The 115,343-nt window shown below is 67.0% G+C and carries 110 protein-coding genes and 1 pseudogene (1 of these 111 running past the window's edge); 43 read left to right on the top strand and 68 right to left on the bottom strand.

Annotation, left to right across the window (positions count from 1 at the left end; genetic code table 11):
• The 4 genes from WD184_05765 to WD184_05750 all read left to right on the top strand — a co-directional run.
• Positions 1-412: the 3' portion of a PQQ-binding-like beta-propeller repeat protein gene (locus WD184_05765; protein ID MEX0826240.1), read on the top strand. It extends 1,208 nt beyond the left edge of the window; 412 of the gene's 1,620 nt are visible here — the last part of the coding sequence; its start codon lies beyond the left edge, outside the window; its stop codon occupies positions 410-412.
• Positions 413-2,044: a PQQ-binding-like beta-propeller repeat protein gene (locus WD184_05760; GenBank protein ID MEX0826239.1), complete on the top strand. Its 1,632-nt coding sequence runs from the start codon at positions 413-415 to the stop codon at positions 2,042-2,044.
• A 173-nt stretch (positions 2,045-2,217) separates the two neighbouring features.
• Positions 2,218-4,143, top strand: coding sequence for a M3 family metallopeptidase (locus tag WD184_05755; protein ID MEX0826238.1), 1,926 nt, complete (start codon positions 2,218-2,220; stop codon positions 4,141-4,143).
• Between the two features lie 58 nt (positions 4,144-4,201).
• Entirely contained in the window at positions 4,202-5,608 is a 1,407-nt protein-coding gene (locus WD184_05750; GenBank protein MEX0826237.1) for a recombinase family protein, read from the top strand.
• Here WD184_05750 and WD184_05745 read toward each other — a convergent pair.
• Entirely contained in the window at positions 5,586-5,756 is a 171-nt protein-coding gene (locus WD184_05745) for a hypothetical protein (protein MEX0826236.1), read from the bottom strand. The genes WD184_05750 and WD184_05745 overlap by 23 nt on opposite strands.
• Positions 5,747-6,463: a hypothetical protein gene (locus WD184_05740; protein MEX0826235.1), complete on the bottom strand. Its 717-nt coding sequence runs from the start codon at positions 6,461-6,463 to the stop codon at positions 5,747-5,749. Before WD184_05740 ends, WD184_05745 begins: the two co-directional genes overlap by 10 nt.
• Positions 6,464-6,727: 264 nt before the next feature.
• Between WD184_05740 and WD184_05735 the strand changes: the two genes are divergently transcribed.
• From WD184_05735 to WD184_05720, 4 genes are all read left to right on the top strand, one after another.
• On the top strand, positions 6,728-7,465 hold the full coding sequence (locus tag WD184_05735; GenBank protein ID MEX0826234.1) for a hypothetical protein: 738 nt from the start codon (positions 6,728-6,730) through the stop codon (positions 7,463-7,465).
• 109 nt (positions 7,466-7,574) lie between these two features.
• Positions 7,575-8,483, top strand: coding sequence for a hypothetical protein (locus WD184_05730; GenBank protein MEX0826233.1), 909 nt, complete (start codon positions 7,575-7,577; stop codon positions 8,481-8,483).
• Positions 8,484-8,827: 344 nt separating this feature from the next.
• Positions 8,828-9,307, top strand: coding sequence for a hypothetical protein (locus WD184_05725; protein ID MEX0826232.1), 480 nt, complete (start codon positions 8,828-8,830; stop codon positions 9,305-9,307).
• Positions 9,308-9,384: 77 nt separating this feature from the next.
• A complete protein-coding gene (locus WD184_05720; GenBank protein ID MEX0826231.1) occupies positions 9,385-9,924 on the top strand; it encodes a HEAT repeat domain-containing protein in 540 nt (179 codons plus the stop codon).
• Between the two features lie 218 nt (positions 9,925-10,142).
• Here the strand turns inward: WD184_05720 and WD184_05715 are convergent, their stop codons facing one another.
• Complete coding sequence (locus tag WD184_05715; protein ID MEX0826230.1) at positions 10,143-10,523, bottom strand: VOC family protein; 381 nt, start codon at positions 10,521-10,523, stop codon at positions 10,143-10,145.
• Positions 10,524-10,588: 65 nt separating this feature from the next.
• Between WD184_05715 and WD184_05710 the strand changes: the two are divergent.
• A pseudogene (locus WD184_05710) lies at positions 10,589-10,768 on the top strand (NAD(+)--rifampin ADP-ribosyltransferase).
• 41 nt (positions 10,769-10,809) lie between these two features.
• Here the strand turns inward: WD184_05710 and WD184_05705 are convergent.
• The 6 genes from WD184_05705 to WD184_05680 form a co-directional block, all read right to left on the bottom strand.
• On the bottom strand, positions 10,810-12,057 hold the full coding sequence (locus WD184_05705; protein MEX0826229.1) for an FAD-dependent oxidoreductase: 1,248 nt from the start codon (positions 12,055-12,057) through the stop codon (positions 10,810-10,812).
• 115 nt (positions 12,058-12,172) lie between these two features.
• Entirely contained in the window at positions 12,173-13,183 is a 1,011-nt protein-coding gene (locus WD184_05700) for an oligopeptide/dipeptide ABC transporter ATP-binding protein (protein MEX0826228.1), read from the bottom strand.
• Positions 13,180-14,181 (bottom strand): ABC transporter ATP-binding protein, encoded by a 1,002-nt coding sequence (locus tag WD184_05695; protein ID MEX0826227.1) that lies wholly within the window; start codon positions 14,179-14,181, stop codon positions 13,180-13,182. The genes WD184_05700 and WD184_05695 overlap by 4 nt, the downstream gene beginning before the upstream one ends.
• Positions 14,178-15,074 (bottom strand): ABC transporter permease, encoded by an 897-nt coding sequence (locus WD184_05690; GenBank protein ID MEX0826226.1) that lies wholly within the window; start codon positions 15,072-15,074, stop codon positions 14,178-14,180. The genes WD184_05695 and WD184_05690 overlap by 4 nt, the downstream gene beginning before the upstream one ends.
• 64 nt (positions 15,075-15,138) lie before the next feature.
• The gene (locus tag WD184_05685; GenBank protein ID MEX0826225.1) at positions 15,139-16,218 is read right to left on the bottom strand and encodes an ABC transporter permease; all 1,080 of its coding nucleotides are present in this window, start codon (positions 16,216-16,218) and stop codon (positions 15,139-15,141) included.
• Between the two features lie 245 nt (positions 16,219-16,463).
• Positions 16,464-18,119 carry an ABC transporter substrate-binding protein gene (locus tag WD184_05680; protein ID MEX0826224.1) on the bottom strand — a complete coding sequence of 552 codons (1,656 nt, stop codon included), beginning with the start codon at positions 18,117-18,119 and terminating at the stop codon, positions 16,464-16,466.
• Positions 18,120-18,288: 169 nt separating this feature from the next.
• On the opposite strand from WD184_05680, the gene WD184_05675 reads away from it, so the two are divergent.
• Positions 18,289-19,668 (top strand): dipeptidase, encoded by a 1,380-nt coding sequence (locus WD184_05675; GenBank protein MEX0826223.1) that lies wholly within the window; start codon positions 18,289-18,291, stop codon positions 19,666-19,668.
• A 21-nt stretch (positions 19,669-19,689) separates the two neighbouring features.
• Complete coding sequence (locus WD184_05670; GenBank protein ID MEX0826222.1) at positions 19,690-20,577, top strand: TIGR03620 family F420-dependent LLM class oxidoreductase; 888 nt, start codon at positions 19,690-19,692, stop codon at positions 20,575-20,577.
• Here the strand turns inward: WD184_05670 and WD184_05665 are convergent.
• Together WD184_05665 and WD184_05660 are read right to left on the bottom strand one after the other, a co-directional pair.
• A complete protein-coding gene (locus WD184_05665; GenBank protein ID MEX0826221.1) occupies positions 20,572-22,143 on the bottom strand; it encodes a peptidoglycan-binding domain-containing protein in 1,572 nt (523 codons plus the stop codon). The two genes, WD184_05670 and WD184_05665, sit on opposite strands and share 6 nt — an antisense overlap.
• A 97-nt stretch (positions 22,144-22,240) precedes the next feature.
• A complete protein-coding gene (locus tag WD184_05660) occupies positions 22,241-22,795 on the bottom strand; it encodes a hypothetical protein (GenBank protein ID MEX0826220.1) in 555 nt (184 codons plus the stop codon).
• A gap of 222 nt (positions 22,796-23,017) precedes the next feature.
• On the opposite strand from WD184_05660, the gene WD184_05655 reads away from it, so the two are divergent.
• Positions 23,018-23,842: a L,D-transpeptidase family protein gene (locus WD184_05655; GenBank protein MEX0826219.1), complete on the top strand. Its 825-nt coding sequence runs from the start codon at positions 23,018-23,020 to the stop codon at positions 23,840-23,842.
• Between the two features lie 162 nt (positions 23,843-24,004).
• Entirely contained in the window at positions 24,005-25,606 is a 1,602-nt protein-coding gene (locus tag WD184_05650; GenBank protein MEX0826218.1) for a hypothetical protein, read from the top strand.
• 103 nt (positions 25,607-25,709) lie between these two features.
• Here the strand turns inward: WD184_05650 and WD184_05645 are convergent, their stop codons facing one another.
• Entirely contained in the window at positions 25,710-26,633 is a 924-nt protein-coding gene (locus WD184_05645) for a DMT family transporter (GenBank protein ID MEX0826217.1), read from the bottom strand.
• A 79-nt stretch (positions 26,634-26,712) separates the two neighbouring features.
• Complete coding sequence (locus WD184_05640) at positions 26,713-27,072, bottom strand: Rieske 2Fe-2S domain-containing protein (protein MEX0826216.1); 360 nt, start codon at positions 27,070-27,072, stop codon at positions 26,713-26,715.
• 107 nt (positions 27,073-27,179) lie between these two features.
• Between WD184_05640 and WD184_05635 the strand changes: the two genes are divergently transcribed.
• From WD184_05635 to WD184_05620, 4 genes are read left to right on the top strand one after another with little or no spacing between them, the layout of a single operon-like run.
• Complete coding sequence (locus WD184_05635; GenBank protein ID MEX0826215.1) at positions 27,180-28,778, top strand: serine hydrolase; 1,599 nt, start codon at positions 27,180-27,182, stop codon at positions 28,776-28,778.
• Positions 28,775-29,626, top strand: coding sequence for a prenyltransferase (locus WD184_05630; GenBank protein ID MEX0826214.1), 852 nt, complete (start codon positions 28,775-28,777; stop codon positions 29,624-29,626). Before WD184_05635 ends, WD184_05630 begins: the two co-directional genes overlap by 4 nt.
• Positions 29,627-29,666: 40 nt before the next feature.
• The gene (locus tag WD184_05625; protein MEX0826213.1) at positions 29,667-30,929 is read left to right on the top strand and encodes an MFS transporter; all 1,263 of its coding nucleotides are present in this window, start codon (positions 29,667-29,669) and stop codon (positions 30,927-30,929) included.
• 19 nt (positions 30,930-30,948) lie between these two features.
• Entirely contained in the window at positions 30,949-32,061 is a 1,113-nt protein-coding gene (locus WD184_05620) for a dipeptidase (GenBank protein MEX0826212.1), read from the top strand.
• Here WD184_05620 and WD184_05615 read toward each other — a convergent pair whose 3' ends face one another.
• Together WD184_05615 and WD184_05610 are read right to left on the bottom strand one after the other, a co-directional pair.
• A complete protein-coding gene (locus WD184_05615) occupies positions 32,062-32,505 on the bottom strand; it encodes a nitroreductase/quinone reductase family protein (protein ID MEX0826211.1) in 444 nt (147 codons plus the stop codon). It lies immediately after the preceding gene.
• Positions 32,506-32,540: 35 nt separating this feature from the next.
• On the bottom strand, positions 32,541-33,521 hold the full coding sequence (locus WD184_05610) for a L,D-transpeptidase family protein (GenBank protein MEX0826210.1): 981 nt from the start codon (positions 33,519-33,521) through the stop codon (positions 32,541-32,543).
• A 208-nt stretch (positions 33,522-33,729) separates the two neighbouring features.
• Between WD184_05610 and WD184_05605 the strand changes: the two genes are divergently transcribed.
• Positions 33,730-34,476 (top strand): hypothetical protein, encoded by a 747-nt coding sequence (locus tag WD184_05605; protein MEX0826209.1) that lies wholly within the window; start codon positions 33,730-33,732, stop codon positions 34,474-34,476.
• Here the strand turns inward: WD184_05605 and WD184_05600 are convergent.
• Together WD184_05600 and WD184_05595 are read right to left on the bottom strand one after the other, a co-directional pair.
• Positions 34,473-35,117, bottom strand: a complete 645-nt coding sequence (locus tag WD184_05600) for a hypothetical protein (protein MEX0826208.1) — start codon at positions 35,115-35,117, stop codon at positions 34,473-34,475. The two genes, WD184_05605 and WD184_05600, sit on opposite strands and share 4 nt — an antisense overlap.
• Before the next feature lie 198 nt (positions 35,118-35,315).
• Positions 35,316-35,636: a GYD domain-containing protein gene (locus WD184_05595; GenBank protein ID MEX0826207.1), complete on the bottom strand. Its 321-nt coding sequence runs from the start codon at positions 35,634-35,636 to the stop codon at positions 35,316-35,318.
• 111 nt (positions 35,637-35,747) lie between these two features.
• Here WD184_05595 and WD184_05590 point away from each other — a divergent pair, with 111 nt between their 5' ends.
• The 6 genes from WD184_05590 (at position 35,748) to WD184_05565 (ending at position 40,212) form a co-directional block, all read left to right on the top strand.
• Positions 35,748-36,965, top strand: coding sequence for an MFS transporter (locus WD184_05590; GenBank protein ID MEX0826206.1), 1,218 nt, complete (start codon positions 35,748-35,750; stop codon positions 36,963-36,965).
• A complete protein-coding gene (locus WD184_05585; GenBank protein MEX0826205.1) occupies positions 36,962-37,393 on the top strand; it encodes a chromate resistance protein ChrB domain-containing protein in 432 nt (143 codons plus the stop codon). Before WD184_05590 ends, WD184_05585 begins: the two co-directional genes overlap by 4 nt.
• A 95-nt stretch (positions 37,394-37,488) precedes the next feature.
• Positions 37,489-37,941, top strand: coding sequence for a DinB family protein (locus WD184_05580; GenBank protein MEX0826204.1), 453 nt, complete (start codon positions 37,489-37,491; stop codon positions 37,939-37,941).
• Positions 37,942-37,999: 58 nt separating this feature from the next.
• The gene (locus tag WD184_05575) at positions 38,000-39,211 is read left to right on the top strand and encodes a hypothetical protein (protein ID MEX0826203.1); all 1,212 of its coding nucleotides are present in this window, start codon (positions 38,000-38,002) and stop codon (positions 39,209-39,211) included.
• Positions 39,208-39,876, top strand: a complete 669-nt coding sequence (locus WD184_05570; GenBank protein ID MEX0826202.1) for a phospholipase A2 — start codon at positions 39,208-39,210, stop codon at positions 39,874-39,876. The genes WD184_05575 and WD184_05570 overlap by 4 nt, the downstream gene beginning before the upstream one ends.
• Positions 39,877-39,936: 60 nt before the next feature.
• A complete protein-coding gene (locus tag WD184_05565) occupies positions 39,937-40,212 on the top strand; it encodes a DUF4342 domain-containing protein (GenBank protein ID MEX0826201.1) in 276 nt (91 codons plus the stop codon).
• 43 nt (positions 40,213-40,255) lie between these two features.
• On the opposite strand, the gene aroF is transcribed toward WD184_05565, so the two are convergent.
• From aroF to WD184_05520, 9 genes are all read right to left on the bottom strand, one after another.
• The gene (gene aroF / locus WD184_05560) at positions 40,256-41,290 is read right to left on the bottom strand and encodes a 3-deoxy-7-phosphoheptulonate synthase (GenBank protein ID MEX0826200.1); all 1,035 of its coding nucleotides are present in this window, start codon (positions 41,288-41,290) and stop codon (positions 40,256-40,258) included.
• Entirely contained in the window at positions 41,287-42,063 is a 777-nt protein-coding gene (gene trpA, locus WD184_05555) for a tryptophan synthase subunit alpha (GenBank protein MEX0826199.1), read from the bottom strand. The genes aroF and trpA overlap by 4 nt, the downstream gene beginning before the upstream one ends.
• Positions 42,056-43,249, bottom strand: coding sequence for a tryptophan synthase subunit beta (gene trpB, locus WD184_05550; GenBank protein MEX0826198.1), 1,194 nt, complete (start codon positions 43,247-43,249; stop codon positions 42,056-42,058). Before trpB ends, trpA begins: the two co-directional genes overlap by 8 nt.
• Before the next feature lie 20 nt (positions 43,250-43,269).
• Positions 43,270-43,884, bottom strand: coding sequence for a phosphoribosylanthranilate isomerase (locus WD184_05545; GenBank protein MEX0826197.1), 615 nt, complete (start codon positions 43,882-43,884; stop codon positions 43,270-43,272).
• Complete coding sequence (locus tag WD184_05540) at positions 43,881-44,705, bottom strand: indole-3-glycerol-phosphate synthase (protein MEX0826196.1); 825 nt, start codon at positions 44,703-44,705, stop codon at positions 43,881-43,883. The genes WD184_05545 and WD184_05540 overlap by 4 nt, the downstream gene beginning before the upstream one ends.
• The gene (gene trpD, locus WD184_05535) at positions 44,698-45,702 is read right to left on the bottom strand and encodes an anthranilate phosphoribosyltransferase (GenBank protein ID MEX0826195.1); all 1,005 of its coding nucleotides are present in this window, start codon (positions 45,700-45,702) and stop codon (positions 44,698-44,700) included. Before trpD ends, WD184_05540 begins: the two co-directional genes overlap by 8 nt.
• On the bottom strand, positions 45,699-46,295 hold the full coding sequence (locus WD184_05530; protein ID MEX0826194.1) for an aminodeoxychorismate/anthranilate synthase component II: 597 nt from the start codon (positions 46,293-46,295) through the stop codon (positions 45,699-45,701). Before WD184_05530 ends, trpD begins: the two co-directional genes overlap by 4 nt.
• Positions 46,296-46,309: 14 nt before the next feature.
• Positions 46,310-47,674, bottom strand: a complete 1,365-nt coding sequence (locus WD184_05525; GenBank protein MEX0826193.1) for an anthranilate synthase component I family protein — start codon at positions 47,672-47,674, stop codon at positions 46,310-46,312.
• Between the two features lie 302 nt (positions 47,675-47,976).
• Complete coding sequence (locus tag WD184_05520) at positions 47,977-48,990, bottom strand: pirin family protein (GenBank protein ID MEX0826192.1); 1,014 nt, start codon at positions 48,988-48,990, stop codon at positions 47,977-47,979.
• Between the two features lie 110 nt (positions 48,991-49,100).
• Between WD184_05520 and WD184_05515 the strand changes: the two genes are divergently transcribed.
• The 6 genes from WD184_05515 (at position 49,101) to WD184_05490 (ending at position 55,057) form a co-directional block, all read left to right on the top strand.
• A complete protein-coding gene (locus WD184_05515; GenBank protein ID MEX0826191.1) occupies positions 49,101-49,547 on the top strand; it encodes a hypothetical protein in 447 nt (148 codons plus the stop codon).
• 130 nt (positions 49,548-49,677) lie between these two features.
• Positions 49,678-49,911 (top strand): Lrp/AsnC ligand binding domain-containing protein, encoded by a 234-nt coding sequence (locus WD184_05510; protein MEX0826190.1) that lies wholly within the window; start codon positions 49,678-49,680, stop codon positions 49,909-49,911.
• Between the two features lie 47 nt (positions 49,912-49,958).
• On the top strand, positions 49,959-50,657 hold the full coding sequence (locus WD184_05505) for a M23 family metallopeptidase (GenBank protein MEX0826189.1): 699 nt from the start codon (positions 49,959-49,961) through the stop codon (positions 50,655-50,657).
• Between the two features lie 41 nt (positions 50,658-50,698).
• Positions 50,699-54,148: an adenylate/guanylate cyclase domain-containing protein gene (locus WD184_05500; GenBank protein ID MEX0826188.1), complete on the top strand. Its 3,450-nt coding sequence runs from the start codon at positions 50,699-50,701 to the stop codon at positions 54,146-54,148.
• Between the two features lie 85 nt (positions 54,149-54,233).
• Positions 54,234-54,575: a metalloregulator ArsR/SmtB family transcription factor gene (locus WD184_05495; protein ID MEX0826187.1), complete on the top strand. Its 342-nt coding sequence runs from the start codon at positions 54,234-54,236 to the stop codon at positions 54,573-54,575.
• A complete protein-coding gene (locus WD184_05490; protein MEX0826186.1) occupies positions 54,572-55,057 on the top strand; it encodes an SRPBCC domain-containing protein in 486 nt (161 codons plus the stop codon). The genes WD184_05495 and WD184_05490 overlap by 4 nt, the downstream gene beginning before the upstream one ends.
• A gap of 2 nt (positions 55,058-55,059) precedes the next feature.
• On the opposite strand, the gene WD184_05485 is transcribed toward WD184_05490, so the two are convergent.
• The gene (locus WD184_05485; protein MEX0826185.1) at positions 55,060-55,455 is read right to left on the bottom strand and encodes a carboxypeptidase-like regulatory domain-containing protein; all 396 of its coding nucleotides are present in this window, start codon (positions 55,453-55,455) and stop codon (positions 55,060-55,062) included.
• A gap of 104 nt (positions 55,456-55,559) precedes the next feature.
• Here WD184_05485 and WD184_05480 point away from each other — a divergent pair, with 104 nt between their 5' ends.
• Positions 55,560-57,497, top strand: a complete 1,938-nt coding sequence (locus WD184_05480) for a hypothetical protein (protein ID MEX0826184.1) — start codon at positions 55,560-55,562, stop codon at positions 57,495-57,497.
• On the opposite strand, the gene WD184_05475 is transcribed toward WD184_05480, so the two are convergent.
• The gene (locus WD184_05475; protein ID MEX0826183.1) at positions 57,422-58,219 is read right to left on the bottom strand and encodes a hypothetical protein; all 798 of its coding nucleotides are present in this window, start codon (positions 58,217-58,219) and stop codon (positions 57,422-57,424) included. The two genes, WD184_05480 and WD184_05475, sit on opposite strands and share 76 nt — an antisense overlap.
• Before the next feature lie 146 nt (positions 58,220-58,365).
• Here WD184_05475 and WD184_05470 point away from each other — a divergent pair, with 146 nt between their 5' ends.
• Positions 58,366-59,427, top strand: coding sequence for a ferritin-like domain-containing protein (locus tag WD184_05470; protein ID MEX0826182.1), 1,062 nt, complete (start codon positions 58,366-58,368; stop codon positions 59,425-59,427).
• Positions 59,428-59,466: 39 nt separating this feature from the next.
• Here the strand turns inward: WD184_05470 and WD184_05465 are convergent, their stop codons facing one another.
• From WD184_05465 to WD184_05450, 4 genes are all read right to left on the bottom strand, one after another.
• Positions 59,467-59,787, bottom strand: coding sequence for a type II toxin-antitoxin system PemK/MazF family toxin (locus WD184_05465; protein ID MEX0826181.1), 321 nt, complete (start codon positions 59,785-59,787; stop codon positions 59,467-59,469).
• Positions 59,774-60,004, bottom strand: coding sequence for an addiction module antitoxin (locus WD184_05460; protein ID MEX0826180.1), 231 nt, complete (start codon positions 60,002-60,004; stop codon positions 59,774-59,776). The genes WD184_05465 and WD184_05460 overlap by 14 nt, the downstream gene beginning before the upstream one ends.
• Before the next feature lie 110 nt (positions 60,005-60,114).
• Positions 60,115-61,053, bottom strand: a complete 939-nt coding sequence (locus WD184_05455) for a DNA-processing protein DprA (protein ID MEX0826179.1) — start codon at positions 61,051-61,053, stop codon at positions 60,115-60,117.
• A complete protein-coding gene (locus WD184_05450) occupies positions 61,050-63,101 on the bottom strand; it encodes a RecQ family ATP-dependent DNA helicase (GenBank protein ID MEX0826178.1) in 2,052 nt (683 codons plus the stop codon). Before WD184_05450 ends, WD184_05455 begins: the two co-directional genes overlap by 4 nt.
• 168 nt (positions 63,102-63,269) lie before the next feature.
• Here WD184_05450 and WD184_05445 point away from each other — a divergent pair, with 168 nt between their 5' ends.
• From WD184_05445 to WD184_05435, 3 genes are all read left to right on the top strand, one after another.
• Complete coding sequence (locus WD184_05445; protein MEX0826177.1) at positions 63,270-64,016, top strand: lipase family protein; 747 nt, start codon at positions 63,270-63,272, stop codon at positions 64,014-64,016.
• A gap of 62 nt (positions 64,017-64,078) precedes the next feature.
• The gene (locus WD184_05440) at positions 64,079-65,302 is read left to right on the top strand and encodes an adenylate/guanylate cyclase domain-containing protein (protein ID MEX0826176.1); all 1,224 of its coding nucleotides are present in this window, start codon (positions 64,079-64,081) and stop codon (positions 65,300-65,302) included.
• A 141-nt stretch (positions 65,303-65,443) separates the two neighbouring features.
• Positions 65,444-65,992 carry a hypothetical protein gene (locus tag WD184_05435; GenBank protein MEX0826175.1) on the top strand — a complete coding sequence of 183 codons (549 nt, stop codon included), beginning with the start codon at positions 65,444-65,446 and terminating at the stop codon, positions 65,990-65,992.
• On the opposite strand, the gene WD184_05430 is transcribed toward WD184_05435, so the two are convergent.
• The 6 genes from WD184_05430 to WD184_05405 form a co-directional block, all read right to left on the bottom strand.
• The gene (locus WD184_05430; GenBank protein MEX0826174.1) at positions 65,981-68,827 is read right to left on the bottom strand and encodes an adenylate/guanylate cyclase domain-containing protein; all 2,847 of its coding nucleotides are present in this window, start codon (positions 68,825-68,827) and stop codon (positions 65,981-65,983) included. The genes WD184_05435 and WD184_05430 overlap by 12 nt on opposite strands.
• 125 nt (positions 68,828-68,952) lie before the next feature.
• On the bottom strand, positions 68,953-70,194 hold the full coding sequence (locus WD184_05425; protein ID MEX0826173.1) for an adenylate/guanylate cyclase domain-containing protein: 1,242 nt from the start codon (positions 70,192-70,194) through the stop codon (positions 68,953-68,955).
• Between the two features lie 170 nt (positions 70,195-70,364).
• A complete protein-coding gene (locus WD184_05420) occupies positions 70,365-70,676 on the bottom strand; it encodes a helix-turn-helix transcriptional regulator (GenBank protein MEX0826172.1) in 312 nt (103 codons plus the stop codon).
• A complete protein-coding gene (locus WD184_05415; protein ID MEX0826171.1) occupies positions 70,673-70,924 on the bottom strand; it encodes a type II toxin-antitoxin system RelE/ParE family toxin in 252 nt (83 codons plus the stop codon). Before WD184_05415 ends, WD184_05420 begins: the two co-directional genes overlap by 4 nt.
• A 9-nt stretch (positions 70,925-70,933) precedes the next feature.
• Entirely contained in the window at positions 70,934-71,317 is a 384-nt protein-coding gene (locus WD184_05410) for a hypothetical protein (GenBank protein MEX0826170.1), read from the bottom strand.
• Between the two features lie 32 nt (positions 71,318-71,349).
• The gene (locus tag WD184_05405) at positions 71,350-72,117 is read right to left on the bottom strand and encodes an alpha/beta hydrolase (protein ID MEX0826169.1); all 768 of its coding nucleotides are present in this window, start codon (positions 72,115-72,117) and stop codon (positions 71,350-71,352) included.
• A gap of 101 nt (positions 72,118-72,218) precedes the next feature.
• Between WD184_05405 and WD184_05400 the strand changes: the two genes are divergently transcribed.
• Positions 72,219-75,134, top strand: a complete 2,916-nt coding sequence (locus WD184_05400) for an adenylate/guanylate cyclase domain-containing protein (protein ID MEX0826168.1) — start codon at positions 72,219-72,221, stop codon at positions 75,132-75,134.
• 273 nt (positions 75,135-75,407) lie between these two features.
• Positions 75,408-77,918, top strand: coding sequence for an SEC-C domain-containing protein (locus WD184_05395; GenBank protein ID MEX0826167.1), 2,511 nt, complete (start codon positions 75,408-75,410; stop codon positions 77,916-77,918).
• A 24-nt stretch (positions 77,919-77,942) separates the two neighbouring features.
• On the opposite strand, the gene WD184_05390 is transcribed toward WD184_05395, so the two are convergent.
• Together WD184_05390 and WD184_05385 are read right to left on the bottom strand one after the other, a co-directional pair.
• Complete coding sequence (locus WD184_05390) at positions 77,943-78,347, bottom strand: hypothetical protein (protein ID MEX0826166.1); 405 nt, start codon at positions 78,345-78,347, stop codon at positions 77,943-77,945.
• A 167-nt stretch (positions 78,348-78,514) separates the two neighbouring features.
• Positions 78,515-78,775 (bottom strand): hypothetical protein, encoded by a 261-nt coding sequence (locus WD184_05385; GenBank protein MEX0826165.1) that lies wholly within the window; start codon positions 78,773-78,775, stop codon positions 78,515-78,517.
• A gap of 80 nt (positions 78,776-78,855) precedes the next feature.
• On the opposite strand from WD184_05385, the gene WD184_05380 reads away from it, so the two are divergent.
• Positions 78,856-79,089: a hypothetical protein gene (locus WD184_05380; protein MEX0826164.1), complete on the top strand. Its 234-nt coding sequence runs from the start codon at positions 78,856-78,858 to the stop codon at positions 79,087-79,089.
• A 93-nt stretch (positions 79,090-79,182) separates the two neighbouring features.
• On the opposite strand, the gene WD184_05375 is transcribed toward WD184_05380, so the two are convergent.
• Genes WD184_05375 through WD184_05365 form a run of 3 tightly spaced genes read right to left on the bottom strand, consistent with a single transcriptional unit; the run spans position 79,183 to position 79,846 of the window.
• Positions 79,183-79,332 carry a hypothetical protein gene (locus WD184_05375; GenBank protein MEX0826163.1) on the bottom strand — a complete coding sequence of 50 codons (150 nt, stop codon included), beginning with the start codon at positions 79,330-79,332 and terminating at the stop codon, positions 79,183-79,185.
• A gap of 18 nt (positions 79,333-79,350) precedes the next feature.
• Positions 79,351-79,494, bottom strand: coding sequence for a hypothetical protein (locus WD184_05370; protein ID MEX0826162.1), 144 nt, complete (start codon positions 79,492-79,494; stop codon positions 79,351-79,353).
• A 16-nt stretch (positions 79,495-79,510) separates the two neighbouring features.
• Positions 79,511-79,846, bottom strand: coding sequence for a hypothetical protein (locus WD184_05365; protein MEX0826161.1), 336 nt, complete (start codon positions 79,844-79,846; stop codon positions 79,511-79,513).
• A gap of 384 nt (positions 79,847-80,230) precedes the next feature.
• On the opposite strand from WD184_05365, the gene WD184_05360 reads away from it, so the two are divergent.
• Positions 80,231-81,184 carry a hypothetical protein gene (locus WD184_05360; GenBank protein MEX0826160.1) on the top strand — a complete coding sequence of 318 codons (954 nt, stop codon included), beginning with the start codon at positions 80,231-80,233 and terminating at the stop codon, positions 81,182-81,184.
• An 85-nt stretch (positions 81,185-81,269) separates the two neighbouring features.
• Here the strand turns inward: WD184_05360 and WD184_05355 are convergent, their stop codons facing one another.
• The 17 genes from WD184_05355 to WD184_05275 form a co-directional block, all read right to left on the bottom strand.
• Positions 81,270-82,208 (bottom strand): DNA-processing protein DprA, encoded by a 939-nt coding sequence (locus tag WD184_05355; GenBank protein MEX0826159.1) that lies wholly within the window; start codon positions 82,206-82,208, stop codon positions 81,270-81,272.
• Positions 82,205-84,253, bottom strand: a complete 2,049-nt coding sequence (locus WD184_05350) for a RecQ family ATP-dependent DNA helicase (protein MEX0826158.1) — start codon at positions 84,251-84,253, stop codon at positions 82,205-82,207. The genes WD184_05355 and WD184_05350 overlap by 4 nt, the downstream gene beginning before the upstream one ends.
• Before the next feature lie 108 nt (positions 84,254-84,361).
• Positions 84,362-85,093 (bottom strand): hypothetical protein, encoded by a 732-nt coding sequence (locus tag WD184_05345; GenBank protein ID MEX0826157.1) that lies wholly within the window; start codon positions 85,091-85,093, stop codon positions 84,362-84,364.
• On the bottom strand, positions 85,090-85,896 hold the full coding sequence (locus WD184_05340; protein ID MEX0826156.1) for a hypothetical protein: 807 nt from the start codon (positions 85,894-85,896) through the stop codon (positions 85,090-85,092). Before WD184_05340 ends, WD184_05345 begins: the two co-directional genes overlap by 4 nt.
• A gap of 102 nt (positions 85,897-85,998) precedes the next feature.
• Complete coding sequence (locus WD184_05335) at positions 85,999-86,376, bottom strand: very short patch repair endonuclease (GenBank protein ID MEX0826155.1); 378 nt, start codon at positions 86,374-86,376, stop codon at positions 85,999-86,001.
• A 52-nt stretch (positions 86,377-86,428) separates the two neighbouring features.
• Positions 86,429-86,746, bottom strand: a complete 318-nt coding sequence (locus tag WD184_05330) for a hypothetical protein (protein MEX0826154.1) — start codon at positions 86,744-86,746, stop codon at positions 86,429-86,431.
• Complete coding sequence (locus WD184_05325) at positions 86,733-88,055, bottom strand: DNA cytosine methyltransferase (GenBank protein MEX0826153.1); 1,323 nt, start codon at positions 88,053-88,055, stop codon at positions 86,733-86,735. Before WD184_05325 ends, WD184_05330 begins: the two co-directional genes overlap by 14 nt.
• Positions 88,052-88,744, bottom strand: coding sequence for a hypothetical protein (locus WD184_05320; protein ID MEX0826152.1), 693 nt, complete (start codon positions 88,742-88,744; stop codon positions 88,052-88,054). Before WD184_05320 ends, WD184_05325 begins: the two co-directional genes overlap by 4 nt.
• The gene (locus tag WD184_05315; protein ID MEX0826151.1) at positions 88,741-89,730 is read right to left on the bottom strand and encodes a hypothetical protein; all 990 of its coding nucleotides are present in this window, start codon (positions 89,728-89,730) and stop codon (positions 88,741-88,743) included. The genes WD184_05320 and WD184_05315 overlap by 4 nt, the downstream gene beginning before the upstream one ends.
• Positions 89,727-91,628: a hypothetical protein gene (locus tag WD184_05310; GenBank protein ID MEX0826150.1), complete on the bottom strand. Its 1,902-nt coding sequence runs from the start codon at positions 91,626-91,628 to the stop codon at positions 89,727-89,729. The genes WD184_05315 and WD184_05310 overlap by 4 nt, the downstream gene beginning before the upstream one ends.
• A gap of 99 nt (positions 91,629-91,727) precedes the next feature.
• Entirely contained in the window at positions 91,728-91,883 is a 156-nt protein-coding gene (locus WD184_05305; protein MEX0826149.1) for a hypothetical protein, read from the bottom strand.
• Between the two features lie 63 nt (positions 91,884-91,946).
• Positions 91,947-92,609 (bottom strand): hypothetical protein, encoded by a 663-nt coding sequence (locus WD184_05300; protein ID MEX0826148.1) that lies wholly within the window; start codon positions 92,607-92,609, stop codon positions 91,947-91,949.
• A gap of 730 nt (positions 92,610-93,339) precedes the next feature.
• Complete coding sequence (locus tag WD184_05295) at positions 93,340-94,536, bottom strand: hypothetical protein (GenBank protein ID MEX0826147.1); 1,197 nt, start codon at positions 94,534-94,536, stop codon at positions 93,340-93,342.
• Positions 94,537-94,676: 140 nt separating this feature from the next.
• On the bottom strand, positions 94,677-95,852 hold the full coding sequence (locus tag WD184_05290) for a hypothetical protein (protein ID MEX0826146.1): 1,176 nt from the start codon (positions 95,850-95,852) through the stop codon (positions 94,677-94,679).
• Positions 95,853-96,528: 676 nt separating this feature from the next.
• Positions 96,529-98,502 (bottom strand): adenylate/guanylate cyclase domain-containing protein, encoded by a 1,974-nt coding sequence (locus tag WD184_05285; protein ID MEX0826145.1) that lies wholly within the window; start codon positions 98,500-98,502, stop codon positions 96,529-96,531.
• 111 nt (positions 98,503-98,613) lie between these two features.
• Positions 98,614-99,081, bottom strand: a complete 468-nt coding sequence (locus tag WD184_05280) for a hypothetical protein (protein MEX0826144.1) — start codon at positions 99,079-99,081, stop codon at positions 98,614-98,616.
• Positions 99,078-100,265 carry a hypothetical protein gene (locus WD184_05275; GenBank protein MEX0826143.1) on the bottom strand — a complete coding sequence of 396 codons (1,188 nt, stop codon included), beginning with the start codon at positions 100,263-100,265 and terminating at the stop codon, positions 99,078-99,080. Before WD184_05275 ends, WD184_05280 begins: the two co-directional genes overlap by 4 nt.
• Before the next feature lie 261 nt (positions 100,266-100,526).
• Here WD184_05275 and WD184_05270 point away from each other — a divergent pair, with 261 nt between their 5' ends.
• Complete coding sequence (locus tag WD184_05270; protein MEX0826142.1) at positions 100,527-102,494, top strand: hypothetical protein; 1,968 nt, start codon at positions 100,527-100,529, stop codon at positions 102,492-102,494.
• Positions 102,495-102,607: 113 nt separating this feature from the next.
• Here the strand turns inward: WD184_05270 and WD184_05265 are convergent, their stop codons facing one another.
• Both WD184_05265 and WD184_05260 read right to left on the bottom strand, forming a co-directional pair.
• Positions 102,608-104,518 (bottom strand): hypothetical protein, encoded by a 1,911-nt coding sequence (locus WD184_05265; GenBank protein ID MEX0826141.1) that lies wholly within the window; start codon positions 104,516-104,518, stop codon positions 102,608-102,610.
• A 119-nt stretch (positions 104,519-104,637) separates the two neighbouring features.
• A complete protein-coding gene (locus WD184_05260; protein ID MEX0826140.1) occupies positions 104,638-106,413 on the bottom strand; it encodes a hypothetical protein in 1,776 nt (591 codons plus the stop codon).
• Positions 106,414-106,563: 150 nt separating this feature from the next.
• Here WD184_05260 and WD184_05255 point away from each other — a divergent pair, with 150 nt between their 5' ends.
• The 3 genes from WD184_05255 to WD184_05245 all read left to right on the top strand — a co-directional run bounded on the left by WD184_05255 (position 106,564) and on the right by WD184_05245 (position 107,681).
• The gene (locus WD184_05255; protein ID MEX0826139.1) at positions 106,564-106,962 is read left to right on the top strand and encodes a hypothetical protein; all 399 of its coding nucleotides are present in this window, start codon (positions 106,564-106,566) and stop codon (positions 106,960-106,962) included.
• A 163-nt stretch (positions 106,963-107,125) separates the two neighbouring features.
• A complete protein-coding gene (locus WD184_05250) occupies positions 107,126-107,419 on the top strand; it encodes a type II toxin-antitoxin system Phd/YefM family antitoxin (protein MEX0826138.1) in 294 nt (97 codons plus the stop codon).
• Positions 107,406-107,681, top strand: coding sequence for a type II toxin-antitoxin system RelE/ParE family toxin (locus WD184_05245; GenBank protein ID MEX0826137.1), 276 nt, complete (start codon positions 107,406-107,408; stop codon positions 107,679-107,681). The genes WD184_05250 and WD184_05245 overlap by 14 nt, the downstream gene beginning before the upstream one ends.
• Before the next feature lie 102 nt (positions 107,682-107,783).
• Here the strand turns inward: WD184_05245 and WD184_05240 are convergent, their stop codons facing one another.
• The 6 genes from WD184_05240 to ftcD all read right to left on the bottom strand — a co-directional run bounded on the left by WD184_05240 (position 107,784) and on the right by ftcD (position 115,005).
• Complete coding sequence (locus WD184_05240) at positions 107,784-108,818, bottom strand: hypothetical protein (GenBank protein MEX0826136.1); 1,035 nt, start codon at positions 108,816-108,818, stop codon at positions 107,784-107,786.
• A 168-nt stretch (positions 108,819-108,986) separates the two neighbouring features.
• Complete coding sequence (locus tag WD184_05235) at positions 108,987-110,510, bottom strand: HAMP domain-containing sensor histidine kinase (GenBank protein ID MEX0826135.1); 1,524 nt, start codon at positions 110,508-110,510, stop codon at positions 108,987-108,989.
• The gene (locus tag WD184_05230) at positions 110,507-111,631 is read right to left on the bottom strand and encodes an FIST N-terminal domain-containing protein (protein MEX0826134.1); all 1,125 of its coding nucleotides are present in this window, start codon (positions 111,629-111,631) and stop codon (positions 110,507-110,509) included. Before WD184_05230 ends, WD184_05235 begins: the two co-directional genes overlap by 4 nt.
• Positions 111,632-111,745: 114 nt before the next feature.
• Positions 111,746-111,979 carry a hypothetical protein gene (locus WD184_05225; GenBank protein ID MEX0826133.1) on the bottom strand — a complete coding sequence of 78 codons (234 nt, stop codon included), beginning with the start codon at positions 111,977-111,979 and terminating at the stop codon, positions 111,746-111,748.
• Positions 111,980-112,060: 81 nt separating this feature from the next.
• Positions 112,061-113,329, bottom strand: a complete 1,269-nt coding sequence (lysA, locus tag WD184_05220; GenBank protein ID MEX0826132.1) for a diaminopimelate decarboxylase — start codon at positions 113,327-113,329, stop codon at positions 112,061-112,063.
• Positions 113,330-113,331: 2 nt separating this feature from the next.
• Positions 113,332-115,005: a glutamate formimidoyltransferase gene (ftcD, locus tag WD184_05215; GenBank protein MEX0826131.1), complete on the bottom strand. Its 1,674-nt coding sequence runs from the start codon at positions 115,003-115,005 to the stop codon at positions 113,332-113,334.
• Between the last annotated feature and the right edge of the window lie 338 nt (positions 115,006-115,343).

Below are 115,343 nucleotides of genomic sequence, written 5' to 3'. Positions count from 1 at the left end.
CGACCCGTACACAGCCGGGGACCCCTGGGTCTGGGGCATGTTCTCGCTCACGACCGCCCCGGCCAAGGGCGGGCTCTGGTCCACACCGGCACTGGGCGACGGTGTCCTCTATGCGGTGACCAACAAGGGCTTCCTGGTGGTCGTCGATCAGGCGACCGGGGAGGAAATCGCCGCGCTTCAGCTGGCTCCCGGTTCCTGGTCCTCGCCGGTGGTGGTCGGAAACGATCTGATAGTTGCCGCCCAGGACGGCCTCCTCCGCAAGTTCAACATCACCGACCCCCGCTCGCCGGTGCTCGACTGGTCCCTCGTGATCGGCAGCCACCTCGAGTCGACCCCGGCGGTGTGGAAAGGGATGATCTACGTCGGCAGCCGCGACGGTTTCATGTACGCCGTCGGAGACAAGAACACCTAGATGCGCCGGTCGACACCTCCAGCGCTGGTCGCGATCGGGCTCGGGGTCCTGCTCGCGTCGGCCAGCGTCACCGCCTTTCTGTGGCTGGCGACCGACCGCACCGAGTCGGCGGTATCGACGGTGCCGGCTGGTACCAGTTCGTCGACCACCACTGGCTCGAGTGGCACCAGCACGACGGTCGGTTCGACCACCACATCGCTGCCCGATACGACCACCACGACCGGGGCCCCACTCCACCCTTGGGTCGATCGACGGACGGTGGGCCAGCCGTGGGGTGACCAGGTGGTCGGCCTGCTGACCCACCGGGGCAACCCCACCCACACCTACCACGGCGAGGGGCCGGTGCCGGCGTCCCCCGCCACCGCATGGCGTTATCCGGCGAGCGGGGGTCTGTGCGGTCAACTGACCGACTTCGGCGTCTCGTCCACCTGGTGCGGCAATGGGTGGACCGGACAACCGGCGATCTGGGAGAGTCCCGACGGGGTGACCGAGTTGATCTCCGGCGCCTACGACGGCCGGCTTCACTTCGTCAACGCGGTCACCGGTGAGCCCACGCGTACGCCGCTGGCCACCGACAGCATCGTAAAGGGCAGCCCCACGCTCGATCCCGACGGGTTCCCACTCGTCTACTTCGGCAGCACCGACGGCAATCTCCGCATTGCCGCATTCGACCGGGGGGATCCCGTCACCCTATGGGCGTTCGCTACCCCGTCGTTCTCGGTCGAGGGACGATGGAACACCCACTGGGACTCGGCACCGCTGATCGTCAACGACATCATGTTCGAAGGCGGCGAGAACTCGATCTACTACATCTGGAAGCTGAATCGCCGGTATGACGCCGAAGGGCTGGTGACGGTCGCCCCCGAACTGCTGTTCAAGATGAAGACCTGGGACGATGCCCTCCTCACCCAGATTCAGGCCGGGTGCAGCGCGGTCAACGCGGCCCGGTGCACATCGACGAGTGTCGAGAGCACCACCGCCATGTTCGAAGGCCGCATCTACTTCGGCACCTCCGCCGGGCGGGTCATCGGCCTCGACATCACCGACGTCGAGAACGGCAACGCCCCGATCGTCTTCGACTACTGGGTCGGCGACGACGTGGACGGGTCGATCGTCATCGACGAGGAAGGCATGCTCTACGTCCCGGTGGAGTGGAAGCGGTTCAACAATCGCGGCCGCGAGGTCGGCCAGTTGGTAAAGCTCGACCCGTACACCGATGGCGACCCGCGGATCTGGGGGATGGAATCGATCACCGATCCCCCGGCATACGGCGGTGTCTGGGGCACCCCGGTGCTCGGCGATGGGGTGGTCTATGTCCTCACCAACAAGGGGAACGTGGTCGCCGTCGACCGGGACACGGGTGCGGAGCTGTGGTTCCATCACATCGGCCCCTCGGCCCGCGTCGGCGTCTCCACCGCACTCTCGTCGCCGATCCTCATCGGCAACAACCTGCTGGTCGCGGGATACGAGGGCCTCCTCTACAACTTCGACGTCACCAACCCCCGCCAGCCCGAGCTCCGCTGGGAGTTCCGGGTCGGCGCCTCCACCCTCGAGGCCACCCCCGTGGTGTGGAAGGGGATGATCTACCTGTTCTCGCGCGACGGTGCCCTGTATGGGATAGAAGACGGCTGAGGCTCCGGCGTCCTCCTCCGCCGTCTTCGGCGGGGGAGGTGGCACCGCCGTCCTCGGCGGTGACGGAGGGGGCAGCGGACCCTGCGAGCACCCCACCCACTTCTTCAAGAACCGGATGACGCACGGCCTTCCTGGCGATCGGTGACTGGCGACTCTGAACTAACCTCGCTCCAATGCTTTATGACTACACCAAGGTCACTGCCGAATCCGTCACCAAGGCCGTCGAGGATGCGATCGCCACGGGCGATGGGCTGATCTCCTCGATCGTCGATCACTCCGGTCCCCGCACCTGGGCCGACGCGATGGCCCCCCTCGACATGCTCGGCGACGCCCTGGTGCGCGCCTACGGCGTCGGCCCCTTCATGGCCCGGGTCCACCCCGACAAGGAAGTCCGCGACGCCGCCCAGGCAGCCGAGGAGAGGCTGTCGAAGTGGCAGTCCGACCTGGCCTTTCGCCGCGACCTGTACGAGGCGGTCGAGGCGTATGCCACCACCGACGAGGCCGTCGCCCTCGAAGGGGAGGACCGCCGGTTGCTCGACTTCACCCAGCGCGACTTCCGTCGCGCCGGTCATGGGCTGAGTGAGGAAGAGCGCGGCGAGGTGCAGAAGATGCGCACCCGGCTGGTGGAGCTGGACGTGGCCTTTACCCGCAACATCGACGAGTTCGAGGACGGGCTCGACCTGACGCGGGAGCAGCTGGCCGGGCTTCCCGACGACTACGTCGGGCGGCTCGCCCCCGGCGCGACCGAGGGTACGTCCCGGGTTTCGCTCGACTACCCCGACTACTACCCGTTCATGGACCAGGCCGAGGACCGCGACCTGCGGCGTCAGATCCAGTTCAAGTTCTACAACAAGGCCGCCGCCGACAACCTCCCGCTCCTCGAGGAAGCGGTCCGCCTCCGCCACCGGATCGCCGAGATCTTCGGGCTGCCGTCGTGGGCCCACTACGGCATGGAAGAGAAGATGGCGAAGGACCCCAAGGTGGTCGAGGAGATGTACGCCGGCATCGTGCCCGCGCTCACCGCCAAGGGACGCAGCGAGATCGACGACCTCGCCACCGCCCAGAACGGCGAACGGCCCGAGGGATGGGATCACCGATACCTGCACACCAAGATTCGCAAGGAGCGGTTCGGGGTGGACCCCAATGAGGTGGCCGCCTATTTTCCTCTGCAACAGGTGCTCGACGGGATGTTTGCGATCACGGGCGAGGTTTTCGGGCTGAAGTACCGCCAGCACCAGTCGATCCACGCGTGGCACAAGGACGTGGTGGCCTACGACATCCTCGACTCGGCCACCGGCGAACTGTTGGCGACCTTCTATATGGACCTGTTCCCGCGGGAAGGCAAGTTCGGGCACGCGGCGGCCTTCGACCTGATCTCGGGTCATGGCGAGCAAACGCCGGTGACCGCGATCGTGGCCAATTTCACCAAGCCGTCAGCCGACGCCCCTTCACTGCTCCGCCATGACGAGGTGGTGACGCTCTTTCACGAATTCGGTCACGTCCTCCACAACAGCCTTGGTCGGGCAAAGCACATTCGGTTCGCCGGTTACAACACCGAGTGGGACTTCGTCGAGGCGCCGTCGCAGATCATGGAACATTGGTGCTGGAACGCCGACGTGCTGCGCAGGTTCGCCCGGCACCACAAGACCGGGGAGCCGATCCCCGACGAACTGGTCGACCAGTTGGTGGAGGCTCGCAACCTCCACATCTCCCTGGCGATGCTTCGCCAGGTGTCGTTCGGGAAGCTCGATCTCGCCTTCCACGGGCCGGGAGCGAAGAAGGACCTCCACACCATCACCAGGGAGACGACCGAGATCGGCTTGTTCCCGTTCCACGAGGGCACCTTCTTCCCCGCCGGGTTCGGGCACCTCTTCGGATACGACGCCGGGTACTACGGATACCTGTGGTCGAAGGTCTTCGGCGACGACATGTTCAGCCGCTTCGAGGCCGAAGGGGTGCTGTCGCCTCAGGTCGGCAAGGACTACCGGGAAAGGGTCATCGGCCCGGGGGGCTCCAAGGACCCAATGGACATGCTGCGCGACTTCCTCGGCCGCGAGCCCAACCAAACCGCGTTTCTGAGGTACCTGGGAATCGAGTAGGTCCCCACCCTCAGATGTGAGCGCTGTCGCCGAGGGGACGGTGCGTTAATGTGCCCTGATGCCTCAGGCTGCTGCGATCTACGCCCGTATCTCTTCTGACCCTGATGGGACTCATCTGGGTGTGGACCGTCAGATCGACGACTGCGAGGGCCTCGCCGCTTCGCTGGGGTGGCCGGTGGGCGATGTCTTTGTGGACAACGATGTGTCGGCTTACTCGGGGAGGCGTCGCCCCGAATACGAACGGCTGTGTGACGACATCAAGGCAGGGACGGTCGACGCCCTGGTGGTGTGGCATCCCGACCGGTTGCATCGCAGTCCGAGGGAGTTGGAGGACTTCATCGACCTGTGCGAGAACGCCGGGCTGTCGGATATTCGGACGGTGCGGGCGGGTGATGTTGATTTGGCGACGCCGCAGGGTCGGATGGTTGCCAGACTGGGCAGCGTGATCGCCCGTTCCGAATCAGATAAGGCTGCCGACCGGCTGCGCCGCAAGCATCTCGAGCTGGCTACGAAAGGGAAGGTGTCGGGTGGCGGTGCCCGCCCCTACGGGTACACCAAGGACCGGCTCCATGTCGTCCCCGAAGAAGCCCCCATCATCAAAGAGGCAGTGAAACGGACGCTGGCTGGGGAGTCGGCCCGGTCAATCTGCTCGGACCTCAACGGGCGAGGGGTGAAGACGAGCAAGGGTGGGGAGTGGACTCCGAACACCTTGAATCGGATGCTGCGCTCGGCCCGCATCTCGGGACGCAGGGAGCATCGGGGTGAGATCACCGCCAAAGCCGAATGGCCCGGGATCATCACCCCGGCCCAGTCGGACCGTCTGCGGGTCCGGTTGAGCCGGGCGGCGGGGTCCGGCCCTACGGGCCGGTCCCCCCGCCGTTACCTGCTCACCGGCCTCCTCAGATGCGGCCTTTGTGGGACGGTGATGTATTCCCGGCCCCGTTCGGGTGGCCAGCGCCGCTATGTCTGTGCTTCGGGTCCTGGCTTTGGTGGCTGCGGCCGGATGGCAGCCGTGTCAGAACCCGTCGAGAGTTTGGTTGCCCAAGCCGTCCTCTACCGTCTCGACACTCCAGAGTTGGCCGCTGCTTTGGCCGCCGTCAGTCGAGCGAGCACCCAACAGGCTGACCTGGTGGATCAGGTCGCCGCCGACGAGGCGATGTTGGACCGGCTCGCCACCGATTACGCCGACAAGGCAATCAGCCACCGAGAATGGCTCGCCGCCCGCCAACCAATCCAGAGCCGGATAGATGCTGCGAGGCGTCGCCTTTCTCGGATCTCACCCACTCACGACATCGCCCAATACGCCGGAAGATCCAGCCTGCTCCAAGAAGCCTGGGCCGATCTGCCGCTCACCAGACAGCACGCCATTGTCCGAACCGTCCTCGATCACCTCGTGGTGAAGCCTGCCCGGCAGGGACGCAACACCTTCGATCCCGATCGGTTCACGCCGGTGTGGCGTCTTTGACCTCGACCGGTTCGCGGCCTTCGCCCAACAGCGCTGACACCGCCTCGACCGCATTTGGGTCTGTCACCTTGGCCGGCACGCCCTGGGCGGCCGTCGAGGAATCCACCCAGCCGGCGACAACCTCGGGCGACAGTGGCTTTATCGCCATTGCAGCCACACCGCCGGGGGACCCTTCCAGCCCTCCTGATTGACCGACCGCCACACATAGGCCGGTTGGCTTCCCATCCGCTCCGACGCCGCCTCAACGACCACCGATTCGGTGCGGCCGGTGATCGGTTCGGCCTTCGGCTGGAACCCCTGGGCACCGTCATACCGGTTGAGGCCACCCGCCCCCGCCATCTCCTTACCGAGATACTTCGACAGATAACGGGCAGCGACCCGAGCCTCCTCCCGCACCCCCGCCCCCGACGGTGTGCCCTGGATCAGCTTGATGAACACGAACCCACGCCCCCACGCCCGCTCGATCAAACCCCGAGGGACATAACGACCAACCGCAAAATGCAGATGGAACCCGTGGCCCGACTTATGTAACTCGGGCACCCACAGATACGGGAACGCCTCACCACCAAGACCCCGACGCAGACCACGGAAGAACCGACCCACATCGGCCCGCACCACCCGAGGGTCATGAACCCCCTCACCCGCGTAGGTGAGAGTCCCGAAGCGGTTCAACCCATTCGCAGCGCAATACCGCCGCACCTTGCTCCGTGCCCGCCGTGCCGCCTCGTCCAACGATCGGGCCGGGTCCACCGCCCACCCCCCACCCGACGAGGAATCAACGCGGCTCAGACCACGGAACGAACCCCCAGCCTCACCGGCCTCGGGATACAGAGATAGGAACCAACCGGCCGCCATGAGCACTCCCACGAGGAGAACAGAGTGGAAACTCCGGCGGTCTCTAACTCAGGCGGTCGTCATACCGCGGACATCACTTGCCGGTCCCCCAAAGCGTAGACGCGAACATCCCTACGAAACAACATCTGTGTAACTCGCAAGGAAGAACCCGGCCACCGCCCGCAGAGCGGGGTGACGAGTTTCGTTGCATACTCAAGTCAAGAGGGAAGCGTGACACACACATCAACTCCGGATAACACACACGCACGCGTCCTTTCCAGCGCATTGACCGCGACGCGCCTTGTGCGTGATCACCCCGCGCTCGTCGGCACCACCGTCGTCTTTGCCGTGGTGGTTCTCAAGGTCTTAGCCGTCGCTGAGTTCCAGCCGGGAGTGGCCTCGGCCATCCTTGGGTACAGCGACACAGTCGTGGTCGTCTTGGGCGTGCTGACGTTCACCGTACCCCTCATGGCTGCGTTCGCTTTCGTCCGCTACATGGCAAGACCTCTACCTAAGGATCAGCCCGCTCGAGCTTGGGAACTAGCGCCCGCGCCGTTCTATGGAGCCGCCTTCTTCTACACGGCCACCGTCCCGATGCTCGTGGGGCTCGTGGTGGGGTGGCTCTCCGGGTTTGCAATCGGTCGGTGGAGGCGGAGTCGGGACCGTGCCGGACGCGGATCGACTGCCTCGATCACTGCGCTCAGCATCATGCTGTTCTTCTTGGCCGTTCTAGTGGTCTTTGGGGACGCCATGTGGCTCTCGGCGGAGCGCATTGATACCGCCGATGGCGAGCACGTCGTCGGCTATGTCCTTGACCAGGGCGAAGGTTGGATCACCATACTGATCGACGAGACGAGACTGATTGTTCAGATTCGTTCCGACGATGTGGAGGCTCGACGACCGTGTGCAGCGGATAGCCAACCCAGATCCCGCACGATTTCCCAGATCATTGGTGGCTCGATGGGTCCACCAGGCTGCGCCGGGTTGCCGCCGCCCTCCGGCAGCCAAGACGAGTCTGGGTAGGAGCGGGCTGCGTTAACTGCTCGGGTGTGCTTTCCGCACTGTGGCCGAGGGTTCTGGTCCACATCCGATACGAAGAAGCGCACCAAGCGATTCGGCCTACCATTTCCCGGTGATTCGGCAGATGCTGGCAGTTGTCGCGCTGGTTCTCGTCGCTGCGGGGTGTTCGGGTGCCGCGAAGCCAACGCCATCCGTCGCTCCCACAACAGCAACGCCTGAGCCGGTCACGACGTCATCTTCACCGACGTCAACGACTTCCACGCCGGTGGCATTCGACCCGCCGCGGATCGGTTCGTCGACGCATGACGCATTGCTCGACGTATCCCCTCTCCCGATCCGAGTCGTCGAGGACGCTGTTCTCCGCGTCGACGGGTCTTGCGTGACCGCCGAAACGGGGGACACGGCGACTCTTCTGGTCTTCAATCTCCCGCCCGGGCCGCCGACAGGGGGAGAACGGTACGTCTGGGTGCAGGGTGACGGCGTCCACTTCGAAGACATCGACCCGGCTACCCCGACTCTGGTCTTGTCATCTGGCGCCCGCTACCAATTCCGAGGCATCCCGTTCGATGCAGTCGATGGAGAGCTGGCCGAGCCGATGCCCGCGAGCTGCGCCTACGACGAGCAGCTGATCCTTCTCGGTGCCCTTGATGCGCCGGTTGGACACGGGCTGACGACTCGCCCGGTCGAGGGTGTGGAAGGGGTTGGCGGCATGGGGCACGACGGCACGCCCACCATCACCATCGACGGGGCTTGCACCACGGTCACCTTCTCCGGCTCCGACCGCGAGCTGCTTGTCGTCTGGCCGGCGGGAACCGTTTCGCTTCTGGACGACCACACCATCCACATGAGCCGGTGGGAGGCACTATTCACCGAGACAGTGGTCAGATCAGGGGACAACGTCACGCTCCATGGTTCTGCCAGCGATCGCACGCCTGACGACCCACCCCCTGACTGCGAGTACGACGGAACGTACTTTGCCGAGGTGGTGAGACCGCTAGGAGCCAGCGGGCGCACCAGCTGAAGGTTGTCCGAAAGACGGGGTCGCTCCAGGCAAGTCCGACTCGATTGCGCTCTGCGGTGGACCCGAGTCGACCTTGCGATACTCGGGTGACATTTACGTACGCTGGCCGAGGGGAGGGCACCGTTATCTGCGAGTCGATCGCGCGGTCTTCGGTCCGCAGGGGCGTGCGACAATCTGGGATCGTTCACAGGAGGGGCCACATCGGCGTTCGTGTCGCTATAGCGATTCTCCTTCTGGGCGCATGCACACCCCAGGAAGTCACCTCATCGGCCGACCAAGGGGCCAACAACTCAACGGTGATTACTGGTCTGTCCCCGGGGTCGACCATATCGACCACCCTGATATTGAGATCCCATCATCCATGGTCCGCCACTCCCGCCGCACACGAGTGCACCGGAGAACCGGATGATGTCGTCTCGCTCGAAGGCGAGCCACATTCAGTCCGCGAGTTCCCATGGACCGACGCCCAGGGCTGTCTTGTCCGGCTCGACGTGCTCCTCGAGTGGGCGGGATCCGCTCACTGCGGACGGCAGACGGTACGAGTGCTTCGGACCGGTGAGCCCGTGGGGGCACGCTGGGACCACCCCTGGCGGTCGGGTGACGGGAGCGAGTACGTACGCGACCCGGATCAGGCCTACGGGCAGCCCGAGCTGAGGGCGGGCTTCGCCGAACTGCAGGAGCTGCCTCCGGATGCGATCGATACAGGTTTCCGATCGGTCGGAAGGGAGCTGTGGCTCTCGCCAAGCGATCCGAACGCCGTGTACCTCCGGGATAGCGAGGGCGTGGAACGCTGGCCGAGAGGTGTCGTGCCACTCTGCGCCTAAGCACCTCTCGGATGACACTTACGCACCCTGGCCGATGGGACCGGGTCCCCCCGCCAGTCAGATAGGGTCTCGGCCGTATGGGGTGGACTCCGAGGATCGGGACGCAGGCTCTCGCAAGTCGCTTGGGCGGCGAGCGGGCGCTACGGGTGCTGGCCGAGCTGCTTCGTTCACGGGTGGCCGGTCCCGCTCTTGTTCATCATCCATGGCGCCGCGTTCTGCTCGACATCGGTGATGGACATGCAGACAGGCTGCTCCATGATCCGACCGGAGATCGCCTGACGTACTGGCCGCGGGCATGGGCGGCGCGTTCCATGGCCTACCTCGCTGATCCGAGAGCGAGGCAGGTGCTGCTCGAGGCGATGGCAGACGAGCACTGGCGGGTGCGGATGAACGCGACCATGTCCCTGGGTCGACTTGGTGTGGGCGATGTCACACCCCAGCTGAAGCGGGCGCTGCAGGACGCGCATCCGCGGGTGCGACAGGCGGCCGTGATCGCCCTAGGCCGGGTCGGAGATGACTCCGCTGTCGGAGTTCTCGCCGCCGTGCTGCGAACGAGCGGTGAACCGGCGGCCAGACGCGTCGAGCGCGCCATTGGCGACATCGAACGACGGACGTAGGGTGCCGCGTTCCCTCGGATGTGATTGGCGCACCCTGGCCGACGGTCTTTTTCCCTCACCCGGAGGGGTCCTGGCTCCTTGTGACCGCACCAGCCTGAGCGCCCCCTCGGGTGACTTTACGGACGCTGGCCGAGGGCCTGTGTTGTGCCCTGAAGCGTCAGGTGACATTTACGTAGGCTGGGCGAGGGAAGCACCGCCACGCTCGATCAGGGGAGCCTCTAGAGGCGTTTGCCGATTAACCAGTGATGACCGAAGGGATCGATGAGCCGGCCCTGTCGCATCCCGTAGGGCTGATCGGCCATTGCGAACATCTCGCTGGCACCCGCAGACACGGCGCGTTCCTGGACCTCATCCGGATCGTTCACCTCGAGTGAGATGCGGACCGTCGTTGCGCCGAGGGACTCTGGACTCGGGGTGCCGAGGTCTGGAGCTTCAGTCGCAACTCCGAGATGCTGGCCAGCGACTCGCAGCACTGCAACCTGCCGTCCGTCGGGCGCTACGAGGCGCTCGCCCTCCTCCACGGCACCGAACGCGCGAACGTAGAACTCGACAGCTGCAGACACATCCCGTACTGCCAGGAAGGGGTAAATCTCGGGCACCACCCAACCCTATACCCGGGGCCGACCCTTTCGCTCCGTTGCCTTCGGTGTCGTGTCGTCCAGGCCCACGGCTGACGAACCCCCGGTTTCCCGGCAATCCGACGAAGTCATACCGCTCCCGAGAGCCGCTGCGAGTCATGAGGGAGGTGACAGGCTGGCACGGGCACCCCGCGGAGACACTCCAGGCCATGAAGGACAACCTGGAGCGGCTCAAAGCGCTCGGCGTAGAGCCAATTGACGACTGAGGCAAGCCTCCACATCCTCCCCGAGGTGGAGGCTGGAGTCTCTACGCCAACACCGTCGTATCTGCCAGCGCGATCGGATCGCGGTCGATCGAGAGGAACTCCATCGGCGCCTCGGTGTCCCATTCGTCGGCGGGGGCACCGGTGAGGAAGCGAGCGATCATCGATCCCACTGACGGAGACTCCTTGAACCCGTGGCCCGAGAAGCCGTTCGCCACGATGAACCCCTCGATGGCGGTGGGACCGACGATGGGATGGACATCCTCGACATTCATGGTGTACATCCCCGCCAATCCGGAAATCTGGCCCCGATACGGCAGAGCCGGAATCCGATGATGAAGTGCATGGATCTTGGTGTCGCGGAAGGAAGCATCGACGTTGTTGTTGAAGTGGTCCGGATCCTCGACCACCTCCTGCTCGTCCTCGTGGAGAATCGAGCCGACAAGGATCTGCTGTCCGCTGGCCTCGGGTCGCAGGTAGATCCCCGCCGACGAGTCGCCCAGCACTGGAATCGGGCCGGGGACGAGATCGCGCGGCCATTCCCGGTAGATCACCTGGGCACGGATGGGGCGGATCGTCCACTTCCACTCGAGGCCGGCCATCGCGGCGATACGGGCGGCCCAGGGACCGGCCGCGTTCACCACCACCGGGGCATCGATCGAGGAGCCATCGGCCAAGTCGACGCCTTCGATGCGGGCTCCCGCGGTGCGGATACCAGTGACCGCGGTCTGGAACCGCACCTCGACCCCGGCCTGGCGCACGACCTCGAGGAGATCCTGGGCGGCGCTCACCGGGTCGAAGAACCCGCTATCGCCCTCGTATAGAAAGGCGTCGTGGTCGACACAGACGTGTTCGGTTTCGCCGCTGAGATCGAAGGGGGCGTTGCAGGTCGAAAGTGCGGGGAACCGGGAGCGAACGGCTTCGGCATCGAGCACCTCGGCGTCGATGCCGAGCGAGATCATTCGATCCCGATCGCGCTCCGCCACCTCGCGGGCCTCGGCCAGCATCCACAGCACCCCGGAGTGATGGAAGCGGGCCCGGGGTTCCTCCAGCCCGGTATACGCCCCCCAGCTGCGATGAGCTCGCAGACCGTCACGGGCGATGGTGATGGCCTCGATGTGGGTGTACCGCTGGCGGAGGATGGCGGACGACGCCCCTGTCGAACCCTCGGCCACGTTCGCCGCCTTCTCGAGAATCACGATCTTGCGCGGATCGCGGCGACTGATCTGATGGGCGATCGACAGGCCGATGATCCCGGCACCGATTATCACCACGTCGGCAGTGTCACGCATGGGGGCCAAAGTGTAAGGCTTGGTCTCGCTGCGCTCGCCCGCAACTCGCAATTCGCAGTTCGCAGCAGAAGCGGTCAGTTGATGAGCGCTGGGGTCGTGTGCGGCCGGGCGCCGGCTACGTCGCGGCCTTGTCCAGGTGTCGGTAGGCGCCGGTGCGGAGGTGGCATGAGGCCATGTGTTCTGCCGTGCCGGGTACGGGCAGCAGCCTGGGTACCTCGACGTCGCAGACACCGTCGACCGCAATCGGGCAGCGGGGGTGGAAACGGCAGCCGGCAGGCGGATTCAAAGGGCTGGGGACGTCCCCCTCGAGCAGGATGCGCTTGCGGCGGAGGGTCGGATCGGGCACCGGGATCGCCGACAGCAGCGCCTCGGTGTAAGGGTGGGCCGGAGCCCGATAGAGCGTCTCCCGATCGGTGATCTCGACGATGTCGCCCAGATACATCACGGCCACCCGATCGCTGATGTGCTCGACCACGGCCAGGTTGTGGGCAATGAACAGCAGGGTCAGCTCCAACTCCCCCTGCAGTTCGGTGAGCAGGTTCAGCACCTGGGCCTGCACCGAGACATCGAGTGCCGAGACGGGCTCGTCGGCGATGACGAAGTCGGGCCGCAGGATGAGCGCCCGGGCGATCCCGATCCGCTGCCGTTGGCCCCCCGAGAACTCGTGAGGAAAGCGCTGGGCGTGATATGGCTCGAGGCCGACGAGCCGCATCATGCCGATCACCCGCTGATGGCGCTCATCGGGGTCGGTGACGCCATGGATCTTCAACCCTTCGGCGATGCTCGCCCCCACCGGGGCCCGCGGATCGAGCGAGGAGTAGGGGTCCTGGAAGATGATCTGGATGCGTTGGCGCATCTTCTTCAGTTCATCGCCCTCCAGGCTGGCGATGTCGACCCCGTCGAACTCGATCGTCCCCGAGGTCGGATCGAGCAGTCGTACCAGCATCCGTCCCAGGGTCGTCTTGCCGCATCCCGATTCACCCACCAACCCGACCGACTCGCCCCGGTGGATTTCGAGGTCGACGCCGTCCACGGCGCGCACGTTGGCCACCGTCCGCCGCAGGATGCCGCCCTTCACCGGGAAGTCCTTCACCAGGTCCTTGACCCTGACAAGCACGTCGCTCATCGGCGGTCCTCCGAGTAGAGCCAGCACCGAGCCCGGTGACCTTCCCCCACCTGGAACAGCTCCGGCTCGATCTCGGTGCAGATCGTCAATTGATGCTCGATGCGGGCCTTGCAGCGGTCTGCGAAGCGGCAGCCGACCGGAAGGTCGATCAGGTCGGGAACCATCCCGGGGATCGTGTCGAGAGTTTCCTTTACGGTCCCCAGCACCGGCACCGAGCCGATCAGCCCCTGGGTGTAAGGGTGTTTCGGCTCCTCGAACAGGGTGACGGCGTCCGCCTCCTCGACGATTTGCCCGGCATACATGACCGCGATCCGGTCGGCCATCTCGGCGACGATGCCCAGGTCGTGGGTGATGAGGATCGTCGCGGTGTTGAGGTTCCGCTGGAGGTTGCGCATCAGGTCGAGGATCTGCGCCTGGATCGTCACGTCGAGGGCGGTGGTCGGCTCGTCGGCGATCAAGAGGTCCGGCTCGCACGCCAGGGCCATGGCGATCATCACCCGCTGCGCCATCCCCCCGGAGAACTCGTGCGGATATGAGTCGACCCGCCGGTCGACGTCGGGGATGCCGACGGTTACGAGCATCTCCTTGGCCCGCTCGAGTCCCTCCTCGCGACTCAGGTCACGGTGGATCTCGAAGACCTCGGAGATCTGCACTCCGATCCGGGTCACCGGGTTCAAGGCCGAAGTCGGCTGCTGGAAGATCATCGAAACGTGCTCTCCCCGCAGGCCCTCCAGTTCCTTCGACGACATCTTCAAGATGTCCCTGCCGTCGAAGGTGACGCTCGATCCCTCTTCGATGCGACCGGGCTTGGGCACCAGCCGCATCAGCGACAGCGAGGTGACGCTCTTGCCGCATCCGGACTCGCCGACGATGCCGAGGATTTCGCCGCGCCGTACCTCGAAACTCACCCCGTCGACGGCCTTGACGACCCCGTCGCGCGTGTGGAAGTAGGTCCGGAGGTTGCGGACCTCGAGAATCGGGCGCTGCTCGGTTGTCATTCGGCGAGTGAGGGGTCGAGGGCGTCGCGCAGGCCGTCACCGAGCAGGTTGAACCCCAAGACGGTGATCATGATCGCCAGGCCGGGAAAGAACACGAGGTGGGGGGCGCTGAATACCTGATTCCGTTCCCGGGCGAGCATGCTGCCCCACTCGGCGGTCGGCTCCTGCGCCCCCAGGCCCAGGAAGCCGAAGGCGGCGGCGTCGAGGATCGCCGTCGCGATACCCAGGGTGGCGATCACAACGAGGGGCGTCAGTGCGTTGGGGATGACACGGGTCCACAGAATCCGGCCGCCGGACGCTCCCAGCGCCCGGGACGCCGCCACGAAGTCAAGCTCTTTGATCGAAAGCACCGATGCGCGCATCACTCTGGCGTACGCCGGAATCGACACGATCGCGATGGCCAGAAGCGTGTTCCTCAAACCCGGACCGAGTGCGGCGACGATCGCAATGGCGAGGAGCAACGCGGGGAAACCGAGCACGACGTCCATGACCCGCATGATCAGGTTGTCGATCCAACCTCCCCAGAACCCGGCTATCGCCCCGAGACTGGCCCCGACGGTGAAAGCCACCAAAACCGTGCTGAAGCCCACCGAGAGGCTCACCCGGCTGCCGTAGATGATTCGGCTGAACTCGTCGCGGGCATTGCCGTCGAGGCCGAGAATGTGCTGCGGCTTCGCCTCGTCACATCCCAACAGATGGACGCACGGTGGGTCGCGGCGTTTGATGTTCTCCTCGTGGCCGATCAGCACCTTGGTGGGGTCGTAGGGGGCGAGGAGCGGGGCGGCCAACGCGACCAGCACCATCATCCCGATGATCGACATGCCGATCACCCCGGTCTTGCGACGCAGTAGCCGCTTCAGCACCCCGCTCCACAGACCGCGAGGTTTCTGCACGAGACGCGCGGGATCCTGCGGCTGGCTCAGTTCGTCGACCCGGTTCCTCACCCACGACACGGCATCACTCCAGCCTCACTCGAGGATCGAAGTACGCGTAGGACACGTCGACGATGAGATTGAGGACCACGTAGCCCGTAGCGATGACGACGGTAAACCCTTGGATGATCGGAAAGTCGCGGGCGGTGATGGCCTCGAACAGCATCGTTCCCGCGCCCGCAAGCCCAAACACCGTCTCGGTGAGCACCGCTCCTGAGAGCAGCGCTCCGAGCTGGAGTCCGATGATCGTCACCACGGGAAGCATGGCGTTGCGGAAAGCGTGCCTCACCACCACCCGCCGTTCAGGGGCACCCTTGGCCCGGGCCGTGCGAACGTAGTCGCGTCCGAGCACATCGAGCAGGCTCGACCGGGTCATCCGGGCGATGATCGCCATCGGGATCGTGCTCAACGCCACCGCCGGCAGGATCAGATGCTGGATGGCATCGAAAAACAGCTCCCAATCGGCGGTGATCAGCGCATTGAAGATGTAGTGGTTCGAGATGAACTCGAGGACCGTGTGGAAGAAGTTCCCGTCATTCACACCGAGGCCCCATACCTCGTAGAACGGCTCAGAGATCAACCCCGCGCTCAAACGACCGGACGGTGGTAACGCCAGCGGCGTGTCACCCAGGACCAGCGCGAAGAAGTACGCCAGGAGAAGGCCGAGCCAGAAGACCGGCATCGACACCCCGATGTTGGCAAACATCATCGTGCCGACGTCGACCGCGGTGTTGTGCTTCATGGCAGACACGATGCCCAACGGGATCCCGACGCCGAGGGCGATGAGCAAGGCCGCAGTGGACAGCTCGATCGTCATCGGAAGGCGTTCGATGAGGATCTGGGAAACCGGGCGCGAGAAGCGGATGGAGTCGCCGAAGTCGCCCTGGGCGACGTCGACGACATAGATCCCCAACTGCACGGGGATCGGCTTGTCGAGGCCCTTGTTGCGCTCGAATCGATCGCAGGCTTCCTGGGTGGCGCGCTCGCCCAGGGCGGACCGGCACGGATCGCCGGGAATCATTCGGGCAAGCAGAAAAGTGGCGATGAGGATGCCAAGCAGCACCGGAAGCGCGAGCAACAGCCTCCGCCCGACGAAGTGGAGCATGTGTCACCTCCCGCTACCCGCTACCCGCTACCCGACGGAAGAATCAAGAGTCAAGAATCAAGAGTCAAGACGAATTCGGTCTTGGATCTTGAGTCTTCGCTCTTGGCTCCTCTTGGGCTTCCTTTGAGTTCCAGTGCTTCCGATTGGTTCGCAGGCTCTGTCGTATTGCGTATCGCGACTTGCGTATCGCGCTTGAAACGAGACCGGGGGCCCCCCGGTTCTCGTCCGTTACTCCGTCGAGGCGATCAGCCCTCGGCCGGGAGGTTCATCAACTGATCGAACAAGTACGCGTAGTACTCGAACACGCCGGTGTTGCCTATGTGGTACGGGTTGGAGGCATCGATGCCTGCCGCCCACGAGGCAACCACGTCGTTGGCGTCGAGGTCCGACCCATCATGGAACTTCACGCCCTGACGGATCACGCAGGTCCACACAGTGGAGTCCGCGTTCGCATCACACGAGGTGGCGAGTGCCGGCACGACCTCACCTGAGTCGATCGCGTAACCGAGGAGAGCCTCGACCACCTGCTGGCAGGCGGCAAGAGATTCACCATCGGTCTCGTCGGCGCAGTACAGGCTGATCGGCTCAGCATTCTGCATCCACACAAACGTGTCCTTGCCCGGATCGACCGCCTCGAACAATGGCGCACCGAACGGACGGAAATGGGCACCGTCCACCGACGCCAACGCCGCCGAAGCGGACGCTCCGTGAGCGATCGGCACCATCGGCACCAGCTCCCGGATGGCGTTGTTCGCCGCCTCGTACAGCGGCGCGGTCTCGGCCTCATCCGCGATCGTCGAGGCCTCGATGAGGTTCTCGTAGATCTCCGGGTGGCCGGTACCGAACCCTGGATACGCCTCGCCGAAGTGGAAGTCGAGGAAGTTGGTGATGTGCGGGTAGTCCGCACCCCAACCGAGTAGGTAGAACCCGTCGAGACGACCGTTGGTCGACTCGTCGATGAACTCGCCCGACTCCATCACGACCACATCGGCCGTGATGCCAAGGTTCTCCATCAACTGCGTCTGGATCTCCACCGCCACGCTGCCCGGCTCCGGCAGGTAGCCACGGAACACGTCCCGGTAGTAGATCGCAGTGGTCCATGTGTCGACGGACAGGCCTTCCTCGGCCAGCCCCTCTGCAAGGAGGGCCCGAGCGGCCGCCATGTCGAAGTCGTACCACGCTTCACCCGCGCACCCGTTCGGGATCGAACAAGGCGTGAAGTGGGAAGCGACTTCCGACCCTTCCGGGTAGAAGTTGTCGACGATCCGCTGCCGGTCGATACCCATGGCGATCGCGGTCCGCACCTTCAGGTTGTTGAACGGCGAGAACGTGTTCGTCATCGCCAAATAGAAGGTGTTCGGGTTCGCCGACGGGATGAACGTCAGATCGGGGTTGTTCTGCACCGTCTCGAAGTCGTCAGGGCTCACATTCGTGATCTGATCGACATTCCCCGTCTCGAGCTCGAGAAGGCGTGCCGCCCCTTCGGTGGCCCAGCGGAAGACGAGCGTCTCATACACGGGCTTGACGCCCCAGTAGTCGTCGAAACGACTGAAGATGATGCTGTCGCCGCGCTGCCACTGGTCGAGCACGAAGGGTCCCGTGCCAACGGGGTTCTCCAACAATGCAGGACCAGCATTGGCCTGGAGGTGCTCCTTCGGCTGGATCCCGAACGGCGTGAACGCCGCGATCTGCGGGAAGGCGGGCACCGGCTTGCACATCTCGAACACCACAGTGAACTGGTCGGTGGCAGTGATCGACTTGATCTTGCCTCCGTAATCGCAGTCGGGGGCAACCACCGCGTCTCCCACGAAATCGCTTGCCGCGGTCGTGGTCGTGCCGCCGCTGTCGTCGTCGCCGCAAGCAGCAGCAACCAGCGCGAACACCAAGACGAGAGTTGCCACTCTCGTAAATCGCTTCATATAGGGTTTCTCCCGTTGTAGTTCCCGGCCGACGGAGAGTCGGCCCGGAACGGCAAGGTTAGCCCGCGCCCCCCTTCGGTGAATCCAGTTCCGCCCCTTTCTTGGCGGAACGCTGGTAACTGGGGCCCAGGCCCGCACTACCGTCCCCGGCATGTACGACGATCTCAAGAGCAAAATCGAGGCCCTGTTGCCGACATTGCGGGCCGAACTCGAGGCGCTGGTCCGTATTCCCTCAGTGAGCGCACCGAGTTTCGATGCCGCCGAAGTGCGCCGATCGGCTGAAACCACTGCGGAACTGCTGCGAGGCGCCGGGTACCGAGACGTGCGGCTGCTCGAGCACGCCGACGCCCACCCCGCGGTGTTCGGTGAAGTCCCCGGGCCGGCCGGCGCCCCCACCGTTCTGCTCTACGCGCACCACGACGTCCAGCCCCCCGGTGAGGACGATGGCTGGGATACCGAGCCGTTCGAGCCCGAGGAGCGAGACGGCCGCCTCTACGGCCGGGGCTCATCCGACAACAAGGCCGGCGTAGTCGGTCACGCCGGGGTGCTGCGGGCCTACGACGGTGCGCCACCGGTGAACCTGAAGGTGTTCATCGAGGGCGAGGAAGAGATCGGTTCGGCGAACCTTCCCGGCTTCCTCGCCGAACATGGAGACCTGCTCGCCGCCGACGTGATCGTGATCGCCGACTCCGGCAACTGGCGCGTGGGCGTCCCTGCCCTCACCACCTCGCTGCGCGGGCTGGTGTCGGCCAAGATCGAGGTGAAGGTCCTCCAGGCTGGGGTCCATTCCGGCCAGTTCGGCGGGGCGGTCCCCGACGCGTTGACCATCTTGTGTCGAGTCCTCGCCTCGCTCCACGATGCCAGTGGCGAGGTGGCCGTTCCCGGCCTGGTCACCGGCGATGCCGACCCGCTCGACCTCACCGAAGAAGAGCTTCGATCGCAGGCGGGCGTCCTCCCTGGCGTGGAACTCATCGGCTCGGGCAACCTGACGTCACGGTTGTGGATGAAGCCCGCGGCCGCGGTGCTCGCCATCGACGCCCCACCGGTTGCCAAGGCGATCAACCAACTGATCCCGCGGGCCACCGCGAAGGTCAGCGTGCGCCTTGCCCCGGGGGATCTGCCCGATCGAGCGATGAAATCGCTGGTGGCGCACCTCGAGTCACAGCCCGCCTGGGGGGCGGAGGTGACGGTCACACCATGGGAGAGCGGCGCCCCGTTCGCCCTCGGTGGGGAGGACTCGCGCGTCGACGCATTCCGCGCCGCCTTCGCCGAGGCCTGGGGGCGCCAGCCGGTGGACATGGGCGTGGGTGGATCGATCCCGTTCGTGGCAGCGTTCTCCGACGCCTACCCGGAGGCGGCCATCGTCCTCACCGGAGCCGCCGACCCCACCAGCCGGGCCCACGGCCCTAACGAGAGCCTCGACCTGGACGACTGGCAGAAGTCGATAGTCGCCGAGGCGATCGCACTACGGCTCCTAGGAGAGTCAAGAACCAAGAGTCAAGATCTTGACAATGACTCTCTTGATTCTTGACTCTTGGTTCCTGGATCTCTAATGGACCTCACCACCACTCCCCCCTCCCTCGGTCCCTTTGGTGTCTTCTGTTGGGGAGTCGTCACCCAACCGGCGGCCGAGGTTCGAGCCGCGGTCCGGGTGATCGAAGAACTTGGCTACGGGGCGATCTGGTTTCCCGAGAGCCGGGGGCGAGAGGCATTCACCGCGGCGTCGCTGGTTCTCGAGGCGACCGAGCGGATCGTCGTCGCCACGGGCATCGCCAGCATCTGGGCACGCGATCCGATGGCGACCGCATTCGGGGCGTTCGGGCTGTCCGAGGCACACTCCGGGCGCTTCGTGCTCGGACTCGGGGTCAGCCACGCCCCATCGGTGACCCGCCGGGGGCAGCAATACCTTCGCCCCCTGCAGCGGATGGCGGAGTACCTCGATGCCCTCGAGGCCGTATCCACCCCGATCGCGGGGGCTGATGCCCCGGCGGTCGTGTTGGCCGCCCTCGGCCCGCGGATGCTGGCGCTGGGGGCGAGCCGGACCGCCGGGGTGCATCCGTACTTCTCGCCAGTCGAACACACCAGGCTCGCCCGGGAACTAGTCGGCCCCGGCCCGCTGATCGCGCCCGAGCAGGCGATCGTGATCGATGCGAACGCCACCACCGCCCGACAGACCGCGCGCACCCACATGGCCGGATACCTCGCCCTGGACAACTACCGGCGCAACCTCCTTCGTCTCGGGTGGTCCGACGCCGACCTGGACGAAGGGGGCACCGATCCGGTCGTCGACTCGGTGGTGGGATGGGGTGATACCGTCACGGTCGCCGACAGGCTCCGGGCTCACCTCGACGCCGGCGCCGACCACGTCTCGATCCAACCCCTCGGCGACCCGTTCGGGCTCGATCAACTGGAGATGCTGGCTACGGAACTGGCGTCATAGGTCGCAGAACCGGCCGCCGACGATCGCGGTGATCTCCGCCCCGACGTCCGCGGCGTCGGCGGCGTCCGGGGCGAGCGCCCGCAGCCACGCGTCGTTGCCAGGTGGAGAGGTGATGAAGACGTCCCGACCCCCCTCGAGCCCGACACCGATCCCGGCGTCGGGATGGGCCGCCAGCACATCACCGATGGTCGAGCCGGGCCCGACACCGGCTTCGGTCGCAAACGGGAACACCCCGGCGGTGGCCCGGTAACCCACGAATCGCCTGGTGCCGGCGGGCAACCCGGAGGTGGTCCCGTCGGTGAAGTAGAGCGTGAGGTTGTCGATCGTCACCGCCCTGACCTCGGTGACGCTCGCCTCACACACCCCGAAGTCGTTCGCCACCGGGTCGATCTCAACCCACCCGGTGTCGTCGGGCGGGGATGCCTGGGGCAATGCCTGGCGTACCAGGGCAAGGGCGTCGTCGGCCAAAGCACCGAACTCGACGATGCCCAGCCCGGAGGCCTCCAGGACGACGGGAATGCCGGCACCACCTTCGCACGGTGCTGCCGACCTCGTGAGGTTGAAGGCGAGATCGACGGGTTCCGATCCCCCTTCTGGATAAACCGCGGCAGTTCCGACGATGCGGTCCCCGACCTCGATCTCGAGGTCCACGGGGAATCCGGCATAACCCGGCGACTCGTCGCGGTATACGAACTCGGCGGAGGCGCCGATTCCGCCCCGGCTCACCGCAAAACTCCCTGGAGCGCCCGTAGCGACGATGAGATAGCCCGACCCGGTCTCGGCCACATACGAACCGTCGCCCGTGGAGTCGAGACACACCCTGGTCACCGCTTCCTCGAGGTCGTCGACCGCAACCGTGTCGGGATCGGCAGCGGGCACGGCATCACCGTCCGGCGGGTCGAGCACAGCCGCAGTGAGTGTGTACGAGGTGGCATCACCGATGGTCGAAACGGTGATCACGTGATCCTGGCTCACCGTCAGATCGAGAGCCCACGCCGCCACCGTCGAGGGCCCGACCGGATTGCCATCAGGCCCTCTCACCTGGATCCGCGCCTCACCCGTCGTCGACTCCACGAGAACCGCCAGCCTGTCCCCCTCCTCGGCTTCGACGAAGTAGGTGTCGGGATCCGCCACCGAGACGTTCCCCACCGCCCGTACCGCATTGCCTCCCACCTCGAGCCTCCGGCTGTCCGCGCAGGACCGGGAAAGGAGCGCCAGCGTGAACTCGTCCGGTTCGCCCGTCACCTCACGGTCGAGGTCGGCCTGCATTTCCTCGATGGCGGCGGCGGTCGCCGGGCCGAACACTCCGTCGACCTCGAGCGGTCCGTACCCGGCGCAGTTCATCAAGAACTGGATCGCGAACACCACTTCGTTGGTGTCGCCTTCGCTGGCGATTGGGGGACCACTCGGCGCCAAAGGCCGGGTAGTGGTCGTCGTGGAGGAGGTGGTCGTGATCGCGGTGGTGGTGACCGTCGTGGAGGTCGTGTTCGCCGAGTCGTCGGAACACGACGCCACGATGAGGAGTAGCCCCACCAGGGCGGGGATGCGTCGGTGTTGCCTCGGCATCGCCATTCGAGGCTAGCCAAGAGGTCCCCGCAGTGTGCGAGCGCGAATGGACCGCCGGTCGTCCGGCGGTCCATCGCGATAGAGGTTGGAGAACGACTTACGCGTCGCCGCCTCCCAGGTCATCGTCGTCATCGTCGTTTCCGACGAACGGCGGCTTGCCTTCACCGGCCCACGTGGGCCTGCCCTCGCCGGCCCACGGGGGCTGGCCTTCACCGGCCCATTCGGGCTCGCCCTCTACGGTAACTTCGGGCTCGCCCTCTACGGCAACTTCGGGCCGGTTGGCGGCCGAGACGATCTGCCCCAGGTTCTTGGGCAGGTCCTCGAGAAGCGCGAGCTGCTCTTCGGTCAGACTTTGCTGGAGCTCGCCGAAGTTGAAAGCGTACTCGCCGGTCTCCGGATCGATCTCCATCTCCGCCAGAAGTTCCTCGACGGTCATGCCGGTCGCGTAGGCGTACATCTGGAGCAGAAAGATGGCGCCGTATCCGATGCCCGCCTCGTGGAGATCGTGCACCACGGCGTCGTCGAGTTCGAACGCCTCCGTGATGGCGTCACCGACCATCATCTCCTCGGTGTGTGCTGCCATCGCGGGAGCTGCGACAGCCACCAGCGTGAGCGCGATCATGGCTGCAAACAGTTTCAGTCTTTTTGTCATTCGCTTGTCTCGCTTTGACTTGTCGATTGGTTCTTATCGACCCAGCGGGTGCGTCTCCCAAGGGCCATCGCGGGATTGGTCACCCCGATCCATCTACCCTGGTGATCGCTCTAGAGCCGCAATTCCATACGGGCACTGGCTGGTTCGGGTCCCGAATGCGCGCAAGCCAGACGTTCGGCCGACCGATATTTAAGGTGTCTGCGACTGGAGAACGGAGTCCTCGTGTCAGATTCGAAGATTTCCCGCTGGGCCGGAGTGATGACCGGCGGCGCGGCGTTGCTGTTGCTCGCCATTCTCCCCCTCCCCACCGCCCTCGCCGTCGAACCGCTCCCAGAACTGCATCCAGTCCACGGCTTCGACCCGCTGGTGAGGCTCGGCCCAGACGACTCGGGTCCGGCAGTCGAACGCCTCCAGCAGGCGCTAAGCGACGCCGGCTTCTATCGCCAGCCTGTCGACGGCATATACGACCAGGAGACTGCGCTGGCGGTTGTGGCCTTTCACAAGTACCTCGGACTCGAACGAACCACGACCTGGACCGGACTCGATTGGATTCGCCTCCGGATGCTGCCCCCTTCGGGCATCCCCGACCGGTACGACGAGCCCGATCGGGTCGAGGTCGATCTCGACCGTCAGCTGATCTTCATCGTCCGGGACCACCAGATCGCGGGCGTCCTCCATACCTCCACCGGGGGTGCCTACACGTACTTCAGCCCGCGTAACGGCCGCAACGTCGCGGCCTCCACACCTCGCGGCGACTTCACCCTGCGCTGGCGCCAGTACGGGTGGGTGTGCGACCAGGCGACCGGCTGGTGCGTGTACAACTACTGGGCGTTCGCCGACTTCTACGGGATCCACGGGTACCTCAGCGTCCCCGAGTTTCCGGCTTCCCATGGCTGCGTCCGGGTGACCACCTGGGACTCGGACTGGCTGGACGACCAGCTGTTCGTGGGGATGCCGGTCCACATCTGGGACCAGCCGCCGCTCATCGATCCGCCGCCGTTCGACCCCGATTACGAGCCGGACCGCGCCGGGGCCATCGCCGTCTAGGTCGAGCCCGAATCTGGCGGGCGCAGGTACTCTCCTCCTCCCACCTGCGGAGGGTTCTTGCGTCGCCTTTTCATTCTGATTGCGCTCGTCGCCGCGAGTTGCGCCGGGGATGGATCGGTCGACCCCTCCTCCCCCGGGTCTTCGGGTGGTTTCGCGGACACCGTGAGCACCAGTCCGGCCGACCCCCTTCGTCCCTGCCAGACGACCCTCGTCACCGAACTGCCGGCCGCCGGTACCGATGGCCCGGTGACCGAACGGGTATCGGCGCAGAACCTGGCATCGGCTTCGGCCGCGGTCGCCCAAGCGGTGTTCGTGTGCGCTTCCGATGTCGTCGTCGTCGGCATCGCCGACTTCGAACGCATCGCCATCGCTGCCCGGCTCGCCGTGGGACTGCGGGCTCCCCTCCTGGTCGGTGACGACGCCGGATCGAGCCTCCTCGCCTACGAGATCGACCGCCTCGCCCCCACCACCGTCTGGTTCGTCGGCGATGACATCACCGTCGACGTCCCGGCCTTCACCGAAGTCGAACTACTCGGGGGTGACAACACCGCGCTGGCCAATGAAGTGAACGACCGCGTCGATGCGGGGTCGGAGGTGGCCATCCCGGGCGGCGGCGGTAGCGACGCATTACGCACCACACTCGCCGCGCTCGAGGCCGGGACGGGGATCACCGCGTCTGGCCCGACCGGCCCCGCTCCTACCCCGTTGAATCCGGTGCCGTTTCTCCGGGCGGGACCGGGATCGTTCGGATTCGCCTGGCTCGTCGACGGCGCCAGCACCCCCCTGGCGTTGGCGGCCGGGGTGGCGGCGATCGTCACCGGCGGGCTGATGGTGACGGTGGACGGCGACGACCTCCTGTCCGGCGACGCAGGAGACGTCCTCCAGGCCATGGAGCCGGGGAGGGTGCAACTGCTGGGCGGCGGAGCGGAGTCCTCATGGCAGCTCGAGGTGCTGCTGAGCGGGGCGGAGCAGCTCCCCGGCGGCGGCTTCGTCCTCTTCCCGGGCAAGCGCCTCATCGCACTGTATGGCAACCCCAACACCACCAGCCTCGGAGTGCTCGGCGAACAGGATGTCGACGCCTCGGTGATTCGGGCCAAGCAACTGGCCGCCCAGTACCAGACCGACGACGGCGTCCAGGCGATCCCCGCCTTCGAGATCATCGCCACGATCGCCGCCGGGAACGCCGGCGACGACGGCGACTACTCCAACGAGATGGAGTTGGACCAGCTCCGCATCTGGGTGGACACCGCCGGACGCGAAGGCGTCTACGTGATCCTCGACCTGCAGCCGGGCCGCACCGACTTTCTCACCCAGGCGAAGCTCTACGAGGAGCTATTGCTCGAAGCCCATGTCGGGCTCGCACTCGACCCCGAGTGGCGTCTGCTGCCCAACGAACTGCCGCTGCGACAGATCGGACACGTCGAAGCCACCGAGGTGAACCGGGTGGTCGACTGGCTGGCTGCCCTGGTGCGGGACAACCACCTGCCGCAGAAGCTCCTGCTCCTCCACCAGTTCCAGGACCAGATGCTGCGCGATCGGAACCTGATCGAGACCCCGTCCGAGTTGGCGGTCGTCATCCAAATGGACGGCCAGGGCGGCATCCCCGACAAGTACAGCACCTGGAACCGCATCACCACCGGCTGGGAAGGCTACGGCTGGCGCTACGGCTGGAAGAACTTCTACGACGAAGACATCCCCGGCCCCATCCCCCCCGCCGAAGTCCTGGAACTGGTCCCGGGCGTGGTGTACGTGAGTTATCAGTAGAGAGTCTCCAGTCTCCAGTCCCCAGTCCCCAGCAAGTCCGGACCAGCCCTCCTCGCGCGGGTAGCGGGAAGCGGGTAGCGGGCAGCGGGGGCGCAAGCCCCTTCTACCCGAGCATCTCCTCCGGGACCGCCTCTGCAGGTATCACCACTACTCGCTGTTCGGCTCGGTGGGTGAGGATCACTCCGGCGAAGATCAGCAGCCCACCGATGACGATGCCGGGCTGGAGTCGTTCGTCGAGCAGGACCATGCCCGCGACCACGGCCACGAGAGGAACCACGTAGCCGACCATGGAGGCGTAAGTGGCCGACACCTTCCGCAGCAGGCGATAGAAGAGGACGAACGGCATGAAGGTGGCGAACAGCCCCATGTAGGTGATGAGGGCCCACGCCTCGCCGGTCTGCGACGTCGGCAGCCCCTCGGATGCGAAGGCGGCCACCGCGATGATCAGGGCACCGCTGACGAAGTGGATCCCGGTCACGTGCATCGGGTCGTAGGCGCCGGCATGGATCTTGGCGTAGGTGCCGCCGTAGGCGATGCTGAGGGCCACCACCAGCCCGAGGATTCCGGCCAGCACCGGACGCCCGCCTTCGGCCAGTCCGCTGTCGCCGAACGAGAGCAGGGCCGCCACCCCGGCGAGGGCGATCAGCAACCCCGCCGCCTTGACGAACGAGAGTCGCTCGGCCGGGAGCATGAAGTGGGCGAGGACCGCGGTCATCAGCGGGATGAGCGCCATCATCAGGCCGAGAAAGCCGGCGGAGGCGTACTGGAGCGCGACGTTCGAGAGGACGAAGGGCATCGCCAGGTTCGAAATGCCCATGACGATCCCCGTCCTCCAGGTCGGCCCACCCCGGGGAAAGCCCATCCGGCGGAAGGTCAGGAAGAGGACCACCGCTGCCGCCCCGATCAGGGCGCGCATCGTCGCGATCTCGAACGGGGTCGACCCCTCAGCCAGCGCCGCCCGGGTGGCCACCCCGGCGGTGCCCCAGCCCAAAGCGGCCAGTGAGATCGAGAACCAGACGGCGCGCATCAGCGAGAGGGTAGAAGAAGGCGCAATTCGCAATTCGCAATTCGCTGGCGACTGGCGACTGGCGACTGGCGACTATTCGCTAATCCGCTTTCTTGACGAACAGCTCCCCGTCCCTCTCCACCACCTTGCCCCGGCCTAGTGGCAACACTTTCGTCAATGCCTTGAAACCGGCTCCGAGGCCGGGGATCTTGGCGAAGATGCCCTGGGGTCCCGAGACCATTTGCCCGTTGTCCGTGTCATACCGCGAGCCGTGCCACGGGCAGACCAAGCAGCCCTCGTCGTCGATCGACCCCCGGGCGAGATCGGCCATCAAGTGCCGGCATCGCCGGGTCACCGCGAACCGTTCGCCATCCTTGTTGCCGACGGCGAACCGGCCCGCCCCGGTCACGGTGCCCGGCGGCAAGTCTGCTGCAGGCCCGGCGGGTGTCTCGTAGGTCACAGGAACCTCCTCATCCGTGGCCGAGCCTACGCCGCACCAAGCCACGAATGCCCGGTTCCCTTGAAAGCGGGCACGCGCCAAACCCTGGTACCTACCAAGATGACGAGGTGATCCGGCGCTCGGCCCTCCTGCTCGTTGTCGCCCTCGTGGTGGACGGGTGCGCTCCCGAGACCAGGCCGTCGGAGACATCGCCGACGACGACACCGGCCACGGTGACCTCGGTAGCGGCCACCACCTCGACCACGGTCCTACCCCGGACGGCGATCGGCATGAGCCGGGAGGGTCGGTCGATCGAGACGATGTCGTTCGGCAACGGGTCGCGCCGGCTCTATGTCCTCGGCGGCATCCACGGCGACGAACGCCCGGCCGTGGAGAACGTGCCAGCCCTCATCGATCACCTGGCCGGGGACGCCCTCGAGGGATGGACGGTGCGAATCGTGCTCGATGCCAACCCCGACGGCACCATCGCCAACACCCGGGAGAACGCCGCCGGAGTGGACCTCAACCGGAATTGGCCCACGGAGGGATTTGCTCCGTCGGCAGCCACCGGCCCCGCCCCGCTTTCGGAGCCCGAGACCGACGCGCTGGCCAAGGACATCGCCGCGTTCGCCCCCGATCTCATCGTGGCGCTCCACGCCGCCCGCGAGGGCCCCTTCGTCGAGCACGACGGCGCGGCGGCTGAGGCCCCCGCGGCGGCATTCGCCGCCGGCGCCTCGGTGCTGGGGCGGGAGTGGGAAGTGGTGGCTGAGGTCGACTGGGTGACCGAGGGCTCGCTGGGCACCTATTTCGGAAAGGAGGGAAGGATCCCGGTGGTCACCGTCGAGTTCAATCGCTGGGACTCCCCCGCCGGGGTCACCGCCGAGCTCCTTGCCGGGATGACGGGACTGCTCGACAAGCAGCCGGCACGAGCGATGCCAACCTGCGCCGGGCACCGGGCGGGGATGACGTGCGGCCCCCCGGCCGAAGCCGCCCATGAGCTTCTCCACGGTGGCACCACCGGTGGAGCCCATGGCTTCATCATCAAAGAGGTGGGTGGGCCGGTACATGCTGCCCTCCACGCCGATGCCCGCTTCTATCCGGCGAGCACCATCAAGCTCATCCACTTCGTCCACGCCCTGCGCTGGGTCGCGCAGGGCAACGACGCGGCGACCCCGGTGACGATCTTCGGCGACGGATGTGACCCTGGCGCGGCGACCGGTGAGGAGCGGCTGGACGAGCTGCTCCACTCGATGATGTTCGAGTCGGACAATGCCGCCGCCAACGCACTCCAGTCCCACTTCGGGTTGGACGACCTGCGCGCCACCATGTCGGCAGCCGGAATGACCGCGACCCGCCTGGTGCACGGTTTCGGATGCGGCGGGCCAGCCAACGATCCGGCCAATGCCACGACTGCGGTCGACCTGGCCCGCTTGCTGGAGGGCCTCGTCGACGGCACGCTGGTTCCAGGGCCTGCAGGATTCGAGGACCTGATGGTCGATGCGTCCGGGTCCGCCGGGCTCGACCAATCTTCGGGCATCCAGCTGCTCGTCAAAGAGGGCTGGTACGGCACGACCTTGACGGTCGCCGGAATCGCCATCGTCCCCGGCGCGGCAGGGTCGCGGACGCTGGTGTTCGCGGCGTATACCGACGGCGCCGCGACAGTGGACCCGTCGTTCTCGATCGTCTCGGTGGCCGCCTCGCTGGTCTCCTCGGTAGTAGCCCCGTGAAGGCGCTTCTGCGACTGGCCCGACCCCACTTCCTGCTGGGCGGCCTCCTGCTCTTCGCCCTCGGGGCATTCTCCACGGGGACTTTGGATGCCGGTGGCTACGCAATTGGCCAGGCGATGGTGACGGCCACCCAATTGACCGCCCACCTGGTCAACGAACTGGCCGATGCTCGAGCCGACGCGCTCGTGCTGAATCGCACGTGGTTCTCCGGCGGCAGCGGTGCGATCGCCGATGGCTCCGTCTCACGCCGGACCGCCCTGGTCGCAGCCATCCTCACCTCGGTGGCGTCGATCGGCTTCATCGCCCTGATGTACCCGCGCAGCGCTCAGGCGGCCTCGATCGGCGTCGCGGCCCTGTTGGTCGCCTGGCTCTACTCGGTGGAACCGATCCGACTGCTGGCGACGGGCATCGGCGAGATCGTCACCAGCCTGGTGGTGGCGATGGGAGTGCCGATCGTCGGCGCCCTTGCCAATGGCGGCTTCGTCGCCGACCCCCTGCGCTGGGCGATCGTGGCGCTGCTGCCGATCCACCTGGCGATGATGCTCTGTTTCGAGTTGCCCGATCTGGACACCGACCGGGAGGCCGGCAAACGGGTCGCCGCGGTCCGGCACGGGCGCGAGCGCACCGAGGCCATGGTCGGTGTCCTCTTCGGCCTCGGCGCAGTGGTGCTCGCCGTCGGGATCCTGACCGGGCACCTCCCCGACCTCGCCCTGGCCTCGTTCGCGGCAGCCACCCCCGCCGCGGTGGCGATGTGGGCGATGCGCCGAGCCCGGTGGGGGACACTGACACTGGGGGGCGTCGCCACCCTGGTCGTCGCAGCCCTTGGTCTGCTACTCGCACTGGCCTGATCGGGCCGGGTTCCGATCAGAGCCGCCTAGGGTGCCCGCGATGAACGACGCCTCCCGAGCGGTTCAGCGGACCTATCTGCTGCTCCTGTTGCTGTCGACGCTGGCGGCATCGTTCATCTGGGGGATCAACACCCTCTTCCTGCTCGACGCCGGACTGAGTAACACCGAGGCCTTTGCGGCCAACGCGTTCTTCAGCCTGGGGATGGTGCTCTTCGAAGTGCCCACCGGGGTGGTCGCCGACACCGCCGGCCGGCGCATCTCGTACCTGCTCGGCGCCTTCACCCTGCTCACCGCGACCATGGTCTACCTGCTCATGTGGCAGATCGAAGCGCCGTTCTGGGGATGGGCCCTCGCCTCCGCCCTGATCGGGCTCGGCTTCACATTCTTCTCGGGAGCCGTCGAAGCATGGCTGGTCGACGCGCTCGACGCCACGGGCTACACCGGCGAGCTCGACACCGTATTCGGCCGGGGGCAGACGGTGATGGGAATCGCCATGCTCACCGGTTCGGTCGCGGGTGGGTTCATCGCTCAGGCGACCAACTTGGGGGTGCCGTATGTGATTCGGATTGTGCTGCTGGCGCTCACCCTGGTGGTGGCGTTCGTCGCGATGAAGGACATCGGCTTCGAACCGAAACGGGGCACCGGTCCCATGAAGGAGGTCCGCCGGGTACTCCGCGCCTCGATCGATGTCGGCTTTCGCCGTCCACCGGTGCGGTGGATGATGTTGTCGGCCCCGTTCACCCTCGGGGTCAGCTACTACGCCTTCTACGCGATGCAGCCCCACCTCCTCGATGTGTGGGGAGATGAAACCGCGTTCGGGATCGCCGGGCTGGCGGCCTCCATCGTCGCCGGCGCCCAGATCGTCGGCGGCCTGCTGGTACCTGCGATCCGGCGGATGTTCCGCCGGCGTACTTACGCCCTCATCATCGCGGCGATCCTCGGTGCGGTCGCCCTCGCCTTCATTGGGCTCACCCGTAACTTCTGGCTGGCGATCGCACTGCTGGTGGTCTGGGCGATCTCATTCTCTGCCTCGCTGCCCATCCGCCAGGCCTACCTCAACGGGATCATCCCCTCGGAGCAACGCGCCACGGTCATCTCGATGGACGCGCTGATGGGCTCGGCCGGTGGGACCGCGATTCAGCCGACTCTGGGGCGGGTCGCCGACGTGTGGAGCTACGGCACCTCGTATGTGGTGGGGGCGGCAGTGCAGCTGATGGCGGTGCCGTTCCTGCTGCTGGCCCGTAAGCAGAACGCGTCGAGCGACACGATCGGCGAGGACGAGCCCGAGCCACCGCCCGCCTGAGCGGCCGTATTCTCCGCCGATGAGCGCCCGATCGATCCACGCCAGCCTTCCGGTCGTCGACGGACACAACGACCTCCCGTGGGAGATCCGGGTGCGAGCGGGCGGATCCGTCGCCACCGCCGACCCGCGGCAACATCTCGCCGGCTATCAAACCGACTTTCCTCGCTTGCTCGCGGGCGGGGTCGGGGTGCAGTTCTGGTCGGTGTATGTGCCCGCGTGGGCGGACTCCCCCAACGCAGCCACGCACCGACAGATCGATCTCGTCGAGGAGATGACCGGGTTGGCGCCGGCCCTGACGGCGCTGGCGACCTCGGCCGAAGAGGCACGATCGATACGCGACGAGGGGAGGATCGCCGGCCTCATCGGCGCCGAGGGCGGACACAGCATCGAGAGCTCTCTCGACGCCCTCGCCGTGCTCCATGCCCGCGGGGTTCGGTACATGACGCTCACCCACGCCGACAACAACGAATGGGCCGACTCGGCCACCGACGCCCCGCGCCACGGCGGCCTCACCGAATTCGGCGTGTCGGTGGTGGGCGAGATGAACCGCCTGGGGATGCTCGTCGACATCTCCCATGTGGCTGAAACGACCATGCGGCAGGCGATCGAGGCGAGCCGGGCGCCGGTGATCGCCTCGCACTCGTCGGCATTCGCCCTCGCCCCTCACCCCCGCAATGTCACCGACGAGGTCATCGAAATGGTCGCCGCCGGGGGCGGAGTCGTCATGGTGACCTTCGTACCCGAATTCATCGTCGAGAGGACCGCCCTGGCCGCCCGCGGGATGTTCGAGGAGCGCCGCCAACTACGGGCCCAATTCGGCCCCGAGGATGAGGTCGGATACGCCGCCGCCGCTCGCGAGAGATTCGGCGTCGCCGACACGGATCGGGGAACGGTGAGCGATGTCGTCGACCACATCGAGCACGTCGCTCGCATCGGCGGCGTCGACCACGTGGGTATCGGCGGCGACTTCGACGGAGTCGAGACGACTCCGGTCGGGCTCGAAGACGTCTCGTGCTACCCGGCCATCACCGAAGAGCTGCTGGTCAGAGGCTGGGTCGAGCCCGACATCCGCAAGGTTCTCGGCGAGAACGCCCTACGCGCCCTCGGCGAAGCCGAGGCGGTGGCCGGCTGATCAGACTCGAGTGAGTCTCACTACGGGGATCGTGCGCGACACCTTCGCCTGATACTCGGCGAAACCGGGGGCTTGGGCCGTGATCCGTGCCCACACCGGGGTTCGCTCTTCATCGCTCAGCACCGATGCACGAGCCTCGAAGAAGTCGTCCATGAAGCGGACCCACACCTGGGGATCGGCTACCAGGTTGCGATACCAGGACGGATCGTCCGGGGCTCCACCCTTGGAGGCGATGATCAACAGATCGTCCCCGTCGGGGAAATGAACCAGCGGAACCCGCCGGATGTCACCCGACTTGCGACCCTTCACGTAGAGCAAAATCAACTGATCGGCCATCCCGTGTTCCACGTCCTTGCCGCCCGACTCGAGGTACTGGGCGACATGCTTCTGGGCGTAAGGGCTCGGGCTGTCGACGGCGCGGGTCTCTACTTCGTGCAACTTCATACTCACCCAAACCGGCCCGGGTCCAGGCTGTTCCCTCAGGCATCCCAGATGTGGACGGGCATCCCCACCCGGAAGCGCGACATGAGCCGATCGGAGTCCCACATGTTGATGCGCACGCATCCGTGGGAGGCAGGTTCGGTGGGCACCGAGAGGTACCCGTGGACTCCGTAATAGGTGTCGAACGACCAGTAGTTGTAAACGCTCCACCCGGTGGTGTTGTCCGTGTTCCAACCCGTCTGGTTCCAGCGGAGATTGAAGTCGCCCCGCGGCGTCTCGGCGTTCCTCCACATCTGCTGATGCTTGCTGTAGTAGCGATACCCGCCGCCGGTCGATACGGGGACGATCGCCGCCACTTCGTTGTCTTCGATCAGGTAGAGGACCTGATGGGTGATGTCGATCTCGATGCGATCGAGCTCGCCGCTGCGTGCAATCGGCGGCTCCGGATCGAAGGCGAGCAGGCGCCTCCAGTCACTCCTCAGGAACCGGTCGGTGCGGTCGCGCTCCGAGATCTTGTGGAACGCCACGACCGCCGACCCGGTGCTCTTCCCGTAGGTGCCATCGACGGGGCCGAGGTAGAGGGCCTTTTCCTTGAGGAGAGACTGCAGCGCGCGAACCGCCGGCCCCGTGGCCCCGGGGGAGAGACCGGCGACCTCGCAACTGGTGGCGTCCTCTGCCCGACAGTCATCGACCCCGGTCCCGCCGAGGACCGTGTCGTGACCCCGGCCGCCGGCGATCCGGTCGTTGCCGGCGCCGCCGAGGATCTCATCGTCGCCTGCCCCGGCGCAGATGACGTCATCGCCTTCCCCGCCACGGATTAGGTCGGCGCCGCCCTTGGCGACGATGACGTCGTCGCCCGGGGTGCCATCGATCACGTCGTCCCCACCCGTACCGACGATGGTGGCTGTCAGGCCTATGCACTCGGGACCGGCGGCAGCACTGGCGTTGAGCGGAGCAAGCACCGCACCGACCAACGCGACAAGGGTCAAGGCCCTCCGCACTGGCAGCCCGACTCGCATTGCTTCCCTCCTCGGCAGAAATAGGAGCCTACGCGACCTATCGGGCGCGGAGAAACGGCGTCGTCACCGATCACACCTCCCACCGGCGTCGGCCGAAAGCGCCTAGCGACACCTTCCGCGTGGCGGGCAGGGAGACTGGAGTGCGCCCCGGCAGGATTCGGCTAGCGTGCCCCCGCTGCCATTCCCCAGCTCCCAAGGAGCATCTCCGATGAGACGCCTCACGCTCGCAATCGCATTTTCACTCGCCATCGTCGCCTGCGGCGACGACGCCGCCGTGGTGACCACCACCCAGACGCCCACCACCTCCTCCCCCGCCGCCACGACCACCACCCCGGCCACGACCACAACCGTGGGTGCCGTGTCGGGCCTCGACCTCGTCAAGGGCTTGCGCGCCCGGGGAGAGGTTCCCGGCACCACAACCACCACCGGAGCCGAGCCAACCACCACCGGCGCCGAGCCGACCACCACCGTCCCCGTGACCCCCGACGAGTTCGTCACCATCACCGACGACACCGGCCAGATCGAGCTGCGGGTGCCCGCATCGTGGGATGACATCGATCCGACCGGTTGGATCGAGCAGGGCGAATTGATCGGGCCCGGGCTCGTCGCCGCTCCCGACGTCGTTGCCTGGCGTTCGGAGTGGGGGACCCCGGGCGTGTTCATCGGGGCATCGGACGTGATCACCGAGACCACCGAATCGATACTCGACCGCAAGCGCTTCGACACCTTCTGCATCTACGAAGGCCGCGATGACTACGACGACGGCCTCTACGTCGGCCGGTACGACCTGTACTACGACTGCGGGGACGAGCTGAGCGTGTTCATCGTGATCGCCTCCACTCCGCCAGACGGGTCGTTCTTGATCCTGGTCGAGATCGTCGTGGTCGCCGATGCCGATCTGCTCGCCGCCGACGAGATCATCCGGTCGTTCCTGGTGTCCGGGGTGGACTTCTAGACGTCCGCCCGCTCGATTCCATAGGCCCTCAGCCAATCGTCGAACCGATCGACGGTCCTGAAGCCCTGCGACCTGATGGCGCTCAGCACGAGACGTTCGAACTGTTCGCCGGGCACGAACAGCTCGCCGGCGGCGCCGATGGCGATGAGGCTCAGGTCGTCACCCACCACGAACCGCTCCACGAGGCCGGCGAGTTCGCCGAGCCACGGAATGTGCCGATAGCGGAGCCACGCGGTGAGCCGCTCTCCGGTGGGGAACAGCTCGACGCACAAGAGCATCAGCAGGGTGGGCACGTCGGAAACCAGCACGCTCGTCTGTACCAGCGGCCTCCGCCGCCCTGGCGCGATGAAGCCGAGGTCACCGAGGTGGTGGAAGAACGCGGAGTGGCCGGTCCTGCCGGGGCGCCCCCCGATGCCCACCGCCAGGGCGCGAGAGCCGGCACTCCGAAACACCCCGCCCGGCCACATCTCCGCTCCGCAGGCGGTACACGCCAGCGGCGGGTCGTCGCCGGTGACGATGCAACCGCCGAGCGCCAGCAACCCCTCCCCGGCTGGCGTAAGCGTCGCCGGGCTGGGATAGCCGTAGACGACGGGGACCATCGTGAGGTCGTCGCAATCGGGGCATCGCCTGGGTTTGGTCACGATCCCGAAACTACGGCCCGGGTGTGACAGATCCTTGCCCCCGGGTCAGATCTTCTTCGACCCGGCCTTCTTGTCCTTCTTGGCGTTGCGTTTCTCTTTGAGGCTGTGGGCCGCCTGCTTCTTGACTTGTTTACCGCCACGGTCCTTGTTGGCCACGGTTCCTCCATTCGCCGTAAGGAATGGTACGCCGAAACTCGATCAAGCTCCGGGAGCCCGCCACCCGCTCTTGATCGAACGAGCCCGATCGACCTCCTCCGGGGTGATCAGCACCGTGGTGGACACCCCCACCCGGCCCGAGGACCCCACCTCGAGCGCGAAGGCGGTGGCGGTCTCGTTGTCCGGAAGGTCGACGATGAGGATGGAGTCCTCGTCGCCGAAGCAGAAGTAGTACGCCTCCACCGTTCCCCCGAGGCTCTCGATGGCGGCCGTGACCGTGGTGCGTCGAGCGGTACCGCCCTCGGCGACGATCCCGGCGACGCCCTCGGTGGTGAGCGACGCCCTGAACAGGTACTTGGGCATCTCGCCCCCCTTGATGTGTGGAACGCCAACCCTGCCATCCCACGGGGATCGGTGTCAACCCCGGGCGGCCGGCCCGTACACTCAGCCCGTGAGCCTGGAACGGTGAATCGGGTGCCCGAGTCCTCGGACACCCGAAAGATTTTGGCGGCGCAAGCACTCCGGGCATTTGCCTATGGCTTCGGAGCCGTCCTGCTCGGATCGATCCTGGCCTCCCGCGGACTCGGCCCGGTGGGCGTCGGCATCGTGCTGGGATCGGTCCTCGCCGGAGCGATGATCGGTCAGATCGCGGTGGCGCGGTTCTCCGAGGTGTGGGGCCGCCGTCGCATGTATGTCGCCCTGTACGTGGCTCTGGCCGTGGCGGGACTGGTCTTCGCCTCCGGAAGTCCGACGTGGGCCTTGGTCCTGGTGTCGCTCACCGGCGCACTGTCGACTGAGGTGGTCGAGTCGGGCCCATTCACGTCACTGGAGCAGGCGATGCTCGCACAGCGAATCGACCCCGATCGCCTCGCCGCGGGCTTCGGCCGGTACAACGCAGTGGCGACCGCGGCAGGAGCACTGGGCGCGCTCGGCGCCGGGCTGCCGGCCCGAGTGCGGGAAATCTGGCCGGAGGGACCCGCCGACGAACGCTGGTTCCTGCTGTTGACGATCAGTGCGACCGCGGGCGCCGTCGTGGCCTGGTCGCTGTCGTCGTCCGTCGAACCCGACGTGCGCGACACACCCCGGCGCCCTGGCCTGGGCGAGTCGCGGCCTGCGATCGGGCGCCTCGCTTCGCTGTTCGCCCTCGACTCGTTCGGCGGAGGCTTCGTCGTGCAGTCCTTCATGGTGTACTGGCTGACCACGCGATTCGACGCCTCGCTGACAGTGCTCGGGCTCACCTTTGCCGCGATCGGCGTGCTCCAGACCCTGTCGTTCTTGGTTGCTCCGCTCATCGCCAAGCGCTTCGGGCTACTCAAGACGATGGTCTTCACCCACCTGCCGTCGAATTTCCTACTTGCCGCGGTCGCCTTCGCCCCGAATCTGCAGGTGGCGATCGGTCTCCTCCTCGCCAGAACCGTGCTGTCGCAAATGGACGTCCCCACCCGCCAGGCGTTCGTCATGGTCCTCGTGCCACCATCGCGCCGCGCGGCAGCAGCGGCGTACACCAATCTCGCGCGGTACTCGGTGAGGCCGGTGGGCCCGACCCTGGCTGGTGCGGCGCAGACCATGGCCATGGGGCTCCCCTTCCTGATCGCCGGAGGCATCAAGACCATTTACGACATCGCCCTGTGGCGGTCCTTCCGCGACGTGCGCCCGGACGACGCCACCAGACCTGAGGAGACGACGCCATGAAGTGGGTAACCCGAGCCCGCCCCAAGACCGATCGGATCGCTTGCCCCTGGCTGATCCGGCGCTTCATCGATCCCGACGCCGAGATCGTGTTCGTCGACCCCGAGCGGGTGCTCCCGGTGGCCGCGGCCGAGGGGGGCCACTCGTTCGACGCACCAGGAGCCGAGTTCACCCACCGGGCCAATCAATGCACATTCGAGGTGCTCATCGACGAGTACCACCTGGGCGATGACGCCGCCTTGCGACGGCTTGCCGCGATCGTCCACGCCGCCGACATCGAAGAAGAAGTCCACACCGACGATCTCGGTGCCGGGCTACGCGCTATCGGTGAAGGTGGGCTCGCCGCGGAGCCTGACGACCAACGACTGTTGGAGCGCGGGTCATTCGTGTACGACGCGCTCTACGAGTGGTGCCGACTACAGATTGGATAGAGGGGCATCGCCCGAGGAACTGGTGGCGGCGGACGGCGCCGCAGACGGCCCGATCCCGGGGAGACATCGGCGCCGGGCGGTGCCAAGATCAGGTCATGAATCGCAATGACCTCATGGAGCGTTATCGCAGCGGATACCAGGCGGTGGTGGATGCCCTCGCCGGGATCACCCCCGATGAGCTCGACCGACAGGACGACAGTGGCGAGTGGAGCCCGCGCATCGTGGTGCACCACCTGGCCGATTCGGAGGCGACCGCTCTCGTCCGATTGCGGCGGCTGATCGGCGAGGACTCCCCCGTCATCCAGGGCTACGACGAGGCGGAATACGCCCGGCGGCTTCATTACGACCGGCCGATCGAGCCGTCGCTCGCGGTGGTGGCCGCGGTGCGGGCGTCGAGCCTCCAGTTGCTCGAGCATCTGACCCCCGAGGAGTGGGAGCGCGCCGGCACCCACTCGGAGTCGGGCTCGTATTCGGTGGACGACTGGCTGCGTATCTACGCCGGCCATGCCCACGACCACGCCAACCAGATTCAAGAGGCCCGCGGGTAGGCGCCCGAGCAGCGGCAAGCGGGCAGCCGGGGCAGCGGACTAACTTCTCTCTCGCCTGATGTCCCGTTCGCGGAGCACCCTTGTCGCCATTTGGCTAGCCAGCGCCGTCGTGGTCACCCTGGCTGCCGTCACTGTGTACAACTCGGCGACGCGCATCCCCGAATTCGCCGGGCGCACCGACACCGCCGCCATCTACACCGACCCGGCGGCCCTGTTCCGGGACCCCGGGCTGCTGGGGACCGCGATCGAGATCGAGGTGACCCGGGCGGTGCGGGACTGCATGGCCACCGCCGGATTCCCCTATCGGGGGCCGGCCGAGGTCGAGGCACTCCATGCCCTCATCGACCCGGAGCGAGAGGGGTACGGGATCGCCGCCGGTGCCGATGTCTCCCGGCCCACGCTGCAGTCCGGCCCCAGCCGATCGCAGCGTTCCGCCTACGAACAGGCCCTGTACGGATCTTCCCTGGAGTCTGGCGAGGGCGGCGGCGGGTGCGCCGCCGCCGGCCGGCAGGCCCTCGATACGGCGGTGGCGACGCTGCAGAGCCTTCCCTACTCGATCGCCCGCCTCGAGGCCGAGGCCCTGGCCCACCCCGCCTACCAGGAGGCTCTCACTCGCTGGGTCGAATGCATGGCGGACCGCGGCTACACGGTGGCGACCCCCGAGACGCTGCTCATCGAGCTGTACGACCGCCTCTCCACGGTGAGCGGCGATGACGCCCGCGCCCTCGCAGAGGAGGAGCGCCAGACCGCCGCCGACGATTTCGCCTGCCGGCGCGGCACCATCGACGCCGCCATGCCCGAGGTGGCCGCCGACCTGGCTCCCGCTTTCGTCGAGCAGAACCGGGCACACCTCCAGACCCTGATCCCCGCCGACACCGCCGGGCTGCCGGCCGGCCTGGGGACCGGCGACGTCCAGGTAACGCTCATATGGCAGAACAGCGCCGATCTCGACCTCTACGTCACCGATCCCTCGGGCGAGGTCGTGTACTACGGCAACGACACCTCGTCCTCGGGAGGGCAGCTCGACCGCGACGCCAACTATCCGTGTGGGCAGGTCACCTCGCCGGCCGCCGAGAACGTGTTCTGGCCCGCCGGGGGTGCCCCATCCGGCACCTACACCGCCGAAGTGGGATACACCTCAGACTGCGGAGTCGAGGGAACCACCTCGTTCCGGCTGGTGATCCAGGTGGCGGGGCGGGTCGTCGAAGAGCTCACCGCCACGGTCGAGCCGGGCGGCGAATACCGGGTGTCCTTCGAGGTGGGGTCATGACCGACCTCGTCCCGCCTCCCCCGCCTCCGCCCCCACCCGAGGAGTTGCACCACCGCTCGTGGGCCTACCGGGTGTGGCGGGCGATCGGCCTGGGGCTGCTCACCGGGCTGATCGCGACGATCGCGCTCGCCTACTGGGTGAGCAGCGCGGTCGGGCCTCCCCCGACGGCGGCCGACGTGTGTCGGGAGGTGCCGGGGCCGATACTGGAGAGCCCGGTCGGGCTCGTGCTCCTCGCCGAGGTGTGCACCAACATCGATGTCCGGCTCGACATCCCGCTGGGGGGCGTCGACGGATTCGAGGGCGAGTTCCGCAAGCCCGAGCCTCCTTCCGACCCGGCAACTCCGCGCCCCGACTATCTCGTCTGGGAGAGCGATGGCTGCTCGGCCCCGGTTCTGGGGAGCGGTCCGTTCGACTTCACGCTCGCGTGTAACCGTCACGACTTCGGGTGGCGCAACCTCAAGGAGTACGACACCGACGCCGCTCCGGTGTGGATGGTCGACAACAAGGACCGCGTCGACGCCGGCTTCCTCTACGACATGCGCATCCGCTGTGCCGCCGTTTCCGCCATCTTCCGGATCGGGTGCGACACCACCGCGCGCATCTACTACACCGCGGTACGGCTCAACCCATCCGGCGTCGAGGGGCTGCCGGATTGGTTTCCCTGATGACGGGGAAGGTTCCCGGTGTGAGTCCGCGACAATCAGTCGGTAACAGAAGGAGTCGCTGTGGACAATGAAGAACGCTGGGAGACCATCAAGGTCCAGGGCGAGCAGCTCCTGGGCAAGGTGCGCGAACTGGTGCGTGAAGGCAATGTCCGCCGCATCGTGATCGAGAACGAGAAGGGTCAGACCCTGGTCGAGATCCCGCTGACGATGGGCGTGGTCGGCGCGTTCATGCTCCCGATGGCGGCCGCCGTCGGCGCAATCGCCGCAGTCGTCACCGAATGCACCATCCGCTTCGACCGCAGAGAAGAAGACCCCGGCGAAGAAGAGGCTGAGTAAGGCCCGCTGCCTCAGGGGGTAAGCGAATCGGTCGGTGGCTTGATCAGCCCGAGGGGCGCTCGGGGGCAAGTCGTCGGCCGACCGCGACGGCGATCGTACGCAGTTGTTTCATCATCCCGACGAAGCCGTCGATGGTGAGGCTCTGCTTGCCGTCACTGAGAGCCAATTCAGGCTGGTTGTGCACCTCGACGAGGATCCCATCGGCGCCGACGGCGATGGCGGCCCGGGCCAGGTCGGGAACCAGGCTCCGCTCCCCGGCCGCGTGGCTCGGATCGACGATCACGGGGAGGGCGGTCCGCTGTTTGAGCACGGGGACCGCCGAGATGTCCAGCGTGTTCCGGGTCGCGGTTTCGAAGGTCCTGATCCCGCGTTCGCAGAGGACGACTCGGGAGTTGCCCGCCGACACCACGTACTCGGCGGCGAGCAGCAATTCCTCGACCGTCGATGAGATCCCCCGCTTGAGCAGCACGGGCCGCTCTTGCTCGCCCACTGCGGCGAGAAGGCGGAAGTTCTGCATGTTGCGCGCCCCGACCTGGAGCATGTCGGCATAGCGGCCCACCAGGCCTACGTCCTCGGGCGCGATCACCTCGGTGACGACGGGGAGCCCGGTCTCCACGCCGACCCCGGCGAGCAGCCCGAGGCCCTCCTCCCCCAGCCCCTGGAAGCTGTAAGGCGAACTACGCGGCTTGAACGCCCCGCCGCGGAGCATGCGAGCACCGTTCGCCGCCACCGCGTGGCCGACCGCACTCATCTGGTCGGCGCTCTCGACGGAACAGGGACCGGCGATGACGACGATCTCGTTCCCCCCGATGACGACGTCGCCCACCCGGACTTCGATCGCCTCGGGATGGTGCTCGCGGGACACATGGGGATAGGGGGGCGCCACTTCCTTGATCTCGACGACTCCCGGCATCCCGGCGATCGTCCCGGCCAACGCCTGGGCCTCGGCGTCGATCAGGCCGATGTGGGTCTCCGCGCCGACGACGCTCACCAGCAGCCGGCCGCCCTCTCGTTCGATGAGGCGGACCACCGCGGCCTTGTCCTTGAGCGAACAACCGGCGCCGAGCACGACAATCATGCGGGCACCTTCGACCGGAGTGCCTCGAGGAAGGCTCCGGGGTCCTCGCCCCGCTCGATCACCTCAATGAGTGCACTCCCGACGATCACCCCGTCGACCACGCCCGCCACCGCTTCCACCTGCCGGCGGCTCCGAATTCCGAACCCGGCCAGCACGGGCAACGTGGCGGCCCGCTTCACCCGGCCGAGGTATTCGAGGTCGTCGGACTCGAGATCGACCCGGCGGCCGGTCACCCCGGTCGTGGTCACCGCGTAGACGAAACCGGTGCCGGCGGCGGCGAGCCACCGCAGCCGGTCGGGAGGGGTCGTGGGCGCCACCATCTGGACCAGCGCGAGACCGTGGGGGTCGAGGACCTGCCGGATCGGCCCGCTCTCTTCGAAAGGTAGGTCGGGGACGATCAACCCCGAGACCCCCGAGCGGACGAGCGAGGCGCCGAGGTCCTCCAACCCGTGGGCCAGGAAGGGGTTGTAGTAGCCCATGAGCAAGGTGGGGGTCTCGATGATGCTCGCCTCGAGCAGCTCGAACACCCACCCCAGGGTCACCCCGGCGCGCAACGCCACCCGGTTGGAGGTCTGGATGGTGAGCCCGTCCGCCATCGGGTCGGTGAAGGGCACCCCGATCTCGACGAGGTCGGCGGCCGCCACCACCGACCGCAGAACGTCGGGGAACGCCGCGGGGCTGGGGAACCCGGCTGTCACGTAGGCGCACAGCGCAGGGCCGTCCGACCCCTCGATGGCCGCAGTGATCGCCGCCGCGCCAACCCTCTCAGCCATGATCCGCCCCCCCGGCCAGGGCAGCGAGGTCCTTGTCTCCCCGCCCCGAGAGCCCCACCACGATGCGGCCGCCCGGATTACGGGCCGCCCAGCGGCGGGCACCCGCCAGGGCGTGGGCAGACTCGAGCGCCGGCAGGATGCCCTCGGTGGCGCTGCACTGCCGCAGCGCGTCGAGCGCCTCCGCGTCGGTCGCCGACTCATAAGTGGCCCGCCCCAGGTCGCGCAAGAAGGCGTGCTCGGGCCCCACCCCCGGGTAGTCGAGGCCGGGTGCGATCGAGTGGGTCTCCATGATCTGGCCGTGGGCGTCCTGGAGCAGTGGCGTCATCGCGCCGTGAAGCACTCCGCTGGTTCCTTTCACCAGAGTGGCGGAGTGCGGATCGGCTTCGCCGCCCCGGCCGCCGGCCTCGATGCCGAGCAACGCGACCCCCTCGTCACCGAGGAAGCCGTGGAACAGACCGATCGAGTTGGATCCACCCCCGACGCAGGCGACGGCCACGTCGGGCAGCCCGCCGGCGGCGACCACCTGGTCCCGGGCCTCTGCCCCGATGACCGTTTGGAGCCGGCGCACCAGCCATGGGTACGGGTGCGGGCCCACCACCGACCCGAGCAGGTAGTAGGTGCCGACCGGGTCGGCCACCCAGGCGCGGAACGCCTCGTCGATCGCCGCCCGCAGGGTCTGATCGCCCTCCTCGACCAGCCTCACGTCGGCACCGAGGAGCCGCATCCTCTCCAGGTTGGGCGCCTGGCGGCGGCCGTCGATCGCTCCCATGAAGATGGTGCAGGGCAGCCCCACCCGGGCCGCGGCGGCGGCGGTGGCGACGCCGTGCTGCCCCGCTCCGGTCTCGGCGACGATCCGCCGGGCGCCCAGGCGCCGGGCGATCAGCGCCTGGCCCACCGCGTTGTTGATCTTGTGAGCCCCGGTGTGACAAAGGTCCTCTCGCTTGAGGAAGACCTCGGCGCCCCATGACTCACCGAGTGATCCGGCGCGGGTCAGTGGGGTGGGCCGCCCCACGAACTCCCGGAGCTCGCGCGCCAGCTCACGCTGGAATCCCTCGTCGGCGAGCAGCTCCACGGCGTGCCTCTCCAATTCGATCAGGATCTCCATGAGCGTCTCCGGCACGTAGCGCCCGCCGTAGGGCCCGTAGCGCCCGTCGGGCGGCGGACCGCCTTCGATCAATGCCCGCAGTTTCGATTCGATCGCCGTCTTCACGCCGCTCCTCTCTCGGTGTCTCGCACCGCGGCGACGAATTCTCTGATGAGGCCGGGGTCCTTGACCCCGGGTCTCGACTCGACGCCGCTGCTCACGTCCACTCCGAAGGGCCGGGCGACCCTGATCGCCTCACCGACGTTGTCGGGGGTGAGGCCGCCGGCGAGAGTCATCTGCCCCAGCCGGCCCAGGTGGTGCGCCCGGAGCCAATCGACCACCTCTCCGGATCCGCTGCGGGATCCCTCGTAGTGGAACCGCGCCCCGCCCCGACGGGCCAGATCGGCCTCGATCGCCAGCTCGATGCCCGACGATTCGCGATACACCGGGAGCAGACGCATGCCGGGAGCATCCCCGACCGCGTCGTGATCGGCCTGCACCAGCCAGGGCCCGAGGGTGCCCAGCGCCGCCTCCAACTCTTCGGGGTGGGGCCGTCGAAACACCGCCACCCTCTCGACCGATCGGGGGAGCCGTGCGGCGATCACCGACGCCTCGGCGGGTGTCACCCGGCGCACCGACTCGCTCATCACGAAGCCGAGAGCATCCGCGCCAGCTTCGACCGCCACTAGTGCGGTGGCCGCGTCCCTGATGCCACAGACCTTCACGTGCACTCTCATCGCGCCGACCTCGCCGAGACCACGGAGCGTCCGGCGGCGATGAACCGGCTCACGGCCCCGGCGGGGTCCTCGCTGGTGACCACCGCGGTGCCGACCAGGGCGACCCGGTACCCCGCGGCGGCAGCGGCGGCGGCGTCATCGGGCGACACGATCCCGCTCTCCGCCACCGCCGGCAGGTGGCCGGGCAGGAGGCGCGCCATCTCGGCATGTCGCCCCCGGTCCACCTCGAGGGTGGCGAGGTCCCTGGCGTTGACCCCGACGAGCACGTCCCGGTCGAAGACCGCACCGGCCGCCTCGAGATCGCCTTGGTCGAACACTTCGACCAGGGCGAACATCCCCATTGTCAGCGCCAGGTCGGTCATCTCGACGAGCAGCGAGGTGTCCAGGATTCGGGCGATGAGAAGGACGCCGGACGCCCCGGCCGCCCTTGCTTCGATCACCTGGATCGGGTCGACGAGAAAGTCCTTGCGCATCACCGGGAGGTCCACCGCCGCCGCAGCCGCCTGGAGGTGGTCGATCGCCCCGCCGAAGACCGTGGGCTCGGTCAGCACCGAGAGCGCGGCGCACCCCGACTGCTCGAGCGAGGTGGCGACGGCCAACACCGCCTCCCGCCCGTCGGCATGGGGCACCAACTCGCCCGCGGACGGGCTCGCCAGCTTCGGCTCGGCGATGAGATCGAATCCGGCGGCGGACAGCCGCAACTGCCGCGGCGGCGCAGCCGCGCGGGCCTGTGCCCGCAGCTTCGACTCGCCGAGGGATCCGACGACGGCATCGGCCCGTTGGCGGCTCGACGCGGCCATGGTGGCCAGGAAGTCAGACATGGGCTTTCTCCGTCAGCCGGTCGAGCAGCCGACCGGCAGCGCCGCTGTCGATCGCATCCGCGGCCCGCGCCAGCCCGCTCGCGGCGTCCTCGCCGAACAGACGGATCGCCAATGCGGCGCCGAGAAGAATCGCGTCGCGATGCGGTCCCGTCTCCCCCTCCAGCGCCCGGCGCAGGCGAAGGGCGTTGTGCTCGGCGTCACCGCCCTCGAGCTCCTCCGCCGAGCATCGGGGGATCCCGAAGTCGGCGGGGTCCTCGACCGACTCGCTGATCGAACCCGGGGTGACCTCGAGGAGGTGGTAGGGACCCACCGGCGTGGGCTCGTCCCATCCGGGCTCACCGTGGATCACGAATGCCCGCTCAAGGGGCATCCCGGCGAGGGTCGCCGCCATCATCCGGGCGGTGGCTAGGTCGTAGGCGCCGATCACGTGGAAGGGCGGCGTCGCCGGGTTGGCCAGCGGGCCGGCGAGGTTGAAGATGGTCCGAATACCCAGCGCCCGTCGCACCGGAGCGATCGCCTTCATCGCCGGGTGGAACGAAGGGGCGAAGAGGAAGGTGAACCCGGTCCGGGCGAACACTTCGCCCGCCCGCGCCGCTTCCCAGGGCAGGTCGAGGCCCAGGGCCTCGAGGACGTCGGCACTGCCGCTCCGGCTCGAGACCGAACGGTTCCCGTGCTTGATGACGGGGATCCCGGCGGCGGCGGCCACCAGGGCTGCCCCCGTGGAGAGGTTGAGACTTCCCGAGGCGTCGCCACCGGTGCCGACCACGTCCACCGCCTGCACGTCGGCGGGGATCTCGGGCCGGATCGCCAGCTCCCGGAGCCTGAGGGCGAATCCTCTCAGCTCGTCGGCGGTCTCGCCGCGCACCCGGAGGCCGACGAGCGCCGCCGACGAGAGGACCGGGTCGGTGGCCGGATCGGTCATGCCGTCGAGCAACCGTCGGGCTTCGAGCTCGGTGAGCCGATCGCCGGAGACCACCTTCTCGACGAGGTCCCTCATGCCACCGCCTCCGTCGCGGCCGCCGCCACCACCAATGGGCGCATGTCGAGGAAGTTGCGAAGCAACCGATCACCGGCCGGGGTCAGGATGCTTTCGGGATGGAACTGGACCCCCTCCACCGGCAGACGGCGGTGGCGGACACCCATGATCTCCCCATCGGAGGTGTAGGCCGAGATCTCCAGCTCCGGGGACAGACCCTCTTCGTGAACCGCGAGCGAGTGGTAGCGCCCTGCGGGGAAGGGATTCGGTAGGCCCTCGTAGAGCGTCCTCCGATCGTGGTAGATCGGCGACGCCTTGCCGTGCATCAGTGCCAGCGCCGGGCCAACGGTGCTCCCGAGGAGAGCACCCAGCGCCTGATGTCCGAGGCAGACGCCGAGCACCGGGATTCGATCGAGCTGGGCGCCGATGACCTCCATCGACGCCCCGGCTGCCTCGGGCCGTCCCGGGCCGGGCGAGACCACCAGGTGGGTCGGGTCGAGCTCGACGGACTCCGCCGCGGTGACCCGGTCGTTGGTGCGCACCGTGACCTCTGCCCCGAGGCCGAGGAATGCCTGGACCAGGTTGTAGGTGAACGAGTCGTAGTTGTCGATCATCAGTACGTGCTTAGTCACAGGCCCTCCTCCGCCAGGTCGAGCGCCTCGTCGAGGGCGGCGCCCTTCATCAGGACCTCGTCGTGCTCGAACTCGGGGTCGCTGTCGGCGACGATCCCGGCACCGGCCTGGTAGCTGTAAACGCCGTTCTGGAACACGATGGTGCGGATCGTGATCGCCTGGTCCATCGAGCCGCCGCGGCCGAAGTAGCCCACCGATCCCGAGTAGAGACCCCGGCCGACCGGCTCCAGCTCGTCGATCAGTTCGATCGCCCGCAACTTGGGCGCCCCACTCACCGTCCCGGCGGGGAAGGTGGCGGCAAACAGGTCGAACTGGTCTAGCTCGGGTCGCAACCGACCCTGGACTCCGCTGACCAGGTGCATGACATGGCTGTATCGCTCGATGACCCGATAGGGATCCACCCGCACCGAGCCGGCGACCGCGCCCCGGCCGAGATCGTTTCTCGCCAGGTCGACCAGCATCACGTGCTCGGCGGCCTCCTTGGGGTCGGTGAGCAGCTGCCGCTCGAGGGCGTGATCGTGGTCGTCGTCCACACCGCGCCTCCGGGTTCCAGCGATCGGCCTCAGCTCGGCGGTCTCACCGCGCAGCTTCACCAATGCCTCCGGGGAGCTGCCGACGACCTGCAGATCGCCGAAGTCGAGGAAGTACATGTACGGGGAGGGGTTGAGGAGCCGCAGGGCCCGATAGACGGTGAACGGGCTCAGATCGCTCTCGCCCGAGAACCTGATCGAGAGGACGAGCTGGTACACGTCTCCCGCCGAGATGTGCTCCTTCACCCGGTGGACCCGGTCGACGAACTCCTCCTTCGTCAGGCTCGGGCGGGGCTGCTGTCGCTTCCCGTCGGTGCCCGGCACCTTGACCGGGCCGCTCAGTGCGGCGATCACCTCGTCGCGGAGCGCGGTGCGCTCGGCGTCCGACCCGGCATGGAGGAGGGCGATCCGCCGGGTGAAGTGATCGAACACCAGTTGAGACTCGGTCGACATGTAGGCGCCCAACGGCGCGGACGGGGCGTGGGGCGAAGCGGGCAGGCGGTACAGGTGACGGACCATGTCGAAGGCGGTCGCGCCGACCAGCCCACCGGCGAACGGCTGCCCCGAGATCGTCGGCCCGGTGCGCGGCACACCATCGAGCGCCGACCGGAGCCCGCCGAGGACGTCGGCGGAGACGAGGTCACCGTCGACCGCCACCCCCGCCTCCGACACCCGGATGCGAGACGTCTCCCCGAAGCCGATGAACGAGTATCTCCCTTGGCCGCCCTGCTCGACGCTCTCGAGCAGATGGCGCGGCCCCAGATCGGCCAGCCGCAGAAACGCGGAGACCGGGGTATGGAGATCGGCCGCTATGTCGAAGGGTGCCTGCATTCCTCCTCGATCCGGATCGGGATCGTGAGGAGGGTCACCAAATGCCGACGACCCACCTCACGGTGGGTCGTGTACTGCTGGTGTCAGATGTCAGGTTCTGAGCCGCGGGTCGCCCACCTCAATATGGCGGCGACCACCACCACTGACCGGCTGCGACAGTTCGGGTACGGCTCATGAACGGGTGGTTGTACCAGCGATCCGCCGGATCGTCAACACTTCAGCCTTCCGCCTTCCGCCTTCCGCAGGATCGCGTCGAAAGCCCTTGACGCGTCCGGCGGGCAGCGGGTAGCGGGGCCGAGGCCCTACCCCATCTCCCGTCGCTCGACACGCCCGTCGACATGGATGGCGAACCGACCCTCGTCGCGGGGGTGGGTGTGGGCCGGGCCGCCCCACGGCCACGGCCCGAACTGGGTGCGGCGGTAATCGTCGACTGCCTGGCGGAGTTCCTCTGGGGAGTTCATCACGAAGGGTCCCATCTGGAACACCGGTGCCCCGATCGGTCGCCCCTGGAGCAGGAGGAAATGCGCCACTTCGTCGCCGCGGTTGGCAAGTGTGACCGGCACCTCGGAGCGCAGCCGTACCCCCACTCCCTTGGCGATCACGGTTCCCCCGATCTCGACGCCACCGCCGCCGTGGCAATGGAGGGTGCGATTGAGGCCGGCGGGGGCCGCGGGAATCTCCCATTCCGCCCCCGGCTCGAGCCGAATTACCCAGATGGCCATGTCGGAGTCGGGCCGGGCCGCCCAGGAATCGGGCGGAGGCGACGGCGGCTTCTGATCATCGAGGGCGCCGATGACGACGTCGACCAGCACCCCGGGGGCAGGCTCGACGGTGGGAATGTCTTCGGACCACAGCATCCCGAAGTACGCCGGGACCATCTTCGAGTCCGGGGGCAGGTTCAGCCAGATCTGATAGAGCTCGAGCGGGTTGGGGCCTTCCGCATCGAGGAGCGGGAACATCTCGGAGTGTTGGATGCCGCCGCCGGTGGTGAGCCACTGGACGTCACCCTCGCCGTATCGGGCGGTGGCGCCGAGGGAATCGGAATGGTCGACATAGCCGCGACGAACCACGGTGACGGTCTCGAACCCACGATGGGGATGCTGGGGGAAACCCGGCACCCGCTCGCCGTGGTACATGCTCCACCCGTCGATGTACGAGAAGTCCGAGCCGATCTGCCGCCCGTAGAGCGGAACCGACGGCCCCAGGTCGTCATCACCCGGCGGGTAGTTGTCGAGATGGTGGACGGTGAAGATGAACGGGTCGTGCCCGATCCAGGGCATCCCCAGTTGGAAGAGCTCGATGACCGCGTCTGGCATTGTCCTCACCTCTGGTTCAATCGTACGGGCGGCAAGAAGGAACTTGCCGCCGCCACAATGGGAACCTCCCCCGGGGTGAGGTATTCCGGAGGTTGGGGCAGGGAGGCGAATTGAGATCCCAAGTCGAAGCGCATCTCATCGCGGTGATGGCCGCCCACCGCGACTTTGCCGACAACCTGCCCGACGGGGCGCTCGCCCGTGACCTCGGCGTCCGCTCGAACAGCGTCGGCAGCCAGTTCTGGTGTGTGGTCGGGGCGCGGGAGAGCTTCGCCCGGGCGATCGAACAGGGCGCCTGGGCCGGCTTCCAGTGCTCGCTCGACGCCGACGACGTCCATGAGAAGGAAGCCATCCTCGCCGGCCTTGACCGCGCCGGCCGCCAGGTCGTCGAGACCCTGGCCCGGGTGGAATGGACCGAGGACCGCGACGACCTGCTGCTCGGCCTCCTCGAGCACGAGTACCAGCATCAGGGGCAGCTGATCCGATACGGCTACTCGCTCGCCCTCCCCCTCCCGCCGAGCTGGAAGGACAAATGGGGGCTGTCGGATCCGGAGGAATGACCGCCTTCCGGCTACGGAGTGAGTGATTCAATGCTGGAAACGGGACCGGTGGCCCGGTTCAAGGACCCCGACGGGAGTCTGCTGTCGCTGACCCCTGATCCAAGGGAGTACCGTTCCCCGAAAGGGTGCCATGGCGAACGCATACGTCCTCATCCAGAACGAGCCGGCCCGGTCGGGCGAGGTCGCCAAAGCGATCGGGGCCGTCGCTGGCGTCACCGGTGTCGCCTCTCTGGTCGGGCCCTACGACATCATCGCCCGGATCGACGCCGAGGATTTCGACGCCATCAGTCGGGTGGTGCTCAACGGGATCCAGGCGGTCACCGGAGTGACCCGCACCCTCACCTGCCCGGTGGCCCACTTCTAGAAGCGGCAGGGCAACTGGCGAGCCACCGTCGACCTCGGAGCAAACCTTTGGGACGGTATCGAGCCTGGATAGTCGTCATCCCTCTGGTGGTGAGCGCTTGTGGCGACAGTGCGGTCCCCACCACGATCCCCTCGACAACTTCGACGACCGCCACCACCACGACCACCACCGCGACCAGTACGACCACCGCGACCACCGCGACCACCGCGCCGGCCACCACCACCACCACCACCACCACGACACTGGCGGTGGGTCCCTGGCAGGTGGAGGGTCGGCGCTACTACTTCCCCCTGCAACCCCCGGGGGCGGGCACCTACGCCGACGGCCATCACGACTACCCCGCCACCGACATCTTCGCCCCCGAGGGGACCACGGTGGTCGCCGTCACCAGCGGCATCGTCGACGAGGTCGGCCGGATCGACACCTGGGACCCGGCGATCGACGACCCGGCCAACCGGGCTGGCCTGTATGTGACGATCATCGGCGAGGACGGGGTGCGCTACCACGCTTCTCACCTCGCCTCGGTAGAGCCGGAGATCGAGGCCGGGGTGGAGGTGCAAGCCGGCCAGGTGATCGGCACCGTGGGAGCCACCGGCAACGCCCGCCAGCCCCACCTCCATTTCGGGATCTCCCGGCCCACTTTCCCCGGCGATTGGGAGGTCCGCCGCGGCGAGGTGTGGCCCTACGAGTACCTCCAGGCCTGGACCCGGGGCGAGGACCTGACCCCGGTGCTCCCTGAGGCCTGACCGGGAAGACGTTGTTGGGCGCGCGGTACGATTTCGGCGTGATGACCTGCGCCAACTGCGGCAACGAGAACCCCGACGGGACCAAGTTCTGCGGGGTATGCGGCCATGCCATGACGACTACCTGCCCCAACTGCGGCACTGAGAATCCGCCGACCAACCGCTTCTGCGGCGAGTGCGGCACGCCCCTCGACCCGAACGGCCGGACCGCCCGCACCGAGCGGCGCATGGTGACGGTGCTCTTCGCCGATCTGGTCGGCTTCACCCCGCTCACCGCGGCGCGTGATCCCGAAGAGGTGCGGGAGATGCTCTCGGTGTACTTCGAGCGGAGCCAGGAGATCGTCGAGCGGTTCCGGGGCACCGTCGAGAAGTTCATCGGCGACGCCGTGATGGCCTGGTGGGGGGCGGTCGAGGCCCGGGAGGATGACGCCGAACGGGCAGTACGCGCTGCGCTCGAGTTGGTCGACATGGTCTCCAACCTCGGCTCGGAACTGGGCCTCCCCGACCTGGCCCTCCGCGCCGGGGTGTTGACCGGCGAGGCGGCCGTCGGCAGCGGCAACGGGAACCAGGGCGTTGTCGTCGGCGACATGGTGAACACCGCCAGCCGGCTCCAATCGATCGCCGAGCCGGGGACCGTGGTCGTCGGTGAGTCGACCCGCAACCTCGTCGCCGAGGCGATCGAGTTCCGCTCGCTGGGCGAGCATCAGGTGAAGGGCAAGGAGCAGCCGATCGCCGCCTACCAGGCGCTGTGCGTGATCGCCCAACGCGGGGGGCGCGGCAGGTCCGAGGGGATCGAGCCGCCGTTCACCGGCCGGGTCGAGGAGATGCGGCTCATCAAGGACCAGCTGCACGCCACCGGTAGGGAGCAGCGGGGTCGGCTGGTCTCGATCGTCGGCGACCCGGGCATCGGCAAGTCGCGGCTCTCGTGGGAGCTGCAGAAGTACATCGACGGCATCGCCGACCCCATCTACTGGCACCAGGGCCGGTCCCCGTCCTACGGCGAAGGGATCGCCTTCTGGTCGGTGGGCGAGATGATCCGCAGCCGGGCGGGGATCGCCGCCGACAGCGACGACAAGGCGAAGAGCCGGGTGAAGCTGCGGACCGCGGTTGCCGAGTACGTGCCTTCCGAGGAAGAGCGCGCCTGGGTGGAGCCACGGCTCGCCGCCCTGATCGGGCTCGACGAGATGCCCCCGGGCGATCGCAACGAGTTGTTCGCCGCGCTTCGCACCTTCTTCTATCGGGTGGCAGAACGAGGAACCGTGGTGATGCTGTTCGAAGAGTTCCAGCGCGCCGACATCGCCGTCCACGAGTTCATCACCGAGCTGGTCGACCGCGCCAACCGCCATCCGGTGCTGGTGGTCACCCTCGCCCGCACCGACCTCCTGGATCGCTATCCCGGTTGGGGTTCGGGGCGGCGCAACACAGTCGCCGTGCACCTGGCGCCGCTCACCGACGCCGAGATGGGCCGGCTGATCGCGGGGATGGTGCCGGGCATCCCCGATCACGCGGTAGAGGCGATCGTCGAGCGCGCCGCGGGGATCCCGCTCTACGCGGTGGAGTTCGTGCGGATGCTGCTCGCCACCGGCGACCTGGTGCGCGAGGGCGATGCCTACCTGCTCAAGGGTGACCTGTCCCGGCTGGCGGTGCCCGACAGCCTGGCGGCGGTGATCGGGGCCCGCCTCGACCGCCTCAACCCCACCGACCGCGAGCTGGTGCAGGACGCTGCCGTGCTCGGCCAGTCCTTCACGTTGAAGGGCCTGGCGGTGCTTCGCGGCGCCACCCCACTCGAACTGGAGGCGCCGCTTCGCGCCCTGGTCCGTAAGGAGCTGTTCAACATCGACGAGGACCCGCTGTCGGCCGACCGGGGCCGCTACCGCTTCGTGCAGAGCCTGATCCGCGAGGTCGCCTACGGCCGGCTCAGCCGCGGCGACCGCCACGTGCGCCACCGCCAGGTGGCCGAGTACTTCGCCGGGCTCGACGACCCTGAGATCGCCGGAAGGGTGGCCCGCCACTTCCTCGCCGCCCACCAGACCGCCCCCGCCGGCACCGAGGACCTCCTCGAGAAGGGACGGGCGGCTTTGATCCGGGCGGCCAATCGGGCGAGCGAACTCCGTTCGCACAGCCAGGCGCTGGCGCTGTACCGCCAGGCGCTGTCGCTGGCGAAGAGCACCGCCGAGCGAGCCCCCATCCTGATCAAGGCGAGTGCGGCCGCATCCTGGGGCGGCGACCTCGAAGAGGCGATCGAGTTGGGCCGGGAGGCGATCACGGTCATGGAGGAGCTCGGCGACTCGAACGGGTGTTACCAGGCATGCACCACCCTCGCCTTCGTGCTCAACTCCTACTTCCGGTCTGATGAGGCAGTGGAGCTGCTCGAACCGCTCTACTCGGAGATCACCGAGTTCGACACCGCCGCCAAGGTGAGCCTGGGGTTGGAGATGTCGCGTGCGCACATGCTTCACCAAAGGCCCGACAAGGCGATCGAAGTCGCCGACCGGGTGCTCCCCAACGCCGAGCGTCTCGTCACGCCCGGGGCCCTGGTCGACGGCATCGTCTCGAAGGCCACCGCCCTCGCCGACGTGGGACGATACCTGGAGGCCGAGGCGACGCTCGCCGGGGCGGCGCGGTTGGCCGAACAGCACGGCCTTCACCCTCAGGCGCTGCGAGCACTGAACAATCTCTCGGTGATCCAGGCAGGTAACGATCCCCAGGCGGCGCAGCGCACCGCCGATGCCCACTGGGAGCTCACCCAGAAATACGGTGGCCTCGGATGGCTGGAACGGGCCCGCACCGATCGTGCCTGGCAATTGCCGGCGATGGGCCGGTTCGACGAGGCGCTCGAGATCCTCGACACGATCGAAGTCGAGCAGCTGCCTCCCTTCCAGCAGGCTGCCGTCCGGTCGACCCGCCACTACATCGAGGGGATGCGCAGCCCCAAGCCGGGCCATGGCCGGGAGATGCTTGACGATATCGCGTCGTTGGGGGAGATCACCGACCCCCAGGCCATCTACACGATCCAGGGCTGGCAGGCTCTCGGCCACCGCGACGAGGGCGATTGGGATAGCGGATGGAAGGCGTCGTATGGGGTACCGGTCACGTGGGCGGCGGTCGCCGCACTCGGCACGGCGATGCGAACCCGGGATGCTGAGCGGATCCGCCTCGCGCTGGCGATGCTCGACACCGAGCTGCCCCCCGGCCGCTACGCCAAAGGGCTCCGTCAGATCGGAAACGCCGCCCTGGCCATTCTTGAAGGTGACGCCGAAGCCGGAGCGGCGGCGTTCGCCGAAGGGCTGGAGCACCTCGCCAAGTTGGTCCTGCCTCTGGAACTGGCCGATTGGCAGACCGCCTTCGCCGCCCTGGTGGGGGTCGACCACCCGGCCGCTCTGGTGGCGGCGACCGCCGCTCAGGAGTGGATCTCCTCGGTGGGAGCCCATGGCTTGGAGCGAATCTGGTCCGAGGGCCTGCCGGGCGACGCGATCACGACACGCGCCGGCTGACCTACGGCTGGGGGGATCCGTACTCGGCCCTACGCGAGAAGACCTGACTCTCACGACCTGAGATCGAGTGGTAACCTACAACCATATGGTTGTAGATCATCGACATACCGACCTGGTGTTCCATGCCCTCGCCGACCGCACGCGGCGCGACATCCTGCGCCGCACCATGCTCGGCGAGCACTCGGTGACGGCGCTCGCCGGCCACTATCCGATGAGCTTCGCCGCCATACAGAAGCATGTGGCCGTGCTCGAGCGAGCCCGGCTGGTCGCCAAGCGGCGGGAAGGTCGCGAGCACCTGGTCAGGGCCAACATCGAGACCGTCCGGGTCGCCCAGGCGCTGCTCGACCGGTTCGAGGACACGTGGAAGGGCCGTATAGAACGATTCGGCGAGACACTCGCCGAACTGAGCGAGGGAGACAATCCGTGACCGTGACGAGCGTCCACAAAGACACCGATGCCCTGACGATGACGATCACCGCCGACTACGCGTCCCCGGTCGACCGGGTGTGGCAGTTGTGGACGGATCCCCGCCTGCTCGAGAAGTGGTGGGGTCCGCCGACCTATCCGGCGACGTTCAAAAACCACGACCTCTCCCCCGGCGGCAGCGTCACCTATTTCATGACCGGACCCGAAGGTGACCAACCGCACGGCTGGTGGCGGGTCACCTCGGTGGATGCCCCCCATCGTCTCGAGTTCGAGGACGGCTTCGCCGACGACAACGGCAACCCGAACCCGGAGCTACCGACGATGACGATCGTGGTCACCCTGAGCCCGACCAAGACCGGCACCCGGATGGCGATCGAGACCACCTTCGAGTCGGTCGAGGCGATGGAACAGATCCTCGCCATGGGCGCCGAAGAGGGCATGAAGCAGGCGATGGGACAAATCGATGCCCTGCTGGCCGCCTGAGGTCAGCGAATGCCGGTGTCGTAGGCGAGGTCGACATCGGAGACCTCGACTACGACGGTTATCTCGATGGCCGCGGGCGTGCCGAGGAGGCCCTCCACCGGCTGCGCCACCACGGTGTAATCGCCCGCCGGTAGCTGCACGGTAAAGGTGCCGTCGACGGCGGTGGTGGCTTCGGCAACCACCGCCCCGTCGGAATCGAGCACGCGTACGACGGCGCCGCCGAGAGGTCGATCCTCACACGAGGGATCGGGCGGGGTGGTCTCCACCGGGCAGACCGGCCCGGCATGGGCGTAACCGGACACGGCAAATGTCGGAGCGACCGTGGTGGACGATGCCCCGTCGCCACCGCAGGCGGCAATGAGCATGACGATGGCGAGGGCGCTGAAACGGATTCCCATGTCCGTTCGACGCCTGCCGTCTGCTGTCGGTTCCAGTCGCGACGCCCACCCCTCCAGCACTGCCGTCAGTCTCCCAAGACCTCCCATGAGTAGAGTCGCAACCCATGGCGGAAGCGGGCAGGTCGTACGAGTCGGCGGATGCTCCGCCCGAGAGGCGGGTGGCCCTGCTCCTCGTCCACGGCATGGGCGAGCAGCAACCCCACCAGCTGACGGATCTCTTCGCAGTCGAGCTGAGCCGGGTTCACCGACGCCGGGGCAACCAGGTCGAACTGCGCCACCGGGTGGTCGCGTCCGAGGGCCACCGCGCCTCGCAGTCTTATGTGGAGGTGAAGATCACCCCGAAGTCGCGGACCGCCCGGCAACCCGATACGACGATCGACCTCCACGAGGTCTATTGGGCGGACCGCCCCCAGGGTCTGATCAAGTTGAAGGAAGTCGGAAGGTGGCTGTTCACCACTTCGCTCGCCCCGTTGCTCCGCTGGAGCCTTCACGCCGCCTCCCACTACCGGTGGCCGCGCGACGCCGACCGCGAGCTGCCAACCGCAGCACCACCCGCCGCCGCCCCAGCCCAGGAGTACGAGTACTCCCCCCGCGCGGGTGTGGCCGGGTTTCTGCGCGAGGTGCTGCTGGCGCTCGCCCTGCCGGTACTGGGGCTGGTGCTCTTCATGCTGGCCGCCAACGCCGCGACTCATGTCGACAACTACCTGAAAGGCCTGGGCACGGACTTCCGCGAAATCGACGCGGCCTGGACCGACTTCGCCCTCCTCGCGATGTTCACGGTCCTTTCGGCGGCGAGCCTGTTCATGGCCTTCGGGGGATACCGGGCGTGGCGGCTTGGAGCGATCGAGTGCGACTTCGTCGGCGCGGAGCCCACGCCCCGCACCGAGGATCGTTGGCGCTACCTGCGGAGATGGGCGGCCGGCTCGTGGGCGACCGGGCTGCTCCTGCTGGCCGGAGCCTTCGCCCTCTATCGGGATCCCGAGGTCCAGGAGCTGGTGGCAGCGGTGCTCCGTATGGGCGAAGACCCGGCCTGGCAGTTGCTCGCCGCCGCCGCTGGATTGGTGGGCGGGATCGTGTTGTGGTGGTACCTGGTGGGACAGGTGTGGCGGATCCCGTGGCGTCCGTTGGCCGTCGTCCGGGTGGTCGCCGCAGCGATCCTCATCGGGGGAACCGTGGTCGGCGGATGGCTGGGCTACCAGGCGCTACCCGAGGAGTGGGTACACCCGGTGCGCCTGGTGTTCTGGCTGGCGACGGTGGCCGGCGCCTCAAAGCTCACCCTGTTTCTCATCGGGTGGATCGGGGACGTCGCCATCTACTTCGGTGGGCTCGACACCCGGTCACGGCACCACACCGTGCGCGAGGAGATTCTTCACCTGGTCACCGCCCGGCTGGTGGCTCTGGCGGAACTGCTGAAGGGGCTCCCTCCGAAGTCCCCCCGGCGCAAGGACACTCGCAAGCCGTACTACGACGAAGTGCTGGTGGCGGCCCATTCGCTCGGCAGCGTGATCGCCTACGACGCCATCAACCGGCTCGCCGTGGAGCAGCGCAGCGACAGCGACGGTGACGAGTTTCGGATGGCCCGGGAGGATTTCGACCGGATCAAGGGTCTGTTCTCCTTCGGGTCGCCGCTCGACAAGGTGGTCTACTTCTTCCAGCGGACCGGCGATGTCAGCGAGCCGGTACGGGCGCAGATCGTCAGTTCACTGATCTCGCTGCGACGGCATTCCACGGGCCGGCCGTACGGGAACTTCAAGATCGAGGACTACCACGCGATCCAACCCGCTGGATTCCGCTGGCACAACGCCTGGTCGTGGGGAGACGTATTGGGGCATCGCCTCGACCACTTCCAGATCGACAAGGGCAAGCAGTTCCACTTCGATTACCTGCCCCTGGTGGCGCACACCCGCTTTTGGAAGGACCCCGACTTCTACCAGCGAGTGGCGGAGTGGATCGACGACGAGCCCAGTCAGCCGATGATCTCGGCGGCATCGGAGATCGCCCGCACCAACCCGAACGCGGTGGTGCCGATGAGCCCGGCATAGCCGAGCACCTGCGCCGGGAGCCGGGCGGCGCCGCGCCGGCTGCTGACCCACCACAGCACCGTGCCCACGCCGGCGAGGATGGTGAACCAGGCAGCAACGATCGGGGGTCCGCAGTCACAGCCGTCGCCGAACATGGTGGTGATCGTCAGGGGAATGCTCAGCAGCGCGCCTGTAGCGGCGAAAAGCACCAACCCGATTCTCATCCGGTCCCCGGACGGTGCCACTCGCCGGTCCAGGGCACGGTGGATCTCTTCGATCACTACCCCGAATGCGAGGAACAGGGCCACGATCATCACCACGTTGATGAGGTCGTTGCCGAGGATCAGAAAGTCGACGTTGTCGGGATTCATCACGTCAGACGACGCACTCCCGAAAGCGAACAGCACCACGCCGAATACAAGACCGCGAAACCTTCCCGCCCACGAAAGCCAGGGCCGGAAGATCGCGTACAGCAAGGCCCCGATGATCCCGGCGAAGATCCCCACGAAGACCACCAGCGCCATCGTGCCCCCGACGGTCAGCTCCCCCACCCGAAAGCCCGCTTCGGTTCCGGCACCTCGGGCGGCTGGCCGGCCGGTAGCCCCGGCGATTCGCATGAACACCCGGGATCCGAGCCCCCCGACAACGACCCCGGTCAGGAGCCCGGACCACCCGATGACGCCAACGTGACGCACGAGCGCAGCCAGACTCGCAGGAGGCTGCTCGACCCGCACGGATGCCAACGACGCCCCCCTGGTGTGGGCGCAATGTAACGCAACGGGCCTACGGATGCGGGCAGGAGCCGGCTGCTTGTCGGGGGCCAGCCTATTTCCCGCCGGCACGGCGAACGGCTTGCCCCCTAGCCTCCCGGTACCGGTCAGGAGGCCCGATGCCGATCGACTCACTCGACGAGTTGCGTTCCCATGTGGCCCTGGCGCGGAAGGTGGAGATGTCGACCATCCCGCCCTACCTCTACGCCGCCTACTCGATCCGCGGCGAGCCGTCGGAGGCCCGGGACCTCATCACCAGCGTCGTCGTCGAGGAGATGCTCCACCTGGCGCTGACCACGAACCTGCTCCTGGCGCTGGGTGGGGAGCCTGACTTCATGGACAACCTCATCCCCGAATACCCCAGCCTTCTCGCCCACCACACCCCCGACCTGCGCCTCGAGTTGCGGCGGTGCACCACCGAGCTGATCAGGGACACCTTCATGGTCATCGAGCGACCCGAGGCGATCGATGCGCCGCCCGAGGCCGACGACTACGAAACGCTCGGCCAGTTCTACGCCGCCCTCGAGCTGGCGATCCATAGGCTCGGCGAGCGGGTGGACCTCTTCGCCGACCACCAGCCCGGCCGCCAGCTGGCGGATCCCTCCTTCTACCAGCCGGTCGCCTTCGACGTGGAGGACAGCGGAGGCCTGATGCTCATCGAGGACGTCGCCTCGGCGTGCGCCGCCATCGACGTGATCGTGGATCAGGGTGAGGGGCTCGGCGACCACCTCTGGGCAGACCCCGGGCACCGGGAGCTGACCCACTATCACAAGTTCATCCAGTTGGCCGACGGCACCCTCCCGATCGGCGACACCTGGCCGGTGCTGGACAACCCCCGGGCCGCCGACCTGCCCGAGGAAGTGCGCCCGGCGGCAGACCTCTTCAACGCCCTCTACATGCTGCTCTTCGACACCATCCAGCGCATGCATGCGCTAGGCGCCGACCAGGGTGCGCTCGTGGGCCGGCTGTACACGCTCATGTCGAAGGTGATGAAACCGGTGGCCCGGCTCCTGGTCACGCTCCCCGTCGGGGAGGGACACACCGCCGGCCCCACTTTCGAGCGATACACCTTCGAGAGCGACCCGGTCGAGGAGACCGCCGCGCTAGCCGAGACGGTGGCGATCGCACATCCCGTCTTGGTCCCGGTAGTCGGAACGCTGCGATCGGCGTTCGCCAGATAGCGAGTCGACCAGCGTGTACTGCTGCGCGGCGATCCTCGCCTACAGGCCCAACTGCAGGCGCATGGCCCGCTCGACCGCCTCCATGTCCTGCGCGGTCAGCCGACCCAGGCGGCTCTGGAGTCGAGCCTTGGTCACGGTGGTTACCTGGTCGGCCATGGCCTTATGCCGGGTGCCGTCGATCTCGATGTATGCCTCGCTCGGGTAGAGCCGATCGACGTTCGAAGTGAGCGGCACCACCTGCAGCCGATTCAGCGCGGCGTTGGCGGCGTCGTTGCTCACTATCACAGCGGGTCGGGTCTTACGGATCTCGCCGCCCCGGCTCGGTTCGAACCAGACCCACCACACGTCAGCGCGTCTCATCGGCGACATCCCCAATGGTGCCCTCCGCCCACTCGGCGGCTTCCGACTCGCGCCGTTCGTCGGCGGCCATGGCGCGATATGCCTCCTCCAGGTCCTCGTCGACGACGTGGGGCCGGGCGAGATCCTCGAGGAAGCGGCTGATCTTCCGACGCCCGATGCGCCGGTGGAGCCCCTCGTAAACCGCCTCGTCGATGGTGATCGTCAGCTTCCGCCGCATATACGTATTGTACACGTGTATCTCTGGAGGACCGTTGCGGTCAAGATATGGACGGCCGGTGACAGGAACCAGTGGCGCTGGCGATCCCGTCGCGAGGCCGGCGGACCGTGTTAGCCCAGTTCGATCGTCATCTGCTGTGGCATTGGCGCCTCAGCCTCGGCAAGCAGTTCCCACAGCTGGTCGACCGACTCGATCGGACGTGCTCCGGCCTCGATCAACTGGTCGTTCGCAGATCCTTGCCCCTGGCCCCGCCATACCGCGACCCTTCCAATCCTCTGGGTCAGCGCCTCCGTCGCGCCTTCCCACGTTCCTCCCTTGGCCTCGGAGGCGACGACCACGGTGACATCGGCGAGGGAGTAGACCAGCTTGTTGCGCGCCATCGCCGCCGCGGGCGAGAACCCAGTGTTGGGATGCTGCGCTGTGATCAGGCAAGTCGCCCCGGTGTCGAGAGAGGCGCGCACATCGGCACTTCGGATCCTCTGCAGCAAACTGTCGGCCAGAACACCGACGACCGACCCGCCGGCTTCGTAGGCGGCGGTCATCGACTGTTGGTCCACTCCCCTGGCCCCGCCCGAAACGACAGGCAGACCCCGACCGGCGGCGGCGGCCGCGATCTCTCGGGCAACCGCAACTCCTTCTTCGGACACGTCACGGGAGCCGACCACGCCGACGCCGCCGCTGTCGAGCAAGGACCGCTCCCCCACCCCGAACAGCACTGGTGGAGCTCGGTGGTCAAGTCGCCGAAGAGCCGCTGGGTAGTCGTCGTCGGCAATCGTCACCGTCCAGATTCCCTTGGATGTCAAGGACTCCAGCTCGACGACTACAGTGGCGGCATCCCCGACGAGCGCATCGATCCTCTCCCGCTTCTCCGGGTCGAGGCCGGCGCTTCCAAGGGCCTCGGAGTCGAACACGTTGCCGGGCGTCAAGCCGGCGTCACCCAGGGCTCGGGAGAGGGAGTGCCACTGACCGGGGGCGAGGGATGGTCGCCGGGAGTCGCCGAGCCGGGTGGTGAGGACGAGCACCGCCTTGGCGTCGTTCGACAGCTTCACTCGTCACCTCGGGATGTGTCCGCGAGGGCCAGAGGGTACACGGGCCCCGAGCCTGCCCCCCGGAGCAACCCTCCGATCGTCGTCATCGTCCACAGCGAATCCACCATATCGTCGACGAGAAGCACCGGACCGGAGGGACAGGGGCCTACCTCGAACACCTCTGACACATTGCCAAGTTGCTGGGTGGAGTTTTGCATTTCTTTCTGCGGCCGATTGCGCCGGACCTTGCGAACCACCGGTTGGTAGACCATGCCGATGCGTTCGGCAAGCAACCGGGAGAAGTCTCCCACGAGATCGTCGCCTCCCAGGGTCGGCACCGAGGTAACCCACGTGGGCGCAGGGTCGGGGGCCCACCGAGTGACCAGGTCTGCGGCGGCATCGACGAGTTCCACGGAGAACCCGCCGTCCCGGTACTTCCCCCTTTCGACGAGTAGCGCCAACCCGGGGTCCCCCCAGCGGGTGAGCGCGCGACCTTCCTCGAGCGGGTGCTGGATGACGAAGGTGCCATCGACCGGATGGGGCCACCTCTTGCGCGGCTCGATGATCGCCGCCTCGGACCGGATGAAATCGACGGCGGCGCGCACCGTCTCCTCGGCGACCTCACGTGGGAGAACGTCCCCTACGCAATTGGCGCATCGGCCACAGGGCGAACTGGTGTGGTCGTCGAGGCTCAACCGAAGCTGATGCATGATGCAGTCGTCCGACTCGATGATCCGGCGCATCGTGGCCTGCTCGCTGCGTCGCTGCTCCATCACGCCAGCGACGCGCTCGACGGGATACTGGTAGCGCTCCGCTGAGCGGTACCACCTGGCCCCATCCCGGTAGACCGCGCCCTCCACTTCAAGGACCCTGAGAGCGGCCTCGAGCCGTCCGAAAGGAAGGTTGATGGTCTCCAGCTGGCGGGTCGTCATTCCGTCGGCGGAGTCGAGGGCGGAGAGGATCGCCTCGACGTGGGGCTCCGTCGGAAACGCCGTTCGGATGAAGAAGTCCTGGATGTCGCCATCCTCTGCGCCGGTCAGGAGCACCCCAACCGATGACTCCGTGGCGCGACCGGCGCGCCCTACCTGTTGGTAGTAGGCGACCGGGGAACCCGGCGACTGGAAATGGATCACGAAGTGGATGTGCGGGTTGTCGTAGCCCATACCCAGGGCCGAGGTGGCGACGACAACCTTCAAGCCACCGCCGGTCAGCCGACGCTCGATCTCGAGCCGCTCCTCGGGGTCGGTCTTGCCGGTGTACGCCGCGGCATCGACCCCCCGGTCCCGGAGCCAATCGGCGACCCGACGCACATCCTTGACAGTCAGCGCGTACACGATGCCGGACCCTTCGAGGCTGGGCAGGATTTCTGCCAGCCACGCCAGCCGCTCGGCACGCGAGGCCATCGCCATGACCTGGAGTCTCAAGCTCGGCCGATCCAACGGTCCGCGCACCAGAATGAGGTCGTCACCGAGCTGTTCCTCGACGTCGCGAATCACCCGATCGTTGGCCGTGGCGGTGGTCCCCAGGATGGCCACGCCTGGCGGAAGCAGGTCGACGATCCGCGAGAGCCGCCGGTAGTCGGGCCGAAAGTCGTGACCCCAATCCGAAATGCAGTGCACCTCGTCCACTACCAGGAGCCCCAGCGCTCGCAGCAGATCAGGGAGCACGCTCGTTCGAAACTCGGGGTTGTTGAGGCGCTCCGGGGAGATGAAGAGGACGTCGATCTCCCCGCGTGCGATTTCGGCGAATACCTGATCCCAGTCGCCACGATTCGTCCAGTTGACCGTCCTCGCGTTGATCCCGAGGCGTTCGGCCATCTCGATCTGATTGCGCATGAGTGCCAGCAGCGGGGAGACCACGACCGTGGGGCCCATCCCAGCCTCACGGAGGAGTGCAGTGGCGATGAAGTACACCGCCGACTTGCCCCACCCGGTTCGCTGGACGACGAGAACGCGACGGCGGTGGACGACCACCGCCTCGATCGCCTCCCACTGCCCCGGCCGGAACTCCGCATCGTCGACGGTGATCGCTCGCAGCAAGTCCAGTGCGCGTTCATGAGTCGTGTCCAAGTTCAGCCCTCCTGGGGATGGCAACTAATAACAGGCTACGGATGCCGTCGGACAGAAATGGACCGGACCCGATCTGCACCTTGAGGAGATCCAACACCCGCTTCCACCCACCTCATCCCAGGACCTTCCACGGAGTAGAGTCGCGGAGTTTCACCCCGAGGAGGCCCGGTGCCTTTCGACAGGAGACTCGCCACCCTCACCGTCGAGCTGTCGGCGGCGGCATATCTCAACCGCCTGGGAGCGCAGGCCGCCACGGAGTCCCTCGGCCTGACCGGGTTCCAGTGGTTCTCGGCGCAGTCCACCCAGGCGTTCACCGCCTCCGATGCCGATCACCTGTACGTCGCATTCCGTGGCACCGAGGCGAACCCGATCGACTGGAGCCGCAACGCCCAGTTCAAGCCGACAGCCAGCGAGTTCGGCCGCATCCACTCCGGTTTCGGCACCGGCGTCGAGGAGGTGTGGCAGGGGATCCTCGATGCGATAGCCGGGTCCGGGAAGCCGGTGGTGTTCACCGGGCACAGCCTCGGCGGCGCCCTCGCCACCCTGGGCTCCTTCCGCGCCGACCGGGCCGGCCACCCGGTCGCCGCCGTCTACACCTACGGGCAACCCCGGGTGGGTCACCGCGACTTCAGCCGCGCCTTCGCGGAAAGGCTCGAGGACCGAACCTACCGGGCGATCAATCACGTCGATCTGGTCACCCGGGTGCCCCTGCTGCTCCAGGGCTACCGCCACGTCGGGTCACGGGTCTACTTCGACCGCGGCGGCGCCGCCCACCTCGGGACCAACGCCTGGCGCGTCGCCCTCGATGACGTCACCTTCCGGTTGACCCATTGGGGAAGGATCAAGGAGGTCGCCGCCCTCTCCCTTCACGACATCGGGGCGTACCGGGGAAGGATCGGAGGCCTCCCGAACTAGGCGATCGCCGTCCCTCCTGACCCGGGCACCGGCGCAACGCTTTGTGTAGGGTTCTTCAACCGGTGGAGAAATCCGCAAGTCCCCCAAGTGGCACGCTCACTTTCCTTCTGACCGATCTCGAGGGGAGCACCCGCCTCTGGGAGCGGAATCCGCAGGAGATGAAGGGGGCCCTCGCGTGGCACGACGAGACGGTGCGTCACGCAATCGAGAGCCACGGGGGTTACGTCTTCTCCACCGCCGGTGATTCGTTTGCCGCCGCCTTTTCCGACCCGATGAGCGCAGCCGACGCCGCAGTCGAGATCCAACAGTCACTCGAGCGCGTCTGGCCTGGCCTGGGAGTGCTCCGCGTCCGAATGGCACTCGACACAGGGATCGCCGACGAGCGCGGCGGCGACTACTTCGGACCACCGGTCAACCGGGCCTCGCGGCTCATGTCGGCGGCGAAGAGCGGCGAGGTGCTGGCATCCCACACGACCGCCGACCTGCTGCGCCATCACCTCGAGGAGGGCATCAGACTGGTTGACCGCGGCCAGCGGCAGCTCAAGGGCGTGGCCCGATCCGAAACGGTATTCGCGGTCGAGTTCGGGCCCAAGCAGCGACGGCGCTGGCCTGTCCGCCGTCGCACCGGGATATGGATCGCCGCCACGGTGATGATGGTCGCCATCGCCGCCGCGACCGCCGCCATCGTCGTCGCCAATGTCGGCCGCGAGAGTCCGCCCAGCACGACCTCGAAGGAAGAGGGCAAGCTCTTCCCGACCACGACTCCTCCGACTACGACGATGCCAGCCACCACGACGGTGGTGGCCATTCTGCTGGACGCTCCGGCACCGGACCCCGGGCAGCGACTCCCCTCGAACGGTGCGGGCCACCCTGCCGGTGGATCGGGTTGTGTGCCAGGTGTCGACGATTACCTACCGGATGGTGTCTGGTTCGGATACGTGGTCGACGCCGTCGAAGCCCCCAGTCGATTGGTCTTCGACATGGCGTGCTTCTACGAGGGTTCCCCCGCCGTCGCGGAGGCCGCCTTCGACGGGCTCAATGCGGTGGACGGCGTGTACGTGCGAAACACGAGTCGCCTTCTTTTCACCGTGACGATCTCGACCCAGGCGGTTGTCGACTACCTGCATCGCGATGGCCATCACCTCCGAGCAGCGTTTGCCGACTGGCCCCTCGATGATGGATCGATCCAGTGCCCTGGAGAACAGTGCAGCGTCTGGCTACGCGTAACGGACGGATCGGTAAAGGCGATCCAGGAGCAAAGCGGAGCCCTCAATCCCACGCCATGAACCTCTGAGGCAGCGACCCAATCCAGATCTCCGACCGGGTGCTCGCCGCACCCATCGCACTAAGAGGTAAGTCATGAGAAGCCCAGAACGCGTCGCGATACCATGTTGCTGAAAACGGCAACACCGAGACTTGGAGGCGTCGTGGCATATACCGCACGGGTTGCGGGCGCAGTGGTTCTCCTGCTGGTCGCCGCGTGCGGGGGTGACGCCGCACCCTCGACAACGACTCCGACGACGGCTCCGACGACGACCACCCTGCCCGCCACCACGACCACCACGACCACGCCTCCGACCACCACGACCGTTGCGCTGGACTGCCATTCCTATGGCGACGCCATGGGCGGCATCGCCCAGAGCCTGCTCTACCAGACGTTTGACGCCGCGGCCGTATTGGGGAGGCAGGGAGACGAAGCGGCGGATGCGTTGCTCACGGTCTCGGCCGCGATCGGGAGCCTGGCCGACCAGATAGAGGCGCTCGGGACACCGCTTCCCGGATTCGACGAGGCGGTGGGCATGATGCTCCAGGCCATGGAGATGGATGAGGAGGGATACGCCGCGGCCTCCGACGCCGCCCGGGCGGGAGACGACGCCGCCCTCGCCGCGGCTGTCGCCACGGTCGACGAGGGCTTCCTGCTCATCATGGCCGCCAACGTGGCGCTGTCCACCGCGCAGGAGTGCTCAGAAGGGTAAGGGGCCGTCGCGACTGGCCGCGGTGCCGCCAGGCTCCGGACGTCGAGTCTCCGAGGCTCCCCTGGCGGCGCGTTCCCCACGCACCAGCGGCAGGTCTTCCCATGGCGTCTCCCCGCCCCGAGCGACCAGCTCGGCGAAGCGCTCTGCTCCCATGGCGTCGGATGACCGTGTGCGAGATTCCTCCTGGAACTCCTCCTCGAAACGCTGGAAGTGGAGGGAGGACGCCTCGGCGACCCGGTCCCTGAAGCCCCAAAGCAGAGCGGCGGTCTCGTGGTCCCCGCGATGCTCGGACACCATCGCCCAGAACGCCGAGGCGGTCAATCGCGAGAAGGCATCCGCGTAGTCGTGTTTGTACGGCGTGTCGAAGGCGGCGATGGCTCCATCGAGGTCGCCCTGCTGGATGAGGATCATGCTCTCGTGCCACTCGGTGGTGCCCGGCGAGTTGGGCCCGAGGATGGTGGCGGCTCGCTCGACGGTCTCGAGAGCGTCGTCGAGACGCCCCAGGGCCCGCTCGGCTACCACCTGGAACAGGAGCAGCATCACCTTCTCCCAGTCGTCCTTGGGGCGGTCACGCTCCACCTTGTCGATCACGGCCTCATACTCCTCGGCGAGGGCCAGAAAGGTTGTCTCGACCACGGCCTGGTGGATCGCCAGGCCCTCGGCGACCGCCTCCTCGACCAATCCGAGGACCTCCTCCTCGGACTCCCGGCTGTTCAAGAACCAGGCGGTGATGAAGCGGTTCTGCAGCGGTCCGGTCCAACGGGGGCTCCCCGCGCGACGCAGCGTCTGATGGGCGGACCGGAACAGCTCGTCGGCGCGACGGGCATCAATGCCGATGCTCAACGCGCCGAGCGCATTGGCCAGTGATCCCTTGGACAGGTCGTCCTCGGCCGATTCGTAGAGCCGCTCCGCCAGCGGCCGGTACCTCTCGATCGTGTCGGCGTCGGCGCTGTTCCCGGCGTCGGTGAGGGCGAACGCCACCGCCTCGTGGAATGGCGTCGAGGGGTTGTCGCCGGTCATGTCGATCGCGGTGGTCAACCATCGGACCGACTCCCGGTACATCACCCGGTTCCAGAAGTACGGTCTGAGGCCGACCGCCAACCCGAGTAGCGTCTCGCCGTGGCCCGCCTCTGCCGCCCAGATCATGGCGGACCGGAAATTGCCCAGGTCGGCTTGCCCGTCCTCCATCGCCGCCGCCTCGTCGCCGCGTTCGAGCCGGTCGCGGAGCGTCCCCGCCGTCGTCTTGAAGTACTCGGCGTGGCGAAGCCTCACGCGGTCGGAGTCGCCGGCTTCCAGGAGCTTGTCCAGCGAGTATTGGCGCACCGTCTCCAGCAACCGGTACCGGGGCCGGAGATCGGACTCGAAGGTGACCATCGACGCCTCCACCAGCCGCTGGAGCAGGTCGAGGACCTCCAACCGCGGGACCGCCTCGTCCGAGCACACGTCCTCGGCTGCGGCGAAGGTGAACCCGTCGGAAAACACCGACAGGCGGCGCAGCAGCGTCTGCTCCTTCTCGCCGAGCAGGCCGTAGCTCCAGTCCATCATCGCCCGCAGGGTGCGCTGCCGCTCGACGGCGGTGCGGCTCCCCCCGGTGAGCAGGCGGAAGCGGTCGGCGAGATGCTCGGCGATCTGCTCGAGCGTCAGTATCGGGAGGCGGGCCGTGGCAAGCTCGATGGCGAGCGGGATCCCGTCGAGGCGGACGCACAGCCTGGCGACGAGCTCCCGGTTGTCGTCGGTCACGGTGAAGTCGGGGCGGACCAACCGGGCCCGCTCGGCGAAGAGCACGACCGCCGCGGCGTCGTCGTCGACGCGCAGCGACGGCACCTTCCACAGCACTTCGCCGGTGACGGCGAGCCCCTCGCGGCTGGTGGCCAGGACGTGCACGTCCGGGCACGACCGGAGCAGGCGGTCGACGAAGCCGGCCACGTCGTCGATGAGGTGCTCACAGTTGTCGATCACGAGCAAGGCACTGCGCTTGGCCAAGTAGCGCAGGGTCCGGGTCTCGGCGGTCAGGGTGCTGTCCTGCGGGACCCCGAGCTCCTCGGCGACGGTGTCGGGGAGGAGCCCCGGCTCGGCCAGGGGCGCCAGCTCGACGAACCAGGCGCCGTGGTCGAAGTCGGACAGTATCTCGGCGGCCACCTGGAGCGACAGGCGAGTCTTGCCGACGCCGCCGATGCCGGTCAGGGTGACCAGCCGGGAGGTCCGGACCAGGTCGGCGAGCTCCTTGATCTCCGCCTCCCGGCCAATGAAGGAGCTCAGCTGGACCGGAAAATTGTGCGGGGCCTGCTCGAGGGTCCGCAACTGCCGCTCGTCGCCGGCGCCCGGCCCGACCAGGCGGTACAGGCCGATCGGCTCGCCGAGATCCTTGAGGCGATGCTCTCCGGCGTGGACGAAGGCGGTCCCGTTGGGGGCGACGCCTCTCACCAGCTGGTGGGACGACTCCGCCACCAGGATCTGGCCGCCATTGGCCGCGTCGGTGACCCGGGCCGCCCGGGTGACCGTAGGCCCGAAGTAGTCACCGCCGCGGGGCTCGGCCTCTCCGGTGTGCACCCCGAGGCGAACGCTCAGCGACGGCCCGGGCCAGGCCTCCTCGGCGACGGCCGCAGCGACCCGGGCGGCAGACTCGAGCGCCGCCGACACCGAGGCGAAAGCGGCCCCGAAGCCGTCCCCGGTGTGCTTGAAGATGGCGCCGCCGGCCTCCTCGACCATCGCCGAGACGAGGTCGTCGTGGCGGGCGAGCGACTGGCGCATCGCCTCGGGCTCGGACTCCCACAGCCGCGTGCTCCCCTCGATGTCGGAGAAGACGAAGGTGACGACGCCGCCGGGCAGGGGCACAAAGACAAGATAGTGATGGGCATCCGGGGGTGCCGTGAGGGTTGGTCGCCTCTACCGGCCAGCCGGACACGTGTAGTTCTGCGGGCTGGCGGCTGACTCGGCTTCATCCGAGAAGACCCCGACAATCACGCACGGCCAAGGAGGAAGAAGGTCTCCATCTCGCCCTTGCCCTTGACCTCGATCGTCCCCCGAAGTTCGAAGCGGTAGGAGTCGCCGAGTGCCTGGCGGGTGGCGGTGCTCGCCTGGATCCGGTCGGCGACGCCGTGTGACTCCATCCGACTCGCGGTGTTGACGGCGTCGCCGAAGAGGTCGTAGCGAAACTTCCTCCGGCCGATGACGCCGGCGACGACCGGCCCGGTGTGGAGCCCGAAGCGCATCCGCACCGGCCGCCCGCCGTTCTCGCTGAACGATTCGAGCGAGCCGAGCATCGCCAGCGCCAGGTCTGCTGCCACCTGGGCATGGTCGGGCCGGGGAAGCGGCGCGCCGGCCACCGCCATGTAGCCATCGCCGATCGACCCGATCTTCTCCAGCCCGTGGCGATCCACCAGCTCGTCGAAGTGGGTGAAGACCCGATCGAGCAGGTTGACGAAATCGTCGGGATCGAGCGCCTCCGCCAGCGGCGTCGACTCGACGACGTCGGCGAACAGAATGGTGACCCGGTCGAGACGATCGGCGATCGGCGACACCCCCGCCTTCAGTTGCTCGGCGATCGGCGCGGGGAGGATGTTGAGTAGCAGGCGCTCGGTGCGGGCGTTGGCCTCGATCATCTTGGCCTCGGCCCGCTCGCGGCCGACATCGGTGTTGCGAAGGGCCCACAGAGCCCATCCGTAGACGATGCCCGAGACGATCCATACCGCGATGTCCCCGACGAGATCGGTAGCCGCGATCTCACGAATCCCCACGGCGCCGCCCACCATCTGGGCCGCCACCAGGGTGACGATCGACACCGCCCCCGCCAGCAGGGTCGGATACGCCCACACGACGATCAGCAGCCACGACAGCCCCATCCCCCCGTAGAAGTAGTTGCCCGCATCCGCCAGGCCGGGAGCGATGATGATGAACACGGTGGCGGCCCCATCGATCAGCACCCACCACCAGGCGTCGAGTCGCCGCAGCCGGGAGAGGACGAAGGCGCCGATGGTGATTGCGACCGCGGCCGCCTCGGCGGCGATCACCCACGGCTTGGAGGCTCCCGAGTCGGTGAGCAGCGTGGCAAGGACCAATGCCGACATCCACACCAGAGCGAGCAGCCGGAACCAGACGACGATCCGACGCAGCGTGTCATGGATCGGCGTCCCCTTCAGTTCGGCCGGCTGCGGACGGGTCTCGTCCGGCTGGTCTTCGAACTCCTGGGTGTCAGGTCGCACCGTAAAGCCTCCCGACGCTGTTGACAGCCACGGTACCGACTCGGCGCGTAGTTGGTCGGCCATCATCCGCGCCTCGAGTTGCTTGTCCCAAGATCAGCGTCACGACCCGCCTCGCCACCCGCACCGTCGCCTGGTCGGCAGCGGCCTGGAAATCGCGATAGGTCAGGGCATCACACCGAGAGCGGGAATGCCTCCTGGCCGGGGATCTCGGCGAGGATCCTGATCTGTCCGCCGAGGGCCTCGACATAGGCCCGGAGGGTGGACAGTCGCATGTCGGCCTCGTTCTCGACTCGCGAGATCCGCGACTGATCGGACCCCATACGCCCGGCGAGCTCCTCCTGGGTGAACTCGAGGATGCGCCGCAGCTCGGCGAGGTTGAACTCATGCAGCTCGCCGAGCGCCTTGCGCTTCTCGGCGTCGACCCGCTCCCGATAGCCGGTAGCGGCACGACGGTCACTGGTCAGCTCGTCCCACGTCTTCATCGGCTCAATCCCTCCAGGTAATCGGCGTAAAGCTGTTCGGCCTGCGAGATGGCTGCGGGGTACCACTCCTTCCACTGGCCCGTCTTATCCCCGCCGAGCAAGAGCACGGCGGTCCGCCAGGGGTCGAATACGAGGAGGATCCGCAGTTCGCCATCTGATTTGACCCTCAGCTCCTTCAGGTTGTGAATTCTCGAACCCTCGATCCGGTCGACAATCGGCCGACCGAGGTTCGGTCCGTGCTCCTGCAGCCCCCCGGTTCACCCGCCCCGGGTGAACCCGCCGAGATGGCGCGGCTTGACCGTCACCGGAGAGTTCAGCTGGCGGTCCATGACCCGGGCGCTCTCCGGGGGAGTCCCCAGGTACTGCACCCCGGTGCTCTCCGCCCACTCGCCGAACTGGGCGAATGACTCCTCCCAATTTTCCCGCAGCACCGTCATGTGGAACTCCATGGAGTCGGCGTCGGGATGCACCTGAATGCTGGTGAACTCGGTGCCATCCTCATCGAGGAAGCCGTGGAAGGCGATAATCTGAGGCTCCTTGGCTTCGACGATCTCGACCACCCGCCGGTAATAGGCCTCGAGGTCGGCCACCCTCCCCTCGGCGATCCTCCAGGTGCTGATGAAAACCAACGGCTCGGCCATGGTCCCTCCCTCCCGGTGCATCGGGGACAACCTTAGAGGCCGTTGATCTCGAGGAACCGGTCGAGCAGGGCATTGACCTGGCGGGGCACCTCGAGGTGGTGGTAGTGGCCCGAGCCCATGGTCTGCGCGGTCACCAGCTGCGGGCACAGATCCCGGAAGCGGCCGACGTCGGCGAACCACGGCCCCGAGCTCACATACAGGATCGGCATCCGACATTCTGTCGCCGCCCCCTCGCTGTCGAACGCGACCGTGCTCTCGAGGCAGGAGGCGACCACCTCCTGAGGGGTGTTGGCGAGGTCGGCGAAGACCTGTCGCCGCACCGCCTCGTCGATGCCGGCGAACTGGCCCAGGAACCCGTTGATAGCTTCGTCGTACATGGGTGATCGGGCCGCGGCGGCGAGTTGCTCGACACCGGCACGGAAGTCCGGCGGGATCATGATCGGGGAATCGAGGATCGCCAGTCCGACCACCCTGGCAGCATCATCGGCGGCCAACTGGAGGGCGGCGGCACCGCCGAGGCTGTGTCCGATGAGGACGACGGACTCCAGTTCGAGGTGGTCGCATAGGTCGGCCGCATCCCGTGCCAGCGCGGGGACGTCGTAACCGTGCTCGGTCACCTCGCTCTGGCCGTGGCCGCGGAGGTCGAGGGCGATCCGCCGACGCCCGCCGAAGTGTTCCATCTGCGGGGAAAAGGTGGCCCGGCTGCTCATCGCACCGTGGAGGAACAGGACCGGGGTGCCGGGCCCACCGGGACGATCCTCAAATGCCAACCGCGCCCCATCCCTGACGGCTAGGTCCATGTCGCTTCACCTCTACCGACGCCAGGTTTCTCAAAGGCCTGCCCCTCGAGGACCGACGCCGACACCCGGAGGGTATCGTCCCCCGCACCGAGGTGACTCAGATGAGGAACGGCATCGATCGGAAGTACCCGGACGAGCGGCGGGTCGTCACTGTGCTGTTCGTCGACCTGAGCGGGTTCACCGCGATGGTCGAACGGCGTGATCCGGAGGAGGTCACCGAGGTGATCAACCGCTATTTCGACACCGTGGCGAGCGCGGTCGAGAAATTTGGGGGATACGTCGACAAGTTTCTGGGCGACGCCGTCATGGTGCTCTTCGGCGCCCCCCGCGCCACCGAGGACGACCCCGAGCGCGCAGTGCGCGCCGCCCTCGAGATCGTCGACCGGGTAAGGGCGCTGGACGGCGACCTGGCCGGGGACACGCTCGAGCGCATCCGGGTCCATGTCGGGGTGGAGACGGGACTCGTCGTGGCCGGTTACCTGGGATCGGCCACCCGAATGGACTACACGGTGATCGGCGACTCTGTGAACGTCGCGGCGCGCATTCAGGGGGCCGCCGGACCGGATCAGATCCTGGTGGGCCCGAACGTCTACCAACGTACCAAGGGCAGATTCGAGTATGTGCCCCGGGGAGTCCATCCGCTCAAGGGCAAGCGCCACGAACTCCCTCTGTTCGAGCCGGTTCGCTTCCTCGGTGGTCGCCGTGCCTATACCGCCGGGCCCCTGGTCGGCCGCGACGCCGATCTGGAGGCGATGAGGGATGCCCTCCGCTCGGCCGGGACCGGCGAGACACGAGTGATGATCGTCGAGGGTCCGCCCGGTATCGGCAAGACCCGACTCGCCACGGACTTCCTGGACGGACTCGACCAAGGCATAAGGGTGGCGACCACTTCGTGCGAGCCGGTGACCGCGGGGCCGTTGGATCCCATCGTCGACCTGCTGGCTGACCTGTGGCACCTCGATCGCTTGTCGCCCGATCTCGGCAACGCGCTCGACGGAATCGCCTCGCAGCAGGGCCTCAACAGACCCGCCCTGCGCGACCTGTTCGAACTCGATCCCGGCGACGCGAGGTATCGCGCGCTTCCCCCTCCGTCGAAGAAGGCCCGCTGGAGCACCGTCATGGCCCGGGCCCTGGGCGAGACCGATGCGAAGACAGTGGCGGTCGTCGACGACGCCCAGTGGGCCGACGCCACCTCGGCCGAGCTGATCGGCGCCCTCCTGGAGGAGCGCTCGGGAACGCTGATCCTCCTGCTGGCGCGGCCCGGATTCGCACCGCCCTGGATCGGTCACTCGCGCGTGCAGCGGCTGACTCTGCAGCCGCTGACGGAGGAGGCAACCCGCGCCCTGGTGCGCTCCCTCGCCTCCGGCGCGGTGACAGGCGATGAGGAAGCGGCGATCGTCCAACGGGCCAGCGGGAATGCCTTCTTCGTTGAGGAGCTCGTGCGAGCCCAGCAGGTGGCTCCGGGAGGCGTTGCCGGCCCGGCAGCAGCCCACGTCGTGCCTGCCTCGGTGCAGGAGTTCATCGCGGCTCGGATCGATCGCCTCCCCGATACCGCCCGAATGATGTTGCAGACCGCCAGCGTCATTGGCCCCCGGTTCACCGCGCCGATCCTGGAGACGGTCGCCGGTTCCGCCAGCCTGGACCGCGAGCTGGAGGAGTTGGTCGCCTCCGAGTTCATCTCCCCTGGCGACGATCCCGACGAGTACGTGTTCAGGCATGCCCTCACGCGGGAGGTCGCCTACGGGACGCTCCTCCTCAAGACCCGGCGAGAGATCCACGGCCGGGTGGCCCGGGAGATCGAGGCCGCCGGAGGCCAGCTGCCCGGCCTGGCCCATCACCTCGCTGCCGCCGGGGAAATCCTCGAGGCGCTGGGGCACTGGCACACCGTCGCGCAGCGGAGCATCCAGCGTTCCGCCAACAACTACGCCCTCGGCACCCTCGATCTGGCGATCGACAGCCTCGACGGGGTCGCCGACGCCGAGAAGCGGCTGGAGTGGGAACTCAGGCTTCGCACCGCCCGCGGCGCGGCCCTGATGGCCCTGGAGGGCCCCGGGTCGGACCGGGTGGAAGCCACCTACACGGCGGCCCGGGAACTCGCCCGGAAGACCCCCGACGTGCGCGAGCACTTCCCCGTGGTGTTCGGGCTCTTCCGTTTCTTCTTGCTGCGGGCCCGGCTGGCCGAGGGTCTGGAACTCGCCGACGACCTGATGCGGATGGCCCAGCGCTTCGGCGACGTCGACATGATGCTGGAGGCTCACCTCGCCGCCGGCACCACCCGGTTCTGGAGAGGAGATCTACACGAAGCCCGGTTGCACCTCGACGAGCTACTACAGACCGCGCGGTGGGTCGATGACGCCGAGCACATCAACCGATACGGCCAGGACCCGGTCTCGGTCGGGCTCGCCTACCTCGGCTGGCTGCGGTGGCTCCTCGGCGACACGGCTGGTGCACTCGAGGCCGCCTCCGCCGCCACCCACCGGACATCCACTCTGGACCATCCCTTCTCCAACACCTATTCGCACCTGGGGCTCGCCATGCTCGCCCAGCTGATGGACGACGTCGCCACCGCGGGGCGCCACGTCGCCGAGGCCAAGGACCTTGCGGCCACCTTCGAGTTCAAGTACTTCTCGGCGATGGCGGCGCTGATCGGCGCTTGGGTCGACGCCAAGGAGGGCAACCCGGCCGCGGCCGCCGATCGCTTCGCGGAACTGCTGCCTCCCTTCTACGCCACCGGCGCCCGGGCCAACGAAACGTACTACGGCCTCCTCTATGCCGATGTGTGCCTCGACGCCGGCCGATTCCAGGAGGGGATCGCCGCGGCCGATCGGTCCCTCGCCGCGGCGGATGAGATCGGCGAAGTCGTGTGGGTTCCGGCCCTGCTGCGCACCAGGGCAAGCCTTCATGCGAGTGTCGACCAGCGGGAGGCCGCTGAGGCCGACCGCCACCGGATGAAGGACGTGGCCGAGGCTCTGGGCGCTCAGGTTTTCCTCGACGAAGCGAGCGACCCGAAGCCATAGCGAGTCGACCTTCCCCATCCGGGTGACACGAGCCGTCACCCCGATCGGTGAGGCGAGGTGCCGGGTGTCGGCGGAGATCACCCTCGGAGCCGGTCGCCGTCGCGGTGATCGACTTCTTGCTCACGGACAACCCGCGACGTGTCGGTTCGCCTCAGCGCGGCGATCTCGAGGGCATCTGGAGCGACCGGCGCGCCCCGCCCGCCGTGGAGACGCAGAAGCCGCCGGCCGGCACCCCTTCCCGGGAACTCCACGCCCGGGTACCGTTCGCGCCCCATGACCGCAGACAACGAGCCCCGGGACGACATCGATGATCTCGAGCGCCGCGTCGTCGGCCTCGCCTGGGATGAGCTCCGGCATGGCCCGATGCATTTCGACGAGTTGCTCGACCTCGTTGGCGACTTCGACGACCTGGACGACCTCGCCGCCCTCACCGAATCCGACCCGGAAACGATCCTCGACGACCTGCTCAACTCCACCGAGGGGATCTGGACGACTCGTCACCGGTATGTCGCCCGGATCGATGTGGCCCTCGACGGGAGCGTCTTCACCCACCGCCTCACCGAGGCGGAACTCCATGGCGGCGAGGTGGCCGCGGTGCCCGATCTGATGGTCGTCGACTGGGCGATCGAGAACGACCCTGCCCTCGAGGGCGGGGGGCTGCTTGAGAAGCGTTTCGGCAGCGAGGAGCGGGGCGGGGACGGGTACGCCCTCGCAGGGCCCGATGGATGGCTCGAGGGGTTTGCCGCCGGGGACCTGATCGGTTTTCGCCGCGTCGGCGACCACATCCGGGTGGAGCGGGTGGAAGGGTCGACCGACGGCGACGAGTCCGATGCCCTCGAGCAGGCCTTCGCCGACGTCGTGGACCGCGACGGGGTGGGGGTGGACATCCCGATCCTTCTCATGGAGGCCATGATGTCGGACGAGGAGCTATCGCTGTTTCGCAACCCGGTGCACCCGATCACCGAGCTCCTCCCTCTCGCCGGCCTGGAGCGTCGCGGGGAACTGGTGGGACCTGCCGGCACCAACTTCGAGGACCAGTTCGTCGTCCACCAGAGGGAGCAATTCGAGTCGCTCTTTCGGAGGATGGACTTCGAGCCATGCTGCCGGCAGGCCTTCGCCCGAGTCCGGGAAGCATGGTCGGACTTCGAGATCGACGGTGATCGGACCGACCGGGCCCCGCTGCTCAAAGCCCTCTCCCACGGGACCGTGGCCCCGGCGCTCGCGGTGTACGCCATGGAGGACGACTTCTACGACACGGCCGGTCTCGACGAGTTCGCCGCCTACCTGGCCGAAGCGGGAGGGTCTGGGGCCGCCGCCGCCGAATTCCTCCGTGGGGTCCATGCCGAGTTCATCGACGACGCCCTCGCCGCCGAGGCACACCACGAGGCGGCGGTCGGCCACGATCCCGGGTACGGCCCAGGGGCCCTGGAGCTGGCCCGCTACCGCCTCGACCGCGGTCGCAACATCGAGGCGCTCCGGCTGCTGCGTCGCAGCGGGGTTCCCGCGGACTCCCCCGACCTGGCGTATCTCGCCCGGCTGATCGAGCGTCGCGGCACCCGACGCAACGATCCCTGCCCGTGCGGGTCGGGGAACAAGTTCAAGGCATGCTGCCTGCTCGAACCCAAGTTGACCACGTCCGAGCGGATCGGCCTCCTCACCCGCCGGGTCATCGATTTCGCCACCGCCGGGAACCGCCGGAAACGGCTCTTCGGACTGGCGTTGTCGGCGGCCGCCGAGGCCGAGGACGACGAGGAGTTGTTCGAGGGCCTCGGCAAGATGATGGACGACCCGTTCATCCTCGATCTCTTCATCTTCGAGGGGGGCGGCCTGGAGGAGTACCTGGAGGTGAGGGGGCCGCTACTCACCGACGAGGACCGCGCCACCCTGGGCGACTGGTCGCGGTCGCGACGGGCCCTCTACGAGGTGGTCGAAGCCCCGCCCGGTGAGGGCATGACCCTACGCGACACTCGGACCGGTGACCGAGAGGACATTGCCGAGGCCCTGGGATCCCAGGGACGCTCCCCCGGTGACCTGCTCCTGGGACGGGTGGTGACGGTTGGCGACACCCGGCAACTGATCGGCAATGTGCTGGAGATCGATCTCAGGCAGCGAGCCTCCCTGCTGCGCCTGCTCGACCGGGTTCCCGACGCCGACGCCCTCGCCGCCTGGTACGGGTCGTGGTCCCACCCGCCCTCCTTCGCCAATCGAGAGGGTGAGCCCCTCGTGTTCTGTGAGGCCGAGTTGATGCCCGTTCCCGACGACGACAGCTGGCCGACCCTCGCCGCGTACCTCGACGATGCCTACCGGGTGGAAGGGCCTGATCGGTGGGTCGAGACGGTCGAGGTCGACGGCGAGGAGCTGCTCCGGGCCACCCTGGTCCGCCACAGCGACAACCTGGTGGTCCGCACCAATTCGGAGGAGCGGATGACCCGGTTGCTGGAGAGCCTCCCCGGGGTCGAGGTGCTCGCCGAGTCACGGGAGCCGGCGAGGTCTTTCGCCCACCTGAGCCACCTGTCGGACGGGCTCCCCGAGACGCCGGCCGAGGAGGTCTCCGAGGAGGAGCGACGCCATCTGGAGGAGTGGATCCGGGAGAAGGAGCGGGCCTGGGTCGACGAGTCCATCCCCGCCCTGGGGGGCCTCACACCGCGTCAGGCCGTCGACGACCCCACCCGCCGCGAGGATCTGCTCCGCCTGCTGCGATCGCTGGAGCGTTGGCCGGACATGCCGACGAACGCCGTGACCTTCGACCCGGCCCGGCTTCGGGCACTCCTGGGGATCGAGTAGGCCCGATCCGCCGGGCAAGGGCTCCTACCCGAACGAGGCCAGCATCACCCCGAACACCGCGGTCATCCCGGTCATGAACGAGGCGGCCACCACCGAATAGTTGCGGAACTGGGCGTGCATGAGGGAATAGAGCCCTTCGAAGCGGTCCTCGAGACGATCAAACCGCTCGTCGAGACCATCGAAGCGGACGGTGAGAAGGGCGACCTCCGAGCGCACCAGACCTATCTGTTCCTGAAGATCAGAGCGCACCAGACCTATCTGTTCCTGAAGATCCGAGCGCACCAGACCTATCTGTTCCTGAAGATCACCCTTGGTGGCGAGTTCGTGCCTCGGAGGAAGATGGGTCATGAGCGTTTCGGCGTGATCGGGGCCGAGGACCTCCTCAAGCCGAGCATACAGCGATCGGAGTTGTGGATCGGTTACAGACACGAGAACCACCTGATTCGACGGGTGATCAAGGTGTCACCTGGGTGTGACACGAAGGGACCTCAAGTTGGACTCACAAGCGCCATCGCGATGCCGTGATGTCACTAGCGCATCCGCCGTGCTTCGATCGCGCCTCTCCACCCAGACCGCTCAGGCGAACCTCGCCGACCCTAGAGGAAGTCCACGAGCACCTTGCCATCCTCGCCCATCGACCACAGGATCGCCCACGATTCACCGCCGGCGTCGAACGTGACGCACCAGAGCGGCGGGTCACGAAACCGGTGCGCTCTCAGCCAAGCTTGGCCAGGGTCTCTCTCGAGAGCGTCGAGGATCCCATCGACCCGGCCCAGCACGCGGCGCATTCGGGCGTCGCCCCGGAGGCTCTCGTACTGCGGGAGGGCGATCCCCGGGCTCAACCACACCTCGGCCATAGATCACCCTCACCCTCATCGTGCCCCATTACCCCGATACCCTCTTGCCGCATTGGCCCCAAAGAAGTAGGGTGACACCGATGTCACCCGACCCACTGTTGGTAGAACTCGACCAGCGGCTCCGCGCCAGCCTGGGGAAGATTGCGAGTCACCGGCGCTACCTGGCAACCGTCGCACCCGATGGCACCATCACCCTGAAGCCGGCAGTGGTGATGACCGAAGCCGAGGCGGCCCTTCTCAGGAACGAAGACCTCATGGAGTCGATCAAGAAGCAACGCGAGGATCCCGGAGCCTATGTGAAGCGGCCCGGGTAGCAGCCTCTCCATCTTCTCTTCACGTGTCAATACCCTTCTGAGCCGGGCGGACTAACCATTCGGGCTCCAAACCGTGCCGATCGGGCAGGGGCATCACACCGAAAGCGAAAACGCCTCCTGGCCGGGGATCTCGGCGAGGATCCTGATCTGTCCGCCGAGGGCCTCGACATAGGCCCGGAGGGTGGACAGTCGCATGTCGGCCTCGTTCTCGACCCGCGAGATCCGCGACTGGTCGGTGCCCATGCGCCCGGCGAGCTCCTCCTAGGTGAAGTCGAGAATGCGCCGCAGCCCGGCGAGGTTGAACTCATGCAGCTCCCCGAGCGCCTTGCGCTTCTCGGCGTCGACCCGCTCCCGATAGCCAGGAGCGGCACGACGGTCACTGGTCAGCTCATCCCACTTCTTCATGGCATCGAGCCAATGACTAGGCCGCAACGCTAAGGCTCTTGCGGTCCCAGCTCGGCGCGTTGGTGGCATCCGTCCGATGGGACTGGATCGGCTCCCCCAGCGAGTCGATCACCGTGCCACCGGCTGCGGTGATCGCCCGGAGGACGATGTCGAAGGCGGCACGCAGCGTCCGTCGGATGTTCTTCGCCTCGACATCCACCGACACCTCGACCTGGCCAGACGCCAGGGAGCCTCCGATAGAGGGATCAAGGACCCCTATCTCAAGTAGTCGCTCCATGACGTCATCAAGATGGGATTCCAACTCGTCGTCGCGTCCGGAGACATGGAACAGCGTGCTGACGGAAATCCGCATCAGAAGTCACCCTCCCAACATGACTGTCGCTCTAACCACTTGCGAAGGTTCTTGGCGTAGTTAGCGCCGGACGGCGTCAAGTGTACCGTCTTGAAGTGCTTCTCCGGGCACGGGCAGTACAGCTTGAAGTAGTCAGAAGGGCGTGCTGCGCGCCATGGCGGCGAGGCCCTCTCGTTGACCATCTGTTTCAGAAATGATATTGTTTCAGATCTCACGAAACAAGACGATAACTGAAACACCACCATGATCAATCGAACTACCGCGGATCGACCCGAGAGCGAACTCCTCGCTGAAGTGGTGCAATCGCTCAAAGAGCGCCTGCCTGCCACATGGTCTTACCGCGAAACCCCGAATAGCCGCCTGCCCCCTCAACTACGGCCCGACATGATGCTCACGCTCGAAGCACCCGACGGCACATCAGTCACTCTCGTCATCGAGGCCAAGACCACGAGCACGACACGCGACCTGGCCAATGCAGCCCAGCAACTATCCCGGTATGTATCGTCAATCGACCAGGGCACGGGCACCTCCGCGATCGGGCTGTTGGCTTCTCCGTACATCTCTCCTACTGCACGCGCCAAGCTCCGGGAACGCGGCATCGGATACGCTGATCTGACCGGAAACCTCTGGCTAACCAGCGCCAGGCCCGCTGTCTTCATCGAGACCCAGGGTGCGGACCGAAACCCCAACCCAGGGAACTCGACCCTAAAGAGCCTCCGGGGTCGGGCAACCGGAGCCGCGCTGCGCGCACTCGTGGACTTCAAGGCGCCCACCGGGCTCCGTGAGCTAGCGGAACGAGCGGACGTAGCACCCGCGACCCTGTCCCGGGTTGCGGGGCTGCTGGAGAATGAGGAGCTCCTCGAACGTGACCGGGATGGCTCGATTGCGTTCGTCGACTGGATCGGCACCCTCAGACGATGGACGCAGGACTACTCGCTGCTCGGATCGAACCGGGCGGCGGAGTACATCGCACCTCGTGGGCTTGATGCAGTCATCCGCGACCTTCAGACGTCCAGTGCGCAGGAGTACGCCCTGTCTGGCACCTATGCGTTGCCGCAAGGCCTCAGAGTCGCTCCCCCGCGACTTGCCCTCGTGTACAGCTCAAATCTCCCCAGCCTCGCTGGAGTCCTCGATATCCGACCCGCCGACCGTGGGGCAAACGTGATCCTGCTCGAGCCATTCGATCAGGTCATCTTCGCGAGGACGCGCCGCGAAGGAGGGTTGGTGCAGGTTGCGTTGACTCAACTGTTCGTTGACCTCGCACCCGGACGTGGACCCGCAGAGGCTGAGGAACTGCTCGCTTGGATGACGGAGAACGAGGATGCCTGGCGTGGCTGATAGCGAGTACGCCGCCGAGGACAAGGCGGTGCTGTTGGCATTGGCGCGACGGTTGGCTCCGCGCGAGTCCTAGCCCCGACCCCGGCTAACTCAGCTCGATCGTGAGTTGCTCATGCTCTGGCAGCCGTTCCTCCGCGACGTATTCGAACAGGTCGGCAACCTTGTCGACCGAGCGGGCACCGAGTTTCTCGAGTTCCGCGTTCCCCGGCCCCTGGCCTGGGCCGCGCCAGACCGCCACGCGCCCGAAGCCTCTTCGCAGCGCTTCCGTCGCCCCCTCCCAGGTCCCACCCTTCAGGCCCGATGCCACCACGAACGTCGCTGATGCCATCGCGTAGACCAGTTTGTTGCGGGCCATCGCCGCCGCCGGAGTGAAGCCAGTCTTGGGATGCTGCTGGGTGACCAAGCATGTGGTGCCTGCGTCGAGCGAGGACCGCACATCGGCGGTCTTGATCTGCCGTTCCAGGCTGTCGGCGAGGACGCCTATTACTGACCCGCCCGCCTGATACGCCGCTGCCATCGCCTGCTGATCGACGCCGCGTGCCGCCCCCGACAGAACTGTCAGGCTTTCTTCGGCCGCGGCGGTAGCAACCTCCCGGGCCACGTCCACCCCGTCGGGCCCCACGTCACGCGACCCGACAATCCCCACCCCCCGCCGACCGAGGAGGTGGTGGTCACCGACCCCGAAAATAACCGGTGGTGCCAGGGAGTCCAGGGTTCTGAGCCGCTCTGGGTAATCCTCATCCGCCGCGGTGATCGCCCAGATGCCACGGGCACTCACCGACTCGAGGTCCACCATCACGTGGGCGGCGTCGGCGACGAGGGTATCGATCCGCGCCCTCCGCTCCGGGTCGAGTCCCATGCGTTCGAGAGCGTCGGGCGAGAACACATCGCATGGCCTGAGGCCAGAGTCGCCGAGAGCCTGCGAGAAGGAGTGCCACTGGCCAGGGGGAAGAGCGGGGCGCTGCGGGTCGCCGAGGCGAGTGGTCAGCACGAGCACGGCCTTGGCGTCGTCTGACAGCTTCATCCGCTTCCCCGTGATGTGTCCGCGAGCGCGAGAGGGTACACGTGACTTACCCCGCTCCTCCCGAGAAGATCGCCGACAACGGTCAGGGTCCACCGTGAATCCACCATGTCGTCCACCAGGAGAACCGGCCCAGCACAGGGCGACACCACTTCGAACACCCCCAGTAGGTTCTTGACCTGCCGGGTCGAGTTCTCCATGGTCTTCTGCGGCCGATTCACCCTCAACTTTCTCACGGCCGGGAGGTATGGCAGACGGAGGCGATCGGCCAAACGAACCGCGAAGTCGCCGACCAGATCACCTGAAGCAAGACCGGGCACCGAGGTCACCCATTCTGGGGCCGGGCGCGGCGACCACCGGCGAATGGATTCCACCGCCGCGATCACGAGGTCGTCAGAGAAGGAACCGTCGCGGTACTTGCCCCGCTCCACCAGGGCGGCCAACCCAGGGTCCCCCCACCGCGTCAACGCCCGCCCCTCGGCAAAGGGACGCCCGATCGTGGTGGTTCCGTTGATCGGGAACGGCCACCGCTTACGAGGTTCGATGGTGGTGGACTCCCCCCGAATGAAGTCGACCGCCGCCTGCGCGAGGCCACCGGGAACTGCGACAGGGAGAACTTCGCCGACGCAGTTGCTGCACCGCCCGCATGGCGCGCTCGAGTCATCGTCGAGGCTGAGACGCAGTTGATGCAGGATGCATCCATCCCCTTCGATGATCTCGCGCATGATCGCCTGTTCGGCACGACGTTGGGCTGTCACGGCCGCAACGCGCTCCCTGGGGTACTGGTACCGCTCGGCCGATCGGTACCACCGCGAACCTTCGCGGTACACCGCCCCCTCCACCTCGAGCACCTTGAGAGCACCGGCGAGGCGGGCCGCCGGGATGTTGACTTGCTCGAGCTGCCGCACCGTAAGGCCATCTGCACCATCGAGAGCCCCCAGGATCTCCGCGACATGCTCCTCCGTGGGGAACGCAGTGCGGATGAAGTAGTCCTGGATGTCGGCGTCTTCTGATCCCGTCATGAGGATGCCGATGGCCGAGTCGACCGCCCTCCCGGCGCGGCCGACCTGCTGGTAGTACGCCACCGGTGAGCCCGGCGACTGGTAGTGGATGACGAACTGGATGAAGGGGTTGTCGTAACCCATCCCAAGTGCCGAGGTGGCCACGACCACCTTCAGCGAGCCATCGCTGAGCCGTCGCTCGATGTCGATCCGCTCCTCGTCAGGGGTCTCGCTCGAATAGGCAACCGCGTCGACCCCCTGGGACCGAAGCCAGCGGGCGACCCGCTGGGCACCTTTGATCGTCAGCGTGTAGACGATTCCCGAGCCTGCAAGGCCTGGAATGGTGCCGGCGAGCCAGGCGAGCCGGTCGGCCGGTGACTCAAGCCCGACAATTTGCAGCCGCAGGCTGGTTCGGTCGAGCGGCCCTCGCACCACCATCAGGTTCTCGCCCAGCTGCTCCCGAACATCCGACACCACCCGATCGTTCGCCGTCGCGGTGGTGCCGAGCACCGCCACCCCCGGGGGCAACAGGGCCACGACATTGGCCAACCGGCGGTAGTCGGGCCGGAAGTCGTGGCCCCAGTCCGAGATGCAGTGGACCTCATCGACCACAAGGAGACCAAGGGACTTCAGGAGATCGGGCAACACTTCCGAGCGGAACTCCGGGTTGTTCAGCCTCTCCGGGGAGATGAAGAGGACGTCGACGCGGCCTTCGGCGATCTCGACAAAGATCGCGTCCCAGTCGTCTCGATTCGTCGAGTTGACCGTCTTAGCCGAAAGACCGAGCCGCGCGGCCATTTCGATCTGATTCCGCATCAGTGCGAGAAGCGGCGACACCACGACGGTTGGTCCCATGCCCGCCTCACGCAGCAGACGAGTCGCAACGAAGTACACCGCCGACTTGCCCCACCCCGTGCGCTGGACGACCAAGACCCGGCGCCGCCCGACAACCACCGCTTCGATCGATTCCCACTGCCCGCCACGAAACTCGGCCACATTCGACCCGGTCGCAGACCGGAGCAGCTCAAGGGCTCGGTCGTAGGTCATCCTGGAGGCGTTCGCGTTCGAGTCATCCCTTCGAAGATACGTCCTCGATGCGACACGTTCCGGAATCCCAGAATCCAGGGAGGTGCGCTCCGCCGCCCCTCCGAGGACTCAAAGCGTCTCCACGGTGAGCGGGTCTCGGAGCAGCACTCGTTGATTCGCGCCCATCTCGGCCACCAGGTTCCCCAGATCGACCAGATGAATCGGGATCGAGAGCCGTTTGGTCACCTGCATGGAAAGCCTGCGTAGTGCCACCAACGACTCGCCGGCCGGGACCGTGTCAGCCAACCTCGTCCAGTACGAACCGTCGGCGGCAACGGCGATCGACGCGGGCCACTCGACTCGGACACCCCGGCGCTCAAAGACTTCTGAGGCGATCTTGTCGCTGTTCGCCTCGAGGATGGCGCTGTAGCGGAGCGCCTGAAGCAGTGCCTTAAGGGGAGTGTCAGAGTTCGGGTGCACTTTGAGTTCAATGATCCAGAGACGGGGTTCCTGGACCTCCACCCCGAGAAGGTCGATCTCCCCGACTCCGGCGTCGGCGCGGACGTCTCTCAGCGGCACCTCGTAATCGATGATCTGTACATGGCGATCCCCGACCTGGAGTGGTCGGTCCGCATTGAAGATCGCCTTGGCCAGCACCTTCTCGCTCTTGAAATTGGACGCTCCACCCGCTCCGTCGTGTGTCGCCACCAGATACGGCGCCCTCCTCCGGGGAGCCAGCGACACCGTGTCCCTGTATGCCGCCGCCAGCTCATCTACGTCGACTCCAGCGACTGCTGAGGCCAATCCGTCACGGCGATTCACCTCGGGACGACTGCACAGATCAAGGAGCGGAAGGCTCATCGCCCGTCGAGCCCGTAGCGCGCCGCGAGGTAGTCGAAGTAGCCCGGAATCGGTTCGGCGTATTGTCGCAGCGCCGAGATGAGCCGCTGATAGGTGATCGCCTCGAATGACAGCTCCTCCCCCACCGCTCGCCCGAAGTCCGCGATCTCAGTCTCGAGCGCGTCGGCGATCGGCCCCTCTACCCGATACCACACAAGCCGAAGCGCGAAGCCGTCCGGCTGGTTCTTGGACAAGCCAAGCGCATGCTTCACCAACTGACCGGCCGCCAACCATCGGAACCTCACCAATCCCTCGGCGATGCTTCGCGCCAACGCCTCAGCCCGAGGTAGCCCCCTCCACAGACCGTCGCGATCAAAGTACGAAGGGCGGAAGGTGTTCCTCGCCTCGGCGTACAGCTCGAGAAACTTGCACTCGATCCCGAGTGCCTTTCCGGTCCCAGAGGCAAGTACGTCGAGATGCGGCGCGACACCTCCCAATCCGGTCGGCTGCCGGGCCTCGAACTGCAGGGGCGCCTGGCTCACGTTCCACCCAAGAGCATCGAGTACCGGGCCGGGCGAGCCACGCCAAGGGGAAAAGACGTTGATGGCCAGACAGCTCGAGCTGCGCAGGCTGGTGAGGCGATCGAGTTCTCCCCCGGCACCGGCTGCAAACTCGGCGCGTGTCGTCGGATCAAGCTCGACCTGAAGCGCATCCTCTGGATGCAAGAACCGCGTGCCGCTCGGATCGAGCGCTCGGCCGGCCGCCCAATCGCGCTGACGCGTGATCACGGTGTCGATGACTCGTTGCCCCTCGCCTGAAACCATTGCGGGGACGATACGCCGCGAGCGCGACGGGTTTCACCGACGCGAAGCGTCGAGCACTTCGATCGAGCGTGAGTGTCGAGGTTCGACCGTCCAGCGGAAGAGCTATCGCTGTAACGCACGGACAGCCGCGTTTACCCGGTCCGCAGCTTGATCAGGGTCTTCGTGTTCCCAAATCCGCATCACCCTCCATCCCAATTCGGCGAGCTGCTCGCCCACCCGCCGGTCGCGCTCGACGTTGCGGTCCAACTTCTCCTTCCACCATCGAGTGTTCGCCTTGGGGTCGGTCCCGTGCTCGGGACAGCGATGCCAGAAGCATCCGTCCACGAATACAGCTACCCGGGCCGATATGAAGACGACGTCGGGCCTGGTTCGAGCGACACCTTCGATCGGTCGGTGGAGCCGAAACCGCAGTCCCAGGCGGTGGAGCGCACTCCGTAGGGCGACCTCCTTCGGGGTATCGCGCCGACGAGTCGCCTGCATCCGCTTGAGGGCAGCAGGCGAGCTGGCGGAAGGTCCGCTCACGACCAACAGCTCACCCGCTCAGGAGCTTGCGGAGAAGCGGGTGCTCGAGCATCCAGACGCCGGTCAGTTCTCGCAGTCGCTCCTGATAGTGCTCCATCGGCTTGTACGCGCTTAAATAGGAGAACCCGGATTCTTCAAGGATGGCGCTGACATTGCACCACTTGAAGTCGATCGCCTTCTCAGATCGACCGGCGAGCATCCCTTCTACTAATCGACGGAAGTCGGCCTTCGAGAACCCGATGCCGGCATGCTCTAGCAACACCATGGCCGTGTAGCACTCGAGCGAGGCCCTGATCTCAGTATCCGACCAACTCTCATTCTTGGCCAAGCCCACCCCCTAGGGCCGAAAGCGCAGCTCCATATCCGAGGGGCATAGGGACTGCGTCGCCAATCCACTTGGCAAGAAGGGCCCGCGTCGGTGGCTGGGATGGATTCGGATTGAATGCATAAGTGTCGGGGAACCCTTGGATGCGAGCGGCTTCATGCGCCGTCAAGACGCGACGGCGAGTCGGATGCACGTATCTGCCCCGACCCGGCGACATGAATCCAGTGGTGATTGTCTGGGACGGTGCATCCTTTTGTAGGCGCCCGTAGACGGCCGTATAGGTGGTTCCACCCCTGTGGCTCACCGGGCGCTCCGGCAGTGCCAGGTCGTGCTCATCGTTGTCGAACAGCCAGTCGATCCGGCTCACGTTCTCGGCAGAGAGCCCGGTGACGGCGTCGAGAAGGCTGTCGCTCGTGATGTCCTCGAGATCCCCGATCGCCCACCAAACGGATCTCGGGGAATCCTCCCCCAGCGTGCGAGCGACCGTGTCCAAAGGAATGGGCGGCACCTCGCGCCGCGCGACTAGGAAGTGGCGACGCCTGGTTTGGGGCCAACCCATGTGAGCGGCTGACAGCATCCCAGTCTCGACGTGGTATCCGTTGCGCTCGAATAGGGATCTCGCAATCTCAACGACACGAGTGGAGTCGTTCAGGACCGCCGGGACATTCTCGATAATGCACATCGGCGCGCCGATCGCGACCGCGAATGCCGGCACGGTCAAGTACAGGCTGTTACGAGGATCCTCACGGCGGGTGTGGTTGTTCAGGTTCGAGTGGCCTTGGCACGGTGGTCCTGCCAGGACCAAATCGACCCCGTTGATCGCTTGCGAAAGCCCGCGGTCGGTCAAGTCCGGTGGATATGTGAAATCGGCACCTTCGGGCCGCTTGCGGACGCTGAAGTCGACTAGCCGAGCCACCGAATCAGTCGAACGACGGCGGGTCCCGTGGTTCGCCGCGTACACGACCGTGGCGTTCGGATCCTGATCGACCGCCAGCTCTGAAACCACCGTAACGCCGAGGTCAGAACACAAGGCCTTGAGTCCATTGGCCAAGCCACCGGGTCCACAGAAAAGATCGACGGTGCGCAGCACGCGACTCTCGACGACCCCTGGAACCGGAACGCTGCCCTCGAGGTAGGCGCGCCACCACGCGCCTTTGGGATCGGAGTTTGCCCAGTCGGGAGATGCCACGGATGACGTCGACCGGAGAGCGCCCAATGACAACCGATGCACGACGCGCCCGGCGACCCCCTCAAAGGTCTGCCTACCACCTTGCAGAGCCGAGTAAGTATCCATCACCAGCCGTTCAGTCACTCGGCATCACCCAACCAGAGATCATCGATGAGATCGCGCGCCTCATCGTCATCGTAAAGGTGCAACTCCACGTTCGTCCATGTTCGATTCACCCGGCGCGCTACTTGCCGAACCAAGGGGGTGCTGAGCCTCTCGTCCATCTGGCGAGACGCAAAGGCCCTCGCCACCGGCGGCGCGGTACAGGTTCGCACTCTAAGGATGTGACTGCGCCAGAAGTCCGTGGACTTGGGGATTCCACCAGCCAAACGCGCCCACTCCTGACCGCCGACTGCCGCCGCCCGAAGGTGCATTCGAGTGATGACTGACTCCGTACTGGAGGCAGCGTCCACATATCTCAGGTGGTTCTCACGCTCGAACGCTTCTGCCTCGCGCCACTTGATGAATGGCCAGAAGTACTTGAGGGCGAGGAACCGCCAGAAGCCCCGGTCATCCCGAATCTCGATCGGAACCGCCGCCAACGCGTCGTGAATGAGCACGCAGTAACGGCCCTCGAACATGTCCTTGTCGGAATCACCGGCGGACGTCATCTCGGCGAGAATCAGCGCCGCAGCCCGCTCAATCGGGCCGAGGTCGACCTCAGGGCCAACGCCCACCCAGTCGGCAAACGCCTCGATCGCAGGGGACGTCCCCTGCAAGAGCTGCCGAGCGAGCTCTGCGCACTTCGTTCCGGTCAGGACGGGGTAGGTCATGAGTCCCCGTCCTTCAGGACATTTACAAATCCGCTTGCCACATCGACGAAGTGCTCGGCTCTGGCGATGACGTACTCGGGGTCGTTGCGGACCATCACCAGAAGGGTTTGCCGATCGCCATCCAAGGCTTTTGGACCGGCGGCGAGCCGGATGACGCTACCGAGGAGACTCTCGCGAACATCGTCGTAGGCGACCGTCTCAAGATCCGGCTGACCTGCGGCGCGACGAACCACCGCGGCCACGAAGTCCTGGGCTAGCTGAAGCTGGATCGCTTTGCTCGCAGCCGACGTCCGACGAACGCTTAGCTGCGCGAGGATGTCTTCGTCGACGTAGAAGACTGGCTGTTCCTGCTCACGGTAGGGCTCGAGGAGATCGTGATCCCCGAACTGCAAATATCGAAGCGTGCGAGCCGGAAGGCCCAGTTGCTGTCGGAGCTCACCGGTCAGCGGAGTGGGCGGAAGCAGGGCTGGCGCGAGGTGCGTGTCGATTCGGAAACTGACCCGCGAGAGCCAGGTTCCTTTCTTCGACGGCTTCAGGGGCCGAGCATCGACGGCCTCCGAAAGCAGGAGATACACGTCGACACCGAATCCGTTGAACGGAGTGCGAAACGGGTCAGGACGTGGGTCAGCGGCGAGGTCGACAACGCGATCCAGACGATCGAGCTCCACAAGCGAAACATTGAGCACCACCTGCGACAGCTTCAGAAAGCCGCTCATCGCAACCGCAGCGAGACTCACAGACTCAGGGGCTATACCCGCCGCAACGCATGCCTCTAGGAGTCCAGCGCGGAAGGCCTCGAACTGGCCCTCGGGCACCCACTCCAGCGATACGGGCCTTATCAGGAACTCATGGATCTCTATGTCAGCTGCTAAACTTGAGTTGGGTTCACACGGTTCCTGGCCGAAGTAAAGGGTCGTGTGATCCAAGCACCGCTCAAGGGCATCAAGACCGACGAAGGGGCGGACCGTCCTGGTCTCTCTACTCATTCGGTAGCTATTCCCGAGTGAGCAACCTTTGTGATCTCGGCATTGGCAAATAGCCGTCCGGACCACCGGGGGTCATAGGGTTCCGAGCAGAAGCCGATCGCGATCGTGCTCTCGCGATCAAGCCTGGCACGGTACACCCCAGGCCCAACGGCGACGGCACCGTCGGGCGCTGAAAGGGTTAGGTCCGCCGACGCCCCGACGCGGCCATCTTCGATGAACTTGTAGGAGATCGACACCTCTACATCCGCCGATTCCCCGTCGTAATGGTCCGACAATGAGAACGTCGCGGTGCCCTCCATTTCGATCAATCCGTTTGAGGACTCCCTGGGGCCCTGCCTGAGATGAATCGAAATCTCGCGCACCTCGGGTACAGGCTGTCGAGTTCCCTTCCCTGCACCCGACATGACTCGCCGCATGATCTCATTGAAGAACGGAAGGTTCAGATCCTCGGGTGGGGGCACTGCCGGCTTGAGGCGACCGCGATGGTTGTTGACCGCAGAGCGAATTCGCTTGATGACATGGTCTGCCAAAGTCGCCGCATAGGGGTCGACCTCCCCGTCGCTTGGCTTGGTTCTCCAGGAATCGTGGGCCTTGGGCTCAGTTCGCCTCAACAGGTCGTCTATCTCGGAAGAAGCACTGAACGCCCCACGCAGATAGGGCGGACTCTGCCCAGCCACAAAGTACTCAACGACCATGCGGGGTCCCCTGGTCAGCGCAACGAGACTCTTTTGGCTGACCTCTTCGTCCTCGGGCCCGACCTGCGCGTCCGCGTAGGACCAGCCCGAAAGATCCGCGACCAAGCCCAGGTTCCCGACGGCGTCGAAACGTTCGCCATCTGGGGATGCGGCGCTCGGGCCTGACAGCTCGCTCGCCCACTCGTCGCGGCGAGCGTCTCGGCGTCCGACCGCCAGTTCCCACGCATCGATGAACGACCGCAGGGTCTCGTCCTGCATCGGGCGCGGCGGGTGGGACGACCCGTCTGCACCGGTGATATCGATGATGAAGTCGCCCTCGTGCAGGGCCGGCCACCATGATCGCTCGATGGCCCGCCTCAGATCCTCCGGCCCAACCGTTGGATCGATGAGGAGGAAGGATGTGCCGAGCCCAGCGACCTCATCACTACTTCTCGCGGTGAAGCCCATCGAGGCGGCGACGCTGTCTGCCTCATCATCGATATGGGGCTCGATTAGGCCACCTCTTCCGGTGCTGAGGCTTCCAATCCCGGTGAAATTGGCACCGCCGATGTCGTGCTGGCCCCAATACGTCATCCCCAAAAGCCGCCGGGTAACACCGGGGTCATCCTGCCGCTCGGCGAAGCAGCTGTACGCGATCACAGACCGTATCCGGGACCCGTTGATCAATCCGGCTTTCCCATACCCATATGACCCACCAGCGCCAGCCAACTTCTCGGTATACCCGAGGCTGACGAGAGCCAGATACATGTGTGACTTGTTCTGGGTCCACGGCCCATACATCCCGGTGGCACCGTGCTCAAGGATCCTCAGCACGCTCAGGGGGGCCCCCGAGTCATCGAGTTGATCAAGGCAGTCGTGCTGGCCCAGTCCAATCGACCGGCGATCGATCTGCCCGACCCGGTCGGCCAGGCCTGCCAGGTCGAGCGCCTCGATTAGCGCGCGTTTCTCATCACCGATCAAGTCGGCGAATTCGAAGGTGATCGAGAACTGATGATCCGCCGAGGGGCCTAGCTGCTCCTTGAGCTCGATCGCTGCGTCCCAGGAGTTCTGGATCACTTCGCGGGCAAGCAGAGTGGCGGCAGCAGGTGGTGCATCTTGAGCGAAGACGCCGGGCTGCTTGGGCTCCTCGTGTCGGAACAGTTTCGCGATATCGCCAGATAGACCGATCTTCCCAGCATCGGTCTGATCCCATAGCCAGTTCAAACTGTGTCCTCCCGCGCCGGGCCGCACAATAGACAGGCCGACCGGCGCGATGCCGGGGCTGGCGATTGCGGGTGGAGATCGAGGACTTTGCGACTTGGTCTAGCGTGTTGCAGGGGCGACCTCCTTGTTCATGACCTTATCGACGGCCTTGTAGGCAGGATTCAGGGAGTGCTTGATTAATGAGAGATCGACGGCAGCAAGCGATTCGGCGTCACCCCTTTTGACGCCTCCCATGATCGCTATCGACGTTGCCATATGGAACCGGTAGTTGCTTCGCTGCGTATTGGGAAATCTCGAGTCACGGAACCCCACCGTCCCTCAAGCGCCACCCCAATCGATCCCGGAGATCTCCGACAGGGTACGGGGGGCGCTCACGATCCTCTTGCGCCGGGCGACTGCGCGATTGCCCACAATCCGGAGCCTGTCAATGATCTCATCAAACTCCGCCGCCTCCTTGCCCGGAACGGCACGAAGGTCGGAGCGAAGGGCCCGGCGCGCTATGTCGCTAGACGCATGGTGCCAGCCGCCCCTCCACGTGATGTACTCAGATCTGCTGAGCGCGTTACGGAGTGACGCAAGTGAAAAACGGTATCCAAGCTGCTTGAGGATGAACGCCAGGCTGTCAACGTGGAGGGTCCCGACCGCGGCCAACACGAGTCTGGATACTTCCTCAAGATTGCGTGCTCCCGGCAGCGGGCCATGCCTGTAGAGGCCGTAAACGCCACGGCCTGTCCACACGAAACGCTTGTCGGCAGCCAGAACGGCGGTCGCCGTCATGTCACCAGCGAAGGTGTCGAAGTCCGCCTTGGCGATTCGCAAGATGTCGTAGCGAGGCAGCGGGTCCTGCGCTGTGCATAACACCGAGTAGAACACTTCGGCGAGACTCTTCGTTCTCGGGCCCTCGCACCTACAGCCGCCGGCCGCCACCTCCCATGGTGCGAGTATCGATCGGCACTTGCGGCACTTTGATAGAAGCGTCACGCGACCCTCCCGAGTCCGCGTGCCCCTTCTTCGAGCAAGAGGTCGAAACGTTCAGGAACTTTGTCATCCCACCAGCCCCATGCTCGATCCGAGTGGTGAGCCCACACGTCGAGTCGGTGCCGAAGATCTGGGGCCGCTGGCACAGGAGGAATCCGCCACGATCCATCTGGCTGTTGGGCGAGGACCGTACCGAGGGGCCGGATGAGGCTCGTCATCGTCTTGTGGTCAATCGCGCTGACGGGCTCCAGATCGCCAGGTCTCCAAACCAAGCGAGTGTCCAGTACGGTCGGAATCGGCCACCGGTCGGGAGTCACGACCACGATGCCGTGCTGGGCCGCATAGATGCGCATTGCCTCGGTTACCCGACCGGTGCCACCGAACACCCTGATAACAGGGACATCCGGCGGTCGTGGCCCCGAGAGCCAATAATCATCCGTCGCCGCCTTGAAACGCAACAAGTCGTTCTTTGGGATGGTTCCCCTGTACGCCTTCCATTCCCCGACGACCATCGCCTCGGCGCAACGGGTTTGCTCATCGAGTTGGTGGTACAGACCGGACACACTATGGCGCCCGAGTACGCGAAAGCCCTGAGCCGTAGGCAGTCCCGAAGCGTCCAGATGGTGTCGCACGCGTCTCTCAAAGGCGTGGCCTTCACCGGCCTGTCCAGCGGCGACATGCGCATGGCCCAGAAGGAACAAGTCCCTACACAACACGGCCAAGCTCACCGCGGTCAACCCGAACTCCAGTCCGGCGCGCCGGTTGGGCCCGCGAGGCTCGGCCGATCGTCAGCGTCGTCCTCGTCAGGTCCAAGGGCGTCGAGGTACTGGGCGACAATGTGGCCATCGATGACTTCGACGTTCTCTCCGGCGGCGTACTCGAATATTCCATGTGCTTTCCGGAGGATGTCCCTCGGCTTGCGATTCGAGCGCGCGAACATCGCATCAACGGCATCCTGGGTCATCGGGTGGAGATCGCCTGAACTCCTCTCACTGTCCGGTTTGCGCGCGGCATCTAGGTAGGTTCGGAGCAGCCCGGTGGCTTCTGCCACGGATTTCAACACCTCAAGGACCACAACACGGTGCCTATTGGCGAGTTCGTTCGGCTCGAAACTCGGGAGATCGGCCAACTGCCATGCCGACCCGATGACGAGCGCCGCACGGGGATGCATCGTCACGACGACGGCCAGCATGTCGGCCATTGGAAGCGTCTCGAGAATGACATCGCGGAACCGTTCGGTCTCAAGGTCACGCTTCGATTTCGCGGTCGTCGTCGACGCGAGGTCCTCCAATTGGTCGCAGCAAAGAAGCACATGCTTCATCCCGGCTGCTGATGCAAACAAGAGAAACGTCGACAGGAAGTTCGCACCGCTGCGAGTTCGTGTTGCCGGCTTGACCTGATCGAGGTAGTCGATTGCAAGCGACGGCTCGTCCGCGCACAAGGCCCTCACCAACTTCTCGTCAGGTGGGCCGAGCGTGCGTCCGCGCAACTTGCGTTGCTCCGCAAGAACGAGGTTGACCAATTCGGAGGGTTCGTCCGAGCCCGCGATAGCAGCAAGACGATTCCTCAGCCGCACGGCCAGCGTTGGCACATCATCTTCCGTCTTGAAGTCGACGGCATACTCAACGGCGGTGAAGAGGGCTGCAGCGAGACTACGGATCTGCGTCGTGTCGAAGCTCGTGAGCAGCCCGCAGATGGGTGCCTCTGCCGCGTCGCTCTCATCGAGGCCACACGACAGATACGCGGACTGACCGAAGTCTTCATTCAACGACCATGCGAGGTGCTGCATCAGCGCGGACTTCCCGAAGCCACGCGCTTCAGAGTCGGCACCCCCCAATCCCATCGACCAGAGAAACCCAAATCGGAGACCTGAGAACGCCGCGCCGAGTACAAACTTCTCGACCGCTTCCGTGTACTTGACGCCGTTCACTTGATCGTCGTACAGCAGGCCATTCTCACGACGATCCAGGCCGCCGAGCCGAACAATTCCGCTCGTGGGGAAGGGGTTGTCGGTGAGCTTCCAGTTGCGCCGGAGCCAGACGGTGCCAGCGGTTCGTGGTGTGTTGTGTGTCATTTCTTCTCCTTTTGGTCCGCGACCACGGTCATAACGTTGTACACACGGAGTTGTCCGGCTGCGGTCGGTATCACGAGCGGTCTGGTTGAGCCGGGCACGGCCCCGAGGCTCGCCCGGTCGAGGTGGATCTTGTACCCGACATCAGCATGTCCGCCGTGGACAAGCTCCGAAATCGCCTTGTCCCACTCCGTGTCACTGATCCTCATCCGCCAGCAAACAGCAGCGCGCAACTCCCACACGGGCGCATACATCGCTGCACCTGGCAGGCTTCGCCGCTCGTTCCAGGCTTCGATGGTGGCTCTTAGCACTCCCCCGCGGATCTCAGAGCCAACGCGCCGCGCGATCGCCGTTCCAACGCCTGCCGACAAGACCGATGAGGTCGCCCAGAAGCGCAGGGCGTACGGCTCAGGAGCGTGGTATGTGAAGTCCGCAAGGCCGAGAAATTTCGTCCAACGCCTCAGCAGCTCCATGCTGACGTAGTCGAGTCGAACGCCCGCCCCAGCGAAGGCGCACTTCGTCGCCGCTTCCTCACAAGTCTTGAGGAACCCGCGGCGTGTCTGGGGCTTGCCACGAGCCTCACGGCGCTGTGCGATTCGGGTCACATACGATCGAATTGACTCCTCGATCCGAGAGGGTGGAACGGACCAGCCGACAGAACCGGCCGCGACAGCGGCTTGAGTCACGCTGATCAAGTTGTCCAGATAGACCGCCTCGTGCTCATGTCGGTCCCACCGGAGCAGTGGCACCGTCATCGAAGGTGCGGTGGAGTCCTCGCGGGCACCGACCGCTCGGAGGAATCCTTCAAACTGTGGATGAACGTCGAGGAGCAACCCCACCAGATGGTCGTAAGCGGCACGCCTGTTAGCGCGTAACAGAGCGACCCATTGCTCCCCGGCTGGGCGCAGGTTGAACCTGTCGGCGAGGTGCAGATAGGCGGAGCGCGGCGTTGAGGGCAGGCTCTGAGATGGCTTCTCGATCCATCCCAATCGAACTCCCTCCTTGAGGACGTCGACCACGTTGTGGACATACTGGGTTGCGTCGGCTCGGACCCCCTCCCACTTCTTCTCCGAGAACGAGCCTTCGAAGTCCGCCGCGCGCTCAAGATCACGCGCCCAATCAACAAGGGCTATGCGGACTTCTCCGAATGTCGCCCCTCGTGACAGGGCCTCCATCGCCGCCTCAAGGTATGAAAGGTCCTGCAGCCGGGGAATCCCCGAACCTCCGACGCTCATGCGGCCTCCTCGAGGCGTTGCCCAGGGGCCGCTCGCCGATATGGCTGGGAGCGGCCGGCTGCCGACTCGAGACTATCGGCCCGGCTGGCATGCCACCTCCGGCAGCTACGGCGCTCAAAGATGGTGATGACCGCGTCTTCGCGGATCAGCAAGCAGACTCCCGGCAGAGTGTGCGGGTACGCGAAGCGGATGCCGGCCGCGGGCGCCACGGGCGTCCACCATCTCGGACGGGTGCGGATCGTTGCCGAGGCGGCGGCCTCCCGGATGCGTCGGGCAGCCTCGGCCGCTGTCACTGGTGCAACTCGTTCCTGAAATCTCTGGATTGCGTGGCGGGTGGGGAACACGACCTGTACCTCCTTGCGATTCGTTGACACGCAAAGGATTGCACATTCAGCTGCTCGGATCTTCGTGACAATCGCTCTCATGGGGGATGAGAGCAACAATCACAATGATATTAGTCCGCAATCTCAGTAGATGAGCCAATCTGGCACGGGGCGGAACCCACCGTCGTATTGACCGAGCAGCTTGGCCGAGTAGTCGTTCTCGCTGTGGGTGTACTGATCTCGGGGCTCCTCCCCCGGGTGCTGCAGTCCCCGCCCTTTGGTCCTTCCCCTGCTCAGGACAGAACACCACCGGTGGTAGACACCCCACCTCCCACCCCCACCACCTCGTACACCCGTTCCGGTTCGCTCATGTCCTTCAAGGGGCGCTCGCCCAGGTCGCGCAGGGTCACCGTGTTCGGCAGGGACTCCCGGGATAGTTCCCGGGTGGCCGCTGATACCAGCGTCTGGCCTCCGACGGCGATGGCGCGGAGGCGGGCGCAGCGGTTGACGGTCTGGCCGAAGTAGTCGCGCTCACGCAACTCGGCCTCGCCGGTGTGGAGGGCGGCGCGGATCGAGACGGGGCGGGGTGTAGGCCATTGGTGGGTGCGCAGCGCCTCCTGCAGCGCCAGCGCCGTCACGATCGCCCCCGCCGCATCGGTGAACACCGAGAAGGTGCTGTCGCCCTCACCCCTCCACTTGATGAGCATGCCTCCCCCACCCGTCACCGTCTGCCGCACCAGCAGGTCGTGGTCTCGCAGCGCCAGCCCCATGGCATCCGGATCCTCCTCCCATAGCCGGGTGGAGCCTTCGATGTCGGTCATCAAGAAGGTGACGATCCCCGTGGGGAGGGGGGCGGCGTCGAGCAGCCCCCGCAGCGTCACCGCTGCATGGGAGGCCAGGTCGGACAGCAGCCGGCTGTCATCGGCCGCCAACTCCTCGCCCGGGGCGACGTAAACGGAGATCGCCCCGAGCAGGTCATCTTGATGGGTCAGCGCGAAGCCGTGCCCCCCGCCGAGGCGGGCCGGGGGCTCGCCCGCCTCGAGCGGCACCGCCGCCGGCAACAGACCCTCGTCGGGGAAGGCGGCGGCGGGGCGTAGTTCGACCCCGTTCGACAGCCACACCATCGCCCGGCGGGCGGCGGTGGCCTCGGTGGCCAACCGGGCGATCTGGGGAAGCACCTCTTCGAGCGAGCCGCCGCCCACGCCGGCGAGAGCCTCATAGGGGGTGCGGCGCTTCCCGTACACGAGGCGGTTGGCGAGGCCCCGAGCCCGTTCCCGCAGCGGGTGGAACGCCAGCGCCACCAGCGCGGTGGCCACGACGGGCAGGTTGAAGTCGAGTTGCTCCGGAGACGGGCCCCACAGATCGACGAGGGCGCCGATGCCGACCACGGCTGCCACGTAGGCGGCGGTGAGGGTGGCCACGAGGATGGCGTAGGCCACGGTGCGGCTGATGATGCGGTCGATGTCGTACAGCCCGTAGCGAAAGATCGAGATACCGGCCGCCGCCGGCAGCCCAAGCCAGACTGCGGCTTCGATCACGCTGTAGGCGGCAGCGGGCACCGGCAACCCGAGCAGGTCGATCGCTACCACGTCGACCAACACGATGAACCCCACTAGAGCCCCGATGGCAAGAAGCAGCCACTTCAGCTGCTGTCGCTCGACCCCGCGAGCCCGGCGGAGGCGTATACCCAACGAGACCAAGCCGGCGAGGACGACTCCGAGGAGACCCACACCGAGAATCGCCCCCGGCAGGGAGGACTCCGGATTATCGATGCCCGCAATGCCGATCGGGTTGTCCACCGTGCGCACACAATCTTCCCCGTCAGACGCCCACTCGGCGCACACTTGATCGTGGAAGATCCAGAGGAACGCGAAGCAGGCGTATAACCCCAGGGCGGCATAGAGAACCCGTCGCCAGCGAGGGGACAAGGTCCGCCCCGAGGGAAAGAGCATGGGGACTATGGCGACCGTGAGGAACATGAAAGTAACCCAGCCGAAGCCGCCGAACAGCTCGCCGACGCCCCCCTCCGGCGCAAACCCCGCCATCAGGCCGCTGACGCCCATGCCCGCGAAGACCCACCCGATCGGGTTCCCGGGCCGCCGCCACAGCACCAGGGCTCCGAGCAGGCAGAAAGCCACCATGACCAGCCAGATGGCCCCGAACAACTCGCCCTTGAAGAAAGGCAAAGACACGCCCCCCATCGCCACGGCGAAGACGACGACGGCGGCAATCGAATGGAGACGGCGCCGGACCCCGGTGACGGTCACGCCGGGAACGGTAGTTTCAAGACTCGACAGGCCGCACGCGGTCCGCCGAGATCCAAGCGACCTCACTCCCCCGGGCCCTGGGGCGAGGCCGACGGAGGCCCGACCGCTGGCTCAGGGCGAGATCGGCCTCATCGCACTGACCGCCACCAAGTACCCGCTGGCGTCGTAGGCGGCGACGCTCCAGGTCATCCCCGCGGATACGCTCGGGCCGGAGAAGGCCGGGTCGATCAGGGGTTCACCGCCCACCGGGATGCTGGTACCGGTGGCCCACCCTGCCCAGTAGATGCTGCCGCCCGGTGCGTTGAGCGCCACCTCGTAGCCGACGGCGCCGTCGACCGCCTCCCACTCCAGGATGGGGCGGATGCCCACCCCGCTGGTCGCCGTGAGCAGGGTGATCTCCTGCAGGCCGAGCACGGCGGGCAGGTTTGCCGCGGGCTCGTCCCCGGGCTCGTCGCCCGCGGTGCTCGTGCTCGTCGTCGCCGCGGTGGTGCCGGCGGTTCCGGGGAAGGTCGTCGCCCCGTCGTCCCCGCAGCCCGATAGCAGCGCCGCCACCAGCACCAGGGCGCCGAGGCGGGTCATGCCGAGGCCCATCCGGTCGCCGGCCTCGTCTCCCCGCCCAGGGTGTAGTCCCAGCCCATGCGCGCCCCCCGGGTCACCATCAGGGTCACGTCGGGGTCGTCGGTGAGGCAGGGCGCCACCTCGCTGCACGGGTTGCCGGCGGCGTCGGTGCCGTCGGTCACCGCATTCGCCTGAAGAATCTCCTCGGCCTCGAGGCGGAGCATCTCCTCGGTGGTGACGGCGGTCTCGGGGAACGGCGATCCTTCGCCGATCGCCCCGGTGGCGGCGGCGACCCGCGTGAGTACGTCTACCCGGTACGCCGAGGCGTCGCTCTGTGAGAGGATCGCCTGGATCGACATGGCGATGAACCCGGCGATCCCGCTCTCCCATTCCTCGATCTGATCCTCACCGATCAACTCCCGGGCGCACTCCTTGAGGTTCTGGAATTTGTTGAGGGTCTCTACCGCACTCACCATCCGAGCCATCAGGGCCTCCGTGTTGACAGCGGGGAGGCCACCAACGTCCGAGGTGGCGCCCGTACCGGGGCCGAAGAGCGTGTCGCCCCAGTCGCGGAACCAGTCCCCCAAAGCCTCCTGCAGCTCATCGATCTGGTCCTGGGTGACCCGGTCGACCTCGAACGCCGTGAACGAGCCCTGGCGGACCCGGGGGGTCAGCCCCGCCGCCGAGACGTTGCTGATGAACACCTCGCCCCCCCAGCTACCCGAGGCGACCCCGCAATGGAGGCGTTCGATCTCCAGCTCGGTTGGGGGAACCAGGCCGGAGACGTCGACGTCCTGGGTCACCGACGTCGAGCCCGTCTCGACCACCACGGTCACCGTGCCCCCGGTGAGGTGGAGCACCGGCACCTCCGCGGTTCCCAGCACGTTGCCGAAGCCGGTGAAGGTTCCGCGGCCAGTGGCCGCCAGCCCGGGGCCGCTGAGTTCGGCACCGGCGCTGCCGGACAACGCGTAGAGGCCGGTGACCTCCTCGGCGATGACCTCGAGATGGAAGTCGCCGATCTGGTAGCCGTCCACCGAAACGCGCCCCTCCTCCCCGACCTCCCCGCTCAGCCCGGCCATGAAGGTGAGCGTCCCCGACCACTCCCCCTCGGTGAGCCGCAGGGGCTCGTGGCCGGCGACGGCGGCGGGCACCGCCGCTGCCAGCAGACCGAGGACGGTGAGCAGCAGGGCCGCGCGGCGAGACATGGATCGGGAGTCTACGAAAACGAGGGCCTCGATGCCCGTGAAAGGGACGAGGCCAGTTCGAGCGAAGCCCGCCGCCGTCTTCCCCAGCAGTCTCGCGAAGCGGCGGCCCTCGCTGTGAGTGTCGGGCCCATCCCCCCGGTGCGTTCGGCATGGTCGTTCGTCGCCCGTCGACAATCGTCGGGCGAGCCGTTGGCGTCGACCGAACCCGGACAGGAACCACCTACGACTAACCTCGGCTTGTCGCTCGCCCGAGGGGGTGGAATGCCCGATCTCGTTGCTCAGGGGCGGGAAGCCATCAAGAGGCACGACTGGGACGAGGCCCGTGAGGCGCTCTCGAAGGCCGATCACGATGAGGGCCTCAGCCCCGATGACCTCGTGGCGCTCGGCGATGCCCTGTGGTGGAGCGCTCACACCGACGAGGCGGTCGCCACCTTCGAACGCGCCTACTCCGCGTTCATCGCCGAGGAGCGTCCCACCGACGCGGCGGCGGTAGCCGCCCTGCTCTCCTACCTCGCTTTCCGCCGGCTCAAGGAGTCGGTCGGCGCCGGCTGGATGGCTCGCGCCGAGAGTCTCGTCGAGGGCCAACCCGAATCGACGGGGCACGGCTGGGTGAAGCTGCTCCACGCCGCCGGCGCCCTGATCATGGGGAGCGACTTCGAGCGGGGCATCGAGGCCGCCGAGGAGGCCATCGCGATCGCCCGACGCCAGGGGGTCCGCGGGCTGCAGTCGATGGCGATGAGCTTCAAGGGCTACGGCCTGATCGAAGGCGGCGACTGGCGCGAGGGGATCCGGGTCATCGACGAGGCCGCGGTGATGGCGATGTCCCAGGAGGAGGATCTCCGCGCCACCAGCGACGTCTACTGCAACACCATCGCCGCCTGCCGCAACCTCGCCGATTACCGCCGGGCTGGCGAGTGGACCGAGGAGGCCGAACGGTGGATGCGCACCCATTCGGTGGGCGGCTACCCCGGCGTATGCCAGGTCCATCGCGCCGAGTTGAAGCGGCTCCACGGGTCCTGGCCGGAGGCCGAGCGGGAAGCCCGGACCGCCTGCGCCGAGCTGGAACGGTTCCGGCTCAACGATGCAATCGGCTCCGCCCACTATGAGATCGGCGAGGTGAGGCGTCGCATGGGCGACATCGAGGGAGCGGAGCAGGCCTACATGGAGGCATACGAGCGAGGCCATTCCGCCCAGCCCGGGTATGCCCTGCTCATGCGCGACCAGGGCAAGCTCGAAGAGGCGGAGCGGGCCATCGTCGGGGCGCTCAGCGCCGTCGGCGGTGCTGAGACCACCGCGGCCCTGCGCCGCGCCTCGCTGTTGCCGGCCCGGGTGGAGATCGCCCTGGCGGCGGGCGACCTCGAGACCGCCCGGGCAGAGGTCGCCACGCTGGAGAGGTTGACGGAACCCTTCGAGAGCCCGGCGTGGCGGGCGACGGCGCTCACCTGCCGGGGATCGGTGCAGCTCCACGATGACGAGCCTGGCGCCGCCACGGAGTCGCTCGGGCAGGCGTGGCGGTTGTGGCAGGAGATCGACCTGCCGTACGAGGCCGCCCTCGCCCGCACCATGCTGGGGCGGGCACGCCGTGCCGCCGGTGACGAGACCGGGGCGATGCTCGAATTCCGCTCGGCCCGCTCGACCTTCGAGCAGTTGGGAGCCGCCGCCGATCTTCGCGGCCTCGACAACCTGGGTGCCACGGTCGGCATCCAGACGCAGGAGTCGACCCGCCGCCGGGTCCTCAAGACCTTCGTCTTCAGTGACATCGTCACCTCCACCGACCTGATCGGACTCATCGGCGATGCCGCCTGGGAGGAACTGCTCACCTGGCACGACCGGGTGCTGCGTCACGAGATCGAGAGCGCCGGTGGCGAGGTGGTGCGGCACACCGGGGACGGGTTCTTTGCATCGTTCGACGACGCCCGGAAGGCCATCGACAGCGCCGTCGCCATCCAGCGACGGCTGGCGGCTCACCGTCGCGAGCACGGATTCGCCCCGTCGGTGCGCATCGGAATGCATCTTGCCGAGGCCACCCGCCAGGGGACAGACTACTCGGGGCACGGGGTCCACGCCGCCGCCCGGGTGGGATCCCTGGCGGGGGGCGATGAGATCCTCGCCTCGGCCGACACGGTGGAAGCGGCGGGAACCATCCCCTTCCCGTTGAGTGAGGCCCGTACCGTCGACCTCAAGGGGATCGCCGACCCGATCGGCGTCCACGTCGTCGACTGGCACTGATCCGCGGGCATCAACGGTCGCCGGGCCGGGGTCAGCCCCGATATCCGCCCATCTCGTTGGCCAGCACCCAGGCCACCACTGCCCCGGCGCCACGGTAGGGGCGGAACCTCCCGCTACGGCAGTTCCACCACTAGCCCCGCGACCTCTCGGTCGATCACTGTGATCGGAGTCGCCTCTGCGAGCGAACGCACAAGACCGGCCTCGCTGTAATAGCCGAGAAACACCTCGTCGGGGTAGGAAGAACACGGAAAGCCCGGCTGGCCGCAGTGGGTGTAGAAGGAAATGACATACCGATCGGCCGGGAGATCCAGGATGAACTCACCGTTGATCCTGGCATTGGCGTCGCCGTACCCGCCGGCGTCTCCGTGGGCGAACACGAAGACGTCGGCGACGTCGATGGCCTGGCTCTCGACCCTTCCACTGATGGATGGCCCGCAGTCAGTGGGCGGGCCGACGCCCACGGAGTCGACACCGAGCTCCATGGTGGCGGCCTCGAATCCAACGAATCCCACCCAAGTGCCCCAGCGAGCGTGGCAGAGCACGTACTCGCCGTGGACCCAAACCCCGGAACCATCGGGGTCAAGGGCTGCCCCGAAGTAGTCGCCGTACTTGTTACGGCCCAGCGCGTCGAGCTGATTCTGGCTCGCCTCTCCCCGCTTGAGCACCGCGTGCGGGCGCAGCTCCCCGGGCGGGTCGTCGGCAAGCCGTCCCGTGTACAACGCCGAGGGATACATATCGGGACTCGACTGGGCGAACACCACCACTAGATTGCCTTCGTCATCGACCTCAAGGGCCGGGTAAGAGAGCCATGCGCCCGGCACCTCAAGGAAGTACTCCTCGACCTGGTCGACCTGGTCGGGAAAGTCGCGAACGTCGAGCCGGACGATCTTGATGGCCGAGCGCAGGTCGTTCGGCGGTGCCACGGCAACCACCCTGGCCACCCACAGATACCCGCTCTGGTATACGGGACGGTCGGAGATCCACGCCTGGTCGATCAGCACCGCCGGAGCGTCACCGGGCTGCTCGGCGTCGACGGGTCGCTCGCACTCTCCAGGGAGTTCGACGGTTCGAACCGTGAGGTCGGGGTCACCCGGCGGGCCGGAGATGGCGAACAACACGAGGTCGCAGGTGCCCTCGCCGACGACGCCGGCGAGAAAGAACGGCGCGGCGGCATCGGCGGGATTCGAGTACTTCGCCGGGAGCAGATTCTGAGTGAACGCACCCGGGCCCCAGGCTCCCTTCTCAAGCGGGAAGTCTCGCCACGAGGTGACGGGGCCGCCGGCGAGGAGGACCTCCTTGTCGAGGACCCTGATTAGCTGGTACTCGGTTCGCTCGTCGGAGAAGCGCTCCATCTGGACCCCGATCACGACATAGGGACCGTTGACAGCCAGTGCCGGGTAGTCCGGGAAATGCGCCTTGTCGTGGGGTCCCTCACTGGTCAGCCGGAGCCGTGCGTCAAGGTCGAATGAGTTCCAATCGGCGCTGCCGAGCGAACCGGGGCTCTCCGTCTTCGACACCAATAGGTGGAGCGTCGACAGACAATCGTCTGGCGGACAGTTCAGTTCGAAACCCTGTACGACCACGAAGAACCTCCGACTTGTGTGGTCGAATACCAATCGGGGGTCGCCCACGGCACTGGTGGAAGATGCGCGAGCGAAACTCCTCAATGAGGTATCAGCGAGCGGCGTTCCGGTGTCGGTGAACAGTCGCAAGAAGTCGTTGGTGACGATGAGGACCCGATCGTCGCTGACGGCCAAGGTCGCGTCGGGCACGATCGCGCCCCGCGACTCGCCCCCGGGAAACTGCCGCCTCAGTGCGAGGGCACCAACGGGCAGGTAACCGTCGTCCGCCATGGCTACCAAAGTGGTGGTCGACATCTCCGTCGTCGTCGTACCGAGATCGGTGGTCGTGGTCAACCCACCGGTGGACGCCGAAGGAACGATGGTCGTCACCGTCTCGGCCGTTGTCCCGGAGCACGCCTGCCCGAAGACCATGAGTAGGGCAGCCGCGGCGACATTCCGCATGGCGCGAGATGGTACGCGCCGAACCGGGCGCGCGCTCCGATCGCCTCCGTGGCGTGAAAGGGCCTCGTTGGGGCTCGCCCGCAACGCTCAGGTTCGCGTCGTCGCCTGAGGATCAGGCCTCAGCCCCGATGTCCGCCCATCTCGTTGGCCAGCACCCAGGCCACCACTGCGCCGGCGCGGATCTCTTCGGTCTCCGAGGTGCCGGCGGCTACCGATGAGGAGCCGGTTTCGCCCTTTTCGGGGCGGGCTTCGATGATCGCCCGCAGCCGCTTCTGCCAGCGTTCGAAGTTGGCCTCCCGCAGGTCGACCCAGCCCTTGGCCGCCCAACGGTCCCGGTCGGCGGCGGTCACCGCCACGGTGTCCTCCCCGGGCATTTCGGGGATCCGCAACCGGGGGCCCCGGCGGAGGGTGTCGCCGTCGGACTCGAGGATGGGGATGCCCAGGGACACGATCGTGTCGCTAAGCCCCGCCCGGCGGTCCAGCAACTGGGTCACCTCCCGGCTCAACTCGGCCGGGGTCGCCTGGAGCGCACCGGGGATGGTCCCCTGGCACATCCCGATCAACTCCGCCTCCCACAACAGTTTGGACAACTCGGGCGGGCCCAGTTGGCCCAGCGCCACGCTGTGGGTCTTGGTCTCGCGTTCCAGCCACTCCAGGCGGGTCAACACCCGGGACCGCAGCACCCCGCCCCGGTACGAGGGGTCCATCACCGCTCCGTCGATGGCGGCGATCAGGTCGTGGCCGGTGCTGGCGCCGGTGATCTCCCGCAGGCACACCGCCGCCACCTCCTCGGGGGTGACCAGCTCCATCTGGCCCAACTCGGTGATCGCCTCGAACTCGCCCTTGGTGAACACCCCGTTCTCCCCGGTGTCCACCACCGGCAACTGCAGGTCGAACAGCGGGGTGAAGTCTTTCGAATCCCGATGCAGGTCGAGGCGCTCCCCCAGCGGCTCCCGCACCCCCTGGTAGCACCACACGGTCTCGCCCCGCTCCCGGATCGTCCGGTGCTCCACATTGCGGTAGCCGATCAGGGCGCCCGGCTTCACTTCCTTGACGTTCGGGCCGCCCGGGGTGCGGGCCATCAGGAACAGCAGCCCGGTGTGGGCGAAACCCACCGCAGTCTTGCCCAGCAGCTTGGCCGAAGGGCGGTCCTCGCTGTGGGTGTAGGGCACGTTGAGGCCCATCCCCCCGGTGCCGGTGGTGCCCACCTTCAGGTACAGGCGGGTGCCGGCGTCGCGCATCGCCCGCTCGAGGATCATCACATGGCGCACCAGTTGGGGCACCGCGATCGACAGGATCAGCGACTGGATGTGGTCGGGGAGATCATCTGGGTTCTGGCCTGCGAGGAGGGATTCGGCGTCGCGTTCGGCGATCACCGCCGCGGTCGACACGTCCTGATACGAGATGGCGGTGGCGGTGTTCACCGCATCGACGATCACATCGGGGCGGTACTTGCGGATGAGGGCGGCGAGATGGGAACGCTCGTAGGCGGCGTCGATCGGGCCCAGCATGTCGTCGAACACCTGGCGGCGGGCGTCCGGGTCATCGAGAAGTTGCCTCCGTGGCATGTGGCAGAGGCCTTCGGCGAGGAAGATGTCGCCGCACTCGCCAACGATGTCGACGCCGTTCGGGGCGACCTGTTGCAGGGCATCGACGGCTTCTTGGGCCTCGGGTTCGGTGAGGGTGGCGAGGATGAGTCTCCAGTCGCCAGTCTCCAGTCTCCAGCCTTCCGCAAGAGAAGAGTCGTGTCCACGCGCACGCTGTCTCCGCTGCCCCCCTCCCCCGCCTTCGGCGGGTACTCCCCCCGTCTGCGACGGGGGGAGACGCAGAATCTGGCGAGCTACTTCGGTGCCCACCATGCCGCCGCCGCCGAGGATCAGGAACGTGCGGTCCATTGGCCCCCTCTGGTGTTTCTCTCCCTGGTTGTACGGGATCGGGGGTCGGCGGCCTAGGGGCATTGGGCCTTGTGCGCGTCGAATTTCGGCGGGCAGCAACGTGTCACACCCTGGAGAGACGATGCCCCTCCATTCGATCAGGAGCCGAATATGTCCTTGCCCGACCCGTCACTGCGGGCCCTGTATGCTCGCCTCGAGGAGGTCCTTGGTGCCGACCACGCCCAGACCCTGATGACCCGTCTCCCCTCCCCGCCCGACGAGCTGGCCAAGAAGGCCGACGTCGACCGCCAGTTCGAGGCGGTCGGGGTCCGCTTCGACAACCTCCAGCAGCGGTTTGACGGGCTCGAGAAGCGGTTCAACGGGATGGAGCAGCGGTTCGAGCGCCGCTTCGAGCGGATCGAGGATCGGCTCGATCGCATGGACGAGAACATGCACCACATGTTCGAAATGATGCAGAAGCACCTGAAGACCAACACCACCGTGATGGTGACCGCCATGACGGCCCTCACCGCCATCTACGGGGGAATGCTGGTCGCCTTCGTGGCGTAAGCGGGCCTCGCTGGCGCTCGGCCGGCAATTCGCGATGCGCGACGCGTTGGGCCGGTGTCAGGGCACTAGCGGCACGGGATCGACACCCTTCCCTCGGGTGCCACTGTTTGTAATGGTTTCCACCCTCTCCCGGAAGAAGGGGATTCTGACTAGAATCATGGTCATGAAAGTCCTCCCGCTCACCGAGGTCAAGGCCAAGCTCTCCGAGGTCGTCGACGAGCTCACCGAGACCCAGGAACGGGTCACCATCACCCGCAACGGGCGCCCGGTGGCCGTACTGGTCGGTTGCGACGACCTCGAAGCGATCGAAGAGACCCTTGAGATCCTCTCCGACCCCAGCCTCGTCGCGGAACTCGAGGCCGGCCGGGCGGCCCTCGCCCGCGGAGAAGTCGTCGGCCGAACCGAAATGGAGGCGCTGCGAGAGCAACTCCGATCCGCCACCAGTGACTCCGCCTGACCTGGAACTGTTTGTCGCCGCCCCGGCGCGGCGCGCCCTCGATCGCATCCCCGCCAAGGTGGCGGTCGCGGTGCTGGACTTCATGCTCGGGCCCCTGACCGAGAACCCGGAGCGGGTCGGCAAGCCGCTGCGCGGCGACCTCGCCGGCCTGTTCAGTGCACGGGTGGGGGCGTATCGCGTCGTATACGAGATCGACCGGGCCGCCGGCAGGGTGCTGGTGGTGTTGATCGACCATCGGGTCGACATCTACCGGCCCAGGTAGAAGCCAGATGGCGTCTCCCGCGGGGCCGCCCTTCGACGCATCCCACCAACAAGGTCGGCTCCCCCGACGGGGAGCCGACCTTCCAACCAGTATCTGATCGGGTTACGGAACGACGGTGTTGCCGGTCGCCGTACCGGCTGCGCTATAGACGTCCTGAGTATCCGAGTTGAACTTCGGCCCGTACATCGACTTCTTGTCGTTCCGGTACTTGTACGAGTTCACCGAGATCAGGATCCCCTCACCATCACTCTCGACGAAGTCCTTGAACCAGGGTCCGCCCGAGGCGCCGCCCGTCATGTCGCAGCCGAGCTTGTAGGTCTGGTTGCTGAGTTGGGTGTCGAAGCCGACGCCCCCGGCGCAATAGACCAGATCGGTGCCGTCATACGGACTGGCGTGCGGGTATCCGAAGGCGTAGACCTTCGTGCCGCTCGCCACGTCGGTGAACACTATGTCCTGGGTCCCCAGGCTCTCGGCCAGCGTGCTCCCGTTGTGGCCGCCATCACCCAGCACCGCGAAGGCGAAGTCGTGAACGATCGCCTGCTCGTTGAAGCCGCCCGCAGTGGCGAAACCGGAGTGCACTACCAGCGCCTCCGCCGTCCAGCACCCATAAAGCGTGCCGCTGCAGAACGAACCGTCGGTGGTCAACGCCGCCGGCGAGGCATCGTAGTTGGGGATGAACATCCAGTTGGTGGCGAACCCAACGCCGCCGGTCGCGTTGTCGTAGACGCAGTGGCCCGCGGTGAGCACCAGTGACTCGCCCGACCTCCCGTCAACCACGAGGCTCGCCGAGCACACGTAGTAGCTGGTGCCCAAAGCGAAGAGCACCTTGCCGGTGGTATCGGCGACGGTGCCGCCGCCGTTCCACGAGGCGCCCGTCACCGTGGTGCCGTCGCCGCCGCCACCGCCAGGTCCGCCTCCCGGTGTGCCCGGGGGCTTGGCCAGCTTGTAGCGGCCGCTGGCGGGTTCGAAGTAGAAGTCGCGCGGCACCGCCTGCGCCACCCGCTCGGGCGTCCAGAAGTCGATGATGCGCTGGTGCTCGGATCGGGCGGCATCGCCCTGGCCTCCGGCGCCGGTGAGCACCGGGAGCGCGACGATGATCATGGCGAATGCGACGAGAACGCGCCTTACGCGTGACACAGTGCCCTCCTCCTTGGTGAGTGCCGCAAGCGTAGGCCATCGAAGACCGCTATGGGGGGTGATTTCTTGAGTAGTCACTTCCCGGGCACCGTCGCCGGAATGCCCGCAGGGTCGCTCACTTCGTTCGCTTGGCCGCCCCCTCCGGCTGCCTGGCTTACCGCCCGCAAACTAGGAGGGCACCGTCGCCGGAATGCTCGCAGGGTCAGCTGCCCCCTCCGCCTCGCTCCGCTCGGCACCTCCCCCGGAATACCGGGGGAGGACGCTCTGGGTCAGCTGCCCCTCCGCCTCGCTCCGCTCGGCACCTCCCCCGGAATACCGGGGGAGGACGACGGGGAGTGACAGTTCGAAGACGGTCCAGCCGTCTTCGTGGCGGTAGGTGAGGTCGCCGCCCATCAGGCGGGCGAGGTCGCGGGAGATGGTGAGGCCGATGCCCACCGAGCCGGGCTGGCCCACCTCGCCGCGATGCCGGTAATACCGGTCGAACACCTGGGCGGCGGTCGCGTCGTTGAGGGGCGGGCCGTCGTCGCGCACCGCGATGCAGGCCCGGTCGCCGTCGGACTCCACCCGGACCGCCACCGTCGCACCGCCGTACCGCTCGGCGTTGGAGAGAAGGTTCCGCATGATCTGGCGCACCCGTACGCCGTCACCCAGTGCGATCGGCTTGTTCCCGACCACCTCGAAGGCGACCCCGGCGGCCAAGGGCATTCCGGTGAGCAGCCGGCCCACTTCGTCGACGAGGTCGATCTCCATCCGGTTCACCACGAGCTGACCCAACTCGGCTCGGGCACCCACCAGCAGGTCCTCGACGATGTTGGCGAGGTCGGTCGCCTGGTCGGCGATCGTGCCCAGGATCGCGCGCTGCTCCTCAGGATCGGTCTCCTCGCGGCGCAGCAGGTCGGCGTAGCCGAGCACCGAGGTGAGTGGGGTGCGCAGTTCATGGCTCACCGAGGCGAGGAACTCATCCTTCGACACCACCAATTGGCGCATGCGGTCCTCGGCGGCGAACCGTTCGGTGATGTCGATGATCACCACCAGCACTCCCGAGTGGTCGACCTTGCCCCCGATCACCGGGGCGGTCCATTGGCACAGCCCGGCGTAGGTGGCTCCGTCGGCGCGGACGGCCTCGAACTCGAAACGGATGGCGGTCTCCCCCGCCCAGATCGCCTCGAACTGCCGTCGCCAGGCGAGGGCAGCGCTGGCGTTGATCGGCGAGTGAGGATTGACCGCACCGAGCAGGCGTTCGCGTTCAGGTACCCGCCACAGCTCGGCGGCCGCCTGGTTGCAGTCGACCACCCGCACCAGCGAGATCATGTGGTCGAGGGCGCCCCGGTCGGCGGCGAGGTGAAACCCCATGTCCTCGACCCCGAGCGCCTGCAGCTGATCGATCCAATCGACCACCGCACAGAAGTCCACCTCGAGGGTCGCCACCGGGGTCTGGTCGAACAGCAAGTGATAGTGCTGCTCGGTGCGCTCCACCCGTTCCGCCGACAGCGCCTCGATCTCCTGGTTCAGGTTCTGCATCTCGCGCGACGAGATGTCCATCGCCCGCTCCAGCAGGTAGCGGCCCTTGTCGGCGTCGTGATAGAAGGCGTTGACGCGGGCGAGCAGCGCCCGCCAGGCGGTCAGTTCATCGGGAAGAGTGTCGGCATCGAGGCCGAGCCGCCGCAACTGGCGGGCAAACACCGGGTTCATGCCACCTCGCCGAGAGTCGTCAGGGTCATCGTCTGGTTGTGGAGATCGCAGGTCCCCTCTCCGTAGGGGGAGATCTCGCCGTACGAGTAGAAGCCCACCTGGGCGATCCCATCGGGGAGCGCATGGAGTGTCGCCTCCAGCTCGTCTTCAGTGCGCTCGCCCAGCACCAGGCGCCGGCCGACACAGGAGATGGCGACGCTCAGCGACGGCTCGCCCGGGATGCGCCCGACGGCGACAGCAGCGGCGGCCTCGGCTCCGCCGATCAGCCGATCGAACTGCGCCTGCATCAACTGCACCCGATGCCCCTGGGGGACATCGCCGGCGAAGATCAGGCTCTGCGCCTCCTCGTCGATGCCGAGGATGGTCCGCACTAGCTGCTTGTCGTCGCCGGGGGCCCGCACCGCCAGCGGGAACAGCAGACCCGAGGCCGGCAACTCGGCGGCCAGGTCGCCTAGATACTCCTTGTAGAGGGCGAGCACCGGACGCCCATCGAGCTCGTACACCACGTTCCCGGTCGACCGGGTGACGGTTCGCTCGGGGCCGAAGATGTCCCAGCCACCCTTCGAGCCATGACCCACTTCGATCCTGTCGCCGTACAGGCCCACCGCGGTGACGAAGCCTGACGCCGGCTTGCCGTCGACGATCACCCAGGTCCGCTCGAATCGGGAACCATCGCCCGCCAGGCCACCGGTTACCACCACCCCCTCCGGTAGGGAAGCAGTGAGGCCGGCGACCAGGTCGCTGCCGTTGACGTCGAGGCCGTCGCTCAGCACAAACACCGCTCGCAGGCCGTCGCCTCGCAGGCCCTCACCGATCAGCCCACCCGCCAGATACGAGGTGCCGCTGGAGATCTGCTCCGCGGTGACGCGCAGCCGGGTGTGTTCGAACTCGGCGATGGCCACCGCCAGGGTGCCGTCGGCGACCTCAGGTCCGTGGATCTCGCCGGCGGTGGAGCAACCAATGAGGAACCCGCCGAGGCTGGCCAGTTCGACGATCGGATCACAGTCGGCGAGGTATTCGGAGGCCCCAAAGCAGAAGATCAGGGTGCGCGCCGGGTCGACCGTGGGGAACGGGGCGCTCCACCCATCGGCCGCCGAGTAACTGAGGGTATGTACGAGCACGGGATGGTCCTACCTGGGGCGACCACGACTCATCGGCCGAAAGCCGGATCCAATTGAGGCGGAAGAGATGGCGTTCCGGCTACCGGCTACCGGCTACCGGCTACCGGCTTTTGGCTACCGGCTTCCGGGAATGTCCTCTTGCTCGATGGCGGCGGCGAAAGCGCTGGCGTTCGCGGCGTAGTCGGGGTGATTCCGGATCCGAATGGTCAGCGCCCAATCGGAGATCAGTCGCCGGGCGGCTCCAAAGTCTTCCGCCGCGACGAGGTCTCCGATGGTGGATGAGAAATCGCGCAGTTCACCGTCGGTCAACCCGACGATGTCGGCCAAGGCTTCGCGCGTGTTCGCCATCGTGGGGTGCACCGTATCGCGGGCGTGTGACGCGCCCCGGGAAATCGGGTGACAAGATTTCGCACATCCGCAATAGGGGGTTCACACGTCGTTGGTGATCAGATCCTCTAGGGATTCACGGCGGACCACCAGGCGGGCGTTGCCGTCGCGGGCGAAGACGACTGCGGGGCGGCGCATCTTGTTGTAGTTGGAGCCCATCGAGTGGCCGTAGGCACCGGTGACCGGGGTGGCGATGACGTCGCCCACCGCCAGGTCGGCGGGCACCCGGCCATCGCGCACCAGTACGTCGCCCGACTCGCAGTGCTTCCCCACCAGGCGAATCAGCCGGGGGCGATCGGACCCGACCGCACGGGGCAAGAACGTCTCGTACCCGGAGCCGTAGAGCACCGGGCGGGGGTTGTCGCTCATCCCCCCATCCACCGCCACATAGGTGCGCACCCCTGGGATCTCCTTGATGCCGCCCACCGTGTACAGCGTGACCGCGGCCGAGGCGACGATCGCCCGCCCCGGCTCGGCCCACAGGGTGGCCTCGAGGCCCACCGCCCCGGCAGCATGCCGCAGGGTCTCCGCCCACTCGGGGATCGTGGGGGCGGTCTCACCCTCGACATACGCCACACCAAGCCCGCCGCCGATGGCCAGGTCGGGCAGCCCGTATGCCGCGGCGAAGCCGGCGACCGTGCGCAGCCCTTCGGCGTACGACTCCACCCGAAACACCTGGGAACCGAGGTGGCAATGGATGCCGCGCAGGTCGAAAGCGTCCGAAGCCAGCACCCGCTCGATCGCCCGGGCGGCGTCGCCGTTGGCCAGAGTGAACCCGAACTTCGAATCGTCCTGCCCGGTGGCCAGGTACTCGTGGGTGTGGGCCTCCACCCCTGGCGCCACCCGGAGGAACACCGTGGGGGCAGCGCGCCCGCCGGCGACCAGGGCCTCGATGCGGTCGAGCTCGTCGAACCCGTCGACCACCAGGCGCCCCACCCCCTGGTCGAGGGCAGTCTCCAACTCGGACGGCGACTTGTTGTTGCCGTGCACCACCAGGCGATCCGGCGGGACCCCGGCCTCAAGGGCAACGAACATCTCCCCGGCGGTGGCCACGTCGAGCCGCATTCCCGCCTCGTGGGCAAGGCGGGCCATCGCCAGGCAGAGGAACGCCTTGGTGGCGTACACCGCGTGATCCCCGAAGGCGGCGACCGCCTGGCGGCAGCGGTCCCGGATGTGCTGCTCGTCGTAGACGAAGAGGGGGGTGCCGAATTCGGCTGCGAGGGCAAGCGTGTCGCATCCGGCGATCACCAGGTTGCCGTCGTCGCCCACGGACGCGTTGTCGGGAAGGAGGTGCCGGGGCAGCGAGGACACGGCTACTCCCCGAAACGCCGCTCGACCACCTCGAGGATCTCGTCCTCGTGGGTGGAGGCAGCGACGGCGATCTCGTCGGCCCGGGCCAGGTAGTCGTCGCGGGTTCTTTGGTCGGTAAGCCCGGTGGCGTTGATCTTCACGTTGAGGTGAGCCCCCCGCAACGCGGCCCGGACGAGCAACGCGCCGACCCCGGCGTCGCTCACCGACGATGCCAGACCTTCGGCGGCCATCGCCCCGATCACCTCCATCGCTTCGAGCGAGGCCGCCATCACCTGCAGCGGCACTTCGATGGCGCCCCGGGTTGCCGCCTCCACCGCTCCGACCCGAGCGGGATCGTCGCGGGGCGTCCGCATCGCCTCGACCAGGGCGTCGAACGCGGCGGTGTCCTCGTCCACCAGGGCGAGCAGCCGCTGGTGCAGGGCCTTGCCCCGCACGGCCCATGCGGAGAACTCCTCCCACCGATCGTCCCAGCCGCGCTTGTGGGCGGACAAGTTGGCCACCATCGTGCCCAGCGCCGCCCCCAGCGACCCGGCCAGCGCCGCCACCGAACCGCCGCCCGGCGCCGGCGACTCCGACGCCACTGCGTGGACCAAGCCGGTGACCGACTTGTCGACCAGCCGCGAGCCGCCCGCCTCGAGTCGCCATTCGATGATCCGCTGGCGAGGGTCAAACGGGCCGAACTCGTCGAGGCCCATGGACCGGATGGCGAGGTGGACGATCTCCTCGTCAGGGACACCGATGGACCGCTGCTGCCGCCGCAGGTAGAACTCGCCGGCGTCGAGCATCGCCCGCAGCGGCACCATTCCCACGATCTCCGACCCCGTCACCCGCATCCCCCGCGACGCGGCGCTCTCGGCCACCGCCTCGAAGGCGACATGGATCGGGGTGACGCCGATGTCGGTGAGGTTCATCGACACCTGGCAGACCCCGTACTCCTCGATGAACCACCCGATCGCCTTCACCCCGGGCAGCACCCCCGGCTCGTACTCGGGTTCACCGTCGGTGCCGCGGACGATCTCGCCGGTGAGCGGATCCCCCGCTCGCTTCACCCGGCCCCGTTCCCGCACGTCGAAGGCGACCGCATTCGCCCGGCGGGTCGAGGTGGTGTTGAGGTTCACGTTGTAGGCGACGAGGAACTCACGGGCGCCCACCGCGGTGGCACCGGTGCGGGGCTGGAACTCGGAGGGCCCGAAGTCGGGCTGCCACTGCGGGTCGGCGAGCTTCGCCGCCAGGCCCTCGTACTCCCCCGCCCGCACCTCGGCAAGGTTCTGGCGATGTGGAGCCGACGCCGCTTGCTCGTACAGAAAGACCGTGAGCCCGGCCTCGCCGAGCCGACGCGCCGCGTCGCGCGCCAGGGTGGCCACCTCTTCCATGGTGATGTCCCGCACCGGGACGAAGGGGCACACGTCCATCCCCCCGAACCGGGGATGGGCACCGGAGTGGCGGCTCATGTCGATGTGCTCCGCCGCCGCCTGGCCCGCCCGCACCGCCGCCTCCACCACCGAATCTGGCGGCCCGACGAACGTGACCACGGTGCGGTTGGTCGAGGCCCCCGGGTCGACGTCCAGCAGGGTGACCCCCTCGACGGCGGTGATTGCCGCGGCGATCGCCTCGATCACCGCAGGGTCCCGTCCCTCGGAGAAATTTGGAACGCATTCGACAAGAGGCTGGGGCATCGCGAGGAGGGTATTAGGGCCGATGGCGATTGGCGATTGGCGAGTCCGACCCACAGGTCCGGATCCTGGAGCGAACCTCCATTGGTCTGTCTTGGCCCTTTCGGTTGCCGGGCAGCCCGGCAACCGTTTTCCGGAGGCTCGGTCGTCGGAGTGCTCGCAGGGTCAGCTGCCCCCTTCGTCTGCCGGGCTAATCGCCCGTCAGCCACCTCCCCCGGAAGCCGGGGGAGGACGCCTCCTCAACCGGTCGTCGGAGTGCTCGCAGGGGGCTCACTTCGTTCGCTTCGCTGCCCCCTTCGTCTGCCGGGCTAATCGCCCGTCAGCCACCTCCCCCGGAAGCC

This window comes from Acidimicrobiia bacterium, from assembly GCA_040878325.1.
GTDB lineage: Bacteria > Actinomycetota > Acidimicrobiia > Spongiisociales > UBA11373 > JAUYIV01.
This window is presented reverse-complemented; position numbering and strand designations above follow the sequence as displayed.

Bases quoted from the DNA above. Each gene is read 5' to 3' on its own strand.
- WD184_05760 (MEX0826239.1), top strand. From the start codon at position 413: ATGCGCCGGTCGACACCTCCAGCGCTGGTCGCGATCGGGCTCGGGGTC.
- WD184_05755 (MEX0826238.1), top strand. From the start codon at position 2,218: ATGCTTTATGACTACACCAAGGTCACTGCCGAATCCGTCACCAAGGCC.
- WD184_05750 (MEX0826237.1), top strand. From the start codon at position 4,202: ATGCCTCAGGCTGCTGCGATCTACGCCCGTATCTCTTCTGACCCTGAT.
- WD184_05745 (MEX0826236.1), bottom strand. From the start codon at position 5,756: ATGGCGATAAAGCCACTGTCGCCCGAGGTTGTCGCCGGCTGGGTGGAT.
- WD184_05740 (MEX0826235.1), bottom strand. From the start codon at position 6,463: ATGGCGGCCGGTTGGTTCCTATCTCTGTATCCCGAGGCCGGTGAGGCT.
- WD184_05720 (MEX0826231.1), top strand. From the start codon at position 9,385: ATGGGGTGGACTCCGAGGATCGGGACGCAGGCTCTCGCAAGTCGCTTG.
- WD184_05705 (MEX0826229.1), bottom strand. From the start codon at position 12,057: ATGCGTGACACTGCCGACGTGGTGATAATCGGTGCCGGGATCATCGGC.
- WD184_05700 (MEX0826228.1), bottom strand. From the start codon at position 13,183: ATGAGCGACGTGCTTGTCAGGGTCAAGGACCTGGTGAAGGACTTCCCG.
- WD184_05695 (MEX0826227.1), bottom strand. From the start codon at position 14,181: ATGACAACCGAGCAGCGCCCGATTCTCGAGGTCCGCAACCTCCGGACC.
- WD184_05685 (MEX0826225.1), bottom strand. From the start codon at position 16,218: ATGCTCCACTTCGTCGGGCGGAGGCTGTTGCTCGCGCTTCCGGTGCTG.
- WD184_05675 (MEX0826223.1), top strand. From the start codon at position 18,289: ATGTACGACGATCTCAAGAGCAAAATCGAGGCCCTGTTGCCGACATTG.
- WD184_05670 (MEX0826222.1), top strand. From the start codon at position 19,690: ATGGACCTCACCACCACTCCCCCCTCCCTCGGTCCCTTTGGTGTCTTC.
- WD184_05665 (MEX0826221.1), bottom strand. From the start codon at position 22,143: ATGCCGAGGCAACACCGACGCATCCCCGCCCTGGTGGGGCTACTCCTC.
- WD184_05660 (MEX0826220.1), bottom strand. From the start codon at position 22,795: ATGACAAAAAGACTGAAACTGTTTGCAGCCATGATCGCGCTCACGCTG.
- WD184_05645 (MEX0826217.1), bottom strand. From the start codon at position 26,633: ATGCGCGCCGTCTGGTTCTCGATCTCACTGGCCGCTTTGGGCTGGGGC.
- WD184_05625 (MEX0826213.1), top strand. From the start codon at position 29,667: ATGAACGACGCCTCCCGAGCGGTTCAGCGGACCTATCTGCTGCTCCTG.
- WD184_05620 (MEX0826212.1), top strand. From the start codon at position 30,949: ATGAGCGCCCGATCGATCCACGCCAGCCTTCCGGTCGTCGACGGACAC.
- WD184_05615 (MEX0826211.1), bottom strand. From the start codon at position 32,505: ATGAAGTTGCACGAAGTAGAGACCCGCGCCGTCGACAGCCCGAGCCCT.
- WD184_05610 (MEX0826210.1), bottom strand. From the start codon at position 33,521: ATGCGAGTCGGGCTGCCAGTGCGGAGGGCCTTGACCCTTGTCGCGTTG.
- WD184_05605 (MEX0826209.1), top strand. From the start codon at position 33,730: ATGAGACGCCTCACGCTCGCAATCGCATTTTCACTCGCCATCGTCGCC.
- WD184_05595 (MEX0826207.1), bottom strand. From the start codon at position 35,636: ATGCCCAAGTACCTGTTCAGGGCGTCGCTCACCACCGAGGGCGTCGCC.
- WD184_05585 (MEX0826205.1), top strand. From the start codon at position 36,962: ATGAAGTGGGTAACCCGAGCCCGCCCCAAGACCGATCGGATCGCTTGC.
- WD184_05580 (MEX0826204.1), top strand. From the start codon at position 37,489: ATGAATCGCAATGACCTCATGGAGCGTTATCGCAGCGGATACCAGGCG.
- WD184_05575 (MEX0826203.1), top strand. From the start codon at position 38,000: ATGTCCCGTTCGCGGAGCACCCTTGTCGCCATTTGGCTAGCCAGCGCC.
- WD184_05570 (MEX0826202.1), top strand. From the start codon at position 39,208: ATGACCGACCTCGTCCCGCCTCCCCCGCCTCCGCCCCCACCCGAGGAG.
- aroF (MEX0826200.1), bottom strand. From the start codon at position 41,290: ATGATTGTCGTGCTCGGCGCCGGTTGTTCGCTCAAGGACAAGGCCGCG.
- trpA (MEX0826199.1), bottom strand. From the start codon at position 42,063: ATGGCTGAGAGGGTTGGCGCGGCGGCGATCACTGCGGCCATCGAGGGG.
- WD184_05545 (MEX0826197.1), bottom strand. From the start codon at position 43,884: ATGAGAGTGCACGTGAAGGTCTGTGGCATCAGGGACGCGGCCACCGCA.
- WD184_05540 (MEX0826196.1), bottom strand. From the start codon at position 44,705: ATGTCTGACTTCCTGGCCACCATGGCCGCGTCGAGCCGCCAACGGGCC.
- trpD (MEX0826195.1), bottom strand. From the start codon at position 45,702: ATGAGGGACCTCGTCGAGAAGGTGGTCTCCGGCGATCGGCTCACCGAG.
- WD184_05530 (MEX0826194.1), bottom strand. From the start codon at position 46,295: ATGATCGACAACTACGACTCGTTCACCTACAACCTGGTCCAGGCATTC.
- WD184_05525 (MEX0826193.1), bottom strand. From the start codon at position 47,674: ATGCAGGCACCCTTCGACATAGCGGCCGATCTCCATACCCCGGTCTCC.
- WD184_05520 (MEX0826192.1), bottom strand. From the start codon at position 48,990: ATGCCAGACGCGGTCATCGAGCTCTTCCAACTGGGGATGCCCTGGATC.
- WD184_05510 (MEX0826190.1), top strand. From the start codon at position 49,678: ATGGCGAACGCATACGTCCTCATCCAGAACGAGCCGGCCCGGTCGGGC.
- WD184_05500 (MEX0826188.1), top strand. From the start codon at position 50,699: ATGACCTGCGCCAACTGCGGCAACGAGAACCCCGACGGGACCAAGTTC.
- WD184_05495 (MEX0826187.1), top strand. From the start codon at position 54,234: ATGGTTGTAGATCATCGACATACCGACCTGGTGTTCCATGCCCTCGCC.
- WD184_05485 (MEX0826185.1), bottom strand. From the start codon at position 55,455: ATGGGAATCCGTTTCAGCGCCCTCGCCATCGTCATGCTCATTGCCGCC.
- WD184_05480 (MEX0826184.1), top strand. From the start codon at position 55,560: ATGGCGGAAGCGGGCAGGTCGTACGAGTCGGCGGATGCTCCGCCCGAG.
- WD184_05470 (MEX0826182.1), top strand. From the start codon at position 58,366: ATGCCGATCGACTCACTCGACGAGTTGCGTTCCCATGTGGCCCTGGCG.
- WD184_05465 (MEX0826181.1), bottom strand. From the start codon at position 59,787: ATGAGACGCGCTGACGTGTGGTGGGTCTGGTTCGAACCGAGCCGGGGC.
- WD184_05460 (MEX0826180.1), bottom strand. From the start codon at position 60,004: ATGCGGCGGAAGCTGACGATCACCATCGACGAGGCGGTTTACGAGGGG.
- WD184_05420 (MEX0826172.1), bottom strand. From the start codon at position 70,676: ATGAAGACGTGGGACGAGCTGACCAGTGACCGTCGTGCCGCTACCGGC.
- WD184_05410 (MEX0826170.1), bottom strand. From the start codon at position 71,317: ATGGCCGAGCCGTTGGTTTTCATCAGCACCTGGAGGATCGCCGAGGGG.
- WD184_05405 (MEX0826169.1), bottom strand. From the start codon at position 72,117: ATGGACCTAGCCGTCAGGGATGGGGCGCGGTTGGCATTTGAGGATCGT.
- WD184_05400 (MEX0826168.1), top strand. From the start codon at position 72,219: ATGAGGAACGGCATCGATCGGAAGTACCCGGACGAGCGGCGGGTCGTC.
- WD184_05395 (MEX0826167.1), top strand. From the start codon at position 75,408: ATGACCGCAGACAACGAGCCCCGGGACGACATCGATGATCTCGAGCGC.
- WD184_05385 (MEX0826165.1), bottom strand. From the start codon at position 78,775: ATGGCCGAGGTGTGGTTGAGCCCGGGGATCGCCCTCCCGCAGTACGAG.
- WD184_05380 (MEX0826164.1), top strand. From the start codon at position 78,856: ATGTCACCCGACCCACTGTTGGTAGAACTCGACCAGCGGCTCCGCGCC.
- WD184_05375 (MEX0826163.1), bottom strand. From the start codon at position 79,332: ATGGGCACCGACCAGTCGCGGATCTCGCGGGTCGAGAACGAGGCCGAC.
- WD184_05370 (MEX0826162.1), bottom strand. From the start codon at position 79,494: ATGAAGAAGTGGGATGAGCTGACCAGTGACCGTCGTGCCGCTCCTGGC.
- WD184_05365 (MEX0826161.1), bottom strand. From the start codon at position 79,846: ATGCGGATTTCCGTCAGCACGCTGTTCCATGTCTCCGGACGCGACGAC.
- WD184_05360 (MEX0826160.1), top strand. From the start codon at position 80,231: ATGATGCTCACGCTCGAAGCACCCGACGGCACATCAGTCACTCTCGTC.
- WD184_05355 (MEX0826159.1), bottom strand. From the start codon at position 82,208: ATGAAGCTGTCAGACGACGCCAAGGCCGTGCTCGTGCTGACCACTCGC.
- WD184_05350 (MEX0826158.1), bottom strand. From the start codon at position 84,253: ATGACCTACGACCGAGCCCTTGAGCTGCTCCGGTCTGCGACCGGGTCG.
- WD184_05345 (MEX0826157.1), bottom strand. From the start codon at position 85,093: ATGAGCCTTCCGCTCCTTGATCTGTGCAGTCGTCCCGAGGTGAATCGC.
- WD184_05340 (MEX0826156.1), bottom strand. From the start codon at position 85,896: ATGGTTTCAGGCGAGGGGCAACGAGTCATCGACACCGTGATCACGCGT.
- WD184_05335 (MEX0826155.1), bottom strand. From the start codon at position 86,376: ATGCAGGCGACTCGTCGGCGCGATACCCCGAAGGAGGTCGCCCTACGG.
- WD184_05320 (MEX0826152.1), bottom strand. From the start codon at position 88,744: ATGACCTACCCCGTCCTGACCGGAACGAAGTGCGCAGAGCTCGCTCGG.
- WD184_05315 (MEX0826151.1), bottom strand. From the start codon at position 89,730: ATGAGTAGAGAGACCAGGACGGTCCGCCCCTTCGTCGGTCTTGATGCC.
- WD184_05305 (MEX0826149.1), bottom strand. From the start codon at position 91,883: ATGGCAACGTCGATAGCGATCATGGGAGGCGTCAAAAGGGGTGACGCC.
- WD184_05290 (MEX0826146.1), bottom strand. From the start codon at position 95,852: ATGGAGGCCCTGTCACGAGGGGCGACATTCGGAGAAGTCCGCATAGCC.
- WD184_05280 (MEX0826144.1), bottom strand. From the start codon at position 99,081: ATGACCCGCCTCGGCGCCCTGGTGCTGGTGGCGGCGCTGCTATCGGGC.
- WD184_05275 (MEX0826143.1), bottom strand. From the start codon at position 100,265: ATGTCTCGCCGCGCGGCCCTGCTGCTCACCGTCCTCGGTCTGCTGGCA.
- WD184_05270 (MEX0826142.1), top strand. From the start codon at position 100,527: ATGCCCGATCTCGTTGCTCAGGGGCGGGAAGCCATCAAGAGGCACGAC.
- WD184_05265 (MEX0826141.1), bottom strand. From the start codon at position 104,518: ATGCGGAATGTCGCCGCGGCTGCCCTACTCATGGTCTTCGGGCAGGCG.
- WD184_05260 (MEX0826140.1), bottom strand. From the start codon at position 106,413: ATGGACCGCACGTTCCTGATCCTCGGCGGCGGCGGCATGGTGGGCACC.
- WD184_05255 (MEX0826139.1), top strand. From the start codon at position 106,564: ATGTCCTTGCCCGACCCGTCACTGCGGGCCCTGTATGCTCGCCTCGAG.
- WD184_05250 (MEX0826138.1), top strand. From the start codon at position 107,126: ATGAAAGTCCTCCCGCTCACCGAGGTCAAGGCCAAGCTCTCCGAGGTC.
- WD184_05235 (MEX0826135.1), bottom strand. From the start codon at position 110,510: ATGAACCCGGTGTTTGCCCGCCAGTTGCGGCGGCTCGGCCTCGATGCC.
- WD184_05225 (MEX0826133.1), bottom strand. From the start codon at position 111,979: ATGGCGAACACGCGCGAAGCCTTGGCCGACATCGTCGGGTTGACCGAC.
- ftcD (MEX0826131.1), bottom strand. From the start codon at position 115,005: ATGCCCCAGCCTCTTGTCGAATGCGTTCCAAATTTCTCCGAGGGACGG.